Genomic DNA, 85970 nt, shown 5'->3' with positions numbered 1-85970 from the left:
CTCTTAATCCATTCGCTCGACTTGCATGTATTAGGCACGCCGCCAGCGTTCATCCTGAGCCAGGATCAAACTCTCCAATAAAGTTAGTTTGTCTAGCATCTAAAATAAAAATTGACGTTTCACGTTGTTTGTTTCGTTTAGTTTTCAAAGTTCAACATCGCGTTTCAGCGACTTTTATAATATATCATACTATATTATTTTCGTCAACAAGTTTTTTTGATAAGTTGTATCTCTCATTTGCTGACTCTGCCTATTATATAGGCTTTCTCTTCCCTATGCAAGTATTATTATAAAAAAATAAAGAGAGGGAAAATCCCCTCTCTTATTCTTCTGAAGAAACCTCTTCACTCGTTTCTTCCTCTTCATCTTTTTGTGCTTTTGCTACCGTCGCTACCTCTTGGTCTTCCTCTAATCGAATTAGACGAACACCTTGTGTATTACGTCCCATTTGAGAGATTTGATCAACTGGCATACGAATAATAACGCCTGCCGCTGTAATTAACATAATATCTTCTTCACCTGTAACAGACTTAACAGCTACTAATTTACCGTTCTTATCTGTAATGTTACAAGTTTTCAGACCTTTACCACCGCGACTTTGCAGACGGTATTCATCAATCGGTGTACGCTTTCCGTAACCATTTTTCGTTACAATTAGAACATTTACATCCTCTTCGACAATTTCCATACCTACAACTTGGTCTTCATCGCCCAACGTAATAGCTTTAACACCTGCAGCATTACGTCCCATAGAACGAACATCTTGTTCATTGAAACGAATTAGCATACCGTTACTTGTCCCGACAATAATATCCTTATCACCCGATGTTAAACGTACAGATATTACTTCATCCTCTTCACGAAGAGAAATTGCAATTAAACCATTTGTACGTATATTTGCAAATGATGAAAGTGGCGTTCTCTTAGAAACCCCTTGTTTTGTCGTAAAGAATAAGAACTGATCGTCACCAAATTCACGAATCGGAATAATAGCGTTAATCCACTCACCCTTATCTACCCCTAATAGGTTAATAATTGGTAGTCCTTTTGCAGTACGACTATACTCTGGAATTTCATATCCTTTCGTACGGTATACTTTACCCTTGTTTGTAAAGAATAAAATATGATCATGAGTAGACGTTGTTAATAAATGTTCAACAAAGTCATCATCATTCGTACCCATTCCTTGCACACCACGTCCCCCACGGTTCTGTGTTTTGTACGTAGAAGCTGGTAACCTCTTAATATAACCGTTATGAGTTAACGTAATCGCAATGTTTTGTTCAGGAATTAAATCTTCATCTTCAATAAATTCCATACCGCCAATTGTAATTTCTGTTCGTCTCTTATCATTGAAACGCTCTTTTACTTCTGTTAATTCTTCACGAATAATCTCAAGAACTTTTTCTTCATCTGCTAAAATCGCTTTTAATTCAGCAATTAACTTCATTAAGTCTTGATATTCTTGCTCAATTTTTTCACGTTCTAATCCAGTTAAGCGTTGCAGACGCATATCTAAAATCGCTTGCGCTTGTTTCTCACTTAAACCAAAACGTTCCATTAAGCCTTGCTTTGCAATATCTGCCGTTTTTGAACTACGAATTAACGTAATAACTTCATCAAGATGATCTAAAGCAATTCGTAATCCTTCTAAAATATGAGCACGTGCTTCTGCTTTTTCTAATTCATAAGCAGTACGTCTACGAATTACTACCTTCTGATGCTCTAAATAATGATATAGATTTTGTTTTAAATTTAGTACTTGTGGCTCCCCATTTACAAGAGACAACATATTAATACCGAAACTTGTTTGCAGCGCTGTATGTTTATATAGATTGTTTAATAGTACGTTTGCATTAGCATCACGACGTACTTCCATGACAATACGCATACCATTACGATCTGATTCATCACGTAAATCTGTAATACCTTCAATTTTCTTATCGCGAACTAATTCTGCGATTTTTTCAATTAATCGCGCCTTATTAACTTGATAAGGTAGTTCAGTTACGATAATAGATTGTTTACCGTTTGACTTCTCTTCAATTTCAACCTTAGCACGAAGCATAATGGAACCGCGACCTGTTTCATAAGCTCTTCGAATTCCACTTCTTCCTAAAATTAAACCTGCCGTCGGAAAGTCTGGACCAGGAATATATTCCATCAATTCTGCGATAGTAATATCAGGATTATGACTTAATGCCAGCACACCATCAATTACTTCGCCAAGCTGATGCGGCGGTATATTTGTTGCCATACCAACAGCAATACCTGTTGTACCGTTTACTAATAAATTAGGGAAACGCGCTGGTAGTACTATCGGTTCTCTTTCGGAACCATCATAGTTATCTTGATAATCAATTGTATTTTTTGAAATATCACGTATTAATTCCATAGAAATCTTAGACATTCTTGCCTCTGTATAACGCATTGCTGCTGCTGAATCTCCATCTACAGAACCGAAGTTACCATGCCCATCTACAAGCATATAACGTTGACTAAAATCTTGCGCCATACGTACCATTGTTTCATAAACGGCTGAATCACCATGAGGGTGATACTTACCGATTACTTCACCGACAATACGTGCTGATTTCTTATACGCTTTATCAGCTGTAATTCCTAAATCATTCATCGCATATAAAACCCTACGATGCACAGGTTTTAATCCATCACGAACATCTGGTAATGCACGAGATACGATAACACTCATTGCGTAATCTAAAAATGAGGTACGCATTTCATGACTAATATTAATTTCTCGAATTCGTGCTTGTTGTTGATTGTCTGACATCAACGAGCACCTCCTCTTACATTTCCGTTACACATACATTGATTTATATGTAGAAGACAGGAATACTTAGATTCCTGTCATTACTCATTTAAATATCAAGGTTCTTCACGTATTTTGCATTCTCTTGGATAAAGTTACGACGCGGTTCTACTTTATCACCCATTAAAATTTCAAACGTTTCGTCTGCTTCTATTGCATCTTGAAGAGAAACTTGAAGTAACGAACGTACTTCTGGATCCATTGTCGTCTCCCATAGCTGAGTTGGATTCATCTCCCCAAGACCTTTATAACGTTGAATTCCTGGTTTCGGCTGGGCTGGTAGCTCAGCTAAGATTTTTTCAAGTTCCTTATCGTTGTAAGCATATTGAATTTTTTTACCTTGTTGTATTTTAAACAATGGCGGCTGTGCAATATAGATATAACCACACTCAATTATTTGACGCATATAACGATAGAAGAACGTTAATAATAGGGTACGAATATGTGCACCATCAACATCGGCATCGGTCATAATAATAACTTTATGATAGCGTGCTTTTTCAATATCGAAGTCTCCACCAATATTTGTACCGATTGCCGTAATAATTGTACGAACTTCATCATTTGATAAAATCTTATCTAAGCGCGCCTTTTCCACATTAATAATTTTACCTTTCAGCGGTAAAATTGCTTGGAAATGACGATCGCGTCCTTGTTTTGCAGATCCACCCGCAGAGTCACCCTCTACGATGTAAATTTCACTAATTGCTGGATCTTTCGAAGAGCAATCAGCTAATTTACCAGGTAAACTTGAAACTTCTAACGCACTCTTTCGACGTGTCAATTCACGCGCTTTTTTCGCAGCTACACGTGCACGTGCAGCCATCGTACCTTTTTCTACAATTTTTCGCGCTACATTAGGATTTTCTAGTAAGAACTTTTCAAATGCCTCTGAGAATACAGACTCTGTAATTGTTCTCGCTTCACTATTCCCAAGTTTTGTCTTCGTTTGTCCTTCAAATTGTGGATTTGGATGCTTGATTGATACAATTGCTGTTAAACCTTCACGAACATCCTCACCAGTTAAATTACTGTCCGCATCTTTTAAAATGCTATTTTTACGACCATAGTCGTTGATTACACGAGTTAAAGCTGTTTTAAAACCTACCTCATGTGTACCACCTTCATACGTATGGATGTTATTCGTAAATGAGTAAATATTATTTGTGTATCCTTCGTTATATTGAAGAGAAACCTCAACCTGAATACCATCTTTTGAACCTTCTACGTACACAGGCTCTTCATGAATCGGTTGTTTTGAGCGATTTAAATGCTCAACGTATGATTTAATTCCACCTTCGTAATGGAATTCTTTCTTTTGCTTATGTTCACGTTTATCTTCAATTGTTAATTTAATATTACGATTTAAAAACGCTAATTCACGCATACGAGTTGCTAGCGTATCAAAATCGTATACTGTTGTTTCTTGGAAAATTTCCGGATCTGGTTTAAATCGAGTTATTGTTCCTGTTTGATCGGTGTCACCAATGACTTTTAAATCTGCAACCGGAATACCTCTTTCGTATTTTTGATAATGGATTTTACCTTCACGATGTACAAATACTTCTAATTCTGTTGATAGAGCATTTACAACCGATGCCCCAACACCATGTAAACCACCAGAAACTTTATAACCGCCACCGCCAAATTTACCACCGGCGTGGAGAACAGTCATAATAACTTCTACAGCTGGACGTCCCATTTTTTCTTGTATACCAACCGGAATACCACGCCCATTATCCGTTACACGAATACTATTATCTTCTTCGATACTAACATTAATTTCATCACAATAACCTGCAAGTGCTTCATCAATACTATTATCTACGATTTCCCAAACAAGATGGTGAAGCCCTTTTCCACTTGTAGATCCAATATACATACCAGGGCGTTTCCGAACTGCCTCTAGTCCTTCAAGCACCTGTATCTGACTTTCATCATATGCATTTTCTTGCATTTGCTTTTGTTCCATTGACACAAAGATCACCTACTTTTCCATTTAAACAGGGGTTATTCCCTATCTATTTCACAATCTACAGTGCCGTTCGTTACATGAATTGTTTTCGCTTCTTTTAATGTTTCGTGTTCAATTCCGTCGACACTCGTCGTTGTAACAAATGTTTGCACTTTTCCTTGAATTGTATTTAAAAGATGTGATTGACGATAATCATCTAATTCTGATAAAACATCATCCAACAAAAGGATTGGATATTCTTTAACCTCTGAATAAATCAATTCAATTTCAGCTAATTTTAGGGATAGTGCGGTCGTTCGTTGTTGTCCTTGCGAACCAAAGACTTGAACATTTTTACTATTAACGAAGAATTGTAAATCGTCACGATGAGGACCAATTAAAGTCGTACCACGGAAAATTTCACGTTGTTTCACAGATTGAAAACTTTCATAGTATACTTCTTTTATTTTCGACAAATCCATTGATTCTGATACATCTACACTTGGTTTATAGACAATTTCTAACTCTTCTAATCCACGGCTTATACCTCGATGAATTGGAGCTGCCCATTCCTGTAGCAAATGCAAAAATTCAAAACGTTTTTGCAGTATTTTCGCACCATGCTCAATTAGTTGAAGTGTAAATACATCCAACATCGTTTCCTCATTCTTACTATTCCCTTGCATTTTTTTCAACAAGTGATTTCGTTGCGTGAGCACCTTTTGATATTGACTTAATTCATACAAATATACAGGAGCTATTTGTCCTAATTCCATATCTAAAAAGCGTCTTCTTACTTGAGGGCTTCCTTTTACAAGATTTAAATCTTCTGGGGCAAACATGACAACGTTCATCACGCCAATATATTGACTTAACTTTTGCTGTTCAAGTTGATTTAATTTTGCCTTTTTACCTTTTTTCGAAATATTTAATTCCAAAGACAAAGAACTGTTTCTTTTTTGTAATTTCCCTTTTATTTGACCAAAATCTTCATCCCAGCGGATAAGTTCGCGATCATTAGAGGTTCTATGAGATTTCGCCATCGCTAAAACATAAATAGCTTCCATCAAATTTGTTTTCCCTTGCGCATTTTCGCCGATAATTACATTTACCTTATCTTCAAAGGAAAGCTCTAATTTTTCATAATTGCGATAGTTTTTTAATTGTATTTCTGAAATAAACAAAGGGCTCCCCCTTTATGCCTGAACTTGGAAAGTTCCGCTTCCTGGAATTTCAATAACATCATTCGCATATAGTTTGCGACCTCTTCTATTTTCAAGTTCGTTGTTCACGTACACTTCATATTCTTGTAAAAACCATTTTACAGCGCCACCTGTATCAATTACATCAGCTAACTTTAAAAATTGTCCTAGTGTAATATACTCTGTTGAAATTTTAATACGTTTCATAAAATCGCTCACTTTCTGAAAGTGTTCATTCTTTCATTGTACTAAATAAACTAGCATTAGGAAAGTAATACCCAAAAATCAAATAAGGGCCACTAGCATCTTTAAACTAGCAACCCTTATTCCTTACCTAGTAAGTACGAACCGGTAAAATTAATTGAATAATTGAATCATCATTTACTGTACGAATTAAGAACGGTCTCATCGCCCCAGTAAAGCTAACTTTAATCTCTGTACTATCCAAAGCTTTCAATGCATCCATCATATATTTTGCACTAAAAGATATTTTTAACTCTTCTCCATCTACTTTTTCGCATTGTACTTCTTCGACAACTTTTCCGATTTCTGGTGAATTCGAAGAAATCTCTAGCATTTCTTGCTCTAAAGTTGATAATTTAACAACGTTATTGCGGCCATCTCTTGCTAATAGTGAAGCACGATCAATTGCTTGTAGGAATTCTTTTGTATTCACAAAAATATCCGTTTTACTCTCTGCCGGAATTAAACGTGTCGTATCAGGATAATTCCCTTCTAACAATCTTGAGAAGAATAATAAATGTTTTGTACGGAATAATACTTGATACTCCGTAATAACGATATCTACCATTTCTTCAGACTCATCTAAAATTTTACTTAATTCATTTAAGCTCTTACCTGGGATAACAACATTAGCTTGGAATTCATCTGCAATATTATGTCCTTCAATTTTTGCTTTTCGAAGTGCCAGCCTATGACTATCTGTTGCAATACAAGTTAACTCGCTGTTATATACCTTCCAGTTTACACCTGTCAAGATTGGTCTTGTTTCAGAAGTAGAAACTGCAAATACAGTTTGTCTGATCATATGTTTAAGTAAATCTGTTGGTATCTTAAATACATGATGTTCTTCAATCTGTGGCAATAACGGATATTCTGCAGAATCTAAACCATTTAAGTTAAACTCTGATTTTCCAGATTTTATTTTTGTCATAAAATGATTTTCTACAGAAATTTCGACAGTGTCTTTAGGTAGTTTTTTTACAATCTCACTAAAATATTTTGCCTGTAAAACAATGCTTCCTGATTGAGCTATTTCTACGATTTCTTTTCCATCTTCTTCGACTGGAATAAACGATTCAATCGAAATATCAGCATCGCTTCCTGTTAATGTAACTCCTTCTTCAGTTGCTACAACTTTAATTCCCGTAAGAATTGGGATTGTTGTACGAGAAGAAACTGCCTTCATTACATCTTGTACACCTCTTACAAGATAGTCTTTTTGTATTGTAAAACGCATAAAGAAAAACCTCCGGTAAGTATAAGATTTTATTTAATTAATAAAGATAAAAAATAGTAGTAATAGTAATAGGGCTTGTGGATATGTGGATAACCCCGCTAAAGGATGTAAAAACAGTCTATCTACATGTGGATAGACTGTGCGTAAAACAAGGTAAGTTATTCACACTATTCAGCTACTACTTTAAAATACCATTAATTTCTTCAACTTGCTTTTGTAATTGCGTATCGGTTTTTAGTAGTTTAGAGATTTTTTCATGGGCATGGATAACTGTTGTATGATCACGTCCACCAAATTCTTCACCTATTTTTGGTAAAGAGGAATCTGTAAGCTCGCGCGATAAATACATTGCAATTTGGCGAGGAAACGCAACTGATTTTGTACGTTTTTTCGCTTTAAAATCTTCTAATTTCACTTGATAAACGTCCCCGACAGCTTTTTGAATATCATAAATAGAGATAATTTTCGGCTTAGAATTTGGAATAATATCTTTAAGTGCTTCAGCTGCTAAATCAGCATTAATATCTTTATTAATTAAAGATGAATAAGCTACAACTCGGATAAGTGCACCTTCTAATTCACGAATATTTGAATCAATTTGATTTGCGATATAAAGCATAACTTCATTTGGTATATCAAGCCCTTCAGCTTTTGCTTTTTTGCGTAAAATCGCAATTCGTGTCTCTAAATCTGGCGGCGTAATGTCTGTAATAAGTCCCCATTCAAAGCGGGAACGAAGACGATCTTCTAAAGTTGGAATTTCTTTTGGTGGTCGGTCACTAGAAATTACAATTTGTTTACTTTCTTCGTGTAATGCATTAAATGTATGGAAAAACTCTTCTTGAGTCTGTTCTTTTCCAGCAAGAAATTGAATATCATCTATCAATAAAACATCTACGTTACGATATTTATTACGAAAATCAACAGCTTTATTATCACGAATAGAGTTAATAAATTCATTTGTAAATTTTTCTGATGATAAATATACAACTTTTGCATTTGGATTATGTTCAATTACATAATGACCAATTGCGTGCATTAAATGTGTCTTTCCAAGTCCAACTCCCCCGTAAATAAAGAGTGGATTATACGCTTTAGCTGGCGCCTCAGCTACAGCTAATGAAGCTGCATGGGCAAAACGGTTACCAGAGCCAATAACAAATGTATCGAATGTATATTTTGGATTTAACATGCTCTGTGGTAAATGAGCTGAATCATCTTGTGCTGGATTCGGCTTAACTGGAGGCAGATCAATGTCCTCTTCAGCTTGACTTTGGGGAATAATAAAGCGAATTGCTAATTTTGCCCCTGTTAAATCGTATAGTGTTTCTGAAATTAGTTCGGAGTAATGAGATTCTAGCCAGTCACGAGCAAATTCATTCGGAGCTGTAATCGTTAATACGTCTTTCTTCAAGTTATGAGCCGTTGTGGATTTTAACCATGTCTCATAACTAGGCTTGCTTACCTTTTTTTCTAATTCTTTTAAGGCACTATTCCATAAATCAGAGATATTTTCCAAAGGTGTCCCTCCTTTACTAAGTTGGTAAAAGAATAAGGTTGCGCAACAAATGTACAACCTAATAAATATAAAATGTATATTTATACGAAACGTATTTTAAAACCTAAAAACGTCGTTTGTATATGAGATAGGGTTTTCGACAAAAAAAAGCAAATGTGGACAACTATTTACCCACATGTGATTAAAACTGTCCACATGTTATACACAAATTGTGGATAAGATAAAGGTGTGGAAAACTTATTCAAAGTGAAAACACAACTATAATATCAAAAAAAAGTGGCTATAGCAATGAATTTAAGAAAGTTATCCACAAAATCAATACCTTGTGGAATAAACTTGTCCACAACACGATATACTGTGTAAAAGTGCGAAAAAAGTTTGTGGATATAAAAAACGTGAAAAAATATTTATCCACAAGGAAATATAGGTGCTGTGAAAAAGTATGTGAATAGGTTCAAAATGAATATTTGATGAAAATTTCTAGAACCATTGACATTTTCCTAGTTAATTAACTATAATTTATAGGACTGTCTTTAACAGATATTCCTCAGGGAGGTGTCATATAATGAAAAGAACTTACCAACCAAATAAACGTAAGCGCAGCAAAGTACATGGTTTCCGCAGCCGTATGAGCACAGCGAACGGACGTAAAGTGCTAGCAGCTCGTCGTCGTAAAGGAAGAAAAGTATTATCTGCGTAGACCACTGATCGTTCAGTGGTCTTTTTTTCTAATAATAGTGAATTTCCGCTGATGAAATACAGGAGTGTCAATTGATATGAAGAAAAAACATCGTATAAAGAAGAATGATGAATTCCAGGCGGTTTTTCAAAAAGGAAAATCAAATGCAAATCGTCAGTTTGTTGTATACCAATTAGATAAAGAAGAACAGCCAAACTTTCGCATCGGCCTTTCTGTTAGCAAGAAAATAGGAAATGCAGTAGTTCGTAATCGAATTAAGCGCATGGTCCGTCAGGCTATTACAGAGTTAAAAGATGAGATAGCTTCTGGAAAAGATTTTGTTATAATAGCAAGGAAGCCTTGTGCAGAGATGACATATGAAGAAGTAAAGAAAAGCTTAATTCATGTCTTTAAACGCTCTGGTATGAAAAGAATAAAAAAGTAGCGTAAGGAAATGAATTACACTATATACATACCGATACAAGGAGGAGTAGGCTTTGAAAAAGAAATTAGGTTTACTAGCCATGCTTATTGCATTAATGGCGATTACTGCTGGCTGTAGTGAAGTAAATCAGCCAATTACACCAAAAAGCACTGGAATTTGGAATGAATACTTCGTATACCCGCTTTCTCAGTTAATCACGTATTTTGCAAACTTATTTAACAGTAATTATGGTTTAGCAATTGTTGTTACGACTCTTATCATTCGTTTTGCGTTATTACCATTAATGATTAAACAAACGAAGAGTACGAAAGCGATGCAAGCGTTACAACCGGAAATGGTGAAGTTAAAAGAGAAATATAGCTCTAAAGATCAAGCGACACAGCAAAAACTGCAGCAAGAAATGATGCAGTTATACCAAAAAAATGGTGTAAATCCATTAGCTGGTTGTTTACCAATCTTTATTCAAATGCCAATTCTGTTCGCTTTTTATCATGCAATTATGAGAACAGCTGAAATTAAACAACATAGTTTCTTATGGTTCGATTTAGGACATGCAGACCCGTTCTATATCTTACCAGTCGTTGCAGCAATTACGACATTTATTCAGCAAAAGCTTGCAATGGCAGGAACAGCTGGCCAAAATCCACAAATGGCAATGATGCTTTGGCTTATGCCGATTATGATTTTAATCTTTGCAATTAACTTCCCAGCTGCATTATCACTTTACTGGGTTGTTGGTAATATCTTTGGTATTGCTCAAATGTACTTTATTAAAGGGCCAGAGATTAAGGCTAGTAAGGCTGGTAAGGCTGGAGGCTCAAGCAAGTGAGTGTAATTACTGCTAAAGGACAAACAGTCGAGCTGGCAGTAGAGGATGCTTTAAGGCAATTAAATACATCAAAAGATCGAGTAGATATAAATATTGTCGATGAGGGTAAAAGGGGATTCTTAGGTTTATTTGGGAATCGCCCTGCAGTAGTAGAAGTTGTATTGAAGAAAGATCCAATTCAAGAATGTGAAGAATATTTAAGAAATGTTATTCACGATATGGGTGTGGAAGTCGAGATTAGTAAAATTGTAAAAGGACGCGAAATCGAATTTACAATTTCTGGTGATAATGTAGGTGTTTTAATTGGGAAAAGAGGTAATACATTGAACTCTTTACAGTATTTAACAAAACTTGTCGCGAATCGTAACACGAAGCAGTATATCGGTATTACACTAGATGCTGAAAATTATCGTAGTAAAAGAAAAAGTACGTTAGAATCACTTTCTTATCGATTAGCGAAACAAGTATTTAATACGAAAAAAAGAGTTATTTTAGAACCGATGCCATCTTTTGAACGAAAAATTATTCATCAGGCATTATCAAATCATCAAGGTATCAATACAACTTCTGAAGGAAATGAACCACATCGGCATGTTGTAATATCTCCTAAATGACCGGTTGCTCAAATGAGTGCCGGTTTTTTTGAGCGGAAAATAGATGTGGATAACTAAAAAACACTAAACTTATCCACTGTGAATAAGTTTAGTGTTTTTTACATGGGGATATAATAAAATGAGTTATTCTTCTTTTGTAGATAGGTTCGTTATGGTATCCTAATAATTTAGTGAAAGAAATAATCATGTTGAAATAGAGATAAATAAGCAAGTGAGGTGAAAGGACATGGAATTTGATACAATTGCTGCGATTTCCACAGCGCTTGGAGAGGGTGCAATTGCCATTGTTCGAGTAAGTGGGGATGATGCGGTTGAGAAAGTTGATCGTATTTTTAAGGGGAAGGATTTAACAGAGGTTCCTTCTCACACTATTCATTATGGTCATATTGTTGATTTAGATACAAATCAAGTTATTGAAGAAGTTATGGTGTCTATTATGCGCGCACCAAGGACTTTTACACGTGAAAATATAGTGGAAATTAACTGTCACGGTGGACTTGTTTCAGTAAATAAAGTATTGCAACTTATTCTAGCACAAGGAGTACGATTGGCAGAACCGGGCGAATTTACAAAACGTGCTTTTTTAAATGGACGTATCGACTTATCACAAGCAGAAGCTGTTATGGATTTGATTCGAGCAAAAACAGATCGTGCGATGAATGTAGCAATTAATCAAATGGAAGGGCGATTATCTAAATTAATTGGTCTTTTGCGTCAAGAAATATTAGAAACATTAGCTCATGTTGAGGTAAATATAGATTATCCAGAATACGATGATGTAGAAGAGATGACACATAATATTTTAATTGAGAAAGCGACGCATGTTCGTTCGGAAATCGAAAAAATATTAGAAACATCAAAACAGGGGAAAATTTTACGTGAAGGTATTGCTACAGCAATTATCGGTAGACCTAACGTTGGGAAATCATCGTTATTAAATAGTCTTGTTCAGGAGAAAAAGGCAATTGTAACTGATATTGCAGGAACAACTCGTGATGTTATTGAAGAGTACGTTAACGTGCGTGGTGTGCCTCTTAAACTTATAGATACAGCCGGTATTCGGGAGACAGAAGATGTTGTTGAACGAATTGGTGTGGAACGTTCAAAAGAAATGATGAGCCAAGCGGATTTAGTATTAGTTGTTGTCAACTATAGCGAGGCTTTAACAAATGAGGATGAAGATCTATTCCGTGCGGTACAAGGAAAAGACTTTATTGTTATTGTGAATAAGACTGATTTACCGCAAGCGATTGATATGGAACGTGTTACAGAGTTAGCCGCGGGAAATCGTGTTATTACAACATCCTTAATTGAGGAACAAGGAATAGATGAACTCGAAAAGGCAATAGCTGATTTATTCTTTGAAGGAACAATCGATTCTGCAGATATGACATATGTTTCTAATGCGAGACATATTGGATTATTAACACAAGCAGGAAAAACAATCGGTGATGCAGTTGAGGCGATTGAAAATGGTGTACCAATTGATATGGTACAAATTGATTTAACAAGAACGTGGGAAATACTTGGTGAAATTACTGGGGACACAGTGCATGAAAGCTTAATTGACCAGTTGTTCTCTCAATTTTGTTTAGGAAAATAATATAGTGAAGTTGTAGAAAGATAGAGATTATTAGGAGGAATAAACAATGGGATACAATGCCGGTTCATACGATGTCATAGTAATCGGTGCAGGTCATGCAGGATGTGAAGCTGGTCTTGCGGCAGCACGAATGGGCTCAAAAACATTAATGTTAACAATTAATTTGGATATGGTAGCATTCATGCCATGTAACCCTTCTGTTGGTGGACCAGCAAAAGGGATTGTTGTTCGTGAAATTGATGCATTAGGCGGAGAAATGGGACGTAATATTGATAAAACTCATATTCAAATGCGTATGCTAAATACAGGTAAGGGACCAGCCGTACGTGCACTTCGAGCGCAAGCTGATAAATTCGCTTACCAACATGAATTAAAGAAAACAATTGAAGAAACACCAAACTTAACGTTGTTCCAAGGAATGGTAGAGCGTTTAATCGTTGAAGAAGGTGTATGTAAAGGGGTAGTTACACAAGCTGGTGCAGAATATACAGCAAAAACCGTTGTAATTACAACTGGAACATTTTTACGCGGCGAGATTATCATGGGCGACTTAAAATATTCAAGCGGTCCAAATAATCAGCAACCGTCTATTACATTATCTGAGCATTTAGAGGAACTTGGATTTGATCTTGTTAGATTTAAAACAGGGACACCTCCGCGTGTAAACAGTAATACAATTGACTACAGTAAAACAGAAATTCAACCAGGTGATGATAAGCCACGTGCGTTCTCTTTTGAAACAACGAAATTTATTATGGATCAAATTCCATGTTGGTTGACATATACAAGTACAGAAACACACCGTTTAATAGATGAAAATTTACATCGTTCAGCTATGTATTCTGGTATGATTAAAGGAACAGGCCCTAGATACTGTCCTTCTATTGAAGACAAAGTAGTAAGATTTAATGATAAACCACGTCATCAAATTTTCTTAGAGCCAGAAGGGCGTAATACACAAGAAGTATATGTACAAGGTTTATCCACAAGCTTACCAGAAGATGTACAACGTGACATGCTTAGAACAATTCCAGGCCTAGAAAATGTTGAAATGATGCGTACAGGTTATGCAATTGAATATGATGCAATTGTGCCAACACAACTATGGCCAACACTTGAAACGAAAAAGATTAAAAATTTATATACAGCAGGACAAATTAATGGAACTTCTGGTTACGAAGAGGCGGCCGGACAAGGGCTTATGGCTGGAATTAATGCAGCATGCCGTTCTTTAGGTAAAAAAGAAGTTGTTTTAGGTCGCGAGGATGCTTATATTGGCGTCTTAATTGATGATCTTGTAACGAAAGGTACAAATGAACCATATCGTTTATTAACGTCTCGTGCAGAATACCGTCTATTATTACGCCACGATAATGCTGATCTTCGTTTAACTGAAGTTGGTCGTGAAATTGGATTAATTAAAGAAGAGCGCTATGAGCGATTTACAAATAAAAAATTACAAATTGAACAGGAAAAGGAACGTTTAAGCAGCATTATTATTAAACCACGTCCTGAAGTTCAAGAATTAATTCGCAATATTGGCGGAAGTGAATTGAAAGATGGAATACGTGCAAGTGACTTATTACGTCGTCCAGAGATGACATATGAGCATATTCATCTTTTAGTACCAAGTGAAGTAGAATTAAGTGATGAAGTTAAAGAACAAGTTGAAATTCAGATTAAGTATGAAGGGTATATTGAAAAATCTTTACAGCAAGTAGAGCGTATGAAGAAAATGGAGAGTAAAAAAATCCCTGTAGATATTGATTATGATGCGATTTCTAGCCTTGCTTCAGAAGCTAGACAAAAATTGAAAGATGTTCGTCCACTTTCAATGGGGCAGGCTTCACGTATTTCTGGCGTAAATCCAGCGGATATTTCCATTTTACTTGTGTATATAGAACAAGGAAAAATTGCACGCGTATCGAACCAATAAATAGTAAGGAGATATTGCTAGATGAACATAGAACAATTTCAATCTATGCTAGAAGAGAAGGGAATCACCCTCTCTTCTAGACAGTTAGAGCAGTTCAAAATCTACTTTGAAACATTAGTAGAGTGGAATGAAAAAATGAACTTAACGGCTATTACAGAAAAAGAAGAAGTATATTTAAAACACTTTTTTGATTCCATTACAGCTGCTTTTTATTATGATTTTTCAAAACCATTCTCAATTTGTGATGTTGGTGCAGGGGCTGGATTCCCAAGTATTCCTTTAAAAATCTGTTTCCCGCACTTAAAAGTAACAATTGTAGATTCATTGCAAAAACGTATTAATTTCTTAAATCACTTAGCCCAAAAGTTAGAATTAAGTGATGTTGCATTTTGTCACGATCGTGCTGAAACATTTGGGAAAAAAGAAGGTGTGCGTGAATCATACGATATTGTAATGGCACGTGCAGTTGCGCGTCTTTCTGTATTAAGTGAGCTATGTTTACCACTTGTAAAAGTTGGAGGAACATTCATTGCAATGAAAGGTGCAGCAGCAAACGAAGAAATTGAAAATGGCAAGTATGCTTTAGAGGTGCTAGGCGGAGAGTTGAAAGAGATGTCTACTTTCCAATTACCATTTGAAGAGAGTGAACGTAATATTTTATTAATCGAGAAAAAGCGCAAGACACCAAAGAAATATCCACGCAAACCGGGAACACCCAATAAATTACCTATTGAAAAATAAATCTTATTAGACGTAAGATTAAATTATATAAATGAAAACGTAAATGTTTCATAGGAAACATTTTATGGAGAATAGTCAATAGGCCTAAAAGGTGGTGGAATATGTATGAAAAATACGTTTTCTCGTTTATTTGGCTTTGGAGATAAAGAGAGCGAATTCGAATTACAAGACGAAAGCCATGAAGAGATAGATAAAAAGGTATATGAAGAAATACAAGAAATTCCGATAGTAAATATTACCCCTAACCGTTATCAACCAAGAACAGTTTTTGATGATGCGCGTATTGATGAGCTAGCATTAACAATTCGTACACATGGACTTATTCAACCGATTGTTGTAAGGCAATATGAGGATGATAAGTACGAGATTATTGCTGGAGAAAGACGTTTTCGCGCGGCAACAAAGTTAGGTTGGGAAAAGGTTCCTGCAATTATAAAGAATTTAAATGATACAGAGACAGCTTCTGTAGCTTTAATTGAAAACTTGCAACGTGAGGAACTAACGGCAATCGAGGAAGCTGTGGCATATCAAAAGCTGATTGAGTTACATAATTTAACACAAGAAGCATTGGCACAACGACTTGGAAAAGGACAATCTACAATCGCAAATAAGTTGCGCTTGTTAAAGTTGCCTGAAGAAATAAAAAGTGCATTATTAGAAAAAAGCATTACAGAACGTCATGCCCGCGCTCTCATTCCTTTAAAAAATGAGGAATTACAACTGAAGGTTTTACAGGAAATTGTTGAGAAACAACTAAATGTAAAGCAAACAGAAGAACGAATTGCGAAGTTACTAGAGGAAGCGAAACCGAAGCGTAAGGCAAAGCAAAAAGCAGTAAGTCGAGATACGAGGATTGCTATGAATACAATTAGACAATCTTTACAAATGGTTACTGAAAGTGGTTTGAATGTTAATTCTGAGGAAGAAGAATTTGATGAGTACTATCAAATTACAATTAAAATTCCAAAGAAAAAATAATAATGACGTGCTAGAGACCTTATCCTATTGGAGAGGTCTCTTTTACTATATTTTCTTGTTAAATGAAGAAGGAGTTTAGAAATAAATTTTGAAGTTTAATAAAGGACGTAAAAGAAAAAGTTTTATTTCATGTTACAATAAACGTAATTGTTACTAGAATAAGATAGAAAGGTTGAAAGTAGGTGACATCATGGGAAAAATCATTGCTATTGCTAATCAAAAAGGCGGTGTTGGAAAAACAACAACATCTGTTAATTTAGGGGCTGGATTGGCGCAAGTAGGTAAAAAAGTCCTTCTTGTAGATATTGATGCTCAAGGAAATGCAACGACTGGTGTGGGAATTGAAAAATCTGAATTAGATCAATGTATTTACAACGTTCTTGTGGAAGATGCAGATGTTCAAGGGGTTATACAGAAAACCGCAACTGAAAACTTAGATGTTCTACCCGCTACAATTCAATTGGCTGGTGCTGAAATTGAATTGGTACCGACTATTTCCCGGGAAGTACGTTTGCAAAGAGCATTACAGCCAGTTCGTGATGAATATGACTATATTATTATCGACTGTCCCCCATCTTTAGGGTTATTAACGATTAATGCATTAACAGCAGCAGATTCTGTTATTATTCCTGTACAGTGTGAATATTACGCACTAGAAGGGTTAAGTCAGCTATTAAATACAGTTCGACTTGTACAAAAACATTTAAATAAAAATTTAGCAATTCAAGGTGTATTGTTAACAATGTTGGATGCCCGTACAAATTTAGGGATTCAAGTTATAGATGAAGTGAAAAAGTATTTTAGGGATAAAGTATATCGCTCGATTATTCCGCGTAATGTACGCTTGAGCGAGGCTCCAAGTCATGGGAAACCTATTATGCAGTATGACGCTAAATCAAGAGGAGCAGAAGTGTATATAGATTTAGCAGAGGAAGTGATTGCAGGTGGCTAAAGGATTAGGAAGAGGAATTAATGTGTTTTTTCCTGATTTAGATGTGAAAGAAGAGGAAACAATTCAGGAGATTCTTGTAACTGAATTAAGGCCGAATCCATATCAACCGCGTAAACACTTTAATAAAGAGGCGATTCAGGAATTAGCAATTTCGATTAAGGAACACGGTATTCTACAACCATTAATTGCTAGGAAGAGTATTAAAGGATATGAAATTGTTGCAGGTGAAAGACGATTTCGTGCTGCAAAAGAGGCTGGTTTAGAAAAAGTACCTGCGGTTGTAAGACAATTAACTGAACAGCAAATGATGGAATTTGCTTTGTTAGAAAACTTACAACGAGAAGATTTAAATCCTATGGAAGAGGCAATGGCATACCAGATGTTAATGAATGAGCTAAATGTAACGCAAGAACAATTAGCGAAACGTCTTGGTAAAAGCAGACCTTACATTGCAAATTATACTCGGTTATTAAGCCTACCTTCTTTCGTACAAGATATGATTGCAAATGGTCAACTTTCAATGGCTCATGGGAGAACTTTACTTACGATAAAAGATGAAGAACAATTGAAGTCCTTATTGAAACGCATTGAAAAAGAAGGATTAAATGTTCGTCAATTAGAGAAAATCGTCCAAGAGATTAATCAACACGTTTCACGTGAAACAAAAAAAGTGAAAAAAGAGCGAAATATATTTTTCGTAGAACGTGAAACGTTCTTAAGAGAAAAGTTTGGCACAGATGTGAAAATTAAAGAGACGAAAAAAGAAAAAGGTAAAATCGAAATTGAATTTTTTAATAAAGAAGATTTAAATCGTATTTTAGAACTATTAGCACAGAAAAATTAAAAAGCAAACCATCTTATTATTTATAGATGGTTTGCTTTTTTTAATGCGGATAATTTTTGATCCGTCTCTTTTATACTTTTTGCGATTACATCAGCCATTTTCATGACTAAACTTAATCTTGTATTTTGAAGAACGAAAAACTCCATAAACCCATTTAGATTGACGATACCGTGTATGTGCAAATCACCAACTGCAGGTAATTTCTTATTCATAGCAGCTCCAGGTTTACTAGGTCCCTTTCCAGTAGTGATTGATCCGATATTTTGGGACTTTCCTAAACATGCATCAACAGCAATTATAAATGCAGTAGGATATTCTTTCTGTATATTCTGAATTTTCTCTTCTAAATTTAGCGCATGTACTGGCTCATCTAGTGTACCGAATACTTGGAGGTTTTGGATGTCTATTTGTTCAAGTTTTGTACCAACTAATGGGCCGAGTGCGTCACCTGTAGAGCGATCTGTGCCGATACAAACGAGAATGAGTGGTATATTAGTTTTAATAGGAATATGGGTAAGTAAGAAATTACTGATTATTTCAGAGGCTTCTAGATCTTGGTGCATAACGTTTTGAGTTTCTTTCTCAAAAAATGGTAAGCGAAAACTTCCAATATTCATGAAGCACCCATCCTTTTAATAAATTTTCAATATATGTTATATGGTGAGGAAAATGGAAAGTTATAAGTGCGTAATTTTTGCAAAATGTGAATGAAAACGGAAATAATAGTACTAGTATATATATATTCGTTCCATTTTATACCTGGATGTCGGGGATAAAATAGGATTAAAATCATAAAATTTTTTCAGCAATTAGGGGACTTCTGATACAATAATAAGGGTAACTAAAAAGAAATTTTAGCTAGAGAGGTAGAGGTACATGGATTTATTAGCGAAGTGGTTTAATTCTATGAAACAGTATTTATTAGATGCTGATCGTTGGGCTCATATTGGAGTTGCGACATTAAAAATATGTATTATTTTAACAATTGGTGCAGTTGTTGTGCGAATTGCAAGGGCGGTTGTACGAAATGCGTTTCGTATGGGGAGTCGTTCTCCAATTCAAATTTCAGAACGTCGTACAGTTACAGTAGCGAAATTACTTGAAAATATTGTAGCGTACGTTGTTATGTTCATTATGCTAATTGCGATTTTAGGTGTATTTGATATTAATGCATCAGGTTTATTAGCGGGTGCTGGGGTAATTGGTTTAGCAGTCGGATTTGGTGCTCAAAGTTTAGTGAAAGACGTTATTACAGGTTTATTTATTTTGTTAGAAGATCAGTTTTCAGTTGGCGATTATGTTAAAATCGGTCAATTTGAAGGAGTCGTTTTAGAAATTGGACTTCGTACAACGAAAGTAAAGAGTTGGACAGGTGAAATTCATACTTTACCAAATGGAAGTATTATTCAAGTTACTAACTACTCAGTTAGTAATAGTGTAGCGTTTGTTGATGTATCTATTTCATATGAGGCTGATATTGCGAAAGCAGAGCAAGTTATTGAAGATTTATTAGTAGAATTACCTTCAAAGTACGAAAAAATGGTAACAACGCCTCAATTATTAGGTGTGCAAACATTAGCTGCATCAGAAGTTATATTACGTGTTATTGCTGAAGTAGAACCGATGCAACATGCAGTTATTGCAAGGGCACTTCGTAAAGAGATTAAAAATCGTCTTGATTTACATGGAATTGAAATTCCATATCCACGTATGGTTTTATATAATCGTGAAGAATTAGTTAGTGGAAAAGCAATTTAGTATGGAGAGGAGTTTGGAGAATGGAGCAAAAGGAATATAACTTGTATGATGTTGTGGAAATGAAGAAAGCCCATCCATGTGGCGAGAATCGTTGGAAAATTATTCGTATGGGAATGGATATCCGCATTAAGTGCGAGGGGTGTGACCATTCAGTAATGATTCCTCGAAGAGAGTTTGATCGTAAGGTGAAAAAAATACTTGTGAAGCACGAAGAATAGAGGGAGAGTAACAGTTACAGTAGGTAACTGTTACTTTTTTTCGTTTGGCGGAAACTTGTCATTTTTTTCGTTACTATCTATAATGATGAAAGATTGAGACATAGGAGTGAAAAATATGGGATTAACGGCTGGGATTGTTGGATTACCTAACGTAGGGAAGTCCACTTTATTTAATGCAATTACACAAGCAGGAGCAGAATCTGCGAACTATCCATTCTGTACAATTGATCCAAACGTAGGGATTGTAGAAGTACCAGATGAGCGTTTAAATAAATTAACGGAATTAGTAGAACCGAAAAAGACTGTTCCGACTGTATTCGAGTTTACTGATATTGCAGGTATCGTAAAAGGTGCTAGTAAAGGTGAAGGTTTAGGAAATAAATTCTTATCTCACATTCGTCAAGTAGATGCAATTTGCCAAGTTGTTCGTTGTTTTGAAGACGAAAATATTACGCACGTTTCAGGGAAAGTAGATCCAATTGATGATATTGAAACAATCAATTTAGAGCTAATTTTAGCGGATTTAGAGTCTGTTGATAAGCGTATCGAGCGTGTTGCGAAATTAGCAAGACAAAAAGATAAAGAAGCGGTATATGAGCATGAAATTTTAGTTCGTTTAAAAGAAGCTTTTGAAGAGGGAAAACCAGCTCGTACTGTTGAATTTACAGAAGAGCAGATGAAGATTGTTAAAGGCCTTCATTTACTTACAACAAAAGAAATGTTATACGTAGCGAATGTAAGTGAAGACGATATTATCGATCCTTCGGAAAATAAATACGTACAAATGGTAAAAGAATTTGCAGCAAATGAAAATTCTCAAGTAATCGTTGTATGTGCAAAAATTGAATCAGAAATCGCTGAATTAGACGAAGAAGAGAAAAAAGTATTCCTTGAAGAATTAGGAATTGAAGAGTCTGGTTTAGATCAATTAATTCGTGCAGCATATGACCTATTAGGACTTGCTACGTACTTTACAGCTGGCGTTCAAGAAGTACGTGCTTGGACATTTAAACAAGGAATGAAGGCACCACAATGTGCTGGTGTTATTCATACAGACTTTGAGCGTGGATTTATTCGTGCAGAAACAGTTTCTTACGATGATTTAATGACAAACGGTTCTATGACAGCTGCAAAAGAAGCTGGAAAAGTACGTTTAGAAGGAAAAGAATATATCGTAAAAGACGGAGATGTTATGCACTTCCGTTTTAACGTTTAATTTAATATTTCCTAGGAAAAATAAAGATATGAACTTGGCAAATATATTATATGTTTGCCAAGTTTTTTATGTATTGGTGAGTTGATTCATATAACTTACTATGATATAATCTAAACTCGTGAGTAATTACTATAAATTAATTGCTCCTTGCCCATTACGGGCCGTTTAGACCAAAAGGAGGTGAAAGTGTAATGAGAAAGTACGAAATTATGTACATCATTCGTCCTGGCGTTGAAGAAGAAGCTCAAAAAGCTTTAGTTGAACGTTTTGCAGGTGTTTTAACAAACAATGGTGCAGAAATCATTAACACGAAAGAGTGGGGTAAGCGTCGTTTAGCTTACGAAATCAACGACTTACGTGAAGGTTTCTACATGATCTTAAACGTGAAATCTAACGCAGAAGCGATTAACGAATTCGACCGTTTAGCTAAGATCAACGAAGACATCCTTCGTCATATCGTTGTTAAAGAAGAAGAAAAATAATTGATATATAAGGGAGAGTGGTTCGATTGATGAATCGTGTTATCCTCGTTGGTCGTTTAACTAAGGACCCTGACTTACGTTACACGCCCAATGGTGTCGCAGTAGCTACTTTTACGTTAGCTGTGAATCGCGCATTTGCCAATCAGCAAGGTGAGCGTGAAGCTGACTTTATTAATTGTGTAATATGGCGTAAACAAGCAGAAAACGTAGCAAATTATTTGAAAAAAGGTAGCTTAGCAGGCGTAGATGGGCGTCTTCAAACTCGTAATTACGAGGGACAAGATGGTAAACGTGTATACGTAACAGAAGTTCTTGCGGAAAGCGTGCAATTTTTAGAGCCGCGTAATGGCGGTGGGGAGCAACGTGGTTCATTTAATCAGCAACCATCAGGAGCTGGTTTCGGTAACCAAGGCTCTAACCCATTTGGTCAATCTAGTAATTCAGGTAACCAAGGTAACTCTGGATTTACGAAGAATGACGATCCATTTTCAAATGTAGGTCAACCGATCGACATTTCCGACGACGATTTACCGTTCTAATACAGTAAATTTGTTAGTTTTAACAAAGAATGGAGGGAAATAGACATGGCAGGACGCAAAGGTGGACGTGCGAAACGTCGTAAGGTGTGTTTCTTCACAGCTAACGGCATCACTCGCATTGACTATAAAGATGTTGATTTATTAAAACGTTTCGTTTCTGAGCGTGGTAAAATTTTACCTCGTCGTGTAACAGGAACAAGCGCAAAATACCAACGCAAACTTACAGTTGCAATTAAACGTGCTCGTCAAATGGCACTTTTACCATATGTTGGTGAATAATAGCGTATGAAATGCACAGTAGAGTCGGACTCTACTGTGCATTTTGCTATGCTTTTCTTTTTGAAAGAGAGGTTAAAATGTGAAACAAACAAAGTTTATTACAGAAGGTGCAGCATTATTAGCTATATATGCAATTTTATTGCTTATATCTATGTATGTTCCGATTTTGGGTACAGTTGTAACTTTTGCGTTGCCGTTACCATTTATACTATTAATGATAAGACATAAACTATCTAATGTGCTCGTGGTTTTTGTAGCAGCACTTTTTGTTACTATTATTGTGAGTCAACCGCTGAATTTAGTGAAGACAATTATGTTTGGATTGATAGGGATTGTTTTAGGATATATGTATAAAACAAGAAAAAAGCCAGTTGAAATCTTAATAGCGGGGACGCTTGCATACTTAATTGGTTTTGTACTTATTTATGTTGCGAGTATAAAGTTTTTCAACATAGATATAATGAAGCAAATGCAAAGTATGTTTAGTGAAAGTATGGCGAAAAGCGAAAAGATAGTAAGTGCTACAGGTATGCCGATTAGTAAGGAACAAAAAGAGCTACTTGCACAAATGAATGATATATTACAATCGTTACTTCCAAGTATACTTGTGCTAGTTTCAGTATGTTTTTCTTGGATTACAGTGATAATATCAGGTAGTGTTTTGAAAAAGTTAAAACATGAAGTTATATCTTGGCCTAAATTTAAAGATATACAATTACCAAAGAGTATCATTTGGTATTACGTTATATTTATTTTGTTAGCAACTTTTATAAAAGTAGAACCAACATCATATTTACATATGGTATTTTCTAACCTAAATGTCATATTTGCACTATTGCTTGTACTGCAAGGTCTGACATTTATCGCCTTTTTAGCGTATAGAAAAGGTTTTACTAAAGGGGTTCCTATTATTAGTTTTATTGCATGCATGTTTATTCCGATGCTGTTTCCTCTTGTGACAATCTTAGGTATAATTGACTTAGGGATTTCATTGCGTTCTAAAATAGGGGGATAAAATAATATTCCTTATACTATTTTAATCTGTTTAACTAACTGGAAGGTAAGTTAGTTTTACTTTATAGGAGTTGTATACATGCCTGAATTTGATAAGAAACAGTGGTTTTTATATCCTGTTTATGTATTGGCATTTTTTGTGTTTGTGCTCATTTCAATTCTCTGTTATTTTCATTTAATTATGGGTATAGCTGCTTTTGTCATTTTTTGTATCGTATTCTTTATCGTTATACGATTTGAACTTAATTTTCAAAGGAATTTCGAAAAGCATACGACAGATATGATTACAAGAGTAAAGAAAGTAAGTAATGAAGCATTTAACCAAATGCCGATTGGTATTTTGTTATACAATAAGGATTATGGGATTGATTGGGCAAATCCTTATTTATCTTCATGTCTGGGACAGCACGCATTAGCTGGATGGCACCTTTACGATGTATCAGAAACATTACTTCTTTTCATTAAAGGAGAAACTTCTGATGATATAGTCTCTTTAAATAATCGAAAGTTTCGCGTTTTTGTAAGGAAAGAAGAAAAGTTAATTTATTTCTTTGATGTAACGGAACAAACAGAAATCGAAAAGATGTACGAGGATCAAAGGACTGTTTTAGCTGTCATCTATTTGGATAATTATGATGAAGTTACACAAGGATTAGATGATCAATTACGTACGAATATAACAAGTCTTGTGACATCGCGACTAAATGAATGGGCACTTAAGTATGGTGCTTATTTAAAACGTGCATCTTCAGAAAGATTCTTCGTTGTGCTAAATGAAAGTATTTTGACGCAGATGGAGAAAGGGAAATTTAGCATTTTAGATCAGGTGCGTGAAGAAACATCTAAAAGGAATATACCACTTACATTAAGTGTGGGTGTCGGATCAGGTGATTTACCTTTATCAGAGCTTGGAGCAATGGCTCAATCTGGTTTAGATCTTGCGCTTGGGCGTGGGGGAGACCAAGTAGCTATTAAACAAGCGACAGGTAAAGTTAAGTTCTATGGAGGTAAGACAAATCCGGTTGAAAAACGTACCCGTGTACGCGCCAGGGTCATTTCGCATGCGTTAAAGGATTTAGTATTAGAAAGTAGTAATGTCATTATTATGGGGCATAGGGCTCCCGATATGGACGCAATTGGTGCTGCGATTGGTATTTTAAAAGTGGCTCAATTAAATGAGCGTAAAGGATATATTGTGTTAGATGAAAATGATTCCGATAAAGGAATTAAGCGTTTGATGGACAAAGTGAAACAAAATGAGGAGTTATGGTCTCATTTTATTACTCCAGAGCAAGCGATGGAATTTGCAAATGATGAGTCGTTACTTGTTGTTGTCGATACGCATAAACCTTCTATGGTGATGGAGCAAAAACTGTTACATAAAATTGAAAATGTAGTAGTTATTGATCATCATCGCCGTGGAGAAGATTTTATTGAAGACCCATTGCTAGTTTATATGGAACCATATGCTTCTTCAACGGCAGAATTGGTTACAGAATTACTTGAGTATCAACCTAAAAATTTAAAGATGACAATGTTAGAAGCGACGGCATTGTTAGCGGGTATTATTGTCGACACGAAAAGTTTCACATTCCGGACAGGGGCTCGTACATTTGATGCTGCTTCTTATTTACGCTCACATGGTGCAGATACTGTACTTGTACAAGAACTTTTAAAGGAAGATATGGATCAGTATTTACGGGTTGCAAAAGCTATAAAAAATGCGTACATTTATAAAAATGGAATTGCGATTGCTAAAGTTGATAGTGATGATTACTACGATCAAGTGCTTATTGCGCAATCGGCAGACACGTTATTAACGATGACAGGGATTATTGCATCATTTGTTGTTGCGAAACGTGGCGAGAATCTCATTGGAATTAGCAGCAGGTCTTTAGGTGAAGTGAATGTGCAGCTAATTATGGAAAACTTAGGCGGTGGCGGGCATTTGACGAATGCAGCCACACAGATGAAAAATGTTACAGTAGATGAAGCTGAGGAGAAGCTTCGATTTGTTATTGATGACTATTTACAGGGAGGCACACAATCATGAAAGTAATTTTTCTAAAAGACGTAAAAGGTAAAGGTAAAAAAGGAGAAGTAAAAAACGTACCAGATGGCTATGCAAATAACTTCTTACTAAAACAAGGATTAGCTGCTGAAGCAACAAATAGCAGTATGAAAACTTTAGAAGCTCAAAAGCGTAAAGAAGAAAAAGATGCAGCAGCAGAGCTTGAAAATGCAAAAGAGTTAAAAGAGACTTTAGAGAAATTAACTGTAGAATTAAAGGCGAAATCTGGAGAAGGTGGCCGTTTATTTGGTTCTATCACAAGCAAACAAATCGTAGATGCAATGCAAAAATCACACAAGATTAAACTTGATAAACGTAAATTTGAAATGGACGATGCAATCCGTGCGCTAGGTTATACAAACGTTACTGTGAAATTGCATCCACAAGTAACAGCAACAGTAAAAGTTCATGTTAGTGAACAATAAAAATAAATTAAGCAAGGAGGATTGCGTATGAGTGATGTACTTGCTGATCGTACCCCTCCGCATAATATAGAGGCTGAGCAGGCGGTTTTAGGGGCCATATTGATTGATCAAGATGCGTTAACTTCAGCATCAGAGTTATTGGTACCTGATTCGTTCTATCGAACGAAACATCAAAAGATTTTTGAAGTCATGCTTGGGCTATCTGATAAGGGAGAGCCGATTGACTTAGTAATGATGACATCAGCAATGGCTGATCAAGGATTACTAGAAGAGGTTGGTGGGGTTTCTTACTTAGCAGAGTTAGCAGAAGTTGTGCCAACTGCAGCTAACGTAGAATATTACGCACGCATCATCGCTGAAAAGGCGCTTTTACGTCGTTTAATTCGCACGGCGACTCATATTGTATCGGATGGATACGAGAGAGAAGATGATGTGGATGGTCTTTTAAACGAGGCTGAGAAAAAAATATTAGAAGTATCCCATCAAACGAATGCAAAAGCATTCCAAAACATTAAAGATGTTCTTGTAGATGCTTATGACAAAATTGAACTTTTGCATAATCAAAAGGGTGAAGTTACTGGGATACCAACTGGGTTTACTGAATTAGATAAGATGACAGCAGGTTTCCAACGAAATGATTTAATTATCGTGGCAGCACGTCCATCAGTAGGGAAAACGGCATTTTCATTAAATATTGCACAAAACGTAGCGACGAAAACGGATGAAAATGTAGCGATTTTTAGTTTGGAGATGGGTGCTGATCAGCTTGTTATGCGTATGCTTTGTGCAGAAGGGAATATTGATGCACAAAGACTTCGTACTGGTTCATTAACTTCCGATGATTGGGCAAAATTAACAATGGCAATGGGGAGTCTCTCAAATGCTGGTATATATATTGATGATACGCCAGGTATTAAAGTAAATGAGATTCGAGCAAAATGCCGTAGATTAAAGCAAGAACAAGGTCTTGGTATGATTTTGATTGACTATTTGCAGCTTATTCAAGGAAGTGGGAAATCAGGAGAAAACCGTCAGCAGGAAGTATCTGAGATTTCTCGTACCTTAAAAGGGATTGCGCGTGAATTGCAAGTGCCTGTTATTGCTTTATCACAGTTATCTCGTGGTGTAGAATCTCGTCAAGATAAACGCCCGATGATGTCTGATATTCGTGAATCTGGAAGTATTGAGCAGGATGCTGATATTGTAGCTTTCCTATATCGTGAAGACTACTATGATCGAGAAACGGAAAACAAAAATACAATTGAAATTATTATTGCAAAACAACGTAACGGTCCAGTAGGTTCAGTGGAACTTGCATTCGTCAAAGAGTTCAATAAGTTCGTTAACTTAGAACGTCGTTTTGAGGATGGACATGCTCCACCGGCATAAAGGCAGTATAAAAAAGAAACACATTTCTTATAATAAGATGTGTTTCTTTTTTTTTATAAGAAAGATAAGGCTTTCATAAGTTAAATATATAATTCTTACGAACGAAAATGTTTTTTTGTGAAAAAATGTTCGCTTTTCGGTTGACTTCTCTTTCGGTTTTGGTACAATTATATTGTTTGAATAGATCGTTTGAAAATTGCGGAGGTGCTTTAATAATGTCTTCAGTAGTAGTTGTAGGAACACAATGGGGCGACGAAGGAAAAGGTAAAATCACTGATTTTCTTTCTGAGCATGCGGAAGTAGTTGCAAGATATCAAGGTGGAAATAACGCGGGACATACAATTGTTTTCGGCGGAGTTAAATATAAATTACACTTAATTCCATCTGGTATTTTCTATAAAGAGAAAATTTGTGTAATCGGAAACGGATTAGTAGTAGATCCAAAAGCATTACTTGAAGAGTTAAAATACTTACACGATCGTGGTGTAAGTACTGATAATTTACGTGTAAGTAACCGTGCACATGTTATTTTACCTTACCACTTAAAACAAGATGAGTTAGAAGAAGCAAGTAAAGGTGATAACAAAATCGGTACAACGAAAAAAGGTATCGGTCCTGCATATATGGATAAAGCTGCTCGTATTGGTATTCGTATGGCTGATCTTTTAGACCGTGAAGCATTTAAAGAGAAGCTTGAGCGCAATTTAGTAGAAAAAAATCGTTTATTTGAAAAAATGTACGATACAGAAGGTTTCACTGTAGAAGAAATTTTCGAAGAGTACTTCGAGTACGGGCAACAAATCGCGCAATATGTATGTGATACGTCTGTTGTATTAAATGATGCATTAGATAATAATCACCGTGTATTATTTGAAGGTGCGCAAGGTGTTATGCTTGATATTGACCACGGTACGTACCCGTTCGTTACATCTTCTAACCCAATTGCTGGTGGTGTAACAGTTGGAACTGGAGTTGGTCCTGCGAAAGTTACTCGCGTTGTAGGTGTATGTAAAGCATATACAAGCCGCGTTGGTGATGGTCCATTCCCTACTGAGCTTCATGATGAAATTGGTCATCAAATTCGTGAAGTTGGTCGCGAGTATGGAACGACAACTGGTCGTCCACGCCGCGTAGGTTGGTTCGATAGCGTTGTTGTAAGACATGCACGTCGTGTTAGTGGTTTAACGGATCTATCATTAAATTCTATCGACGTTTTAACAGGTATTCCAACTCTTAAAATTTGTGTAGCTTACAAATACAATGGTGAAGTTATTGATGAAGTTCCAGCTAACTTAAACATTTTAGCGAAATGTGAGCCTGTATATGAAGAGCTTCCAGGTTGGGAAGAAGATATTACTGGTGTAAAATCATTAGATGAACTTCCTGAAAATGCACGAAAATACGTAGAACGTGTTTCTGAGTTAACAGGAATTCAAATATCTATGTTCTCAGTTGGACCAGATCGTAACCAAACAAATATTGTACGTAACGTATACGAAGCTTAATTAACATTTTTTGAAAAAAACTCATGTCTGCATGAGTTTTTTTTCTTATTCTTTTATAAAAAAACAAAAAAAGTATTGCAATAAATACAGAATACATGTTATGATACATCTTGTCGTCACGAAAATATGACGTTGGTGAGTATGAGCCATTAGCTCAGTTGGTAGAGCATCTGACTTTTAATCAGAGGGTCGAAGGTTCGAGTCCTTCATGGCTCACCATTTTATTTTTCGTGGCCCGTTGGTCAAGTGGTTAAGACACCGCCCTTTCACGGCGGTAACACGGGTTCGAATCCCGTACGGGTCATGTTTTTTTTTGCTTATTTTTGGTCCCGTGGTGTAGTGGTTAACATGCCTGCCTGTCACGCAGGAGATCGCCGGTTCGACCCCGGTCGGGACCGCCACTTTTGTTTATACCACCATTAGTGGTTTTATATATAGTTTTGGCTCGGTAGCTCAGTCGGTAGAGCAGAGGACTGAAAATCCTCGTGTCGGCGGTTCGATTCCGTCCCGAGCCACTCTCAGGATATTAAGTGGGCCCACTTAATATCCTTTTTATTTATGTAATTTTACAAAACTGAGTAGTTATTTTAAAATAGAACGAGGAGCCTCTAGCAGTTGAAGCTAGAGGTTTTTCTATAGATCGTATAGGATGCCGTGTAAAAGTGGATCATACATGAGTCTATGAGAATAGAGGAGAAAATACTTAAACAAAGGATGCGGTCATATAGGACATACTATGTAAACATCAATATGTTTAGGGATTATTGACCATATTTTTATAAGGAGGAAATAGACGATGATGGGAAAGAAAATTTTAGTAGTTGATGATGAAAAGCCGATTGCAGATATTTTGAAGTTTAACCTAGAAAAAGAAGGTTTTGAAATAGTAATGGCGCATGATGGTGATGAAGCAATTGAAAAGGCTAATGAAGAGCAACCAGATATGGTTTTATTAGATATTATGCTACCAGGTAAAGATGGCTTAGAGGTTTGCCGTGAAATACGTAAAAGCTCAGAAATGCCGATTATTATGCTTACAGCAAAGGACTCTGAGATTGATAAAGTATTAGGGCTCGAGCTTGGGGCAGATGATTATGTAACGAAGCCATTTAGTACGAGGGAATTACTTGCTCGTGTGAAGGCGAATTTACGCCGCCATCAACAAGGTGGTGCTGCGGAAAAAGAAGAAAATACAGAAATGGTTATTGGACCAATTGTGATCAATCCAAATGCATATAGTGTAACGAAGCGCGAGGAAAATATCGAGCTTACACATCGTGAATTTGAGTTGCTACATTATTTAGCGAAACATTTAGGACAAGTTATGACACGCGAACATTTATTACAAACAGTTTGGGGTTATGACTATTTTGGAGATGTGCGCACAGTAGACGTTACAGTACGTCGTTTGCGTGAAAAAATTGAAGATAATCCAAGCCATCCTACTTTAATTGTAACTAGACGTGGAGTAGGGTATTACTTGCGTGATCCAGAGCAGGAATAGTATATGAAGAAAGTTGGTTTTTTTCAATCTATTCATTTAAAATTTGTGCTTATATATATGCTATTAATATTAATAGCGATGCAAGTTATTGGAGTATATTTCGTAAGGGAATTAGAGAAGAGCTTAGTACAAGGTTTTAGGGATTCTTTAACGCAGCAAACAAACTTATTATCATATAATTTGAAGCAAGAGTTTAAAAAAAGTTATACAAAAGCAGAAACAGAGTCAACAGATGAAACGATTAAAACTTCAATTCGAAAATTTGCCTCTGATCAGAAGAAAGTTATACAAGAGGTAAGTGTATTTGATTCGCACAGAAAGTTACTGGCTATTTCAGATGAATCAAAGCAGAATAAGGTGAATCGAACATCAACTGATATAGCTGTTCAGCGAGTATTAGTACAAAAAAAGCCGGAAGTGAAAATTGAGAAGGATGGTAGTACAGGTCATCGTGTTCAAGTTATGCTTACTCCGATTCTAGATGATAACGGTAAGGATGCGCTTGGTGTTATTTACATTGTGGCATCTATGGAAGATGTATATAAACAAATGAAGGATATAAATCAAATTTTTGCTACGGGAACAGTAATTGCTTTATTAGTAACGGCCGTACTTGGAATTTTATTGGCTCAAACAATTACAAGACCAATTTCAGATATGCGGAGACAAGCAATCGAAATGGCAAAAGGAAATTATTCGAGAAAAGTAAAAGTGCATAGCCATGATGAAATTGGACAACTGGCATTATCCTTCAATAATTTATCAAAAAAATTACAACAAGCTCGTTCTTCTACAGAAAGTGAAAGGCGTAAATTATCATCTGTTTTATCACATATGACAGATGGAGTAATTGCTACTGACCGAAAAGGGGATATTATTTTACTAAATGATCCTGCGGAAAAGATGTTAAATGTTTCTCGTGAAACAGCGCTCGATCAATCTGTTTTAGAGGTATTAGGGATACAGGAAGAATTTACGCTCGATCATTTATATGAAGAGCCAGATTCTGTTTTATTAGATTTTAGTACGAGAAACGAACCATATATTTTACGTGCTAGTTTCTCTGTTATTCAAAAAGAAACAGGGAAGGCAAACGGCTTAATTGCTGTACTATATGATGTAACAGAGCAGGAGCGTATAGAACGGGAACGCCGTGAGTTTGTGGCGAATGTCTCTCATGAATTAAGGACGCCATTAACGACGATGCGCAGTTATTTAGAGGCACTTACAGATGGAGCATGGCAGGATCCAAATATTGCACCACAATTTTTAACGGTTACACAAGAAGAAACAGAAAGAATGATTAGACTTGTAAATGCGTTGTTACAGCTATCTAAACTTGATAGTACAGAGCATCGTTTAATGAAAGAATGGGTCGACTTTACTGATTTCTTTAATAATATTATTGATCGCTTTGAAATGTCTAAAGAGCAAAATGTAAGTTTCAAACGATCTTTCTCTAAGAAATCTAGATTTATTGATATGGATACTGACAAAATTACTCAAGTGCTGTATAACATTATTTCTAACGCATTAAAGTATTCACCAGAAGGTGGAACAGTAACATATCGTTTACGTGATCGCGGTGATTTATTAGAAATTAGTGTAAGTGACCAAGGAATGGGTATTCCAAAAGAAAACGTTGATAAAATCTTTGAACGTTTTTATCGCGTAGATAAAGCTCGTTCAAGACAAATGGGTGGTACTGGGCTTGGATTAGCAATTGCAAAAGAAATGATTGAGGCACATGGTGGCTCTATTTGGGCGAAGAGTGAAGAAGGAAAAGGGACAACTATTTATTTCACGTTACCAATGGCAGCAGATGAAGAGGACGATTGGGAATGAGTATGGAAAACTTTAAAACAATAGTTTTAATTAACCTAGTTGTAATTAGCCTATTTCTTACTTTTAACCTATGGACGTATGTGCCAGATTCTACATCCATGCAAAACGCGAAATTTGTGCAGGGAAATGAAGGAATGAACCAAACTAAAATTTCCGATGTTGTCCGTCCTACTTCTATCATCGTGCATAAAGATAAAAATCATTATGGGAGCAGAAGAGAGGCAGATATAGAATCAATCTATAAGCCTCTGGAAGTAGGGGAACTACATGATTTTAAAGAGATATCAATCACTAAGGGTGATTTCCTTTCATATGTGCATGGTGAAGGGAAAGTTGAACTTGTTTTCCCTACCGATATCCCATTTGATGCAGTAAAATCCATGTTTAACATGAAAGAGAAGAGTACAGATAAGCCTAAACATTTTAATCGTATTCTCCTCGATCCTTCTCGAAGTAAGGATCAAGAAATTAAAATTAACTTTGTTTCTGATGGTGATAACTTTAAAATATACGAGGCAAAATTAAGTGGCGTGTATTTAAAAGATATTGTAAATGCCCAAAATCAATTTATAGTATCAGCAAAGCCTTATTTTGATTATCAACTTAATGATATGAAAAAGTTATTTTTACCAGATGGAACGACAGAGTTAAACAATATAACATATATTTCATCTAATTTAGCAGTTGATACGTTTAAGAATGCTCTGTTTAGTGATCCTCGTTATTTAAGTCCGATTACCGAGATGTCGAAAGAAACATTTACAGATGGTATTAGATCCATGGAAATTGAAAACGATCGTCACATGCTAAAGTATAAAAACTCTTCTGTCTTAACTGAGAAAACGATAGATAATTTAATGCTTTTACAAAAAAGCTTTGAATTCGTAAGTGGTCACAGTGGAAGTTTGGATTCATATCGTTTGGACTATATGAATAAAGGAGAGACAGTATTTCGTTTAAATGAAGATGGATATTCAGTATTCAATGAAGATGGATTAGCTGAATTGAGACAAATATGGGGATCAGAAGAAGTAATGGAATATGAAAGACCGTTGCTGTCTTTAAATACTAAAGGTATAGAACAGAAGGTTACTCTTCCGTCAGGGCATGTTGTAATAGCATCTCTAGAAAATAATCCAGAGATAAAGAAACAAGTAATTAAGGATATTGGTATTGGATACAAGTTATCACTAGATGGACAAGTAGTTCGATTACAACCAATTTGGTATGTAAAGCTTGTTGAAGATGAAACAGGTAAACAGAAAATCTATGAGTGGAGTGAGGGAGGACTAAATGGATTGGGATCGGATTAAAACCATATTTATTGTGACCTTTTTTGTTTTGGACCTCTTTCTCATTTTCCAATTCATTCAAAAGCAAGATAGTAATCAATTGGAGCTTATTGCAGAAACAAAGATAGATCAAGAATTAAAAGCAAACAAAATTACGATGGGAAATATCCCTAAAGAACCGAAAAAAGAGTCATTTATTAGAGCAGAAAATAAAGCCTTTAAAGAAGAAGATATACAGTCTTTGAAAAATCAAACGGTGCATATACAAAATATGTACAAGATAGAAAGTAAGCTAAAAGAGCCTTTTTTAAATACGAAATCATTATCAAAAGATAAGTATAATGAATTTTTGAAGAACTATGTATTGGATGGACAAAAGTATGAATTTGGAGCGGTGAAAGACTCTAAAATTTATTTCTTCCAAAAATATAAAGATAAGCCTATTTTCTATAATAATCAGGCGATGATTGTTGTGGAATTAAATGAAAAAAATGAACTTGTTTCATATACGCAGACAATGCTAACTGATTTAAAAGAAATGGGCGAAGGTGAAAAAACGAAAGAGCAAGAAATTATTACGGCTCAAACAGCTTTAGAAAATTTGTATTTAAAAAATAAAATTCATGGAAATACGCATGTTAAAGAAGCGCAAATTGGTTATGCCACTCTTACCGCATCTACTTCTAATAACCAAGTACTGGCTCCAACGTGGAATTTGAAAACGGAGCAGAAGCAGGACTTCTTTGTGAATGCAATTGAAGGACAAGTTATGGAATTAGGAGAAAAGGAAAATCAAGTGGTTGATGAACATACTGGAGTGAGAAAGAATGGGGTTGCATTTTAGCGTACTTGCAAGTGGAAGTACAGGAAATATGCTATACGTAGGAACCGATGAAAAAAAATTACTAGTCGACGCAGGTTTAAGTGGTAAAGCAACAGAGGCTTTATTTAAACAAGCAGAACTGAATATAAATGATGTATCAGGTATTCTTGTAACGCATGAGCATAGTGATCATATTAAAGGTTTAGGTGTACTGGCACGTAAATATGATTTACCTGTTTATGCGAATGAGAAAACATGGAATGCAATGGAACATTTAATAGGAAATATCCCAACTGAACAAAAGTTTATTTTCTCAGTTGGTGATGTGAAAACCTTTGGTGATATTGAAGTCGAGTCATTTGGAGTTTCTCATGATGCGGCAGAACCGATGTTTTATGCTTTCCATAACAATAATAGGAAGTTAGCGCTTATTACAGATACGGGATACGTAAGTGACCGTATGAAAGGCGTTATTAAGGGAGCTAATGCTTTCGTATTTGAAAGTAATCATGATGTAGAAATGCTTCGTATGGGACGTTATCCATGGAGCATTAAACGACGTATTTTAAGTGACGTTGGGCATGTTTGTAATGAGGATGCTGCATTAGCGATGGCAGATGTAATTACAGATGAGACAAAGCATATTTATTTAGCCCATTTAAGCTTAGATAATAACATGAAAGAACTAGCGCGTATGTCAGTATCACAAGTATTAGAGGAAAAAGGATTTGGAGTGGGTGAATCCTTTGAAATTCACGATACAGATCCAAAAATGCCTACAAAAATTCAATACGTATAATTCTTCATTTTAGTAAACAATAAAGGTGAATATAGTTGTTTTCAGGAAGATAGGTGAACAAATATGTCCTTTATTGATGAAGAAAATTATCGTATGAAACGTGCAGGAAAAAAGAAGCACAAAGGTATAGTTCTTTCTAGTATAGCGGGAACAATTGTAGGAGCTTCTTTATTCGCGTTTGGAGCGCCTTTATTTTCAAATTCTGCTGATACGCTTCCGCAAGCTGAAGCAAGCGGAAGTAATATGGCCGAAGCTCAAGGGATTAAACAAATTAGCTTTGTAGATGCTGTTGATCGTGCATCTGAAGCTGTTGTGGGTGTTATTAACATTCAACGAGATAACTTTTCAGAGGCAGATTCAGAGGCCGGTACAGGATCAGGAGTAATTTATAAAAAGACAGATGGTCAAGCTTATATTGTAACGAATAATCATGTTGTAGCTGGAGCGAATCGTATTGAAGTAAGTCTAAGTGACGGTAAGAAGGTTCCTGGAAAAGTATTAGGAACCGATGTAGTCACAGACTTAGCTGTATTAGAAATAGATGCAAAGCATGTGAAAAAAATAATTGAAATTGGCGATTCTAATACTGTTCGCAGAGGAGAGCCAGTTATTGCGATTGGAAACCCGCTTGGACTGCAATTTTCTGGAACAGTTACACAAGGTATTATTTCAGCTAATGAACGTATTGTCCCTGTAGATTTAGATCAAGATGGACATTATGATTGGCAAGTAGAAGTGTTACAAACAGATGCAGCGATTAATCCGGGGAATAGTGGCGGTGCGCTTGTAAATGCAGCAGGACAATTAATTGGTATTAATTCAATGAAAATTGCTGCAAAAGAAGTAGAAGGAATCGGCCTTGCTATTCCGGTGACTAGAGCTGTTCCGATTATGAATGAACTTGAGAAGTATGGAAAAGTAAGAAGACCATATGTTGGGATTGAACTTAGGTCATTAAATGAAATTCCAAACTATTATTGGTCAAAAACATTACATTTACCAGGTACTGTAACAGAGGGAGTTTGTATTTTGGATGTGAAAAGTCCTTCGCCAGGTGCGGATGCTGGTTTAAGAGAACATGATGTTATTGTAGCGGTAGATGGAAAACCGATTCGCGATATTATTGGATTCCGTACGGCCTTATATGATAAGGAAATTAATGATAAAATGACTCTTACGTTTTATCGTGGCACAAAAAGAGTAACAACAACAGTGAAATTAGGCATTCAAAAGTATTAAAAACAGGAGGGCCTACCTCCTGTTTTCTATTGTAGAAAAGTGAGGTGAAGAAAATGAATTTACCTTGTTGTTTAGAGCATGTTGAATTAGCGTTAGATATTATTGTGGATGAGTGTGAAGTTGCGCCAGTTATCAACAATGTGGATAACTCAGAAAAAGAGAAAAAAACATGTGAATTTTGTCAAAATGAGGCGACATATGTTGTATCGAACACAGATTCTCACACAATATGTGGGTAGTATTTGTGGATATGTGGATAAGTTTTGTGGATAACATGTTTGTAAGGTGGAGGATACGTGTGAATATCTCGATTATTTCAATTGGGAAATTAAAAGAAAAATATTTGAAACAAGGTATAGCAGAATACTTAAAACGATTATCTGCATACGCAAAAGTAGAAGTAATTGAATTGCCTGATGAAAAGGCGCCAGAAAATTTAAGTGAAGCAGAAATGTTAATTGTAAAGGAAAAAGAAGGTATACGTATACTGGATAAAATTTCGGATGACACGCATGTGATTGCATTAGCTATAGAAGGAAAGCAAAAGTCATCAGAAGAATTCGCGATAAGTCTAGATCGCCTTGCTACATACGGAAAGAGTAAAGTCGCATTTGTAATTGGTGGATCACTCGGACTAAGCTCAGAAGTGATGCAGCGTTCAAATGAATCACTTTCTTTTTCAAAGATGACATTACCACACCAATTAATGCGATTAGTGTTGCTTGAGCAAGTGTATAGAGCGTTTCGGATTAATCGTGGTGAGCCGTATCATAAATAAATTTATTCTTTGTATATAAAAGGATAAAAAGACCATTGGACAAAAATTACCGATGGTCTTTTTCACATTAATAGGTGTTATATAGATTTCCTAAAATAAGTATGTTTCTATTTCTAAAAAAGTGTGATGTAATATGAAGAGGAAAAAAGTACAAGTAGTCATAGAAGTGAGGAGTTAAAGGTGAAGAAGTTTAAGAAATTTTACTTGGAGATTACGAGTGTATGTAATCTTGCGTGCAGCTTTTGTCCGCCGACGGAAAGACAGAAGCAATTCATTTCTGTGGAGGATTTTGCTAAAAGATTAGACCAAATTAAACCACACACAGACTACATTTATTTGCACGTGAAGGGTGAGCCGTTGCTGCATCCAAAAATAGATCAATTGTTAGATTTAAGCCATGAAAAAGGGTTTAAAGTTAATATTACAACGAACGGAACGTTAATTAATAAGAGAAGGCATAGATTGTTAAATAAGCCTGCTTTAAGACAAATGAATTTTTCACTGCATAGTTTTGATGGACATCCAGGTTCGCAAGATAAAGAGGGCTATGTAAGGAGTATACTTTCCTTCATTAGGGAAGCGACAAGTCAATCAGATTTAATTGTATCGTTAAGGTTATGGAATTTAACTCAGGATAATAAAACAAATGCTGAAATCCAGAAGAATAGAGAGTTATTATCTATCATTGAAAATGAGTTTAATTTATCTTATCAAATTGAAGAGAAGCTTACACCAGGAAAAGGTATAAAAATTGCGGAACGTGTCTTTATTAATCAAGACTATGAATTCCAGTGGCCAGCATTGCATGAAGAAGAGGATGATGGAAAAGGATTCTGTCATGGGCTTCGAAATCAAGCTGGTATTTTAGCGAACGGAACAGTTATTCCTTGTTGTTTAGATGGTGAAGGGATTATTAACCTTGGAAATATTAATAATGATTCATTTTCTAACATTATAGAAGGTGAAAGAGCAACAAACATTGTTGATGGATTTTCCAGAAGAGTTGCGGTTGAAGAGCTATGTAGAAAATGTGGATACCGTAAAAGATTTGGAAAGTAAATATGAAATAAGCCCTCATTAAAGCGAGGGCTTATTTTTTTATTCTTGATAAGAATGCTCTAATTCATTAATTAATGAACCAACGTAAGAAACAGCTTTACGGATTGCATCTGGTTTTGACATATCTACTCCGGCATGTTTCATTAGTTCAAGTGGTTTCATTGTACCACCAGCACGAAGCACATCTAACCAGCGATCAATAGCAGGTTGTCCTTCCTCTTTAATCATTTGAGCTACTGCAGTGGATGCAGTGAGGCCTGCGGAATATGTATAAGCATATAGACCCATATAATAATGAGGCTGACGCATCCAAGTTAAGCCCGCACCTTCATCGATTTCTACAGAATCTCCCCAGAATGTCGAAAGGACATTTGTTTTAATTTCAGTTAAAGTTGTAGCTGTAAGGGCCTGTCCTTTTTCTGCTAGAGCATATACTCTACGTTGATATTCACCCTCAAGTAAATGAGTAACAAAGTTGTGATAATATGTGCCAAGTAGTTGTAGAATGACCCATCTGCGCATTCTCTTATCGTCAGTAGTCGCTAGTAAATGCTGAGCTAATAGTAATTCATTCATGGTTGATGGTGCTTCAACAAAGTACATAGATGGGCGTACGTTCATGATACGTTGGTTTTTATTTGCTAAATAGAAATGACCAGCATGTCCAAATTCATGTGCTAATGTAAAGCATCCACGCATCGTATTTTGCCATGTAATTAAAATATAGGGATGAGAGCCGTATGGACTTGAGCAAAATGCCCCTGTTGATTTGCCTACGTTATCTGCAAGATCTACCCATCTTTCTTTGAATCCTTTTTGGATTATGGAACTATATTCATCGCCTAATACTTTTAAAGAATCTTGAATGAGCGTGCCTGCTTCTTCATAAGTAATCGCCGGATTAAATTCGGGATCTAAAGGTGCATGTAAGTCACAGAAAAGCATTTGATCGAGTCCTAATACTCTCTTTTTTAAATCTGCAAAACGGCGCATATGAGGTGCTAGTTCTTTATAAATAATATCAAGTTGGTTGTTATACATTTCAAGTGGAACCTTTTGTGGTTCTAATAGCATATGAGTAACGGATTCATATTTACGTAAACGAGAAAGTGTTACTTGTTTTTTTACTTCAGTAGCATATGTTGTGGCAATTGTATTTTTATATCGTTTTAGTGTGGAAACAAATGATGAATATGCTTTTCGACGTATATATGTGCTTGGAGAAAATTCATATTTGCTTTCAAATAATGAGAATGAAACAGGAAGTTCGTTTCCTTGTTCGTCTTGTATAGAAGTGAAATCCATATCGGCCAATTTAGTCATGCCGTAAATTTTGTATGGAGAACTATGAACTTCGCCAAGTGCAGCAAGTGCTTCTTCTGTTTCAGGAGAGAGTGTGTGCTGTCTTTTTTGTAGTATTTCTAGTAAAGATTTACGGAAAGGTTCGAGTTTTGTTTCTTCAGTTAAACATCTTTCAATTGTTCCTTCGTCGAATGAGAGGATTTCATTATGAATAAAGGATAGTGCAGTATGTACTTTCGTCCATAAAGCAGAAATTTTGGAAGAGTTCGCTTGAATACTTGGATTTGTACGATCAGTAGCTTCTTTTAAATTTGCATATGAGTACAGTTTTGTTAACGTCATTAAAAGCTCTTCTTCTAAAAGTAGGCAATTTAATAAAGTTTGGGAGCTAGTATGTAAATGCCCTTTAAATGAATCAAGTTTCTGTATATCATTTTCCAATGCGTTTAATGCAGTATGCCATTCGGCATCAGAATTATACAAATCGGATAAATCCCATGTTAGTTCAGCGGGTACCTCTGCGCGATTAAGGCGATTTTCTATTACATTTTTCAAGTCGTATCTCCCCCTTATTAAGACTATCTAAACACATAATACTAGAAAATTCAGTTAAATTAAAATGTTTTACATTTTCATATACAAAAAAGAAGGACAAGCATGAAAATGCTTGTCCTTCGAGTTAATTTAAGAATTAATATACTTTGTCACCATTGAAAATCGAGTTTTTCACGACAACATAATCTACAGTACGAATAGCGTCTAATTTTGTTCCGCCAGCGTAAGAGATAGAAGATTGAAGATCTTGTTCCATTTCGATTAACGTATCTTCTAAAGAACCTTTATGCTCAACGAACATTTTCTTACCTTCAACGTTTTTCTTCTCACCCTTTTGGAATTCAGAAGCAGAACCGAAGTATTCTTTATAAAGTTTTCCATCTCTTTCAATTGTTTCCCCTGGAGACTCTTCGTGACCAGCAAATAGAGAACCGATCATGACCATAGTTGCCCCAAAGCGAATAGATTTAGCTACGTCGCCGTGTGTACGAATACCACCATCAGCGATAATTGGCTTACTTGCAGCTTTTGCACACCAGCGAAGTGCAGCTAGCTGCCAACCACCAGTTCCGAAGCCTGTTTTAATTTTAGTAATACAAACTTTACCAGGTCCAATACCAACTTTTGTTGCATCGGCACCAGCATTTTCTAATTCTCTTACCGCTTCTGGAGTTCCAACGTTTCCAGCGATAACGAAGCTCTCTGGTAAATGTTTTTTAATATGTTGAATCATGTTGATCACAGCATTAGAATGACCGTGTGCGATATCAATCGTGATATATTCAGGTGTAAGTTGCTCAGCAGCTAATTGTTGTACGAATTCATATTCGTCCTCTTTTACACCAACGCTGATAGAAGCGATTAATCCACGTGATTGCATATCTCTAATGAATGAGATTCGTTTCTCTGGTTGGAAACGATGCATGATATAAAAGTAGTTGTTCTCAGCTAAATAAGTTGCAATTCTTTCATCAATAATCGTTTGCATATTTGCAGGCACGACAGGTAATTTAAATTTATGTTTTCCTAAAGTGACAGTTGTATCACATTCAGAGCGGCTATTTACAATACATTTTGCAGGAATTAATTGAATATCTTCATAGTCGAATACGTTTTCCATCATTTACACCCCTAAAATACGAATATTTTATTTTTATTAATCAAAAATGTTCGTCCATAGGATAATTTACATTATTTTTATTAAGAAGTCAAAGGATTTCTTAACATTTTTTGAAAAAATAGATTTTATACCTGAAAAACAACGTTAAAAACGAATTTAAAACATTTTTTTGTTTTTATTGTTCGTTTATGGGAAGGGTTGAAAAATTAAGATAATTATACAAGGTTGTATGTATTCTTTTTATTTTTTTGATTGGATGTAGGATACTATAAAAAGGTTAATGCTAATAATACGAGCAAAAGATGTTATCAAGTAGTTGAACAATATATGAAATGAAAAGGTTTATTTCTATATAAAAAGATGAATCTGGCATGATTCACCTTTTATGTGAGGTTTCAAGTATAATAAGTAGGGTGATAGTAACGTATACAAAAGATAAAAAAGAAAATAATACAGAATAAAATGAGGTTAATATATGAGTAAAAAAAGTTTTTCTGATTATAAATTAAGTAAGGAAATTGTAAGGGCACTTACTGGGTTAGGGTATGATCATCCAACAGAAGTACAAGGTGAGGTTATTCCAGTTGCATTACAAAAGAAGGATCTTGTTGTGAAGTCCCAGACTGGAAGTGGAAAAACAGCTTCATTTGGTATTCCACTTTGTGAAATGGTGGAGTGGGAAGAGAATAAACCACAAGCATTAGTTTTAACACCAACGAGAGAGCTTGCGGTACAGGTAAAAGAAGATATTACAAATATAGGTCGATTCAAAAGGATTAAGGCTGCGGCAGTTTATGGGAAATCTCCATTTGCACGTCAAAAATTAGAATTAAAGCAAAAGACACATATTGTAGTTGGGACTCCTGGTCGTGTGTTGGATCATATTGAGAAGGGTACCCTTTCTTTAGAGTGTTTGAAGTATTTAGTTATTGATGAAGCAGATGAGATGCTAAATATGGGCTTTATCGATCAAGTAGAGGCAATTATTGATGAATTACCTACAAAAAGAATGACGATGTTATTTTCAGCAACACTTCCAGAAGATGTTGAGAAATTGTCTCGTACATATATGAATTCACCAACTCATATTGAAATTAAAGCGGCTGGGATTACGACGGATAAAATTGAACATACTCTTTTTGAGGTGATAGAAGACGAGAAGCTTTCACTACTTAAAGATGTAACAACGATTGAGAATCCTGATAGCTGTATTATTTTTTGCCGTACACAAGAAAATGTAGATCATGTATATAGACAATTAAAACGAGCTAACTATCCCTGTGACAAAATACATGGTGGTATGGTACAAGAAGATCGTTTTGAAGTCATGGATGATTTTAGAAAAGGAAAATTCCGCTATTTAGTAGCAACAGATGTAGCTGCGAGAGGAATTGATATTGATAATATTACACATGTTATTAATTATGATATTCCACTTGAAAAAGAAAGCTATGTACATCGTACTGGAAGAACGGGACGAGCTGGAAATAGTGGAAAAGCTATTACATTTATAACACCATATGAAAATAGATTTTTAGAAGAGATTGAGGAGTATATTGGATTTGAAATTCCAAAGGCAATTGGACCTTCAAAAGAAGAAGTTATGAAAGAGAAAGCTGCATTTGAAGAAAAGATACATGCTAAACCAATTATAAAGAAAGATAAAAATGCAGACATCAACAAAGGCATTATGAAGCTGTACTTTAATGGCGGGAAGAAAAAGAAAATTAGGGCGGTAGATTTCGTCGGTACAATTGCTAAAATTAAAGGTGTTACAGCAGAAGATATAGGTATTATTACGATACAAGATAATGTTTCTTATGTTGAAATATTAAATGGAAAAGGCCCACTCGTCTTGAAAGTCATGAAGACTACAACGATTAAAGGGAAACAACTAAAAGTTCATGAAGCAATTAAGTAAATAAAAAACTATCCACTTTAATAGGTGGATAGTTTTTTATTTATGATTCTTTTAAATCATCCACTAGTTGCTCCGCTAAACGTCTATACATATTACTCATAGTCACGAAGGATGTTAGTAGTAGAAATTTTTTTAGCTTTGTATCTTCTAAGGAAGAAATCTCATTTACTTCTGTAACACGGTTATTTACGTCTTGTTTAAAGCTTTCGACATTGCTTTCAGTAAGAGCAAGATAATTTTTGTATAACGTATTTAATTCGAATGAATCATCATTTAATAAGGAGTCATTTATAGTTTCTAATGAACTTTTTATGTCGTTAATGGAGAGAGCTCCCTTTAATTGATAAATTAGGCTAATTAAAATCATATGCTCTTTTGAATACTTTTTATTTTTGATGGGGATGAATAGTTTTCCTTTTGCGTAATTATTAATCATCGTTTTGGTTAATACTTTTTCATCATCAGTTCTCGTTGTATCTGCATAAGTATTCTCAAATAGTTGAACAACTTGATCTACATATAAGTCAACATTTGGAATATCCTCAAGTTTAATGTTTTTTTCTAAATGCAATGTCTCAAGTAATTCATTTATATTTTCCACGTAGAATCCCTCACTTTTATAACTTAGTGGAACTTAATGTTTAATATATCTTTAAATATGGTATTACGAAACAAATGAATTGTAAATGTTGACCTTAAAAAGAAATGTGTATATAATTACATGTAGTTATCAAAACTACATGTAATTATATGAGGGGTGTTATTATGAATGCTTATGTAAGGGAACCGGTTAATGCATTTACTCACTTAGGTGGAGCAATATTATCATTTATTGCCTTATTAGCTATGCTTGTGAAAGTTTCTATCAAGATGCCATCATTTGCTGCAATTACAGCTGTTATTTTGTTTGGTATTGGAATGATGGTCCTTTATACGGCGTCAGCTGTGTATCATAGTGTTGTGGCCAATGAACGTGTTATTTACTTCTTTAGGAAGCTAGATCATTCTATGATTTTTATATTAATTGCAGGTACATATGCACCCTTTTGCTTAATTACATTAAATTCAGCAAGTGGTTTACTATTATTTTGTTTAGTCTATGCAACTGCGATTTGTGGCATTGTATTTAAAATGTTTTGGTTTAATTGTCCAAGATGGTTATCGACAGCAATTTATATTACGATGGGTTGGTTAATTGTGTTATTCTTTGCACCGTTAGCTGAGAATTTAAGTACAGGAGGCATTATTTTCTTAGTACTTGGGGGCATTTTTTATACAATTGGTGGATTTATTTATGGAACAAAGCCAAAATGGTTAGAGTTTAAATATATGGGGCATCATGAAATTTTTCATGTTTTTGTATTATTAGGTAGTCTTGCGCATTTTCTAAGTGTATATTGTTATGTAATTTAATAAAAAAACGCCACATAATAAAAATTATGTGGCGTTTTTTTATTACCTGATTAGAATCGTATATGTTATAAATTTATTATGGGATAAAATGTAAGTTTCTGTGTTCGCATGTTAAACATAGGATAAGAAATATGTGATATACTTTGAGAAGTTTATAATGAATGAAATATGGAGGACTATAATTATGGCAATACTTGTAACAGGTGGAGCAGGATATATTGGTAGTCATACATGTGTAGAATTACTAAATAGCGGTTACGAAGTTATAGTAGTGGATAATCTTTCGAATAGCTCGGTAGAATCTATAAATCGAGTGAAAGAAATAACAGGAAAACAATTTAAGTTTTATAAAGAAGATGTTTTAAATCGCGAAGCGCTTGACGCAATTTTTGAAGAAAATGCAATTGAAGCAGTTATTCACTTTGCAGGATTTAAAGCTGTAGGGGAGTCAGTAGCGATTCCATTAACATATTATCATAACAACATTACAAGCACGTTAGTGCTATGTGAAGTAATGCAGAAACATAATGTAAAGAAGATAATCTTTAGTTCATCTGCAACTGTATATGGTATCCCGGAAACGTCACCGATTACGGAGGAGTTTCCATTAAGTGCAACAAATCCATATGGTCAAACGAAATTAATGATTGAGCAAATTATGCGTGATGTAGCATTTGCAGATGCAGAATGGAGTATCGCATTACTTCGCTATTTCAATCCATTTGGTGCACACGAAAGTGGGCGTATCGGAGAAGATCCAAATGGAATCCCAAATAACTTAATGCCATATGTAACGCAAGTAGCGGTAGGTAAGTTAAAAGAATTAAGCGTATTCGGAAATGACTATCCAACGAAAGATGGAACAGGAGTCCGTGATTACATCCATGTTGTGGACTTAGCAAATGGTCACGTAAAGGCGCTTGAGAAAGTACTGAGTACAACGGGAGTAGATGCTTATAACCTGGGCACAGGTATGGGCTATAGTGTACTAGAGATGGTTGAAGCGTTTGAAAAAGTCTCGGGTAAGAAAGTTCCTTATAAAATTACAGAGCGTCGCCCAGGTGATGTGGCAGTATGTTTTGCTGATGCATCGAAAGCAAAGCGTGAATTAGGCTGGGAGGCAACACGCGGATTAGAAGAAATGTGTGCAGATTCTTGGAAATGGCAATCAAATAATAAAAATGGCTATTTAGAAGTTTAATGATGAATATAAAAAAATGACCTTTGCATAAAAGCAAGAGGTCATTTTTTATTAATTTTATTAGCGAACCTAGAAAAGAGCGTTCGCTGTTTTAAATGATGTGATTTTATAATATCTTATGCTAGAAGGTAGTAGAATGAGATAGAGGAATGTATTATTTTATTAATTTTTTATAGAAATTGAAAGCGTATTATTGAAAAGTATTCCAACACTTGTATCATTGCTAGAGTCCGTTTATAATCAAGGAATCCTAGTTCATGTTTTAATAGGATTATTTATTATTGAAAGCGTTTTAAGTTCGCTCCTTTTTGAGGTAGGAGGTCTGACTTATTTGAATGAAAAATTATGTATGTAGTTTTAAATGGGAAGAAAAATAATATAAGTATCACTTTATAGTGTGGGGAGGTTAAAAGTGTGAAAGGTAAAGATTTTCACACGAATATATATGGGTTATGTAGGATTATTACTTTCAGGGGCAGCTTTATTTTTAAATAGTCTTGTTATATTAGGGAAAGCAGAGATGAAAAGTGCGGGTGTTTTTAATTTATTTGTGGGTGCACTACAAATTATTATTCCGTTTTATTTGATCATGATTTCTGACCAAAGCAATTGGACAGTGTATTCATATGCGGCTACTTTCTTATTTGGATTAACTTATTTATATGTAGGTGTTACTTTTATAAAAGGAATGGATAGTAGTGGTCTAGGATGGTTTTGTATTTGGGTAGCAATTATAGCCTTATTCTATATGGTTGTTTCATTTGTTCAATTCCATGATGTTGTTAATGCGTTAACGTGGTTTATGTGGGCATTACTTTGGTATTTATTCTTTGTATTAAATACACAAAAGAAGAACATTAATCAATATCTTGGAAGGATTGCCTTCGTACAATCATGGGTAACATTGACTTTACCTTCACTCTTTTATTTTATGGGAGTGTGGGGAGAGGGATTTGTATATGAACTATGGGTTTATGTATCAGTAATTTCTATTTTGTACTTCTGTTATTGTATTTATAAATATCGAGTACGTTAATATATTTTCTGTAGAAAAGCATGGAATCGTTAAACGAATTCCATGCTTTTTATATGTTGGCACTTATAATAGAGAGGTAGTATTTTACAATTTGCTAAAATGGGGATGATGAAGTTGAAAAAAGTATTGGTGCTAGGGGGAACAAGATTTTTTGGTAAACATTTAGTAGAAGCACTTTTGCAAGAGGGGCACGATGTAACGATTGCGACGAGGGGAGTTACTGAAGATTCTTTTGGTAGCGCAGTAAAAAGAATAATTATTGATAGAGAAGATGGAAAGCTACTAGAAAAGCGTCTAGAAGGAAAAAGTTATGATATTGTATACGATAATTTATGCTATAGCTCGAATGCAGCGAAGATAATATGTGAAGTGTTACGAGGGAAAACGAAGAAATATGTTATGACATCTTCAATGGCCGTCTATGAACCTGCCCTAAGCTTATCAGAAGAAGACTTTAATCCGTACGATTATGCAATCGCGTATGGAGATAGGAATGACTTCAATTATGGTGAAGGAAAGAGATTAGCTGAAGCCGTTGTATTTCAACAAGCAACATTCCCAGTTGTTGCAGTTCGTTTTCCAGTTGTTATTGGAGAAAACGATTATACGAAAAGGTTACAATTTTACGTTGAATGTATTGTGAACCAAAAACCTATCGTTGTGGATCATGTAGATGGAACTTTGTCATTTATACATGAAAAAGAGGCAGGAGAGTTTCTAGCTTGGTGCGGAATGGAAAATGTGAAAGGGCCAATTAACGCCTGTAGTAACGGGGTAGTTTCTACGGAAGAAATTATTCATTTCATAGAAGAGAAGACAGGAATAAAAGCACTCATTCAGAAAGCTGGGGAAAATATAGCTCCTTATAATGAGGTAACTAACTGTACATTACATAATGGAAAGGCTCGTGAATTCGGATTTTTGTTCCGAGAGCTGAAACTAGAAATGAAAAATGTTTTAAAACATTATATAAATACAATGAAGTAATCATAAATCCCCCGGTGGCAATCCGGGGGATTCTGGAGGATTTCGACAATACTGATTTTACATTACCAAATTTACCTTATACGTATGACTAATGTTTTTGTGATTGAATTGCTTGTAAATACTTCTCGTTTACTTGGTCCCAGTTTACTGTATGCCACCAGTTGGTAACAAACTCTGGGCGCCTATTTTGATACTTTAAATAATAAGCATGTTCCCATACATCAATTACGAGTAAGGGGATTTTCCCTTCTTGCAAAGGCGTATCTTGATTTGGTGTACTCATAACAGAGAGTTCCTCACCGTCAAGAACAAGCCATCCATAGCCACTTCCAAAACGACTAATAGCTGCTTTGGAAAGTTGATCTTTTAAGTTGTCAAAGGTATTGAAATAATAATCAATTACTTTTGCAACGTCTCCATTAGGCTCACCGCCACCTTGTGGGCTCATCACTTCCCAAAAAAGACTATGACAATAGTGACCGCCACCGTTATTTCGTACAGCTGTAACAATTTCCTTCGGTAAAGTATCTAAATTACATAGCAATTCTTCTAAAGATTTATTATGTAATTCAGTATAATTTTCTAAAGTAGCATTTAAATTGTTTACGTATGTCGCATGGTGCTTTCCATGATGAATGGAAAGTGTATTGCTATCAATATGTGGCTCTAGTTCATCATAGTCATATGAAAGCTTTGGCAATTGAAATGAAGACATAACATTACCTCCTTTCTATTTAAAAAGTTGGTCTAGGTAAAAATACTTTACCTGAGTCAAAAATACACCCATTTTCCATATAAGTCAATAGTAAGTCCATTAATTTTCTGAAAAATATTACAATAAAAGTAACACTCTCACTTTCATTTGTGACTCCTATCCTTTTTGCTTATACTGTAAAGTAGCAGGGTTTTGTTGAAATAGAAGGAGATTGTTTATGAGTAAAACGAAACAATTAATAGAGGAAGCAAGTAATTTTATTACGATTTGTTATAAGGAGCTTCATAAAGAACAATTGATAGAAGAACGTATAAAAGAAATTCAAATTGAGATAGAGAAGACAGGGACATATGAGCATACATTTGAAGAACTTGTTCATGGTTCACGAATGGCATGGCGTAACAGTAATAGATGTATTGGAAGACTATTTTGGAGTAAGATGCACATATTAGATGCGCGCGAAGTAAATGATGAAGAGGGTGTATATAATGCATTAATTCATCATATTAAATATGCAACGAACGACGGGAAAGTTAAACCAACCATTACGATTTTTAAGCAATATCAAGGTGAAGAAAATAATATAAGAATTTATAATCACCAATTGATTCGATATGCAGGATATAAAACAGAAACGGGAGTGATTGGTGATTCTCATTCCGCTACATTTACGGACTTTTGTCAGGGGCTTGGTTGGCAAGGAGAAGGTACGAATTTCGATGTATTGCCACTTGTGTTCTCTATAAACGGGAAGGCACCTACATATAAAGAAATTCCGAGAGAAGAAGTAAAAGAAGTGCCAATTGAACACCCAGAATACCCTATTTCATCACTTGGAGTAAAATGGTATGGTGTTCCAATGATTTCAGATATGCGTTTAGAAATTGGCGGTATTTCTTATACAGCCGCTCCGTTCAATGGATGGTATATGGGAACAGAAATTGGGGCGCGCAACTTAGCAGATCATGATCGTTATAATTTACTTCCGGCTGTTGCGGAGATGATGGATTTAGATACATCGAGAAACGGTACCTTATGGAAAGATAAGGCGCTAATTGAGTTGAATATTGCCGTACTACACTCCTTTAAAAAACAAGGAGTTAGTATTGTTGATCACCATACTGCTGCACAACAATTTCAGCAATTTGAGAAGCAAGAAGCTGCTTGTGGTCGTGTTGTAACAGGTAATTGGGTATGGCTTATTCCGCCATTATCTCCAGCTACCACTCACATTTATCATAAACCGTATCCGAATGAAATTTTGAAGCCAAATTTCTTTCATAAATAATATTTAGTGCAGTTTTTTTCTGCAAAATATATTTTTTTTAATTACTGTTATGTAGCAAATGGAAGCCTTTACTCTCGGTTATTTTTGGAAGAGGCTTTTTGAACCAAGGAGTACCTTATGTTATAATCAAATTTCTGTTTCGAAGACCTTATAGAAATATAAGGTCTTTTGTTTTGCTTTTTTATGTAAGAGGAAGAGAATTTTTCTTTTTAATAAGGGATTTGGCATATTTTTAGGGACAACATAAGTATGTGGGAAGTCGATAAAATGTTATGCATATATAATTATTATGTTTTAGGTTTAAACAATAAAACATAATAAAGTTGTTTTTTTAGATTGCTGAGGAAGGAGGAAGTATAAATGAGGATGAAGAGTCGAAAAACTGATTGGCCTGTATTTATTATTAGTGGTGGTTCACTTTTATTATTTGTAATTGCAGTTTTTTTGAACAAGGATTATGTAGAGAGTGCGATTAATAAAAGTTTCGCTTTTTCAATTAAATATTTCGGTGCCTTCTGGCAAGTTTTATTATTAGGTACATTTATTGTTGCGATGTGTATGGCTTTCTCCAAATATGGGAGAGTTAAGCTTGGGGGATTAGAAAAACCTGAGATTAGTACGGCAAAATGGCTTGCTATTATTATGTCTACATTACTTGCTGGAGGTGGCGTTTTTTGGGCAGCAGCAGAGCCAATGTATCATTTGATGACGGTGCCACCAATACATGATGGTATATCTGCTGGAACGAAAGAAGCAGTCATGCCTGCTTTAGCACAAAGTTATATGCATTGGGGATTTTTAGCATGGACGATTTTAGGTACAATTAGTGCGGTAGTTATGATGTATGGACATTATCATAAAGATATGCCGCTAAAACCTCGAACGCTTTTATATCCTATTTTTGGGGAAAAATTAAGAAAGAGCCTGCTTGGAACGATAATTGATGCAGCTGCAATTATTGCAGTAGCTGCAGGTACAATTGGCCCAATTGGATTTTTAGGTTTACAAGCAAGTTATGGATTACAAGAATTATTTGGAATTTCTGATGTGTTTACTACTCAATTAGCAATTATTGTTTGTGTGGTGGCCGTGTCTACCATATCGGCAGTAACAGGTATTGATAAAGGGATTCAAATTATAAGTAATTTAAATGTTAGATTAGCAATTGTGTTAATGGCATTCATATTACTATTTGGGCCAGGTGGATTTATTATTGATTCGTTTGTTTCTTCGTTTGGATTTTATGTAAATGAGTTTATACCGATGAGCACATACCGTGGTGATACAAGTTGGTTAGGATCTTGGACAATCTTTTTCTGGGGATGGTTTATTGGATACGGACCAATGATGGCAATTTTAGTGAGTCGAATTTCAAGAGGGAGAACGATTCGAGAAATCATCGTTGCAATTGGAATTATCGCACCTATTATTACAACATTTTGGTTTACTATATTAGGTGGATCAGGCGTGTTTTATGAGTTGATGAATCCTGGGTCTATCTCGGACGCATTAAGTGAATCTGGTATGCCGGCAGCTATGATTGCAATTACAGGGCAATTGCCACTTTCTAATATTATTGGACCAGCATTTCTTTTATTAACAATTTTATTTGTAGTGACAACAGGAGATTCAATGGCGTATTCCATTTCAATGGCAGTGACTGGAGACGGAGATCCTAGAATTAGTTTGCGAATTTTTTGGTCGCTTATTATGGGCGCAGTTGCAGCAATTCTTTTATATATGGGTGAAGGAAGTATTAATGCGCTACAATCGTTTATCGTGGTGACGGCAGTTCCGGTATCAATTTTGTTATTCCCAATGCTATGGTTAGCGCCTAAAGTTGCGGGAGAATTAGCATTAAAACAAGGTATTGTAAAAGAAGAAGATAAAACTGCATTCTTATTTCAGAAGGCTAGTAAATCAAAATAAATAAAAACGTAAAAGAGGAAGCATCTTAAATGAGATGCTTCCTCTTTTACGTTTAATCTAATACTTTTCCCTTTGTTTCTGGTACACATAGTAGCATTGTAATTAACCCGATTGGGTAGATGATAAAAATCAAGGACAATGCTCCAAGTAGGTTGCCACCTGTAGCGAGTAAGCCAATAATAACAGGCCCAAATCCAGCTAACCCACGTCCTGTACCGAAAATAAAGTTTTCAGCGGTAGAGCGAGCTTCAGCAGGATAGTTTTCAGCTAAAATTGCTCCAAATCCTCCCATCATTCCATTTGCAAAGAATCCAAGCAATGCACTTCCCCATAATAATAATGTTGAATCTGTGAATAAGAAGAAGTAAATGAGACAGTATACTGTACCGCCAATATAATAGATTGCAAAGGTTTTACGTCGACCAATTTTATCAGCCAGAATACCAAAGATTGCAATTCCAATTAGCATACCGATGGTAGAAATGAACATCCAGCCACTTGCTTTTGCTAATGTATAGTTATATTTATTTGCTAAAATAGTGGGCATCCATGTGAAGATTCCGTAATATCCGAAGTTTTGGATGAACGACATAATAATAAGACCAATTGTTGTAATTGTTACTTTTTTATTGGCAAATAACTTTCGAAGTGGAAATTTTTTTATATGTTTTAGTTGTTCTGCTTCAGTAGTTGTTAATTTACCTGCAGCTTCTTTTTGCAATAGTTCCTTTTTGTAGCGTTGTTTTTGCTCCCATATTTTCGGTTCACTTAAACTTTTACGGACATAGACAGCTAGTAAAGCTGGAATTAATCCAAATAAGAAAACGGCTCTCCATCCAAAGTGTGGGACAATAAATGCTGGAAGGAGTGAAGCAATCAGTACACCAAATTGCCATCCAAGTGCAACAACAGATGTCGCTTTAGCGCGCATTTCTTTAGACCATGTTTCTGTTACGATGGCCATTCCGATTCCGAATTCACCACCAACTCCCATTCCAACTAAAAAGCGCAGAATTAATAATTGCCAGTAGTCTGTTGCGAAATAAATGAGTGCGGTTGCTAGTGAAAACAGTAAGATTGTGAAGGCCATTGTACGAATACGGCCAAATAAATCAGCAATAAATCCAAATAAATAAGAACCAATTAACATTCCTATTGTGGTAGCTAAAGTTAAGTTTCCACCTTCAACAGGACTTAAGTGAAACTCTTTTAAAATATAGACAAGTACGAACGATAACAGCAACATATCTAAACCTTCTGCTGCATATCCTAGCGCAGAACCAAATAATGTTTTATATCTTTTCGCTTTTGTCTCCTCTGTTGTTTGTTGTACATCAGTAGTGACGTTCATTATTACTCCTCCTTATTTTCTACAGTCGCTATGGAAGAATAACAAAAGGCCTTCTCACCTGATATGATGAGAAGGCCAAAAAAGCATACGTATCCCCAAGAAAAGAACATACGTATATTGTATTCCGACTTCCTTCTCAACCTCACGGGGTTGGGTTAAAGGACTGTATTATATTACTTTATTTTTAGCACTCTTCTATATGTATTGTCAAATAAAGAGGAAGTTATTATGTGTAAAATATTTCAAAAAACATTTCGTTCTTCTTGACGCCGACTTCATTATTTTCCCATAATAAAACTAACTAAATAAAAAGGAATGAATCAAAGATGCTAAATTTAGTACTCATGATGATTGAACGAGTCGGACTTATAGTTATTTTAGGATTTTTACTCTCTCATATTAAAACTTTCAGACGCCTCCTTCATAAACAGGATGGCTATGTAGATAAGCTTAAGCTTATTTGTATTTTTTCGGTATTTACAATTGTAAGCAATTACACTGGGATTGAAATAGCAGGAAATACGATTATGAATGAAAATTGGTTACAAGGTGTTTCATCATCGAGTACCATTGCGAATACACGTATTATGGGTGTTGGAATTAGTGGATTGCTTGGTGGTCCTATCGTCGGAATTGGGGTAGGATCAATTGCTGGTATTCACCGTTATATGCTTGGAGGGACGACAGCTCTAAGTTGTGCAATCTCGTCAATTTTAGCAGGTGTTATAACGGGGTATATTGGATACATTTTCAAAAAGTATAATCGTACAATTACTCCTAAGTTTTCAGCGATTTTAAGTGTTTTTATCGTTTCTTTAGAAATGATTATGATCCTATTAATTGTAGAGGATGGAATGAGCATTGTGAAAACAATTGCGATACCAATGATCCTTGTAAATAGTTTTGGAAGTTTTATTTTACTTTCTATGATACAAGCTATTTTGCGTCAGGAAGAGAACGCAAAGGCACTTCAGACTCATAAGGTATTACGTATTGCAGATAAAACGTTACCATATTTTCGCCAAGGCTTAACAGAAGAATCATGTAAGCATGTGGCACAAATTATTCACCGTTTTACAGGAACAGATGCGGTATCCTTAACAGATACAGAGAAAATATTAGCTCATGTTGGATTAGCATCAGATCACCATATTCCTTCACATAGTTTAATAACTGGTTTGTCGAAAGAAGTTTTACATACAGGGCAAATAATGAAAGCAAAATCACGTGAGGTCATTAATTGTCAACATGAAGGATGCCCTTTGCAAGCGGCGATTGTTATTCCACTAACTTCGCATGGAAATACGATAGGGACATTAAAACTGTATTTTAAAAATCCTAACCAGTTAAGTCGCGTTGAAGAAGAATTAGCAGAAGGGTTAGCAAAAATATTCTCCACGCAGTTAGAGTTAGGAGAAGCTGAGTTGCAAAGTAAATTACTTCAAGATGCGGAGATAAAAGCATTACAAGCGCAAATTAACCCGCACTTTTTATTTAATGCGATTAATACAGTATCAGCTTTATGCCGAACAGATGTAGAAAAAGCAAGGAAGTTATTATTACAGCTTAGCGTATATTTCCGATGTAATTTGCAAGGGGCACGTCAGTTATTGATTCCACTAGAACAAGAATTAAACCATGTACAGGCATATCTCTCCTTAGAACAAGCAAGGTTCCCAAATAAGTATGAGGTAAAGATGTATATTGAGGACGAGCTAAAGACAACTTTAGTACCACCATTTGTTCTTCAAATATTGGTTGAAAATGCATTGCGACACGCTTTTCCGAAGAAGCAACCAGTATGTGAAGTAGAAGTGCATGTTTTTGAAAAAGAGGGTATGGTTCATTTTGAAGTAAAAGATAATGGACAGGGAATTGAGGAAGAACGTTTAGAACAATTAGGAAAGATGGTAGTTTCGTCAAAGAAAGGGACTGGAACAGCTTTATATAATATTAATGAACGTCTTATTGGATTATTTGGAAAAGAAACGATGCTTCATATCGAAAGTGAATTAAATGAGGGGACAGAGATTACTTTTGTTATTCCAAAAAAAGTAGGGGAGGAAGAGCCGGGTGTTAAAAGTATTAGTAGTTGACGATGAAATGTTAGCACGTGATGAACTAAAGTATTTATTAGAGAGAACGAAAGAAGTTGAGATAATTGGTGAGGCTGATTGTGTGGAAGACGCATTAGAAGAACTAATGCAAAGTAGACCAGATATTGTGTTTTTAGATATTCAATTATCCGATGATAACGGATTTGAAATCGCCAATATATTAAAGAAGATGAAAAATCCACCTGCAATTGTATTTGCTACTGCCTATGATCAATATGCACTGCAAGCATTTGAAGTAGATGCGTTAGACTACATTTTAAAACCATTTGATGAAGAGCGTATTGTGCAGACATTAAAGAAGTATAAAAAACAAAAACAATCGCAAATAGAAACGAAGCACGAAATAAAGGGGACAGATGTAACAGTAGAGATGCATAAATTAGCATTACCAATTGAAGAATCAATCGTACTTGTTAATATTGAAGATATTGTATATGTAGGACTTGTGGACGGAAAAGTGACAGTAAAAACAATGAGGGAAACATATGTAACACACGATACACTTGTGATTTTGGAAAAGAAGTTGCCGCAAGTAAGTTTCATGCGTGTTCATCGTAGCTTTATTGCAAATATTAATCATATTACTGAAATTCAGCCATGGTTTAACTCTACTTATAATTTAATTATGAAAGAAGGATCAAAAGTACCTGTTAGTCGTACATATGCAAAAGAACTCAAGAAGCTGCTTCGTATTTAAGGAGCAGCTTTTGTATTTCATCCTTTTATATTTGTAACTGATTCTGTATATTTGACGTTCCGTTATGTAAACGCTTACTTGGGCGGTTGTATCCTATACAATAAAGGTACCAAATCGAAAGAGGTGGCCAAAATGAGTACGAAAAAAGTATATAGTTTCTTATCACAAGCATTCATATTTTCAGCTATTATGTTAATTTCTAATATTATTGCAACACATTTACCAATTCCAATGCCTTCATCGGTAATCGGGTTAGTTATTTTATTTAGTCTATTATGTTTAAAAGTTATTAAATTGGAGCAAGTTGAATCACTCGGAACAGCTTTAACAGGTATTATTGGATTCTTATTCGTCCCATCAGGTATTTCAGTTATTAATTCTCTTGGTGTAATGGGGCAATACTTTGTACAAATTTTAACTGTAATTGTTGTAGCGACAGTTATTTTACTCGCTGTAACAGGATTATTTGCACAATTTATTTTAGGAAAAGATGAAAAAGAAACAGAAGATATAAAAGAATTGAAAGTAGTAAATAAAGGACGCAAGCACGGAAAGGTTGCGTAAACATTGTATTTATATATTGTTGGGAGGTAATGAACATGGCAAGCACAATGACTCCATATTTCGGAATCGTCGTTTCATTAATCGCATACGGAATCGGAACATTATTATTCAAGCATTCAAAAGGGTTCTTCCTATTTACACCATTATTCGTAGCGATGGTATTAGGGATTGTATTTCTAAAGGTAGGTAACTTTACTTTTGAAGAATATAATACTGGCGGAAAAATGATTAGTTTCTTCTTAGAGCCAGCAACAATTGCATTCGCTATCCCACTATATAAACAAGTTGATAAGTTGAAAAAATATTGGTGGCAAATTTTATCAGCTATCGTGGTTGGATCTATTTGCTCAGTAATTGTCGTGTTCATTGTTGCAAAAGCAATCGGTTTAGATACAGCAGTAATGAATTCAATGCTACCACAAGCAGCAACAACAGCAATTGCGTTACCAATTTCAGAAAGTATTGGTGGTATTCCAGCAATTACATCGTTTGCAGTTATTTTCAACGCAGTTATCGTATACGCATTAGGAGCATTATTCTTAAAAACATTTAGAGTGAAACATCCGATTGCAAAAGGTTTAGCACTTGGAACAGCGGGTCATGCATTAGGAGTTGCAGTAGGAATTGAAATGGGTGAGGTAGAGGCAGCGATGGCAAGTATTGCTGTAACGGTAGTTGGGGTTGTAACAGTAGTTGTCATCCCAATGTTCATGCCATTCATTGGATAGTAAAACTTACTTAAAAAATAAGAAAAGCAAGCTATTTGTAGGACAGATTTCTACTGATAGCTTGCTTTTTATGTTACAGTAGTGGTAAGACCTATTAAAAAATGTAAGTTTCCTTAAATCTTCATTAATACTATGTAGAATACGTTTTGAATTAGGTCATTGTATTGTAAAATAAGAAGTAGGCTACTATATACCTGGTAAGGTAGGCATATAATGAGTTTATAAAAATCTTAATATGAATGAATAATTAAAAGTAGAAAAGAGAGAGAAATCTACTTATTAACGTTTTAGTTTATAGGACAGGAGAGAGTATTCGTCGATTATGCAAATAAAAAACCTGTTTCAAAGCAAAGGATTTCAGAGGTTACTCGTATTAGTAATACTTGCTCTCGTGTTATACGGGCTGCAAAGTATGTTGAATTTAATATTAATTACGTTTATTCTCACGTATTTAATGGATCGATTCCAAAAGTTTATTTCACGCAAATTAGATCATTTCATGCCTATTAATCGAAAAATTATTATAGCATTTCTATATGTAATGTTAATTGGTGGAATTGCTATTACGCTATTTAAATATTTACCAGTATTGACGATACAAATTTCACAACTGATTTACCAATTCAATGTATTTTTAAGAAACCCACCAGATAGTGAACTAATTAAGTATGCAGTTAATGCTGTCAATCATATGGAGCTTTCTAAATATGTAGGACAAGGCGTAGACATTTTGTATAAATCGATTACGAATGTTGGTAAATTTGGCCTTCAAGTTTTACTTTCTTTAATTTTGAGTTTATTTTTCTTATTAGAAAAATCTCGTATTGTCGGTTTTACTGCAAAGTTTAAAGAAAGCAGGCTTGCAATTTTCTATACTGAAATTGAGTACTTCGGAAAGAAATTTGCACGTTCATTTGGAAAGGTAATCGAAGCGCAATTTTTAATTGCTGTTGTTAACTGTGTTCTTTCAGTTATCGCATTATGGATATTAGGATTCCCGCAATTATTAGGTTTAGCGTTAATGATTTTCTTGCTTGGCTTAATTCCAGTAGCGGGGGTTATCATTTCGTTATTCCCACTTTGTATGATTGCTTACAATATTGGCGGTATCATGTACGTTGTTTATATTTTGGTTATCGTAACAGTGATTCATGCGCTTGAAAGTTACGTATTAAACCCGAAGTTTATGTCGCAAAAAACAAATTTACCGATTTTCTATACATTTATGGTATTAATCTTCTCAGAACACTTCTTAGGTGTATGGGGATTAATTATCGGTATTCCAATCTTCATCTTCTTATTAGATGTTTTAGACGTGACAAGTGATGAAATGGAGAAGGATGTTGGAAAAAATAAAGTGAAGTAAAGAAAAAGCATCGATGTTCGGTGCTTTTTCTTTTATAATATGATGTTTCTTATGCCATACTGTAAGCAGAACATAGAATAGGGGTGAAGTAATGGCTGTAAATGAAAAGGTAGAATTGGCTACATTTGCTGGAGGGTGCTTCTGGTGTATGGTTTCGCCATTTGAAGAGATGGAAGGGATTATAAAGGTTGTTTCTGGCTATACAGGTGGTCATAAAGAGAATCCAACGTATAAAGAAGTATGTTCAGAAACGACGGGACATTATGAGGCAGTACAAATTACATTTGATGCAAATAAAATGCCGTATGAGGAATTGTTAAATATATATTGGAGACAAATTGATCCGACCGATATTGGTGGACAATTCCACGACCGCGGACAGTCTTATGAAACGGTGATTTTTTATCATAATGAAGAACAACATAAAAAAGCAGAGGCCTCAAAAGAAGAGCTTGAGCAGAGTGGACGCTTTTCAAAACCAATTGCGACAAAAATACTACCAGCAGCTACATTTTATCCAGCTGAAGAATATCACCAAGGATACCATAAGAAAAACACATTCCGCTATGAGTTATATCGTAAAGGCTCAGGACGAGATGCTTTTATTAAGCAACATTGGCCAAAGGATAATGCTCATTTAAAAGAAAAACTCAATGAGATGCAGTATTATGTAACACAGGAAAATGGTACAGAACCACCATTTCGAAATGAGTATTGGAACCATAAAGAGGAAGGTCTTTATGTAGACATCGTTTCAGGTGAGCCGTTGTTTACTTCTCTAGATAAATTTGATAGTGGATGTGGATGGCCTAGTTTTACAAAACCAGTGATGTCAGCAAGTGTGAAAGAAAAGATGGATGTGAGTCATAATATGACACGTACAGAAGTGAGAAGTAAAGAAGGAGATTCACATCTTGGGCACGTATTTCCAGATGGTCCAGGACCAAATGGCCTTCGTTACTGTATTAATTCCGCAGCTCTTCGATTTATTCCAAAAGAGGAATTAGAGAAAGAAGGCTATAGCGATTTCCTAATCTTGTTTGGAAATAAAAAATAACCTCGCAGTTAGCGAGGTTATTTTTTTGTTATTTTGTTTTTTTCTTTTTAAATTTGCTTAATACTTCATAAACGATTGGAACAATAAGAAGTGTTAATAACGTTGAACTTGTTAATCCACCAATTACCGTTACGCCAAGTCCTTTAGAAATTAAGCCACTACCTTCAAATCCTAATGCAAGCGGGATAAGAGCACCGATTGTTGCAATTGCAGTCATTAAAATTGGACGAAGGCGTGTTGCACCAGCTTCTAATAAAGCTTCACGTGTTGATAGTCCTTCATTTTCCTTATGAATAACGCGGTCGATAAGCACGATTGCGTTTGTTACAACGATACCGATTAACATAAGCGCACCAATCATTGCAGATACACTTAATGTTTCACCAGAGATTAATAAGGCAACAAGAGCCCCAATAATTGTAAATGGTAGCGAGAATAAAATTGCGAATGGTGCTAGGGCACCACCAAATGTAACGACAAGAACGAAGTATACAATGGCAATCGCAGCTAACATCGCTAGGCCAAGTTGCTTGAATGATTCTTCAATATCTTTAGTAACACCGCCCATAGAAACATCTACACCAGAAGGAAGATCCATTTTATCTACTTCTTTTTGTACTGCAGCAGATGCTTTTGAAACGTCATCAGATGTTAATTTGGCACTAACCTCTGCATAAACACGTCCATCTCGGTGTGTTACTGTATTCGATGTTTCACCTTCTTTTACAGTCATAACATCTTTCACAGCTACTTCATTACCAAGTGGTGTTGTAATTTTGCGATTTGTTAAGTCATCGATTGTTTCATAATTTTGTTTTTCAGCTTCTACATATACATTGATATCTTTACCGTCTTTTTTAATTGTTGTCAGAACAGGGCGATCATGTTGATTAGAAAGTCCCATTCCAATTTGAGCAGCCGTTAAGCCCATTTTACTCAGCTTTTCTTGATCTGCCACTAAAGTGTACTCTGCATATGTTTTTGCAATACTAGAATCTATATCTTTTAAGTCTTTATTTTTCTTCATGATATTTTGAATATCTTTTACGACAGGCTTAATGTCTTCTGAGCTATCTCCATAAACGTATAGTTTAATTTCGTTACTACCGCCACTTGCTCCGAAGTCTTGGTTTTTCCATTCGCCTTTGCCAGACATCTTCTGTAAATCTTTAACGACTTGTTCTTTCTCTTTTTCAAAGTTTTTCGTGTCGTTATCATATTGCACGAAGAACATTGCTTGGTTTGATTGACCAGGACTCATTGGATTCTCTCCACCTAATGAGAACTGAATTGTTTTGACGTCTTTATTATCTTGGAAGTGCTTCTCAGCTTTTGTTGCAATTTTTTCAACGTCTTCTAACGTTTGACCTGGTTCAGGATTATATGTTGCAATAATCATTTTTTCTTCTTCAGAAGGTAAGAAACTTACACCGATAACTGGTACAAGTGCAAGACTACCAATTAATAGAAGGACAGCGATACTTGATGTAATAATTTTGTGATTTAAAGCCCATGCAAGTATGCGTTTATACCCATTTGCTAATTTACTTGGTTTTTCTTCATGATGTACTTCTTTTTCCCTCATGCTCTCTTTCTTGAATAAGGAATGAGCTAGCATCGGTACGATTGTAACTGCTACTAGTAATGATGCTAATAAAGCGAAGACGATAGTTAAGGCGAATGGTAAGAACATTTCACCAATCATACCTTTTACTAGTCCAAGCGGTAAAAATACAGCAATTGTTACAATGGTAGAAGACATAATCGGGATAAACATTTCTTTTGTAGCTTCACGAATTAAATCTTTTCCACGTAATTTCTCTTCTGATAACGACATACGTCGGTAAATATTTTCAATAACAACAATTGAGTCATCGACAACGCGGCCTATAGCAACGGTCATTGCTCCAAGTGTCATAATGTTAAGCGTAATATCCATTTGCTTTATGACTAAAACAGCAATTAATAAAGAAAGTGGTATTGAAACGACAGAAATTAACGTTGTTCGAATATTTCGTAGGAACAGCATAATAATAACAATCGCAAAGATAGCACCGAAAATTGCTTTGCTTAGCATTGTTTCAACTGATTTTTCAATAGGTGCACCTTGGTCGAATGTTGAAATGATCTCTAAATCTTTATATTTTTTCTCAAGATCTTTTACTTTATCTTTTACTGCATTTACAACATCAACTGTATTTGCATCAGAGGCCTTCACAATTTGAATTCCAATTGCTTCTTTTCCATTTGTTCGAGAAATAGATTCTGCTTTCCCAACTTCTTTAATGTCAGCAATTTCGTCTAATGTAACTGTTGGAATCCCGTTCATAGCAGCTGGATTCATTTGCGGCGTTTGTGCACCAGCGCCAGCATTTTGACTACCTTGACCGTTAGGTGAGGAAGGTATAGCTGGGATTTTAAGTTCTTTTAACGCTTTAATCGTTGTAATATTGCCATCTACAACAACTGATTTTTCCGTGTCTTTAAATGTGTATAAGCCAAGTGGTAAAGATACATCCGATCCCTTAATCACATTTTTTACGGTATCTTCACTTAGTCCTAGTTCTTTCATTTTATCTTTCTTGAAGACAAGCTGTACTTCATCTACTTGTTGGCCAGCAATTTGAACAGATGCAACACCATCAAGTCCTTTTAATCCTGGTACAACATTTTTTTCTACATTTTCAGTTAAGGTAGCTAAAGATTCATTCTTACTTGCCACGCTTAACGAAATAACTGGAAAGGCATTGAAGTTTACTCGTGAAACTTTAGGATCTTTAACACCTTCTGGGAGTTTTACATTTGTGAGAGCTTCTTTAATTTCTGTTTCTGCTTTTTCCATATTTTTATCAAAATCGTATTCTACTTGAATAGAAGATGCGTTTTGAAAAGATGATGAACTCACAACGTTAACACCGCTTAAATTTTGTAGTTGTTCTTCCATCGGCTTTGAAACTTTATCAGCTACTTCTTCTGGTGTAGCACCAGGATAGACCGTAGTTACTGTCACAATCGGTGTTGTAATATCAGGGATTGTTTCCAGCTTCATATTGAGTCCAGAGTAGATCCCCGCAATAGTAACAATAATGGTTAGTAGCCAAACTGCGAACTTATTTTTTAACGAGAAATTGATGATTTTGTTCATGTTTGCGCTCCCTTTTTATTATATTGACCAACTGGTCAGTCTAATACATAATATAACTGACCGTTCGGTCAATCGTCAATAAAAAGAGATGGTATAATACATTTATAATAAGATGCGAGATTAAATTTAGGAGAGAAGATATGAAAGAAAAAGAGCGTTTAATTATAGAATCGGCTATGAAGTTATTTGCTACTAAGGGTGTAAATGCGACATCAGTGCAGGAAATTGTGACAGCTAGTGGTATATCTAAGGGAGCTTTTTACTTATATTTTAAATCGAAAGATGAGCTTTTATTAGCGACACTTCGATATTATTATGACAAAATCCAAAAGAAAATGCTGGATATTGAACAAGAGTCTTTATTACCACGTGAAAAATTTGCAAAACAATTACATTGTCAGTTTAATGATATACAAAAGCATAAAGAATTTATTATTATGCATGCGAGAGAAAATGCGATTCCGTTTAATAAAGAAGTAGAAGAATTTATGATGCGGATGAAGTTAGAGTCTCATGCATTTTATCGGAATAGTTTATTGTCCATTTATGGTGAAAAGGTTATGCCATATTTATTGGATTTAGTAATTATGGTAGAAGGCATATGCCGTGGGTATTTAGAATTAATTATTTTACAAGCACCAGAAATTGATTTATCGTATGTAGCTGCTTTTATTTTAAAAAGAGTAGATAATTTAGTAGATGGCTTAGTAGAATCTTCGGAAGAACCTATTTTACATGAAGAAAAGCTTGGAGAATTCCTTTGTAAATCAGAGCTTATTAAGGAACAAGTTAAAGAACATTTTTTAAAAGAGATTATTGTATTTAAGCGCACTTTAGCTGATCAATTAGAGGATGATGAGCTGTTGGTTACATTAGATGTTTTAGAGGCGGAAATACGATTGCTTAATCCAAGAATTCCGGTAATTAGAGGTATGTTAGCAAATTTAGAGGCGTATCCGGAATTAAAAGAATTTCGATTACGCCTTATAGGATACTACAATATAAAAAATTCTTAATAAAAATAAGTAAAAAACTCCTTGTCTACACAAGGAGTTTTTTCTTAAAGACTACTTACTATTTTGAGACCATTCTTCAACATCCCAAACTTTTGTGATCCAATCTTCATAGAAGTCCGGTTCGTGACATACAAGGAGAATTGTTCCTTTATATGCTTTCATAGCCTTCTTAAGTTCCGCTTTTGCTGTAACATCAAGATGGTTTGTCGGCTCATCAAATAATAGCCAGTTACTTTCCTCACCCATTAGCTTACATAAACGAACTTTTGCTTGTTCTCCACCACTTAATTGACTTAATGGGCGAGAAATATGTTCATTTTTTAATCCGCATTTTGCTAACATCGCACGAATTTGATGCTGGTCTAGGCCAGGGAATGTATTCCATACATCATCAATTGGTGTTATATTATCAGCTTTAACTTCTTGTTCAAAGTATGCAGGCTCTAAGAAGTCACCAAGACTTGTTTTACCGCTTAAAGGTTTAATTTTACCTAAGATTGTTTTTAGCAACGTTGATTTACCAACACCGTTACATCCAACAATAGCAATTTTTTCACCACGTTCAATCGTCATTGATAGCTTTGGTAGTAGAGGATGCGTATATCCGATTTCTACATTTTCACCTTCAAAGACGAAGCGACTACTTGCGCGACTTTCTTTAAATGAGAATTCAGGTTTAATCGCTGTTTCTGGGCGATCAATAAGTTCCATGCGATCAAGTTGTTTTTGACGACTCTTTGCACGACCTGTCGTTGAATAACGAGCCTTGTTCTTTGCAATGAAGTCTTCTTGCTTTTTGATAAACTCGCGCTGCTTTTCATAAGCGTTTATATGTTGATTTTTATTGATTTCTGCTAGTTCTAGGAATTTTTCATATGTCGCTGTATAGCGTGTCATTTTTGTGAATTCTAGATGGAAAATAACATCAACACATTTGTTCATAAATTCCGTATCATGAGAAATTAATAAGAATGCATGTGGATATTCTTTCAAATAATTTGTTAACCAATGAATATGTTCAACGTCTAAATAGTTAGTAGGTTCATCAAGCAATAACACTTCTGGCTGTTCAAGTAATAGCTTTGCAAGCAATACTTTTGTACGTTGTCCACCACTTAATGCTGAAACATCACGATCTAAACCAATTGCATCAATTCCAAGACCACGTGCAGCCTCTTCAATTTTCATATCTAGTAAATAGAAACCACCTGCTTCAAGTGCATCTTGTATTTCTGCCATTTGCTCAAGAAGTTCTTCTAGTTCTTCTGGTGTAGCAGTTCCCATTTTTTCTGTAACTTCATTTAAAGCTTTTTCCTTTTCGAATAACGGTAAAAATGCATCCGCTAGTACGTCACGGATTGTACGCCCAGGCGTTAAAACAGTATGCTGATCTAAGTAGCCATAATGTGTGCCCGGTGTCCATTCTACGCGACCTTGGTCATGAATAAGCTGACCAGTAATGATATTCATGAATGTTGATTTACCAACACCGTTTGCACCAACTAATCCAACGTGTTCACCTGCTAATAATCGCATAGATACATCTTTAAATAATGTACGATCGCCAAATGTATGTCCTAATTTTTCAACTGTTAATAAGCTCATAGTATCCTCCGTCCAACTTGAAATAGTACCTTGAATCATGATACTAAATTCTTTCATATAATGCCATCATTTCAAAATGTATATTTTTTCAAAAGAAGTGTTTGTAAATGTTAGTATATAAAAAAGTTACTTCTACCTACAGAAGTAACTTTTTGGTTATGCCTTTTGTTTAACTTCACTAACTTTCTTTTCAGCTACAATAAAATGCGGTCTACGTTTTGTTTCATAATAAATACGACCGATATATTCACCAATCACACCTAGGAATATGAGTTGAATACCGCCAATAAATAGTATAGCGGAAATGAGAGTAAAGTAACCAGGAACTTCCACACCACCAAGGATGATTTGAACGAACGTAGTGATTACGTATAAAAGTCCTAAAATGGTTGTTAGTAATCCGAGATATATAGATAGACGTAACGGTTTATTATTGAATGAAATTACACCATCAATTCCGTAATTTAATAATTTCGAGAAGGTCCATTTACTTTCTCCATCAGAACGTAATACATTTTCATATTCAATGATTAATTCGTTATAACCGATCCAAGAAAATAAGCCCTTTGAAAATCGGTTGTATTCACTTAAAGATAATAAAGAATCTACTGCTCTTCGACTTAAAAGTCTAAAGTCACCAATACCGTCTACTAATTCAATATCTACAAATTTATTCATCACTTTATAGTAAAGACGAGAGACGAAAGAGCGAACGGGTGAATCACCAGTTCTGGTTCTTTTTGCAATGACTTGGTCGTAGCCGTCGTTATATCCTTCTAACAGTTCTTTTATTAACGTAGGAGGGTGTTGTAAGTCAGCATCCATAATAACAATTGCATCGCCTGTAGCATATTTTAAACCAGCTAACATTGCAGCTTCTTTTCCGAAGTTTCGACTAAATGATATGTAGTGTACCGATGAATCTACACTAGCTAAATCACGTAAAATATTTAATGTAGCATCTTTACTACCATCATTAACAAAAACAAATTCATAATCGGTAGTTAATTTATGAATTTCAAGGGAAGTCTCTGAATAAAAGGCTCGAAGCACCTTTTCTTCATTGTAGCATGGTACAACTATTGAAAGGGTCATGTTTGACACTCCTTGTTTGTAGTGGATTAAAATAATATTTAGATATTATTTTAGGAAGCTATCTAAATAGATAGCTTCATGATTCATTAAGTGCTCATTATTGCTTTTTAAAAGAAAATTTTCGTCGTGCTTTTGGATTTTTGAAAATTAGTAAAGCTATACAGATAATTAGTGAGATGATTGATATAGTCATACCTAATTTGAAGTAAGGTGTAACGTAAGTCATTTCGATTACATGTGAACCTTTTGTAATTGGAACACCGATAAAGGCAGAATTCGCTTTCGTAAATTCTGTTTCTTTCCCATCAATTTTTATAGTCCAGCCTTTACTATATGGGACAGATAGATATAAGAGCCCGTCTTTATTTGATTTGATATCCCCTTTTAAATAATTGTTCTTATAATAAATATTTTCAAGCCTATTTTCAGTTAGTTTTTTTGTTTCTTTTTGTATACTTTCATAGTTTACAATATTTGCTTGCAAGTCACCTAATTCATACTCACCTGCCATATCAATAGAGATAGTTAGGTTTTCTGGACGCTCATTGCCCAAATTGTAAACAAACCTTTCTAACGGATAAGAGTATGCACCAGCATCGTCCCCTTTTCCTATCGTTTTTCCATTAACAGTTGCATTGAATGTGCCTGCATTTTTTAATTTTAATTCTATCAGTAGATCACCAGGTGTATCAGGATAATTGATAGGTACAATCATATTTCCAAAGCCATGAACAATTAGTTTATTTTCTTGTTTTTCCATGTTTTCGAATTTTGCTTTTTCTGTTTTAATAGATACTGCCTTTGATTTAAGATCTTGTTTATTAAAATGGTTTAATGAAAATTCTTTTGTATTATTAACGACAACAGCATGTAATAATAATTGATCACGCTGAGCGAAGTTTAATTTAGAAAATTCTTCTTCACTTATAGCCGAATCATATACATATCCTAACGGTAAAGCATAGTCATTTTTGTAAATATTATATGGTCCTACTTGCTGTAATAGTTTATATCCATAAGGTACATTCTTTGAATCTGTATCAGCACTTAATACGCGATATTTTATACCTAGCATATTTTCGAGTAGTAGTCGACTATCAGCTTGATAAAACATTGAAGGTGTATCGTACATTTGGAATACGCTATATTTATTTTTCATAAAGTCATGGACATAATAATTAACCAAGCTTTGATACGTACTTACGCCATGATATCCTTGTAGCATTGGTGTGTTATATTCGCTATATGGATTAAGAATACGATAAAAGTCTTTATCATTTTCTTGTATGTAGCGAATTGCAGCAATTTCTTCTTGATTATCATAGCCTGGTTCGTGTAACTTTTCAGTTGAAATCTGGCTCTGTCCGTAAACTGTGCTAAGTATATTATTCGCATACATATAATTCATAGAAATTGTGCTAACGAGTACGTTCAATACAACTAAAAATTGTATGAAAGGTTTAGAAATATAACGCCATAAACATACTGTAATAACAGAAAGAACGACAGTTCCGAGTAAAATGTTATCAACGTCTTGTAAAGGTTTATCAGTTACATTTATATTTGCCTTTCTATAAAATGCATAAATGAATAATCCAATAGACACTAATAAACTTATTAAATAAGGTAATTTGTAGTCTTTCTTATGAATAATCATCCAATCTAGAATGTATGCAATTGTTTGGGCAATTACAAATACAAATAAATAAAACCATCTAGATTGCATTGCTGAAAAACCATTAAACATAGAATATGTATATGGAAGCATAAACAGAATGAACATGAATAACGTAAAGAATACTTTATTCTTAACGAGTTTATCACGTATAAACATTCCAAATACGATTAAGAATAAAATTAAAGCTGGTAAAGCTAATTGATGATTTTCAGCATTATACATGAAGAAAATATTTTCCATTAAATCTTTATAAAATTTATCTTCAAATAATAATGGTATCTCAAACTTTTTTGATAGTCGATCAGCGCTAAATACGGCATTAACTGATGGGAGGAAGCAAACGGCGGCTAAACCGAGTGATAATCCGTACAATAAACCGATTCTAATATAATAAGTTAGAAAAGAGACAATCGTTTTATTTTGTTGTGTCGCAAAGTATTGGAATAATGCATAAATAAATATGAAAATACTTGTGATAAAAGCAAAATAAAAGTTTGATGCTAACATTAAAGTAGCAGCGATTAGGAAAAGGCCGTGCTTCTTTTCAATAATATATTTATCAAGTCCCCATATTACTAATGGTAAAAATACAATGGCATCAGCCATGAAATCCCATAGTAAAGAGTGGCGGATGAAAGTAATACAGCCACCATATATAATAGCAGCAACAAAAGATGAGAATGCTGTTTTATTATGGTAACGTAAAGAACCATACATGAATACCATAGCTAAAAAGTTTTTTAAAATACTCATGTATAATTTCACGTCATATACTTGCTCAAGACTTAGTTTAGGTAGTAACAGTGTAATCCAGAAAAACGGTGATGTGCTGTAATAATAACTAAACTCTCCAAATAAATCTCCACCTAATCCATAATCAAAAGACCAAAAAAGGTTGCCATCTTTAAAGGCATGTTGTAGAAGAAACGTAAAAAAGCCAAATTGACGTAACGCATCCCCTGTACCAGAAAAGGCTTGATTAGATGTTAAAAAGAAATAATGAAAAGCAAAAGCGCACAATAATAATATTGGCATAATTATCATTGTTTTCTTGGAAAAGAATTTATTATTCGGCTTTATGCTCATAAAAATTGATAATCCTCCTTTGAAAGTCGTTACATGTAACAACTAGTTTTTAGGTAGCATATAAAAACACACCAATTTTTAAAGGTGTGTTCTTTAGTTTTAACATGAGAAAATATATATTTTTGTTGAAGCATATATATTTTTACAAGCGTTGAAGTTCATAGTTTACATGTAATTTAGTATAAGGCATTTTCAGAAAGTAAGTCAATTTGAGCTGGAATATATAGCATTTTTTTACTGAAGAAAAATGATGGTATATAAAAAAAGCAAAAAGCTTTTCCATTTTTAAATAGGAAAAGCTTTTTGCTTTTAAGCATGTTTGCGAATGAGCTTTTGTTTTATAAACCCTAAAACAAATCCACGTATTTGAGGATCAATTCCAATTCCAATTATACCGTATAGTATACCAGTAAGAGTTAAAGCAATTAGTGGCGGTAAGTTGATTAATGCAATTCGGTATATACCGTAACTAATAATAAAGGCTAAGGAATTAAATATAACTCCTTTAACTAATAATTGCATGCCTTTACGAATAAAGAGGGTAAATCCGATTAATAGTGTAATTTCGGTAAGGATAGCTGCGGCAGCTGCTCCCATCATTCCATATTTACTACCTAATACAATATAACCTATGATGGCAACAACTAATCCAATAGTCATTGTTGTTGCACGTTTCCATTGCTGGCCAATCGTTGTTAAATTATCGGCTAGTGGATAGTTAATTGATTGTAAAATAACCATAAACGCTAGAATAGCAAGAGCGTCACCAGCGGGAGCGTATTCTTCTCCTAATAAACTAACAATCCAGAAACTTGGATCCGCAATAAAGGGGATAGAAATTCCCATTCCTAAAAAAGACATAAGTTTTAATTCAAAACTTGATAATTTTCTATGTTCTTCAATATTTTTCTCATTACCAAAAGCAAAAAGCCTTGGATAAAAGGCCGCTGCAATTACCCCAGGTATTTGATATAGTACAGCAGGTATTTTAGATGCAGCACCAAAGAATCCAACTTGATTATACGTTGAAACCTTTTCTAATATAATAGGGCCCAATTGTGGTAAGAGCATAATGATGATGCCATTGATTGTAAAAATAAGTAGTTGATCTAAAATGCCTTTATCCCAACCCTTATGGACCTTCGTATAACGTATTGTCATTATAAAGGCGATAACACCTGTTACAAGACTAGATACCCCGTACATGGCAGCAACCATCATAAGTGACCATTGGAAAGACATCCCTAGTAATAGGGCAGCAGCAGCAGTTACACCTTGTAGTACAGAAATAATAGCTGTAAATTGCATGCGTTCTGTTACTTGGAAGTAAGCCATTCCAACACCTTGTAAGGTTGCTCCGAACATTGTTGGTAGAACAACCCAATATACCATCGCGCGTAAGTAAGCATCGGGATAGAAGAACTGGGCAAAAATAGCGAAAAGTACAGAAATTACGATAGCTAATATTAAACGAATACGTAAGTAACTACTTATTAGCACGCTAATATTAGCATCGCTTCTCGTTCCTTCACGCATAAACGTATGTGTTAAACCTGCATCTGTAAAGTAACAAATAACAGCTGAAACTGCTAACGCAGTTGTAAACATACCGTAATCACTTGGAGAAACATACCTTGCAAAGAAAATTGTTGCAATAGCCAGTACAAAACGGACAGTAATGTTTCCTACAAACAGGTAGGATGCGTTTTTTAGAATTTTATTTGTTTTCATGAGAAAAGACCTTTCTATTCTTTAGGACCCGGTTAGCTTGTCCTATTTGTAAATTTGATTTGTTCACAGAAAGAGAGAGTATCGTTATATTTTCAGTTTAAGAAAACAGAAATTTAATTCGTACAAACCAAAGCATTGCATATAGTTTTTTACTACGTTTTCCATTCTTTGAATAGATTTTACGGCAATATTTCTTTATATCTTTTTTGATTAATTGAACTTGTGATTTATCTAATTGAGAGTTTTCTTTAATATATATACAAGCGTTATTGATGACTGTATAAGGGAATAAATAAGTCTCAAGAATTTCAATAAGTAACTGAGAATCTTTTGTAATGAAATCTTGAGATTTATTATGTACCCATTCCTTCATACGATTGAATACTTCCAGTTCTTTTGTCGTTTTTAATTCATAATCTTTATACTTAGAAGAAAGATTTCCTTCTGATAAGATTCTATAATAAGTTAAGTATTCATGGACATAACATACATTTGTCACACTCATAAGTTTAAATAAAAACTCTAAATCTTCGCCCCAACTACATTCTGGTGTAAAACGAATGTTATGATCCATTACGATGGATCGTTTGAAAATCCAAGTACTTGTTTGAGCAACAACTTGATGCGTTAGGAATGCTTTTGCCATATCACCTTTAATAAAGTTTGTTGTATGTTCAACCTTCTCACCTGTTTCTTCGTAGAAATTCATATAACCACAATAGCAAGCGTCCATGTTGTTTTTATGCATACTTTCGACTTGCTTCTCAATTTTAGTTGGATGCCATAAGTCATCGCTATCAAGAAAAGCGACATATTCTCCACTAGCATTTTCAATACCCGTATTACGAGCTACTGAAACACCTTGGTTTTTTTGATGAACGTATTTTACTTGCCCTGGATATTTTTCAGCAAGGTTTTTCACAATAGAAGGTGATTGATCTTTACTTCCATCATCTACAATTACAATTTCGATATTTTTATATGTTTGATCTAGTATTGACTGCATCGTTTCTTCAATATATTTTTCCGTGTTATACAGGGGTATGACAACAGAAACAAGTTGCTTTTGTTCCATCATAGAATTTTTATCTCCTCAAGTTTTTTATGTCTTGCATCATATATACAAGCCTTTTGAAAGGAAGAAGATTACAAGAACATCTGTATAAGTTTAACGCATATAAACTTTGTAAATCAACTTTCTATTAAAAAGGTGGCGGGAAGTTAGATTCTTATGGTTAATTCTCGTATTTCAAACAGCTTTATCATGTCTATTGCATATAACTTCTTATTCATGTCATTTTAACTTATTAGTTAAGTAGGATGTATCTATCTTAACGATTGTGAAGGCGAATAAATTATTATTAAGAATAAAAAACCTCTTAATTTTTGCAATAAATTAAGAGGTTTTTTATATTAGCTATGAAATATTAGGTTAGTCTTTGTCTGGCTCAGTTGCATTTAATTTTTGCTTTAGTAACGCATAATCTTGCGTTAATGTTACAAGTTGATGATGTTGTTTAGAAATTTTTCTTGTTAGGTCAAAAATTAAGATGAAACAGAATAATAGTCCAAATAAGAATAAAATGGAAGGGGGATATTCTACTTTTAATAGTTTTCCAATCCAGTTTATAATTTTATCGGTAGAACTTAAAATAGCCATTGCAATACAAACAAAAATCCATAAAACAGCATATTTCGTTTCTAAAGTTCCACGGCGAATGGAATTAATAATTAATAATAATAATAATAAAATAAAGATGAATGAAAAGGTAATTATAGGCATTTATTATCAACCTTTCACGATTTTTTGCATCAATATAGCAAGGCTTACTTTAATCATGTAATATGCAGATTTAAAAGGTGTGATAGAAGATTGTCCACCTTGTCGCTCTTGCATATTTACAGATATTTCATTAATGCGAAGTTTTTTCTTTTTTAAATGAATAAGAACTTCTGGTTCTGGATAATCTTTTGGATAGTTGTGTGCAAAAATTTTAATTACTTCTCGATTGATAGCACGATATCCAGAAGTTGGATCCATAAATGTTTGTTTTGTTAGTACTTTCAATAGGGCAGTAAAATAAAAAATACCGATCCTTCTGGAAATACTACCTTTATATGCTGTTTTTTCTGTAAAACGTGACCCTAGCACCATATCGCATTCATCTTCAGCGATTGGCTTTATAATTTTATATAAATCATCTGGATTATGTTGTCCATCAGCATCGAACTGAATCGCAATATCATATCCGTTCTCATATGCGTATTTATATCCAGTTTGTACAGCTGAGCCAATACCTAGGTTATATGGTAAATTCACAAGGTGAACAGGAAAATCTTGTACGATTTGAGCTGTTTTATCGTGTGATCCATCATTAATAACACAAATGCTTAATCCTGTAAAATGCTGTTTTAGTTTTAATAATCTTGTTAATGTATCTGCAATTGCTTCTTCCTCGTTATACGCTGGAATAATAATTAACGTTTTTGGTATTGAAATTGGTACTTCAATAGTCATTACCGCACCATCCCTTATATACTTAATCATATTATGGTTATTTTTAAACGAACTTTATTTAATATACCATTAACAGTATAACAAAATAAAGGAAAAGCTGGTGCATGATTTAGGAGAACAGATTGAGAATAAAATGGTAAGAGGTGATATTTTGTATAAAAAAATACATGCAAGGAAGAAAAAATCTGTGCATGTATATGGAAGAGTATTGTATTAAATATTCCAAGGTTTATTTAAAGTTAAAACCTCAGCCATTTCTTTGCTTTTTAAACGTCCTTTTTTTCTATTTTCCGCACGTTCTGAACCGGTTGTGTATAACCAATGTTCTTCCTCAGTTTCAGGTAGTACTTGTGGTACCGACGAAGGTTTTCCATCTTTTATTGCTACAAATGTAATGAAGCAAGTAGCAGCAATTCTACGCTCGCCTGCTAATAAATTTTCTGCGATTACTTTTACGAAAACTTCCATTGAAGATTTCCCTGTATAACATACAAATGCTTCATAACAAACAGAATCAGCCTGGTGAATTGGAGTTAAAAAATCAACTGAATCAATAGATGCTGTTACGCAATGTTTACGACTATGTCTTGCAGCCGCAATCGAAGCAATACTATCAATTTCTGCTAATAATTTCCCTCCAAAAAGTGTTTGGTGATTATTTAAATCGTTAGGAAAAACACGTGTTGTCTTAATTGCTTTAGATTCTCGCATGAATTTCTTTTCCATATATTCAGCCCCTATAGTCTGTTTTCAATCAGAATAATATGTGTAAGCGGATTACTCATATTAGATATTTAATGAAGTAAAGTGTATTCCAAAAGAGGATTATTTAAACTTCTGTATTTGTATTCATGTAACTGAAAGAAAATTTATTTTATCTAAAATGTAGTGTAAAAGAGGATTCGCTTACATTGCAAGTAAAAAGTAATGACTATGTATTTGTCATAGAAATTCTCTATCAGCCGTGTACTCATTCATGATAGAATCGTTTTGTTATGAATGGAAATAGAGGTGCAATGGACATATGAATCATATACAAACAAATTTTTCATCTTTCTTTAATAAAATTACAATCGGTGCGATGCTCGCATTTTTTGTTTATAGTTGTTGGGCAGCATTTGAGACAAGTAAGCAATTTTTTGGAGGAAGTACAACAAGTGTAACAATCATATTAGCAATTTTTATCATACTCATTTTGTTAGTGGCATCAATTCTACAATATCGTTTTACAGATAAACAATTTCTTATTTTTCTTATAAGTATATCTATAGTTGTGAGGCTTAGTATGTTGTTATTTGTAGATGCTCCAATAATTGGTGATCTGAAAGTGATGTATGAGTCTGCAAAGCAGATTGCAATTGGTAATAATATAGGGACTGTCGCTCATTTACCTTTTATTATATATGAGTCAGTAATTATTCGTATATTTGGTGATACATTATTCGCTTTACAACTATTTAATGTGTTATTTTGCGCAGGAACCGCATTTTTTATTTATCGTATTGCAGCAATGGTTTTTGGAGAAGAATGCGGTCGTATTGCTTCTATCTTTTATGCTCTGTATATTCCAAATATATTCATGAGTTCCGTATTAACTCCTGAGTCACTTGCAATATTTTTATTTTATTTTGCTTGTTACATACTTTTATATAAAGGATTAGATCATCCTTATATGTGGGTATTTTCAGCGATTTTATTTGCATTTAGTAATATGATTTTCCCAATGGGATTATTTCTTCCTATTTTTATCACGGTATATGTATTATTAATCGAAGTATTTCAATCAGCAACGAAACAAAAGGTGTTACTAAAGATGATAGGGATACTTATTCTATTTTATAGTGCCCATTTTGGTGTGAATTATGGAATTAAGACAATGGGAATGTCACAATATACGATTGCGAATGAGACGTATGTTCAATCTGTTTTAATTGGAAAAACGCAACATGAAGAAAAAATATCGAAAAATCAAAGTGTAACAGAGCATATTGATCAAAAGTTAAAAGAGATTGAGGGAGAAAGATTTAAACTTTTAGAACCGATGATAAATCAGTTTTCAGATGAGGGGATAAATTCTATTCTTTTCAAATATGAAAAACTGATATATATAGCCGTAACATTGTTTATGACTATAGCTCTATTACACTTCCTTATTAAGAAACAACAAAATGAGGGATATATGTTGTTCTTATTTTTAATTAGTGGATACGTATTGTTAAAGCTCTTCCAAGTAGATATGGCATATTACAATGTAATTATGCCAGCATTGTTTATTTTGCAGAGCTTTGGTGTTTATATGAGTTATGTGTATTGTCAAAAAATATTTTTCAGAAAATAAAAAGAATCCATTCTGGATTCTTTTTTTTGATGGAAGATGAAATTTAGTAGTTAGTACAGATGAAAAGTATGCTTGACTACTAAATTTCATCTTATCGATTTAGTTCTAGTTGCAAATTATCGGCTGTTAGAGCCATTTGTGAGGAATCATCTTGAATTCCTTTCATTACTTGTGAAATAGCTTGTAGTTCGTGTTCAATTTTCTTATTCTGTTCTTTTGAGTTAGACATATCTTTTACGATTTCTTGGAAGTATCGATCTGTTGCCGACATACTATCTGTTCCTTCCGATACGAGAGAGCTAATTTGTTTCACAGAAGACGAGACACGAGTAATTTGTTCATTTGTTTTTTCGACGAGCTTTGTAACGTTAAATATAGATTCTTTCGTTTGCTCTGATAATTTTCGGATTTCGCCAGCAACAACAGAAAACCCTTTCCCAAATTCTCCAGCACGTGCCGACTCAATAGCAGCATTTAGTGCGAGTAAATTTGTTTGCTCCGCAATCGATTTAACAATATCTATGATTTCATTAATTTTGTTAGAAATATTGAGAAGTTCATGAGTATCTGTAATAATCGTTTCCATATTCATTTGAATAGATCCCATTCGTTTGTTTTGCTGGTTTAATTGTTCTTTCCCTTTATTCGCTTTTTCTTCAGATGTTGTAGCTAATGATGTACCTGTTTTAGCAATCTCTACAATAGTTTCAGATTTGGCGGTTAGTTTTTGAATAGAAGAGCTTGTTTTTTCAGATACAGCAGCTAGTTCTGTTGCGATATGCGTAATTGTCATAGCAGTTAATTCTTTTTCTTTCTCATGCTCTTTTTGCATTCTTTCATATTCAGATTCATAAGCTGCAAGAACAAGTTCTTGTTCAAGAGTGAATAATTTATTTATAACATTTATAGAATATGAAAAATCATCGATTGTCGTTATTTTTGTTTGCAAAATCTTCATGATAGAGCGGAATAATTCTTGATAAGCAGCAGTATACCATTTTCGATGTAAACCAATTTGTACATGCCTTTTGGCAATCCTAACACGCTGTTCAATAAAATCTTCATGCATATTGCCGCTGAATAATTCTTTAATATGTGTTTTTAAAGTTTGTTTTAGTTTTGGAATAGAGCTATAACGCTCAATAATAGTAATTAAATTAGGTTGTTTTGTAATGTTGGCATAGAATTTTTCAGTAATCCAATCAATTTCTGCATAAATAAAAGGCTGTAGTACTTTTACAACTTGTAAATCTTCTTTTGAAATATGTAGCATATCCATTTGAATTTTTAATTCAGAATTAGTAGGTACATTAAAAGTTATTTGTTGGTTCTTACTTAATTCGATTATACTGGCATTTGTTTTATTAATATTTTTTTTGAAAACCCCAAGCATCATTCTTCCCCCTGTATATAAAACGTTTTCAATTTTAAAACTAATATAGAGTAATTATATATGCTTATATATAATTACTCTATATTAGTTCGTTGAATAGTATATAAATTAAGAGAATTCTATCTAGAATTCTCTTAATGGCCTTTATTAATTTTAGCATGTGTTTTAAAGAAAACAGGGAAATGCACATTATATATTACAGTGACGACACGAATAACGAATGTTACTAATAAACAAACATAGAAAGCTAATACGTGCGCCCCCATAGCGTGTGTAATTAGGAAGCTAATTGCTCCTAAGATAGAAGCGATTGCGTAAATCTCTTTTCGGAATACGTAAGGGATATCTTGAGCACAAATGTCACGCAAAATACCGCCTCCAATACCTGTAATGACTCCCATTGAAACAACTAGAAATGAGGCGTCAACATGATGTGACATTGCCGCATTTGCACCAATAGCTGTAAAAACGCCTAAGCCAACAGCATCAGAAAGCATAATAACGACTTGAAGTTTATTGATACGCTCAAAAAACATACAAGTAAATAATGCTGATAATACACTTACGAAAAAGTAAATGGGTTTTACAAATGCGACAGGGGGCAGGTTACCAATCATGATATCACGAATAATACCGCCGCCGAGCGCAGTGGCTACAGCTAAACAAAGGACACCAAATAAATCTAAATCTTTTTTTAAACCAACTAATGTACCAGAAATGGCAGCGGCGATAATGCCAAGAAACGTAAATATATCGATTAATAACATGGCCTTAATCCCTTCCTCTTAAAGATGTTCCAGAGAAAAAATATACACTAAAGTATTGGAAATAACAATTACTTTTCGCTACATGTAGAAAAACGGATAAAATTCATAAAGAAAGCGTTTGAAAATGTTTGGAAAATAACCATAAAGTAATCTGAAAAAGATATGAAAAGATTAATTTTACATTTTTTGATGTTGTTAATTTGGTGAAATATTACAATTAGAGGTGAGATATTTATATTTGTATAAAATGATAAAAAAATATGTATATACTGACAAAAATAAGGGGATGGTTGTTAGATAGATTTTGTAAAAATAGGGGAGTATAGCTAAAGGACGATGATTTTTATTACTTATTAATACTTGTCCTGGCTAGTTTTAGCTGGAAAAATAGTTCTCGATTTGAATATGAGTTATGTTATAATTGCTAGGTGTGTTTGAATGATAAAAAATTATGATTAAAAGATAATGTTAAGATTTTGTATGGAGGTCTTGGAATGTTAGCAAATCAAGCTAGGGTTAGATTTGAGCATTTTTTGCTCTTTTTTATTATTTTACAGCCTGTTTTAGATTTATTAACGTCTCTTAGCATCACTTTATTAAAGTCAAATGCTACCGTTGGAATTTTAGTAAGATTCCTTATTATGGCTGTTGGTGGTATTTACATTTTAATTCAGGCAAAAGAGAAGGAAAATAGAAAGTTTTTAATTTATCTTATATTATTAGCCGGAGTTTTAGGGATAGGGTTTATTAATAACAAACTAGTTAAAAATCCTATTGTACTTGGTGAAGAGGTTAAATTCGTTGCGAAAGCATTGTATATATATATCATGCTGGGATCATACATTTTAGCTTTAAAATCATTGAAAAAGACAGTTAATATTAGTGATAAGGTTCGAAATAGTATTGTATATTCTACATTAATCATTAACGCAATTATGGTTATTTCTATTTCAACATCTACTGACTTTGGTAGTTATGAATGGATGAAGGTTGGTTCTCGAGGTTGGTTCTATGCAGGGAATGAACTAGGTTCAATCTTAGCTATTATTTTCCCTATTGTGGTACTATATTCTATTCAAAAAACAAAGAGCTGGAAACACATTTTATATTGGATTCCATCACTTTTAATGATTTATTCGCTAATTCAAGTCGGTACAAAAGTTGGAATGGGCTCAATTGGTGCTACGTTAGGGGCAGCAATCGGAATCATTGTACTACAATTATTATTTGATAGAAAAAATCCGAACAAAAAATCCCTTGCGCTTAATGCAGTAATTGCTATGGTCCTATTAGCTGGTGTAGTTGGGACGTTTAAACAAACACCATTAGCACAAAATATGGGTATTCACAATAATTATTTATCAGAGCAAAATGTGGCACAGCAAGGTCAAAAAGAAAAAGAAATTAAAGAGAAGCTGAAAAAAGAGCAAGAACTTAAAGCAAAAGAAGAAAATCATCATAAAGTTGAAAAGCCAGAAGAAAAGGCGAAGATAGAAGAGGAAGTCAAGAAAGAGCTTGAGAAAGAGCAAAAGAAAGAAAATCAAGAAAATCTTATTTTCAGTGGACGTCAAGTATATGAAGAAAGACATAAGCAGTTCTTTAAAGAAGCGCCAATGTCACAAAAGTTATTAGGAATGGGTTATGCAGGTAACTTTAAATACAATGAACAAAAGCAGCCAGATCCAAAACTAATTGAAATGGACTTCCATGATTGGTTTTATGATTTCGGGATTATTGGCTTTGTATTACTAATGATTCCATTTATTTATTACGGGCTAAGAATTTTACTAGCATTTGCTACGAGATTTAAGGACATATTCAATATAAAATATGGAATGATTTCAGCAAGCTTATTGTTAGCGTTAGGTATTGCTTATATTGCAGGACATATTTTAACAGCACCAGGAGTTGGAATTTACTTTGTAGTGGTGTTAGCTTATCTAATAGTAGACCTAGAAATTGAATGATAAAAATAAAAGCTAACTTTTGTTAGCTTTTATTTTTTAGTACAGTAAAATAAAAATAGATGGAAACGTAGCGAGGATTTAAAGGAGGAAAAAATATGAGAATATTGCATATGAATGCAGGAGCAGAAGATGGGGGAGGGAAAACACATATTATTTCACTTCTCGATCAGTTTCCAACTGGTGAAGTAGAATTAGCAGTATTTGAAGATGGAATTGTTGCGAAGGAAGCAAGGGAGTTAGGGATAAAAGTCCATGTGTTTTCACAAAAATCGCGCTATGATTTATCCATTTTAAAGAATATAAGTGAATTTATTAATAAAGAAAAATTTGATGTAGTTCATACACATGGCCCTAGGGCTAATTTCTATGTTTCTTTAATGAAAAAGAGAATAAAAGCAAAATGGGTAACGACTATTCATAGTGATCCATTTCAAGACTTTACTAAACAGGGCTTAAAAGGTTGGATTTTTACGAAATTAAATTTGAAAGCCTTAAAAAATATAGACTTATTTTTCGTTGTAACAAATAGATTGAAAAAAAGCCTGGCAGCATTAGGTATTTCAAATGAAAAGATGCATGTTATTTATAATGGAATTGAATACGATAAGGAAAAAGCAGAAGGCTATAATAAAAAAGAAATGTTCAATATTGATGAAGATGTATTTACAGCAATCCAAGTAGCACGATTACATCCTGTCAAAGGACATGAAGTTTTATTCGATGCGTTACAACAAACAAAATTAGAGAAAATTAAAGTATTATTAGTTGGCGATGGCCCATTAGAAGAAAATCTAAAGTCATTAGCTACTGAAAAAGGGATTAACGATAAAGTAGAGTTTTTAGGACATCGTCAAGATGTAAAACAATTATTTGCGTCGTCACATGTAAATTTATTAACTTCCCATAGTGAAGGGTTCCCACTAGTTTTATTAGAAGCGGCAAATCAACGCGTACCATCAATTGTGACTAGGGCTGGAGAAATTGAACCATTAATCGTAGATGAAACTTACGGATGGATTGTGCCAACAGGTGATGGAAAGGCATTAGCATTAGCTTTAGAAGAAGCGTATGATAAGTGGAAAACTGGAGAGTTAGCAGCAATGGGTAAACATATTTATGAGCATGCTACTATGAACTTCTCACTTCAAAAACTATATGAAGATACAAAGGAAACATATAAGCAATTAATAGCGAAAAACTTGTAATGATAGAGAGGATAGTTAACTATGGCAGTACAAACAGTTGATATTCTAGGCGTTCCTTTTTCTACAATGACAATGGATGAAACGGTCCAATATTTAAAAGAACAACTAGAAGCGGAGCGAACTCATACGTTTCAGGTAGTAACAGCAAACCCTGAAATTGTTATGTGCGCAAAAAAGGATGAAAAGTTCTATCAAACATTATTGAATACAGATTTAATTACACCTGATGGTATTGGGGTTGTAAAGGCAAGCGGGATGCTTGGTACACCTTTAAAAGAACGTGTAGCAGGTTTTGATTTAATGTGTAATTTACTTGCGAAGTTATCAGAAGATAGTAAGCCGGTATCTGTTTTCTTATTAGGTGCAAAGCCGCATGTTGTACAAGCTGCAGCAGATCATTTAACAAAGACATATTCAGCTGTATCCATCGCCGGTATACAAGATGGTTATTTTAAACAAGAAGACGAAGAGAATATTATTTCTCGCATTCAAGAAGCAAAACCAGATTTATTACTTGTTGCACTTGGTTTCCCGAGACAAGAGAACTTTATCCAAAACAATAAGCATCGTTTAGAAACGAAAATGGCTGTTGGAGTGGGTGGAAGTTTAGATGTATGGGCTGGAGAGGTAAAACGTGCACCAAAATGGATTCAAGCGATTCATTTAGAGTGGTTTTATAGATTATGCAGTAATCCAACACGCTGGCGTCGTCAGTTAGTATTAGCGGAATTTTTAAAAGAAGTAATGCGTTCGAAAAAGTAGCGAAATATCGCTGCTTTTTTTATTTGTTCATTTTTAATAAATTGAAACTTTAATCAGTGAGGCATCCCCACTGATTATTAGCTCTCACCAATCGGGATAGACGTTTTACTTTTTGGGAATGATGAAGGAGAATTTTTTACACAAAAGTATTTTACTTATACAATTCACACATGTAAAATGATGTGTAAAGACACCTGTGTGAGGAGGACTTCTAGTGGGCAAGGTAAAAGAAATTTCGAAGCGCAAACTACTTGGTATAGCTGGGCTTGGATGGCTATTTGATGCAATGGATGTTGGAATGCTTTCATTTGTAATGGTAGCCTTGCAAAAGGATTGGGGATTAAGTACGCAAGAAATGGGCTGGATAGGCAGTATTAACTCAATCGGTATGGCAGTAGGAGCGCTTATTTTTGGGATACTATCAGATAAAATAGGGCGGAAATCAGTCTTTATTATTACATTATTGTTATTTTCTATCGGTAGTGGTTTAACTGCATTAACAACAACACTTGCAATGTTTCTCCTTTTACGCTTTTTAATTGGTATGGGGCTTGGCGGAGAGCTTCCAGTTGCCTCTACACTAGTATCAGAGAGTGTTGAAGCGCATGAGCGTGGGAGAATTGTTGTGTTATTAGAAAGTTTTTGGGCAGGTGGATGGCTAATTGCAGCTCTTATCTCGTATTTTGTTATTCCTAAATATGGTTGGGAAGTTGCGATGGTATTGAGTGCAATTCCAGCACTATATGCTTTATATTTAAGATGGAATTTACCGGATTCCCCAAGGTTCCAAAAAGTTGAAAAAAAGCCATCTGTTATTGAAAATATAAAATCAGTTTGGTCTGGGGAATATCGTAAAGCAACAATTATGCTATGGATTCTATGGTTTTGTGTTGTCTTTTCCTATTATGGAATGTTCCTTTGGTTACCGAGTGTAATGGTGCTAAAAGGATTTAGTTTAATAAAAAGTTTCCAATACGTACTTATTATGACGTTAGCTCAACTTCCAGGATATTTCACCGCTGCTTGGTTTATTGAACGTCTCGGTCGTAAATTTGTTTTGGTTACGTATTTAATTGGGACAGCTTGCAGTGCTTATTTGTTTGGGGTTGCGGATTCATTAACAGTATTAATTGTGGCAGGTATGCTACTATCCTTCTTTAACTTAGGTGCTTGGGGAGCATTATACGCCTATACACCTGAGCAGTATCCAACGGTTATTCGTGGTACAGGTGCAGGAATGGCAGCAGCATTTGGTCGTATCGGTGGTATCCTTGGGCCACTATTAGTGGGATATTTAGTTGCCTCAGAAGCTTCACTATCATTAATATTTACGATTTTCTGTGGATCAATTTTAATTGGTGTGTTCGCTGTAATAATACTTGGACAGGAAACGAAGCAACGAGAATTAGTATAAAGTGAAAATTTAAACGTATCCTGGATCGTTTATCATCCTACACTACTCGGCTCTTTATAGGCAGTTAGTACGGGATAAAGGGGGAGAGGAAACCGAAGTGGTTTCCTTTTTTCTGTTTTTTTAGATAAATAATGGTATAGTAAGAAAAAGGGATTATTTCTTATAAAAGCGAATGTATACAACAGGACATATGGACAAAGAATTAGGTGGTTGAAGAAATGAAAATTTTACTGATTATGGAAGAGGCAGAAGAGAGAAGAGAGTTAGCTGAAAATTTCACTGAAAATATGAGAAATGTAGAATGTTTTGAAGCAAAGACAGGAACAGAATCTTTATTTATGATGAAAAAACATATACCAGACTTTGTTTTTTTAAGTTCCAAATTACTAGATGGTACTGGTTTTGAATATGCAAGTTTATTACGAGAAATAAATTGCTATACAAAATTTATTTTTGTAGGTGAAAACATAGAAGAATCTATTACAGCTTTTCGTTTCCAAGCATTTTATTATTTATTGCGACCATTTCGTGAAGAAGATTTACAATTTCTTTTATATAAAATAGGTAAAGAACAAGGTGAGAAAGCAAAGAGTTATTTGCGAAAACTACCGATAGAAAGTCAAGAGGGCATACGATATATTCTTCCAGAAGATATCGTATATGTAAGTAAAAATAAAGAAAATAAAACTGTTTCAATTTACACAACGAATAATCAGTATATTTCAACATATACACTTCAGGAATTAGAAAATAAGCTAAATGCATATGATTTTTTACGTGTACATAAAAGCTATTTAATTAATATGTCATATGTAAAAGAACTGAAACCTTATTATAATGGCACGTATAATTTGTATTTAGATAGGTATGATGAGCAACCGATTCCAGTCAGTCGTAATTATGTAAAACGCCTTCGAAATAACATTGAATTATAGTAGATAATGAGAGTATTTTAACATGATAAACTGAAAATCCTTCATGATAGGGAGGATTCAAGTTAAATATTCAGAAAATTTAGTACAATCTCCACTAAGAAATAGTATTGGGGGAATTGTATGTGAAGACATTGAAATCGATCTTACTTTGGGGCGTTATTACAGCAGTAGGAGCAGGTGCTTTTGGGGTAATAGCTTTATCACAAGGTGAAACCATTAATGCTGTATGGCTCTTAGTAGCTGCCGTATGTGTATATGCAGTTGCTTATCGCTTTTATAGTAGATTTATAGCGAGAAAGGTTTTTAATTTAGATGATAATCGGCAAACACCAGCTCATACATTAAATGATGGGAAAGACTATGTTCCAACAAATAAGTGGGTATTGTTTGGACATCACTTTGCAGCGATTGCTGGAGCGGGACCTTTAGTAGGACCGATTTTAGCGGCACAAATGGGGTATTTACCAGGGACCATTTGGATTATTGTTGGGGTAGTTGTTGCGGGGGCTGTCCAAGATTTTGTTATTTTATTTGCTTCAATGAGACGTAATGGTAAATCGTTAGGAGAAATGATTAAAGATGAGATTGGACCTGTTACAGGACTAATTGCAATGATAGGTATTTTAGGAATTATGATTATTTTATTAGCAGTATTAGCGTTGGTCGTAGTAAAGGCACTAATAGGAAGTCCTTGGGGAATGTTTACGATAGCAGCAACGATTCCTATCGCTATTTTAATGGGAGTTTATATGCGCTATATTAGGCCTGGTCGTGTTGGAGAAGGATCAGTAATTGGTATTATCCTACTTATTTTATCTCTTGTTGGAGGACAGTATGTAGCAGAAAATCCAACACTTGCAAGTATGTTCACATTTAGTGGTGAAACAATTGCTATTATGCTTATTGTATATGGATTTATTGCATCTGCATTACCAGTTTGGATGCTTTTAGCACCACGTGATTATTTAAGTACATTTTTAAAAGTCGGAACAATTGTAGGGTTAGCAATCGGTATCTTAATTGTAGCACCAGATTTACAAATGCCAGCAGTTTCGAAATTTATTGATGGAACTGGTCCTGTGTTCTCTGGAAACCTATTCCCTTTCTTATTTATTACTATTGCT

General features: G+C 34.6%; 74 protein-coding genes, 4 tRNA genes, 1 rRNA gene and 2 pseudogenes (1 of these 81 running past the window's edge). 56 read left to right on the top strand and 25 right to left on the bottom strand.

Features of this window, described 5'->3' with window-relative positions:
• The 7 genes from MR136_RS10605 to dnaA all read right to left on the bottom strand — a co-directional run.
• Positions 1 to 81: ribosomal RNA gene (locus MR136_RS10605) — 16S ribosomal RNA — on the bottom strand; the annotation flags it as partial.
• 241 nt (positions 82 to 322) lie between these two features.
• The gene (gene gyrA / locus MR136_RS10600) at positions 323 to 2794 is read right to left on the bottom strand and encodes a DNA gyrase subunit A (RefSeq protein WP_001282864.1); all 2472 of its coding nucleotides are present in this window, start codon (positions 2792 to 2794) and stop codon (positions 323 to 325) included.
• An 88-nt stretch (positions 2795 to 2882) separates the two neighbouring features.
• On the bottom strand, positions 2883 to 4805 hold the full coding sequence (gene gyrB / locus MR136_RS10595; protein WP_000435982.1) for a DNA topoisomerase (ATP-hydrolyzing) subunit B: 1923 nt from the start codon (positions 4803 to 4805) through the stop codon (positions 2883 to 2885).
• 38 nt (positions 4806 to 4843) lie between these two features.
• Positions 4844 to 5971, bottom strand: coding sequence for a DNA replication/repair protein RecF (recF, locus tag MR136_RS10590; RefSeq protein ID WP_000470745.1), 1128 nt, complete (start codon positions 5969 to 5971; stop codon positions 4844 to 4846).
• 12 nt (positions 5972 to 5983) lie between these two features.
• Positions 5984 to 6196 carry a S4 domain-containing protein YaaA gene (gene yaaA, locus MR136_RS10585; RefSeq protein ID WP_000821364.1) on the bottom strand — a complete coding sequence of 71 codons (213 nt, stop codon included), beginning with the start codon at positions 6194 to 6196 and terminating at the stop codon, positions 5984 to 5986.
• 127 nt (positions 6197 to 6323) lie between these two features.
• Positions 6324 to 7469 carry a DNA polymerase III subunit beta gene (gene dnaN, locus MR136_RS10580; protein ID WP_001212884.1) on the bottom strand — a complete coding sequence of 382 codons (1146 nt, stop codon included), beginning with the start codon at positions 7467 to 7469 and terminating at the stop codon, positions 6324 to 6326.
• Between the two features lie 178 nt (positions 7470 to 7647).
• Positions 7648 to 8988, bottom strand: coding sequence for a chromosomal replication initiator protein DnaA (gene dnaA, locus MR136_RS10575; protein ID WP_000428017.1), 1341 nt, complete (start codon positions 8986 to 8988; stop codon positions 7648 to 7650).
• A 565-nt stretch (positions 8989 to 9553) separates the two neighbouring features.
• On the opposite strand from dnaA, the gene rpmH reads away from it, so the two are divergent.
• The 10 genes from rpmH (at position 9554) to spo0J (ending at position 18609) form a co-directional block, all read left to right on the top strand.
• Entirely contained in the window at positions 9554 to 9688 is a 135-nt protein-coding gene (rpmH, locus tag MR136_RS10570) for a 50S ribosomal protein L34 (RefSeq protein WP_000831901.1), read from the top strand.
• Between the two features lie 76 nt (positions 9689 to 9764).
• A complete protein-coding gene (gene rnpA / locus MR136_RS10565) occupies positions 9765 to 10112 on the top strand; it encodes a ribonuclease P protein component (protein ID WP_000726619.1) in 348 nt (115 codons plus the stop codon).
• Between the two features lie 52 nt (positions 10113 to 10164).
• A complete protein-coding gene (gene spoIIIJ, locus MR136_RS10560) occupies positions 10165 to 10941 on the top strand; it encodes a YidC family membrane integrase SpoIIIJ (RefSeq protein ID WP_000727734.1) in 777 nt (258 codons plus the stop codon).
• The gene (gene jag / locus MR136_RS10555; protein WP_000111516.1) at positions 10938 to 11555 is read left to right on the top strand and encodes an RNA-binding cell elongation regulator Jag/EloR; all 618 of its coding nucleotides are present in this window, start codon (positions 10938 to 10940) and stop codon (positions 11553 to 11555) included. Before spoIIIJ ends, jag begins: the two co-directional genes overlap by 4 nt.
• Positions 11556 to 11781: 226 nt before the next feature.
• On the top strand, positions 11782 to 13158 hold the full coding sequence (gene mnmE / locus MR136_RS10550; protein ID WP_000393757.1) for a tRNA uridine-5-carboxymethylaminomethyl(34) synthesis GTPase MnmE: 1377 nt from the start codon (positions 11782 to 11784) through the stop codon (positions 13156 to 13158).
• Between the two features lie 46 nt (positions 13159 to 13204).
• Positions 13205 to 15094, top strand: coding sequence for a tRNA uridine-5-carboxymethylaminomethyl(34) synthesis enzyme MnmG (mnmG, locus tag MR136_RS10545; RefSeq protein ID WP_000541031.1), 1890 nt, complete (start codon positions 13205 to 13207; stop codon positions 15092 to 15094).
• A gap of 21 nt (positions 15095 to 15115) precedes the next feature.
• Positions 15116 to 15835 carry a 16S rRNA (guanine(527)-N(7))-methyltransferase RsmG gene (rsmG, locus tag MR136_RS10540; RefSeq protein WP_001019628.1) on the top strand — a complete coding sequence of 240 codons (720 nt, stop codon included), beginning with the start codon at positions 15116 to 15118 and terminating at the stop codon, positions 15833 to 15835.
• Positions 15836 to 15940: 105 nt separating this feature from the next.
• Positions 15941 to 16813: a nucleoid occlusion protein gene (noc, locus tag MR136_RS10535; protein ID WP_000799016.1), complete on the top strand. Its 873-nt coding sequence runs from the start codon at positions 15941 to 15943 to the stop codon at positions 16811 to 16813.
• A 190-nt stretch (positions 16814 to 17003) separates the two neighbouring features.
• The gene (gene soj / locus MR136_RS10530) at positions 17004 to 17765 is read left to right on the top strand and encodes a sporulation initiation inhibitor protein Soj (RefSeq protein WP_000516114.1); all 762 of its coding nucleotides are present in this window, start codon (positions 17004 to 17006) and stop codon (positions 17763 to 17765) included.
• The gene (gene spo0J, locus MR136_RS10525) at positions 17758 to 18609 is read left to right on the top strand and encodes a stage 0 sporulation protein Spo0J (RefSeq protein ID WP_001051832.1); all 852 of its coding nucleotides are present in this window, start codon (positions 17758 to 17760) and stop codon (positions 18607 to 18609) included. Before soj ends, spo0J begins: the two co-directional genes overlap by 8 nt.
• Positions 18610 to 18629: 20 nt before the next feature.
• Here the strand turns inward: spo0J and yyaC are convergent, their stop codons facing one another.
• Positions 18630 to 19226: a spore protease YyaC gene (yyaC, locus tag MR136_RS10520; RefSeq protein ID WP_001020714.1), complete on the bottom strand. Its 597-nt coding sequence runs from the start codon at positions 19224 to 19226 to the stop codon at positions 18630 to 18632.
• A gap of 259 nt (positions 19227 to 19485) precedes the next feature.
• Between yyaC and MR136_RS10515 the strand changes: the two genes are divergently transcribed.
• From MR136_RS10515 to MR136_RS10400, 24 genes are all read left to right on the top strand, one after another.
• Entirely contained in the window at positions 19486 to 20367 is an 882-nt protein-coding gene (locus MR136_RS10515; protein WP_000364814.1) for a mechanosensitive ion channel family protein, read from the top strand.
• Between the two features lie 20 nt (positions 20368 to 20387).
• On the top strand, positions 20388 to 20585 hold the full coding sequence (locus MR136_RS10510) for a DUF951 domain-containing protein (protein ID WP_000435485.1): 198 nt from the start codon (positions 20388 to 20390) through the stop codon (positions 20583 to 20585).
• Between the two features lie 115 nt (positions 20586 to 20700).
• Entirely contained in the window at positions 20701 to 21801 is a 1101-nt protein-coding gene (gene ychF, locus MR136_RS10505; RefSeq protein ID WP_000524657.1) for a redox-regulated ATPase YchF, read from the top strand.
• A gap of 191 nt (positions 21802 to 21992) precedes the next feature.
• On the top strand, positions 21993 to 22283 hold the full coding sequence (gene rpsF, locus MR136_RS10500; protein ID WP_001233778.1) for a 30S ribosomal protein S6: 291 nt from the start codon (positions 21993 to 21995) through the stop codon (positions 22281 to 22283).
• 26 nt (positions 22284 to 22309) lie between these two features.
• Complete coding sequence (gene ssb / locus MR136_RS10495) at positions 22310 to 22822, top strand: single-stranded DNA-binding protein (RefSeq protein ID WP_000981966.1); 513 nt, start codon at positions 22310 to 22312, stop codon at positions 22820 to 22822.
• A gap of 45 nt (positions 22823 to 22867) precedes the next feature.
• Entirely contained in the window at positions 22868 to 23101 is a 234-nt protein-coding gene (gene rpsR, locus MR136_RS10490; RefSeq protein ID WP_000918873.1) for a 30S ribosomal protein S18, read from the top strand.
• Positions 23102 to 23180: 79 nt separating this feature from the next.
• A complete protein-coding gene (locus tag MR136_RS10485) occupies positions 23181 to 24116 on the top strand; it encodes a YybS family protein (protein ID WP_000814840.1) in 936 nt (311 codons plus the stop codon).
• Between the two features lie 78 nt (positions 24117 to 24194).
• Positions 24195 to 26168 (top strand): DHH family phosphoesterase, encoded by a 1974-nt coding sequence (locus MR136_RS10480; protein ID WP_001113785.1) that lies wholly within the window; start codon positions 24195 to 24197, stop codon positions 26166 to 26168.
• Positions 26165 to 26611, top strand: coding sequence for a 50S ribosomal protein L9 (gene rplI / locus MR136_RS10475; protein ID WP_000864228.1), 447 nt, complete (start codon positions 26165 to 26167; stop codon positions 26609 to 26611). Before MR136_RS10480 ends, rplI begins: the two co-directional genes overlap by 4 nt.
• Before the next feature lie 27 nt (positions 26612 to 26638).
• Entirely contained in the window at positions 26639 to 28000 is a 1362-nt protein-coding gene (dnaB, locus tag MR136_RS10470) for a replicative DNA helicase (protein WP_001286148.1), read from the top strand.
• A 215-nt stretch (positions 28001 to 28215) separates the two neighbouring features.
• Positions 28216 to 29505, top strand: a complete 1290-nt coding sequence (locus tag MR136_RS10465; RefSeq protein WP_000100238.1) for an adenylosuccinate synthase — start codon at positions 28216 to 28218, stop codon at positions 29503 to 29505.
• Positions 29506 to 29648: 143 nt separating this feature from the next.
• Positions 29649 to 29724, top strand: a tRNA-Lys gene (locus MR136_RS10460).
• Between the two features lie 13 nt (positions 29725 to 29737).
• A tRNA-Glu gene (locus tag MR136_RS10455) sits at positions 29738 to 29809 on the top strand.
• 21 nt (positions 29810 to 29830) lie between these two features.
• Positions 29831 to 29906 (top strand) — tRNA-Asp (locus MR136_RS10450).
• A gap of 41 nt (positions 29907 to 29947) precedes the next feature.
• Positions 29948 to 30020: transfer RNA gene (locus tag MR136_RS10445), tRNA-Phe, on the top strand.
• A gap of 281 nt (positions 30021 to 30301) precedes the next feature.
• Entirely contained in the window at positions 30302 to 31009 is a 708-nt protein-coding gene (gene walR, locus MR136_RS10440; RefSeq protein ID WP_000971865.1) for a cell wall metabolism DNA-binding response regulator WalR, read from the top strand.
• Positions 31010 to 31012: 3 nt separating this feature from the next.
• Positions 31013 to 32854, top strand: coding sequence for a cell wall metabolism sensor histidine kinase WalK (gene walK, locus MR136_RS10435; RefSeq protein ID WP_000755367.1), 1842 nt, complete (start codon positions 31013 to 31015; stop codon positions 32852 to 32854).
• Complete coding sequence (locus MR136_RS10430) at positions 32851 to 34167, top strand: YycH family regulatory protein (protein ID WP_000061560.1); 1317 nt, start codon at positions 32851 to 32853, stop codon at positions 34165 to 34167. Before walK ends, MR136_RS10430 begins: the two co-directional genes overlap by 4 nt.
• A complete protein-coding gene (locus tag MR136_RS10425) occupies positions 34148 to 34990 on the top strand; it encodes a two-component system regulatory protein YycI (protein WP_000383740.1) in 843 nt (280 codons plus the stop codon). Before MR136_RS10430 ends, MR136_RS10425 begins: the two co-directional genes overlap by 20 nt.
• Complete coding sequence (locus MR136_RS10420) at positions 34974 to 35768, top strand: MBL fold metallo-hydrolase (protein ID WP_000522837.1); 795 nt, start codon at positions 34974 to 34976, stop codon at positions 35766 to 35768. The genes MR136_RS10425 and MR136_RS10420 overlap by 17 nt, the downstream gene beginning before the upstream one ends.
• A 63-nt stretch (positions 35769 to 35831) precedes the next feature.
• The gene (locus MR136_RS10415) at positions 35832 to 37007 is read left to right on the top strand and encodes a S1C family serine protease (RefSeq protein WP_000008031.1); all 1176 of its coding nucleotides are present in this window, start codon (positions 35832 to 35834) and stop codon (positions 37005 to 37007) included.
• 53 nt (positions 37008 to 37060) lie between these two features.
• Positions 37061 to 37246, top strand: a complete 186-nt coding sequence (locus MR136_RS10410; RefSeq protein WP_001052827.1) for a CxxH/CxxC protein — start codon at positions 37061 to 37063, stop codon at positions 37244 to 37246.
• 59 nt (positions 37247 to 37305) lie between these two features.
• The gene (gene rlmH / locus MR136_RS10405; protein WP_242259367.1) at positions 37306 to 37785 is read left to right on the top strand and encodes a 23S rRNA (pseudouridine(1915)-N(3))-methyltransferase RlmH; all 480 of its coding nucleotides are present in this window, start codon (positions 37306 to 37308) and stop codon (positions 37783 to 37785) included.
• A gap of 180 nt (positions 37786 to 37965) precedes the next feature.
• A complete protein-coding gene (locus tag MR136_RS10400; RefSeq protein WP_000713636.1) occupies positions 37966 to 38844 on the top strand; it encodes a radical SAM/SPASM domain-containing protein in 879 nt (292 codons plus the stop codon).
• Positions 38845 to 38883: 39 nt separating this feature from the next.
• Here MR136_RS10400 and pepF read toward each other — a convergent pair whose 3' ends face one another.
• Together pepF and guaC are read right to left on the bottom strand one after the other, a co-directional pair.
• Positions 38884 to 40701, bottom strand: a complete 1818-nt coding sequence (gene pepF, locus MR136_RS10395; RefSeq protein WP_061457941.1) for an oligoendopeptidase F — start codon at positions 40699 to 40701, stop codon at positions 38884 to 38886.
• A gap of 136 nt (positions 40702 to 40837) precedes the next feature.
• Positions 40838 to 41821 (bottom strand): GMP reductase, encoded by a 984-nt coding sequence (gene guaC, locus MR136_RS10390; protein WP_000432447.1) that lies wholly within the window; start codon positions 41819 to 41821, stop codon positions 40838 to 40840.
• A 475-nt stretch (positions 41822 to 42296) separates the two neighbouring features.
• Here guaC and dbpA point away from each other — a divergent pair, with 475 nt between their 5' ends.
• Positions 42297 to 43742 (top strand): ATP-dependent RNA helicase DbpA, encoded by a 1446-nt coding sequence (gene dbpA / locus MR136_RS10385; RefSeq protein WP_000039350.1) that lies wholly within the window; start codon positions 42297 to 42299, stop codon positions 43740 to 43742.
• A 40-nt stretch (positions 43743 to 43782) separates the two neighbouring features.
• Here dbpA and MR136_RS10380 read toward each other — a convergent pair whose 3' ends face one another.
• Positions 43783 to 44343, bottom strand: a complete 561-nt coding sequence (locus MR136_RS10380; RefSeq protein ID WP_017673742.1) for a DUF1836 domain-containing protein — start codon at positions 44341 to 44343, stop codon at positions 43783 to 43785.
• Between the two features lie 164 nt (positions 44344 to 44507).
• On the opposite strand from MR136_RS10380, the gene trhA reads away from it, so the two are divergent.
• From trhA to MR136_RS10360, 4 genes are all read left to right on the top strand, one after another.
• Positions 44508 to 45155 carry a PAQR family membrane homeostasis protein TrhA gene (gene trhA, locus MR136_RS10375; RefSeq protein WP_000995363.1) on the top strand — a complete coding sequence of 216 codons (648 nt, stop codon included), beginning with the start codon at positions 44508 to 44510 and terminating at the stop codon, positions 45153 to 45155.
• Positions 45156 to 45339: 184 nt separating this feature from the next.
• Positions 45340 to 46356: a UDP-glucose 4-epimerase GalE gene (gene galE / locus MR136_RS10370; protein WP_000996540.1), complete on the top strand. Its 1017-nt coding sequence runs from the start codon at positions 45340 to 45342 to the stop codon at positions 46354 to 46356.
• Positions 46357 to 46801: 445 nt separating this feature from the next.
• Positions 46802 to 47392: an AmiS/UreI family transporter gene (locus MR136_RS10365; protein WP_000542569.1), complete on the top strand. Its 591-nt coding sequence runs from the start codon at positions 46802 to 46804 to the stop codon at positions 47390 to 47392.
• A gap of 99 nt (positions 47393 to 47491) precedes the next feature.
• Complete coding sequence (locus MR136_RS10360; protein ID WP_002025132.1) at positions 47492 to 48379, top strand: NAD-dependent epimerase/dehydratase family protein; 888 nt, start codon at positions 47492 to 47494, stop codon at positions 48377 to 48379.
• A gap of 88 nt (positions 48380 to 48467) precedes the next feature.
• On the opposite strand, the gene sodA is transcribed toward MR136_RS10360, so the two are convergent.
• Entirely contained in the window at positions 48468 to 49094 is a 627-nt protein-coding gene (gene sodA, locus MR136_RS10355; protein ID WP_000094041.1) for a superoxide dismutase [Mn], read from the bottom strand.
• A 217-nt stretch (positions 49095 to 49311) separates the two neighbouring features.
• Here sodA and MR136_RS10350 point away from each other — a divergent pair, with 217 nt between their 5' ends.
• Together MR136_RS10350 and MR136_RS10345 are read left to right on the top strand one after the other, a co-directional pair.
• Positions 49312 to 50382, top strand: a complete 1071-nt coding sequence (locus MR136_RS10350) for a nitric oxide synthase oxygenase (protein WP_000047627.1) — start codon at positions 49312 to 49314, stop codon at positions 50380 to 50382.
• 360 nt (positions 50383 to 50742) lie between these two features.
• Positions 50743 to 52311 carry a BCCT family transporter gene (locus tag MR136_RS10345; RefSeq protein WP_001242442.1) on the top strand — a complete coding sequence of 523 codons (1569 nt, stop codon included), beginning with the start codon at positions 50743 to 50745 and terminating at the stop codon, positions 52309 to 52311.
• A gap of 52 nt (positions 52312 to 52363) precedes the next feature.
• Here the strand turns inward: MR136_RS10345 and MR136_RS10340 are convergent, their stop codons facing one another.
• Entirely contained in the window at positions 52364 to 53662 is a 1299-nt protein-coding gene (locus tag MR136_RS10340; RefSeq protein ID WP_001103412.1) for an MFS transporter, read from the bottom strand.
• A 326-nt stretch (positions 53663 to 53988) separates the two neighbouring features.
• On the opposite strand from MR136_RS10340, the gene lytS reads away from it, so the two are divergent.
• From lytS to msrB, 7 genes and pseudogenes are all read left to right on the top strand, one after another.
• Positions 53989 to 55758 (top strand): two-component system sensor histidine kinase LytS, encoded by a 1770-nt coding sequence (lytS, locus tag MR136_RS10335; RefSeq protein ID WP_242259366.1) that lies wholly within the window; start codon positions 53989 to 53991, stop codon positions 55756 to 55758.
• Positions 55736 to 56476 carry a LytR/AlgR family response regulator transcription factor gene (locus MR136_RS10330; RefSeq protein WP_000921843.1) on the top strand — a complete coding sequence of 247 codons (741 nt, stop codon included), beginning with the start codon at positions 55736 to 55738 and terminating at the stop codon, positions 56474 to 56476. The genes lytS and MR136_RS10330 overlap by 23 nt, the downstream gene beginning before the upstream one ends.
• A gap of 132 nt (positions 56477 to 56608) precedes the next feature.
• On the top strand, positions 56609 to 57040 hold the full coding sequence (gene lrgA / locus MR136_RS10325) for an antiholin-like murein hydrolase modulator LrgA (protein ID WP_000104900.1): 432 nt from the start codon (positions 56609 to 56611) through the stop codon (positions 57038 to 57040).
• Between the two features lie 35 nt (positions 57041 to 57075).
• Entirely contained in the window at positions 57076 to 57768 is a 693-nt protein-coding gene (lrgB, locus tag MR136_RS10320; protein ID WP_000168869.1) for an antiholin-like protein LrgB, read from the top strand.
• A 322-nt stretch (positions 57769 to 58090) separates the two neighbouring features.
• Entirely contained in the window at positions 58091 to 59134 is a 1044-nt protein-coding gene (locus tag MR136_RS10315; RefSeq protein ID WP_001166010.1) for an AI-2E family transporter, read from the top strand.
• Positions 59135 to 59225: 91 nt separating this feature from the next.
• A pseudogene (gene msrA, locus MR136_RS28560) lies at positions 59226 to 59693 on the top strand (peptide-methionine (S)-S-oxide reductase MsrA); the annotation flags it as partial.
• Positions 59694 to 59738: 45 nt separating this feature from the next.
• Positions 59739 to 60191, top strand: a complete 453-nt coding sequence (msrB, locus tag MR136_RS28555; RefSeq protein ID WP_227599596.1) for a peptide-methionine (R)-S-oxide reductase MsrB — start codon at positions 59739 to 59741, stop codon at positions 60189 to 60191.
• A 28-nt stretch (positions 60192 to 60219) separates the two neighbouring features.
• Here the strand turns inward: msrB and MR136_RS10300 are convergent, their stop codons facing one another.
• A complete protein-coding gene (locus MR136_RS10300) occupies positions 60220 to 63336 on the bottom strand; it encodes an efflux RND transporter permease subunit (protein WP_242259365.1) in 3117 nt (1038 codons plus the stop codon).
• 140 nt (positions 63337 to 63476) lie between these two features.
• On the opposite strand from MR136_RS10300, the gene MR136_RS10295 reads away from it, so the two are divergent.
• The gene (locus MR136_RS10295) at positions 63477 to 64352 is read left to right on the top strand and encodes a TetR/AcrR family transcriptional regulator (RefSeq protein ID WP_000659648.1); all 876 of its coding nucleotides are present in this window, start codon (positions 63477 to 63479) and stop codon (positions 64350 to 64352) included.
• 51 nt (positions 64353 to 64403) lie between these two features.
• On the opposite strand, the gene MR136_RS10290 is transcribed toward MR136_RS10295, so the two are convergent.
• The 8 genes from MR136_RS10290 to MR136_RS10255 all read right to left on the bottom strand — a co-directional run bounded on the left by MR136_RS10290 (position 64404) and on the right by MR136_RS10255 (position 74791).
• Complete coding sequence (locus tag MR136_RS10290; RefSeq protein ID WP_000055410.1) at positions 64404 to 65957, bottom strand: ABC-F family ATP-binding cassette domain-containing protein; 1554 nt, start codon at positions 65955 to 65957, stop codon at positions 64404 to 64406.
• A gap of 156 nt (positions 65958 to 66113) precedes the next feature.
• Entirely contained in the window at positions 66114 to 67052 is a 939-nt protein-coding gene (locus MR136_RS10285; protein ID WP_063219912.1) for a glycosyltransferase family 2 protein, read from the bottom strand.
• Positions 67053 to 67149: 97 nt separating this feature from the next.
• Positions 67150 to 69816, bottom strand: coding sequence for a YfhO family protein (locus MR136_RS10280; protein ID WP_242259364.1), 2667 nt, complete (start codon positions 69814 to 69816; stop codon positions 67150 to 67152).
• Positions 69817 to 70125: 309 nt separating this feature from the next.
• Positions 70126 to 71547 (bottom strand): oligosaccharide flippase family protein, encoded by a 1422-nt coding sequence (locus MR136_RS10275; protein ID WP_046393130.1) that lies wholly within the window; start codon positions 71545 to 71547, stop codon positions 70126 to 70128.
• A 97-nt stretch (positions 71548 to 71644) separates the two neighbouring features.
• Complete coding sequence (locus MR136_RS10270; RefSeq protein WP_000970530.1) at positions 71645 to 72625, bottom strand: glycosyltransferase family 2 protein; 981 nt, start codon at positions 72623 to 72625, stop codon at positions 71645 to 71647.
• 354 nt (positions 72626 to 72979) lie between these two features.
• Positions 72980 to 73330: a DUF2304 domain-containing protein gene (locus tag MR136_RS10265; RefSeq protein ID WP_001121774.1), complete on the bottom strand. Its 351-nt coding sequence runs from the start codon at positions 73328 to 73330 to the stop codon at positions 72980 to 72982.
• Between the two features lie 6 nt (positions 73331 to 73336).
• Positions 73337 to 74065, bottom strand: a complete 729-nt coding sequence (locus tag MR136_RS10260) for a glycosyltransferase family 2 protein (RefSeq protein WP_000151539.1) — start codon at positions 74063 to 74065, stop codon at positions 73337 to 73339.
• A gap of 213 nt (positions 74066 to 74278) precedes the next feature.
• Entirely contained in the window at positions 74279 to 74791 is a 513-nt protein-coding gene (locus MR136_RS10255) for an acyl-CoA thioesterase (RefSeq protein ID WP_000412123.1), read from the bottom strand.
• A 298-nt stretch (positions 74792 to 75089) separates the two neighbouring features.
• On the opposite strand from MR136_RS10255, the gene MR136_RS10250 reads away from it, so the two are divergent.
• Positions 75090 to 76403, top strand: coding sequence for an ArnT family glycosyltransferase (locus tag MR136_RS10250; RefSeq protein ID WP_242259363.1), 1314 nt, complete (start codon positions 75090 to 75092; stop codon positions 76401 to 76403).
• A 91-nt stretch (positions 76404 to 76494) separates the two neighbouring features.
• Here the strand turns inward: MR136_RS10250 and MR136_RS28550 are convergent, their stop codons facing one another.
• The 3 genes and pseudogenes from MR136_RS28550 to MR136_RS10240 form a co-directional block, all read right to left on the bottom strand.
• Positions 76495 to 77196, bottom strand: coding sequence for a methyl-accepting chemotaxis protein (locus MR136_RS28550; RefSeq protein ID WP_370658441.1), 702 nt, complete (start codon positions 77194 to 77196; stop codon positions 76495 to 76497).
• 54 nt (positions 77197 to 77250) lie between these two features.
• A pseudogene (locus tag MR136_RS28545) lies at positions 77251 to 77796 on the bottom strand (protoglobin family protein); the annotation flags it as partial.
• A 134-nt stretch (positions 77797 to 77930) separates the two neighbouring features.
• Positions 77931 to 78563 (bottom strand): trimeric intracellular cation channel family protein, encoded by a 633-nt coding sequence (locus tag MR136_RS10240; protein WP_000924371.1) that lies wholly within the window; start codon positions 78561 to 78563, stop codon positions 77931 to 77933.
• Between the two features lie 494 nt (positions 78564 to 79057).
• Between MR136_RS10240 and MR136_RS10235 the strand changes: the two genes are divergently transcribed.
• The 6 genes from MR136_RS10235 to cstA all read left to right on the top strand — a co-directional run.
• A complete protein-coding gene (locus tag MR136_RS10235; protein ID WP_000880755.1) occupies positions 79058 to 80530 on the top strand; it encodes an O-antigen ligase family protein in 1473 nt (490 codons plus the stop codon).
• Positions 80531 to 80625: 95 nt separating this feature from the next.
• Positions 80626 to 81735: a glycosyltransferase family 4 protein gene (locus MR136_RS10230; protein ID WP_001221227.1), complete on the top strand. Its 1110-nt coding sequence runs from the start codon at positions 80626 to 80628 to the stop codon at positions 81733 to 81735.
• Positions 81736 to 81756: 21 nt separating this feature from the next.
• On the top strand, positions 81757 to 82497 hold the full coding sequence (locus MR136_RS10225; protein WP_000290748.1) for a WecB/TagA/CpsF family glycosyltransferase: 741 nt from the start codon (positions 81757 to 81759) through the stop codon (positions 82495 to 82497).
• 214 nt (positions 82498 to 82711) lie between these two features.
• A complete protein-coding gene (locus tag MR136_RS10220) occupies positions 82712 to 83911 on the top strand; it encodes an MFS transporter (protein WP_017672918.1) in 1200 nt (399 codons plus the stop codon).
• A gap of 218 nt (positions 83912 to 84129) precedes the next feature.
• Positions 84130 to 84846, top strand: coding sequence for a LytR/AlgR family response regulator transcription factor (locus MR136_RS10215; RefSeq protein ID WP_000698256.1), 717 nt, complete (start codon positions 84130 to 84132; stop codon positions 84844 to 84846).
• Between the two features lie 122 nt (positions 84847 to 84968).
• Positions 84969 to 85970: the start of a carbon starvation protein CstA gene (gene cstA, locus MR136_RS10210; protein ID WP_000854312.1), read on the top strand. It continues 1074 nt past the right edge of the window; only the first 1002 of its 2076 coding nucleotides appear in the window; its start codon is at positions 84969 to 84971; the stop codon falls past the right edge of the window.

This window comes from Bacillus cereus group sp. BfR-BA-01311, assembly GCF_022664295.1.
Taxonomy (GTDB): domain Bacteria; phylum Bacillota; class Bacilli; order Bacillales; family Bacillaceae_G; genus Bacillus_A; species Bacillus_A cereus.
Note: the sequence above shows the minus strand (reverse complement) of the source record. Positions and strands in the feature narration are given on the sequence as shown.

Bases quoted from the DNA above. Each gene is read 5' to 3' on its own strand.
- MR136_RS10230 (WP_001221227.1), top strand. From the start codon at position 80,626: ATGAGAATATTGCATATGAATGCAGGAGCAGAAGATGGGGGAGGGAAA.
- MR136_RS10290 (WP_000055410.1), bottom strand. From the start codon at position 65,957: ATGAGCTTATTAACAGTTGAAAAATTAGGACATACATTTGGCGATCGT.
- sodA (WP_000094041.1), bottom strand. From the start codon at position 49,094: ATGTCTTCATTTCAATTGCCAAAGCTTTCATATGACTATGATGAACTA.
- MR136_RS10340 (WP_001103412.1), bottom strand. From the start codon at position 53,662: ATGAACGTCACTACTGATGTACAACAAACAACAGAGGAGACAAAAGCG.
- MR136_RS10240 (WP_000924371.1), bottom strand. From the start codon at position 78,563: ATGTTATTAATCGATATATTTACGTTTCTTGGCATTATCGCCGCTGCC.
- MR136_RS10410 (WP_001052827.1), top strand. From the start codon at position 37,061: ATGAATTTACCTTGTTGTTTAGAGCATGTTGAATTAGCGTTAGATATT.
- MR136_RS10415 (WP_000008031.1), top strand. From the start codon at position 35,832: ATGTCCTTTATTGATGAAGAAAATTATCGTATGAAACGTGCAGGAAAA.
- MR136_RS10425 (WP_000383740.1), top strand. From the start codon at position 34,148: ATGGATTGGGATCGGATTAAAACCATATTTATTGTGACCTTTTTTGTT.
- MR136_RS10250 (WP_242259363.1), top strand. From the start codon at position 75,090: ATGAATCATATACAAACAAATTTTTCATCTTTCTTTAATAAAATTACA.
- MR136_RS10235 (WP_000880755.1), top strand. From the start codon at position 79,058: ATGTTAGCAAATCAAGCTAGGGTTAGATTTGAGCATTTTTTGCTCTTT.
- MR136_RS10275 (WP_046393130.1), bottom strand. From the start codon at position 71,547: ATGAAAACAAATAAAATTCTAAAAAACGCATCCTACCTGTTTGTAGGA.
- MR136_RS10430 (WP_000061560.1), top strand. From the start codon at position 32,851: ATGAGTATGGAAAACTTTAAAACAATAGTTTTAATTAACCTAGTTGTA.
- MR136_RS10360 (WP_002025132.1), top strand. From the start codon at position 47,492: ATGGGGATGATGAAGTTGAAAAAAGTATTGGTGCTAGGGGGAACAAGA.
- mnmG (WP_000541031.1), top strand. From the start codon at position 13,205: ATGGGATACAATGCCGGTTCATACGATGTCATAGTAATCGGTGCAGGT.
- MR136_RS10350 (WP_000047627.1), top strand. From the start codon at position 49,312: ATGAGTAAAACGAAACAATTAATAGAGGAAGCAAGTAATTTTATTACG.
- guaC (WP_000432447.1), bottom strand. From the start codon at position 41,821: ATGGAAAACGTATTCGACTATGAAGATATTCAATTAATTCCTGCAAAA.
- walK (WP_000755367.1), top strand. From the start codon at position 31,013: ATGAAGAAAGTTGGTTTTTTTCAATCTATTCATTTAAAATTTGTGCTT.
- walR (WP_000971865.1), top strand. From the start codon at position 30,302: ATGATGGGAAAGAAAATTTTAGTAGTTGATGATGAAAAGCCGATTGCA.
- MR136_RS10480 (WP_001113785.1), top strand. From the start codon at position 24,195: ATGCCTGAATTTGATAAGAAACAGTGGTTTTTATATCCTGTTTATGTA.
- yaaA (WP_000821364.1), bottom strand. From the start codon at position 6,196: ATGAAACGTATTAAAATTTCAACAGAGTATATTACACTAGGACAATTT.
- MR136_RS28550 (WP_370658441.1), bottom strand. From the start codon at position 77,196: ATGACAATTACGCATATCGCAACAGAACTAGCTGCTGTATCTGAAAAA.
- trhA (WP_000995363.1), top strand. From the start codon at position 44,508: ATGAATGCTTATGTAAGGGAACCGGTTAATGCATTTACTCACTTAGGT.
- MR136_RS10265 (WP_001121774.1), bottom strand. From the start codon at position 73,330: ATGCCTATAATTACCTTTTCATTCATCTTTATTTTATTATTATTATTA.
- noc (WP_000799016.1), top strand. From the start codon at position 15,941: ATGAAAAATACGTTTTCTCGTTTATTTGGCTTTGGAGATAAAGAGAGC.
- MR136_RS10365 (WP_000542569.1), top strand. From the start codon at position 46,802: ATGGGTTATGTAGGATTATTACTTTCAGGGGCAGCTTTATTTTTAAAT.
- MR136_RS10215 (WP_000698256.1), top strand. From the start codon at position 84,130: ATGAAAATTTTACTGATTATGGAAGAGGCAGAAGAGAGAAGAGAGTTA.
- MR136_RS10285 (WP_063219912.1), bottom strand. From the start codon at position 67,052: ATGACCCTTTCAATAGTTGTACCATGCTACAATGAAGAAAAGGTGCTT.
- MR136_RS10465 (WP_000100238.1), top strand. From the start codon at position 28,216: ATGTCTTCAGTAGTAGTTGTAGGAACACAATGGGGCGACGAAGGAAAA.
- MR136_RS10295 (WP_000659648.1), top strand. From the start codon at position 63,477: ATGAAAGAAAAAGAGCGTTTAATTATAGAATCGGCTATGAAGTTATTT.
- MR136_RS10260 (WP_000151539.1), bottom strand. From the start codon at position 74,065: ATGACTATTGAAGTACCAATTTCAATACCAAAAACGTTAATTATTATT.
- MR136_RS10280 (WP_242259364.1), bottom strand. From the start codon at position 69,816: ATGAGCATAAAGCCGAATAATAAATTCTTTTCCAAGAAAACAATGATA.
- gyrB (WP_000435982.1), bottom strand. From the start codon at position 4,805: ATGGAACAAAAGCAAATGCAAGAAAATGCATATGATGAAAGTCAGATA.
- galE (WP_000996540.1), top strand. From the start codon at position 45,340: ATGGCAATACTTGTAACAGGTGGAGCAGGATATATTGGTAGTCATACA.
- yyaC (WP_001020714.1), bottom strand. From the start codon at position 19,226: ATGAATATTGGAAGTTTTCGCTTACCATTTTTTGAGAAAGAAACTCAA.
- dnaN (WP_001212884.1), bottom strand. From the start codon at position 7,469: ATGCGTTTTACAATACAAAAAGACTATCTTGTAAGAGGTGTACAAGAT.
- mnmE (WP_000393757.1), top strand. From the start codon at position 11,782: ATGGAATTTGATACAATTGCTGCGATTTCCACAGCGCTTGGAGAGGGT.
- MR136_RS10510 (WP_000435485.1), top strand. From the start codon at position 20,388: ATGGAGCAAAAGGAATATAACTTGTATGATGTTGTGGAAATGAAGAAA.
- dbpA (WP_000039350.1), top strand. From the start codon at position 42,297: ATGAGTAAAAAAAGTTTTTCTGATTATAAATTAAGTAAGGAAATTGTA.
- ychF (WP_000524657.1), top strand. From the start codon at position 20,701: ATGGGATTAACGGCTGGGATTGTTGGATTACCTAACGTAGGGAAGTCC.
- rplI (WP_000864228.1), top strand. From the start codon at position 26,165: ATGAAAGTAATTTTTCTAAAAGACGTAAAAGGTAAAGGTAAAAAAGGA.
- MR136_RS10515 (WP_000364814.1), top strand. From the start codon at position 19,486: ATGGATTTATTAGCGAAGTGGTTTAATTCTATGAAACAGTATTTATTA.
- MR136_RS10315 (WP_001166010.1), top strand. From the start codon at position 58,091: ATGCAAATAAAAAACCTGTTTCAAAGCAAAGGATTTCAGAGGTTACTC.
- MR136_RS10345 (WP_001242442.1), top strand. From the start codon at position 50,743: ATGAGGATGAAGAGTCGAAAAACTGATTGGCCTGTATTTATTATTAGT.
- lrgB (WP_000168869.1), top strand. From the start codon at position 57,076: ATGGCAAGCACAATGACTCCATATTTCGGAATCGTCGTTTCATTAATC.
- MR136_RS10270 (WP_000970530.1), bottom strand. From the start codon at position 72,625: ATGATGGAACAAAAGCAACTTGTTTCTGTTGTCATACCCCTGTATAAC.
- MR136_RS10225 (WP_000290748.1), top strand. From the start codon at position 81,757: ATGGCAGTACAAACAGTTGATATTCTAGGCGTTCCTTTTTCTACAATG.
- MR136_RS10255 (WP_000412123.1), bottom strand. From the start codon at position 74,791: ATGGAAAAGAAATTCATGCGAGAATCTAAAGCAATTAAGACAACACGT.
- rpmH (WP_000831901.1), top strand. From the start codon at position 9,554: ATGAAAAGAACTTACCAACCAAATAAACGTAAGCGCAGCAAAGTACAT.
- dnaB (WP_001286148.1), top strand. From the start codon at position 26,639: ATGAGTGATGTACTTGCTGATCGTACCCCTCCGCATAATATAGAGGCT.
- rpsR (WP_000918873.1), top strand. From the start codon at position 22,868: ATGGCAGGACGCAAAGGTGGACGTGCGAAACGTCGTAAGGTGTGTTTC.
- MR136_RS10300 (WP_242259365.1), bottom strand. From the start codon at position 63,336: ATGAACAAAATCATCAATTTCTCGTTAAAAAATAAGTTCGCAGTTTGG.
- rpsF (WP_001233778.1), top strand. From the start codon at position 21,993: ATGAGAAAGTACGAAATTATGTACATCATTCGTCCTGGCGTTGAAGAA.
- rnpA (WP_000726619.1), top strand. From the start codon at position 9,765: ATGAAGAAAAAACATCGTATAAAGAAGAATGATGAATTCCAGGCGGTT.
- lytS (WP_242259366.1), top strand. From the start codon at position 53,989: ATGCTAAATTTAGTACTCATGATGATTGAACGAGTCGGACTTATAGTT.
- MR136_RS10420 (WP_000522837.1), top strand. From the start codon at position 34,974: ATGGGGTTGCATTTTAGCGTACTTGCAAGTGGAAGTACAGGAAATATG.
- gyrA (WP_001282864.1), bottom strand. From the start codon at position 2,794: ATGTCAGACAATCAACAACAAGCACGAATTCGAGAAATTAATATTAGT.
- rsmG (WP_001019628.1), top strand. From the start codon at position 15,116: ATGAACATAGAACAATTTCAATCTATGCTAGAAGAGAAGGGAATCACC.
- lrgA (WP_000104900.1), top strand. From the start codon at position 56,609: ATGAGTACGAAAAAAGTATATAGTTTCTTATCACAAGCATTCATATTT.
- soj (WP_000516114.1), top strand. From the start codon at position 17,004: ATGGGAAAAATCATTGCTATTGCTAATCAAAAAGGCGGTGTTGGAAAA.